This window comes from Psychrobacter immobilis, from assembly GCF_904846185.1.
GTDB lineage: Bacteria > Pseudomonadota > Gammaproteobacteria > Pseudomonadales > Moraxellaceae > Psychrobacter > Psychrobacter immobilis_B.
The window spans coordinates 1-113,199 of record NZ_CAJGZQ010000010.1; the positions used below are offsets into that span (position 1 = coordinate 1).

90 protein-coding genes, 2 tRNA genes and 2 pseudogenes are annotated in these 113,199 nt (G+C 41.5%); 40 read left to right on the forward strand and 54 right to left on the reverse strand.

Going from position 1 to position 113,199, the window contains the following annotated elements; translation table 11 throughout:
- Positions 1-538 precede the first annotated feature (538 nt).
- From leuB to leuC, 5 genes are all read right to left on the reverse strand, one after another.
- A complete protein-coding gene (leuB, locus tag JMW94_RS06985) occupies positions 539-1,642 on the reverse strand; it encodes a 3-isopropylmalate dehydrogenase (protein WP_055124339.1) in 1,104 nt (367 codons plus the stop codon).
- 310 nt (positions 1,643-1,952) lie between these two features.
- Positions 1,953-2,702 carry a hypothetical protein gene (locus tag JMW94_RS06990; RefSeq protein WP_201603543.1) on the reverse strand — a complete coding sequence of 250 codons (750 nt, stop codon included), beginning with the start codon at positions 2,700-2,702 and terminating at the stop codon, positions 1,953-1,955.
- Positions 2,703-2,843: 141 nt separating this feature from the next.
- Positions 2,844-3,494 (reverse strand): 3-isopropylmalate dehydratase small subunit, encoded by a 651-nt coding sequence (gene leuD, locus JMW94_RS06995; protein WP_055124341.1) that lies wholly within the window; start codon positions 3,492-3,494, stop codon positions 2,844-2,846.
- Positions 3,495-3,541: 47 nt separating this feature from the next.
- On the reverse strand, positions 3,542-4,006 hold the full coding sequence (locus tag JMW94_RS07000; RefSeq protein ID WP_201603545.1) for a hypothetical protein: 465 nt from the start codon (positions 4,004-4,006) through the stop codon (positions 3,542-3,544).
- 25 nt (positions 4,007-4,031) lie between these two features.
- A complete protein-coding gene (gene leuC / locus JMW94_RS07005) occupies positions 4,032-5,450 on the reverse strand; it encodes a 3-isopropylmalate dehydratase large subunit (RefSeq protein WP_201603548.1) in 1,419 nt (472 codons plus the stop codon).
- A gap of 367 nt (positions 5,451-5,817) precedes the next feature.
- Between leuC and JMW94_RS07010 the strand changes: the two genes are divergently transcribed.
- Entirely contained in the window at positions 5,818-6,690 is an 873-nt protein-coding gene (locus tag JMW94_RS07010) for a LysR family transcriptional regulator (RefSeq protein ID WP_045446822.1), read from the forward strand.
- A 472-nt stretch (positions 6,691-7,162) separates the two neighbouring features.
- The gene (gene putP / locus JMW94_RS07015) at positions 7,163-8,662 is read left to right on the forward strand and encodes a sodium/proline symporter PutP (protein ID WP_045446819.1); all 1,500 of its coding nucleotides are present in this window, start codon (positions 7,163-7,165) and stop codon (positions 8,660-8,662) included.
- Positions 8,663-9,432: 770 nt separating this feature from the next.
- Here the strand turns inward: putP and JMW94_RS07020 are convergent.
- The 3 genes from JMW94_RS07020 to JMW94_RS07030 all read right to left on the reverse strand — a co-directional run bounded on the left by JMW94_RS07020 (position 9,433) and on the right by JMW94_RS07030 (position 13,016).
- A complete protein-coding gene (locus JMW94_RS07020; RefSeq protein WP_201603550.1) occupies positions 9,433-10,929 on the reverse strand; it encodes a hypothetical protein in 1,497 nt (498 codons plus the stop codon).
- A 405-nt stretch (positions 10,930-11,334) separates the two neighbouring features.
- Positions 11,335-12,537, reverse strand: coding sequence for an OmpP1/FadL family transporter (locus tag JMW94_RS07025; RefSeq protein ID WP_201603559.1), 1,203 nt, complete (start codon positions 12,535-12,537; stop codon positions 11,335-11,337).
- Between the two features lie 206 nt (positions 12,538-12,743).
- Positions 12,744-13,016, reverse strand: a complete 273-nt coding sequence (locus JMW94_RS07030; RefSeq protein WP_201603561.1) for a SlyX family protein — start codon at positions 13,014-13,016, stop codon at positions 12,744-12,746.
- Positions 13,017-13,257: 241 nt separating this feature from the next.
- Here JMW94_RS07030 and JMW94_RS07035 point away from each other — a divergent pair, with 241 nt between their 5' ends.
- The 6 genes from JMW94_RS07035 (at position 13,258) to JMW94_RS07060 (ending at position 19,703) form a co-directional block, all read left to right on the forward strand.
- Complete coding sequence (locus JMW94_RS07035; protein ID WP_201603570.1) at positions 13,258-15,201, forward strand: ATP-binding cassette domain-containing protein; 1,944 nt, start codon at positions 13,258-13,260, stop codon at positions 15,199-15,201.
- A gap of 471 nt (positions 15,202-15,672) precedes the next feature.
- The gene (gene petA / locus JMW94_RS07040; RefSeq protein ID WP_045446807.1) at positions 15,673-16,257 is read left to right on the forward strand and encodes a ubiquinol-cytochrome c reductase iron-sulfur subunit; all 585 of its coding nucleotides are present in this window, start codon (positions 15,673-15,675) and stop codon (positions 16,255-16,257) included.
- A gap of 7 nt (positions 16,258-16,264) precedes the next feature.
- Positions 16,265-17,485 (forward strand): cytochrome b, encoded by a 1,221-nt coding sequence (locus JMW94_RS07045; protein ID WP_372815435.1) that lies wholly within the window; start codon positions 16,265-16,267, stop codon positions 17,483-17,485.
- A complete protein-coding gene (locus JMW94_RS07050) occupies positions 17,485-18,201 on the forward strand; it encodes a cytochrome c1 (RefSeq protein ID WP_045446804.1) in 717 nt (238 codons plus the stop codon). The genes JMW94_RS07045 and JMW94_RS07050 overlap by 1 nt, the downstream gene beginning before the upstream one ends.
- A gap of 195 nt (positions 18,202-18,396) precedes the next feature.
- Positions 18,397-19,011 carry a glutathione S-transferase N-terminal domain-containing protein gene (locus tag JMW94_RS07055; protein ID WP_198329725.1) on the forward strand — a complete coding sequence of 205 codons (615 nt, stop codon included), beginning with the start codon at positions 18,397-18,399 and terminating at the stop codon, positions 19,009-19,011.
- A gap of 254 nt (positions 19,012-19,265) precedes the next feature.
- Positions 19,266-19,703, forward strand: coding sequence for a ClpXP protease specificity-enhancing factor (locus JMW94_RS07060; protein ID WP_193009388.1), 438 nt, complete (start codon positions 19,266-19,268; stop codon positions 19,701-19,703).
- 107 nt (positions 19,704-19,810) lie between these two features.
- Here JMW94_RS07060 and dcd read toward each other — a convergent pair whose 3' ends face one another.
- From dcd to JMW94_RS07095, 7 genes are all read right to left on the reverse strand, one after another.
- Positions 19,811-20,386: a dCTP deaminase gene (gene dcd, locus JMW94_RS07065; RefSeq protein ID WP_045455197.1), complete on the reverse strand. Its 576-nt coding sequence runs from the start codon at positions 20,384-20,386 to the stop codon at positions 19,811-19,813.
- Between the two features lie 136 nt (positions 20,387-20,522).
- Positions 20,523-21,665 carry a DUF2804 domain-containing protein gene (locus tag JMW94_RS07070; protein ID WP_193009389.1) on the reverse strand — a complete coding sequence of 381 codons (1,143 nt, stop codon included), beginning with the start codon at positions 21,663-21,665 and terminating at the stop codon, positions 20,523-20,525.
- A 419-nt stretch (positions 21,666-22,084) separates the two neighbouring features.
- Entirely contained in the window at positions 22,085-23,308 is a 1,224-nt protein-coding gene (apbC, locus tag JMW94_RS07075; RefSeq protein WP_201603572.1) for an iron-sulfur cluster carrier protein ApbC, read from the reverse strand.
- Positions 23,309-23,479: 171 nt separating this feature from the next.
- Complete coding sequence (gene mgtE / locus JMW94_RS07080) at positions 23,480-24,832, reverse strand: magnesium transporter (RefSeq protein WP_201603574.1); 1,353 nt, start codon at positions 24,830-24,832, stop codon at positions 23,480-23,482.
- Positions 24,833-25,003: 171 nt separating this feature from the next.
- On the reverse strand, positions 25,004-25,804 hold the full coding sequence (locus tag JMW94_RS07085) for a 3-hydroxybutyrate dehydrogenase (RefSeq protein WP_201603576.1): 801 nt from the start codon (positions 25,802-25,804) through the stop codon (positions 25,004-25,006).
- A gap of 126 nt (positions 25,805-25,930) precedes the next feature.
- The gene (locus JMW94_RS07090; protein ID WP_201603578.1) at positions 25,931-26,560 is read right to left on the reverse strand and encodes a CoA transferase subunit B; all 630 of its coding nucleotides are present in this window, start codon (positions 26,558-26,560) and stop codon (positions 25,931-25,933) included.
- Between the two features lie 172 nt (positions 26,561-26,732).
- Complete coding sequence (locus JMW94_RS07095) at positions 26,733-27,446, reverse strand: CoA transferase subunit A (RefSeq protein ID WP_055124355.1); 714 nt, start codon at positions 27,444-27,446, stop codon at positions 26,733-26,735.
- Between the two features lie 347 nt (positions 27,447-27,793).
- Between JMW94_RS07095 and JMW94_RS07100 the strand changes: the two genes are divergently transcribed.
- The 6 genes from JMW94_RS07100 (at position 27,794) to JMW94_RS07125 (ending at position 36,439) form a co-directional block, all read left to right on the forward strand.
- Positions 27,794-29,209: a GntP family permease gene (locus tag JMW94_RS07100; RefSeq protein WP_201603580.1), complete on the forward strand. Its 1,416-nt coding sequence runs from the start codon at positions 27,794-27,796 to the stop codon at positions 29,207-29,209.
- A gap of 402 nt (positions 29,210-29,611) precedes the next feature.
- Complete coding sequence (gene metG / locus JMW94_RS07105) at positions 29,612-31,729, forward strand: methionine--tRNA ligase (protein ID WP_201603590.1); 2,118 nt, start codon at positions 29,612-29,614, stop codon at positions 31,727-31,729.
- Positions 31,730-32,042: 313 nt separating this feature from the next.
- Entirely contained in the window at positions 32,043-33,095 is a 1,053-nt protein-coding gene (locus JMW94_RS07110; RefSeq protein WP_109590279.1) for an ABC transporter substrate-binding protein, read from the forward strand.
- A gap of 147 nt (positions 33,096-33,242) precedes the next feature.
- Entirely contained in the window at positions 33,243-34,283 is a 1,041-nt protein-coding gene (locus tag JMW94_RS07115; protein WP_109590281.1) for an ABC transporter substrate-binding protein, read from the forward strand.
- A 430-nt stretch (positions 34,284-34,713) separates the two neighbouring features.
- Positions 34,714-35,613 (forward strand): ABC transporter permease, encoded by a 900-nt coding sequence (locus JMW94_RS07120; RefSeq protein ID WP_201603592.1) that lies wholly within the window; start codon positions 34,714-34,716, stop codon positions 35,611-35,613.
- Positions 35,614-35,644: 31 nt separating this feature from the next.
- A complete protein-coding gene (locus tag JMW94_RS07125) occupies positions 35,645-36,439 on the forward strand; it encodes an ABC transporter ATP-binding protein (RefSeq protein ID WP_045446787.1) in 795 nt (264 codons plus the stop codon).
- Between the two features lie 100 nt (positions 36,440-36,539).
- Here the strand turns inward: JMW94_RS07125 and JMW94_RS07130 are convergent, their stop codons facing one another.
- Together JMW94_RS07130 and JMW94_RS07135 are read right to left on the reverse strand one after the other, a co-directional pair.
- On the reverse strand, positions 36,540-37,217 hold the full coding sequence (locus tag JMW94_RS07130) for a response regulator transcription factor (protein ID WP_201603594.1): 678 nt from the start codon (positions 37,215-37,217) through the stop codon (positions 36,540-36,542).
- A gap of 36 nt (positions 37,218-37,253) precedes the next feature.
- Positions 37,254-39,359 (reverse strand): PhnD/SsuA/transferrin family substrate-binding protein, encoded by a 2,106-nt coding sequence (locus tag JMW94_RS07135; protein ID WP_201603596.1) that lies wholly within the window; start codon positions 39,357-39,359, stop codon positions 37,254-37,256.
- A 254-nt stretch (positions 39,360-39,613) separates the two neighbouring features.
- Here JMW94_RS07135 and JMW94_RS07140 point away from each other — a divergent pair, with 254 nt between their 5' ends.
- The 7 genes from JMW94_RS07140 to JMW94_RS07170 all read left to right on the forward strand — a co-directional run bounded on the left by JMW94_RS07140 (position 39,614) and on the right by JMW94_RS07170 (position 47,944).
- On the forward strand, positions 39,614-40,990 hold the full coding sequence (locus JMW94_RS07140; protein ID WP_227685446.1) for a cytochrome c: 1,377 nt from the start codon (positions 39,614-39,616) through the stop codon (positions 40,988-40,990).
- On the forward strand, positions 40,990-41,958 hold the full coding sequence (locus tag JMW94_RS07145; RefSeq protein ID WP_201603600.1) for a c-type cytochrome: 969 nt from the start codon (positions 40,990-40,992) through the stop codon (positions 41,956-41,958). Before JMW94_RS07140 ends, JMW94_RS07145 begins: the two co-directional genes overlap by 1 nt.
- Positions 41,959-42,180: 222 nt before the next feature.
- The gene (locus tag JMW94_RS07150; RefSeq protein WP_201603608.1) at positions 42,181-44,553 is read left to right on the forward strand and encodes an FdhF/YdeP family oxidoreductase; all 2,373 of its coding nucleotides are present in this window, start codon (positions 42,181-42,183) and stop codon (positions 44,551-44,553) included.
- A gap of 85 nt (positions 44,554-44,638) precedes the next feature.
- Positions 44,639-45,736, forward strand: a complete 1,098-nt coding sequence (locus JMW94_RS07155) for a formate dehydrogenase accessory sulfurtransferase FdhD (protein WP_201603610.1) — start codon at positions 44,639-44,641, stop codon at positions 45,734-45,736.
- A gap of 398 nt (positions 45,737-46,134) precedes the next feature.
- Positions 46,135-46,208 (forward strand) — tRNA-Cys (locus JMW94_RS07160).
- A 123-nt stretch (positions 46,209-46,331) separates the two neighbouring features.
- Positions 46,332-46,418, forward strand: a tRNA-Leu gene (locus tag JMW94_RS07165).
- A gap of 164 nt (positions 46,419-46,582) precedes the next feature.
- Entirely contained in the window at positions 46,583-47,944 is a 1,362-nt protein-coding gene (locus JMW94_RS07170) for a tyrosine-type recombinase/integrase (protein ID WP_201603612.1), read from the forward strand.
- Between the two features lie 21 nt (positions 47,945-47,965).
- Here JMW94_RS07170 and JMW94_RS07175 read toward each other — a convergent pair whose 3' ends face one another.
- The 3 genes from JMW94_RS07175 to JMW94_RS07185 form a co-directional block, all read right to left on the reverse strand.
- Positions 47,966-48,862 carry a DUF6615 family protein gene (locus JMW94_RS07175; RefSeq protein ID WP_201603615.1) on the reverse strand — a complete coding sequence of 299 codons (897 nt, stop codon included), beginning with the start codon at positions 48,860-48,862 and terminating at the stop codon, positions 47,966-47,968.
- A gap of 173 nt (positions 48,863-49,035) precedes the next feature.
- Positions 49,036-49,992, reverse strand: coding sequence for a DUF1524 domain-containing protein (locus JMW94_RS07180; protein WP_265088306.1), 957 nt, complete (start codon positions 49,990-49,992; stop codon positions 49,036-49,038).
- 117 nt (positions 49,993-50,109) lie between these two features.
- Positions 50,110-51,105 carry an IS4 family transposase gene (locus JMW94_RS07185; RefSeq protein ID WP_201603708.1) on the reverse strand — a complete coding sequence of 332 codons (996 nt, stop codon included), beginning with the start codon at positions 51,103-51,105 and terminating at the stop codon, positions 50,110-50,112.
- A gap of 160 nt (positions 51,106-51,265) precedes the next feature.
- On the opposite strand from JMW94_RS07185, the gene JMW94_RS07190 reads away from it, so the two are divergent.
- From JMW94_RS07190 to ttdB, 5 genes and pseudogenes are all read left to right on the forward strand, one after another.
- On the forward strand, positions 51,266-52,018 hold the full coding sequence (locus tag JMW94_RS07190; protein WP_201603617.1) for a hypothetical protein: 753 nt from the start codon (positions 51,266-51,268) through the stop codon (positions 52,016-52,018).
- Positions 52,019-52,118: 100 nt separating this feature from the next.
- A pseudogene (locus JMW94_RS07195) lies at positions 52,119-52,936 on the forward strand (aminotransferase class I/II-fold pyridoxal phosphate-dependent enzyme); the annotation flags it as partial.
- Between the two features lie 336 nt (positions 52,937-53,272).
- Positions 53,273-54,541 (forward strand): SLC13 family permease, encoded by a 1,269-nt coding sequence (locus tag JMW94_RS07200; RefSeq protein WP_200663558.1) that lies wholly within the window; start codon positions 53,273-53,275, stop codon positions 54,539-54,541.
- A 37-nt stretch (positions 54,542-54,578) separates the two neighbouring features.
- On the forward strand, positions 54,579-55,478 hold the full coding sequence (gene ttdA, locus JMW94_RS07205; protein ID WP_201603711.1) for a L(+)-tartrate dehydratase subunit alpha: 900 nt from the start codon (positions 54,579-54,581) through the stop codon (positions 55,476-55,478).
- Positions 55,475-56,086, forward strand: a complete 612-nt coding sequence (gene ttdB / locus JMW94_RS07210; protein WP_200663556.1) for a L(+)-tartrate dehydratase subunit beta — start codon at positions 55,475-55,477, stop codon at positions 56,084-56,086. Before ttdA ends, ttdB begins: the two co-directional genes overlap by 4 nt.
- A gap of 221 nt (positions 56,087-56,307) precedes the next feature.
- Here the strand turns inward: ttdB and JMW94_RS07215 are convergent, their stop codons facing one another.
- From JMW94_RS07215 to JMW94_RS07240, 6 genes and pseudogenes are all read right to left on the reverse strand, one after another.
- The gene (locus tag JMW94_RS07215) at positions 56,308-57,228 is read right to left on the reverse strand and encodes a LysR family transcriptional regulator (RefSeq protein ID WP_201603619.1); all 921 of its coding nucleotides are present in this window, start codon (positions 57,226-57,228) and stop codon (positions 56,308-56,310) included.
- Between the two features lie 294 nt (positions 57,229-57,522).
- Positions 57,523-57,906: pseudogene (locus tag JMW94_RS07220) on the reverse strand (transposase family protein); the annotation flags it as partial.
- Positions 57,907-57,914: 8 nt separating this feature from the next.
- On the reverse strand, positions 57,915-58,355 hold the full coding sequence (locus JMW94_RS07225) for an IS5/IS1182 family transposase (protein ID WP_071001767.1): 441 nt from the start codon (positions 58,353-58,355) through the stop codon (positions 57,915-57,917).
- 45 nt (positions 58,356-58,400) lie between these two features.
- The gene (locus JMW94_RS07230; RefSeq protein WP_265088308.1) at positions 58,401-59,594 is read right to left on the reverse strand and encodes a DUF262 domain-containing protein; all 1,194 of its coding nucleotides are present in this window, start codon (positions 59,592-59,594) and stop codon (positions 58,401-58,403) included.
- Positions 59,595-59,728: 134 nt separating this feature from the next.
- Positions 59,729-62,683 (reverse strand): type III restriction-modification system endonuclease, encoded by a 2,955-nt coding sequence (locus JMW94_RS07235; RefSeq protein ID WP_201603621.1) that lies wholly within the window; start codon positions 62,681-62,683, stop codon positions 59,729-59,731.
- A 47-nt stretch (positions 62,684-62,730) separates the two neighbouring features.
- Positions 62,731-64,704 carry a site-specific DNA-methyltransferase gene (locus JMW94_RS07240; protein ID WP_201548666.1) on the reverse strand — a complete coding sequence of 658 codons (1,974 nt, stop codon included), beginning with the start codon at positions 64,702-64,704 and terminating at the stop codon, positions 62,731-62,733.
- A 202-nt stretch (positions 64,705-64,906) separates the two neighbouring features.
- Between JMW94_RS07240 and JMW94_RS07245 the strand changes: the two genes are divergently transcribed.
- The gene (locus JMW94_RS07245; RefSeq protein ID WP_201603623.1) at positions 64,907-65,209 is read left to right on the forward strand and encodes a hypothetical protein; all 303 of its coding nucleotides are present in this window, start codon (positions 64,907-64,909) and stop codon (positions 65,207-65,209) included.
- Positions 65,199-66,128, forward strand: coding sequence for a TIR domain-containing protein (locus JMW94_RS07250; RefSeq protein WP_201603625.1), 930 nt, complete (start codon positions 65,199-65,201; stop codon positions 66,126-66,128). Before JMW94_RS07245 ends, JMW94_RS07250 begins: the two co-directional genes overlap by 11 nt.
- A 216-nt stretch (positions 66,129-66,344) precedes the next feature.
- On the opposite strand, the gene JMW94_RS07255 is transcribed toward JMW94_RS07250, so the two are convergent.
- The gene (locus tag JMW94_RS07255) at positions 66,345-67,415 is read right to left on the reverse strand and encodes a hypothetical protein (protein WP_201603627.1); all 1,071 of its coding nucleotides are present in this window, start codon (positions 67,413-67,415) and stop codon (positions 66,345-66,347) included.
- 111 nt (positions 67,416-67,526) lie between these two features.
- On the opposite strand from JMW94_RS07255, the gene JMW94_RS07260 reads away from it, so the two are divergent.
- The 5 genes from JMW94_RS07260 (at position 67,527) to JMW94_RS07280 (ending at position 71,250) form a co-directional block, all read left to right on the forward strand.
- Positions 67,527-68,423: a competence protein CoiA family protein gene (locus tag JMW94_RS07260; RefSeq protein WP_201603629.1), complete on the forward strand. Its 897-nt coding sequence runs from the start codon at positions 67,527-67,529 to the stop codon at positions 68,421-68,423.
- A 50-nt stretch (positions 68,424-68,473) separates the two neighbouring features.
- The gene (locus JMW94_RS07265) at positions 68,474-68,995 is read left to right on the forward strand and encodes a Holliday junction resolvase-like protein (RefSeq protein WP_227685449.1); all 522 of its coding nucleotides are present in this window, start codon (positions 68,474-68,476) and stop codon (positions 68,993-68,995) included.
- Between the two features lie 445 nt (positions 68,996-69,440).
- A complete protein-coding gene (locus JMW94_RS07270; protein WP_201603632.1) occupies positions 69,441-69,878 on the forward strand; it encodes a hypothetical protein in 438 nt (145 codons plus the stop codon).
- 168 nt (positions 69,879-70,046) lie between these two features.
- Positions 70,047-70,466 carry a hypothetical protein gene (locus tag JMW94_RS07275; RefSeq protein ID WP_201603634.1) on the forward strand — a complete coding sequence of 140 codons (420 nt, stop codon included), beginning with the start codon at positions 70,047-70,049 and terminating at the stop codon, positions 70,464-70,466.
- Positions 70,467-70,650: 184 nt separating this feature from the next.
- On the forward strand, positions 70,651-71,250 hold the full coding sequence (locus JMW94_RS07280) for a hypothetical protein (RefSeq protein ID WP_201603636.1): 600 nt from the start codon (positions 70,651-70,653) through the stop codon (positions 71,248-71,250).
- A 74-nt stretch (positions 71,251-71,324) separates the two neighbouring features.
- Here the strand turns inward: JMW94_RS07280 and JMW94_RS07285 are convergent, their stop codons facing one another.
- A complete protein-coding gene (locus JMW94_RS07285) occupies positions 71,325-71,576 on the reverse strand; it encodes a helix-turn-helix transcriptional regulator (RefSeq protein ID WP_201603638.1) in 252 nt (83 codons plus the stop codon).
- A gap of 400 nt (positions 71,577-71,976) precedes the next feature.
- Between JMW94_RS07285 and JMW94_RS07290 the strand changes: the two genes are divergently transcribed.
- Entirely contained in the window at positions 71,977-72,165 is a 189-nt protein-coding gene (locus JMW94_RS07290; protein WP_201603640.1) for a hypothetical protein, read from the forward strand.
- 205 nt (positions 72,166-72,370) lie between these two features.
- On the opposite strand, the gene JMW94_RS07295 is transcribed toward JMW94_RS07290, so the two are convergent.
- From JMW94_RS07295 to JMW94_RS07320, 6 genes are all read right to left on the reverse strand, one after another.
- Positions 72,371-72,850 carry a hypothetical protein gene (locus JMW94_RS07295; protein ID WP_201603642.1) on the reverse strand — a complete coding sequence of 160 codons (480 nt, stop codon included), beginning with the start codon at positions 72,848-72,850 and terminating at the stop codon, positions 72,371-72,373.
- 186 nt (positions 72,851-73,036) lie between these two features.
- Positions 73,037-73,948 carry a hydrolase or metal-binding protein gene (locus tag JMW94_RS07300; RefSeq protein ID WP_201603644.1) on the reverse strand — a complete coding sequence of 304 codons (912 nt, stop codon included), beginning with the start codon at positions 73,946-73,948 and terminating at the stop codon, positions 73,037-73,039.
- Between the two features lie 118 nt (positions 73,949-74,066).
- Positions 74,067-75,170 carry a YqaJ viral recombinase family protein gene (locus JMW94_RS07305; RefSeq protein WP_201603646.1) on the reverse strand — a complete coding sequence of 368 codons (1,104 nt, stop codon included), beginning with the start codon at positions 75,168-75,170 and terminating at the stop codon, positions 74,067-74,069.
- 109 nt (positions 75,171-75,279) lie between these two features.
- Positions 75,280-76,272, reverse strand: coding sequence for a DUF932 domain-containing protein (locus JMW94_RS07310; protein WP_201603648.1), 993 nt, complete (start codon positions 76,270-76,272; stop codon positions 75,280-75,282).
- A 49-nt stretch (positions 76,273-76,321) separates the two neighbouring features.
- Entirely contained in the window at positions 76,322-76,612 is a 291-nt protein-coding gene (locus tag JMW94_RS07315) for a hypothetical protein (RefSeq protein ID WP_201603650.1), read from the reverse strand.
- Positions 76,613-76,930: 318 nt separating this feature from the next.
- On the reverse strand, positions 76,931-77,698 hold the full coding sequence (locus JMW94_RS07320) for an inovirus-type Gp2 protein (RefSeq protein ID WP_227685447.1): 768 nt from the start codon (positions 77,696-77,698) through the stop codon (positions 76,931-76,933).
- Between the two features lie 690 nt (positions 77,699-78,388).
- On the opposite strand from JMW94_RS07320, the gene JMW94_RS07325 reads away from it, so the two are divergent.
- Entirely contained in the window at positions 78,389-79,852 is a 1,464-nt protein-coding gene (locus tag JMW94_RS07325) for a hypothetical protein (RefSeq protein WP_201603654.1), read from the forward strand.
- Between the two features lie 356 nt (positions 79,853-80,208).
- Here the strand turns inward: JMW94_RS07325 and JMW94_RS07330 are convergent, their stop codons facing one another.
- The 18 genes from JMW94_RS07330 to JMW94_RS07415 form a co-directional block, all read right to left on the reverse strand.
- Positions 80,209-81,510, reverse strand: a complete 1,302-nt coding sequence (locus tag JMW94_RS07330) for a hypothetical protein (RefSeq protein WP_201603656.1) — start codon at positions 81,508-81,510, stop codon at positions 80,209-80,211.
- 50 nt (positions 81,511-81,560) lie between these two features.
- Positions 81,561-82,619, reverse strand: coding sequence for a hypothetical protein (locus tag JMW94_RS07335; RefSeq protein ID WP_201603659.1), 1,059 nt, complete (start codon positions 82,617-82,619; stop codon positions 81,561-81,563).
- 34 nt (positions 82,620-82,653) lie between these two features.
- Entirely contained in the window at positions 82,654-83,715 is a 1,062-nt protein-coding gene (locus JMW94_RS07340; protein WP_201603661.1) for a hypothetical protein, read from the reverse strand.
- A 67-nt stretch (positions 83,716-83,782) separates the two neighbouring features.
- Complete coding sequence (locus JMW94_RS07345) at positions 83,783-84,856, reverse strand: DUF6708 domain-containing protein (RefSeq protein WP_201603663.1); 1,074 nt, start codon at positions 84,854-84,856, stop codon at positions 83,783-83,785.
- A gap of 185 nt (positions 84,857-85,041) precedes the next feature.
- A complete protein-coding gene (locus JMW94_RS07350; RefSeq protein WP_201603665.1) occupies positions 85,042-85,599 on the reverse strand; it encodes a hypothetical protein in 558 nt (185 codons plus the stop codon).
- Positions 85,600-85,646: 47 nt separating this feature from the next.
- Positions 85,647-86,570, reverse strand: a complete 924-nt coding sequence (locus tag JMW94_RS07355; RefSeq protein ID WP_201603667.1) for a hypothetical protein — start codon at positions 86,568-86,570, stop codon at positions 85,647-85,649.
- Between the two features lie 7 nt (positions 86,571-86,577).
- Positions 86,578-88,068 carry a hypothetical protein gene (locus JMW94_RS07360; protein ID WP_201603669.1) on the reverse strand — a complete coding sequence of 497 codons (1,491 nt, stop codon included), beginning with the start codon at positions 88,066-88,068 and terminating at the stop codon, positions 86,578-86,580.
- Positions 88,069-88,077: 9 nt separating this feature from the next.
- Positions 88,078-90,966, reverse strand: coding sequence for a contractile injection system protein, VgrG/Pvc8 family (locus JMW94_RS07365; RefSeq protein WP_201603671.1), 2,889 nt, complete (start codon positions 90,964-90,966; stop codon positions 88,078-88,080).
- A 106-nt stretch (positions 90,967-91,072) separates the two neighbouring features.
- A complete protein-coding gene (tssA, locus tag JMW94_RS07370; protein ID WP_201603679.1) occupies positions 91,073-92,230 on the reverse strand; it encodes a type VI secretion system protein TssA in 1,158 nt (385 codons plus the stop codon).
- Complete coding sequence (gene tssH / locus JMW94_RS07375; protein ID WP_201603681.1) at positions 92,230-95,199, reverse strand: type VI secretion system ATPase TssH; 2,970 nt, start codon at positions 95,197-95,199, stop codon at positions 92,230-92,232. Before tssH ends, tssA begins: the two co-directional genes overlap by 1 nt.
- Positions 95,200-95,442: 243 nt before the next feature.
- Positions 95,443-96,513 carry a type VI secretion system baseplate subunit TssG gene (gene tssG, locus JMW94_RS07380; RefSeq protein ID WP_201603683.1) on the reverse strand — a complete coding sequence of 357 codons (1,071 nt, stop codon included), beginning with the start codon at positions 96,511-96,513 and terminating at the stop codon, positions 95,443-95,445.
- On the reverse strand, positions 96,477-98,300 hold the full coding sequence (tssF, locus tag JMW94_RS07385) for a type VI secretion system baseplate subunit TssF (protein ID WP_201603691.1): 1,824 nt from the start codon (positions 98,298-98,300) through the stop codon (positions 96,477-96,479). Before tssF ends, tssG begins: the two co-directional genes overlap by 37 nt.
- A gap of 77 nt (positions 98,301-98,377) precedes the next feature.
- Complete coding sequence (gene tssE / locus JMW94_RS07390) at positions 98,378-98,869, reverse strand: type VI secretion system baseplate subunit TssE (protein WP_193009440.1); 492 nt, start codon at positions 98,867-98,869, stop codon at positions 98,378-98,380.
- A gap of 100 nt (positions 98,870-98,969) precedes the next feature.
- Positions 98,970-99,473 carry an Hcp family type VI secretion system effector gene (locus tag JMW94_RS07395; RefSeq protein WP_025651832.1) on the reverse strand — a complete coding sequence of 168 codons (504 nt, stop codon included), beginning with the start codon at positions 99,471-99,473 and terminating at the stop codon, positions 98,970-98,972.
- A 52-nt stretch (positions 99,474-99,525) separates the two neighbouring features.
- Positions 99,526-101,016 (reverse strand): type VI secretion system contractile sheath large subunit, encoded by a 1,491-nt coding sequence (gene tssC, locus JMW94_RS07400; RefSeq protein ID WP_045451930.1) that lies wholly within the window; start codon positions 101,014-101,016, stop codon positions 99,526-99,528.
- Positions 101,017-101,019: 3 nt separating this feature from the next.
- Positions 101,020-101,532 (reverse strand): type VI secretion system contractile sheath small subunit, encoded by a 513-nt coding sequence (gene tssB / locus JMW94_RS07405; RefSeq protein ID WP_045448203.1) that lies wholly within the window; start codon positions 101,530-101,532, stop codon positions 101,020-101,022.
- A 21-nt stretch (positions 101,533-101,553) separates the two neighbouring features.
- The gene (locus JMW94_RS07410; protein WP_201603693.1) at positions 101,554-102,336 is read right to left on the reverse strand and encodes a hypothetical protein; all 783 of its coding nucleotides are present in this window, start codon (positions 102,334-102,336) and stop codon (positions 101,554-101,556) included.
- 19 nt (positions 102,337-102,355) lie between these two features.
- Positions 102,356-102,790, reverse strand: coding sequence for a hypothetical protein (locus tag JMW94_RS07415; RefSeq protein WP_201603695.1), 435 nt, complete (start codon positions 102,788-102,790; stop codon positions 102,356-102,358).
- A gap of 216 nt (positions 102,791-103,006) precedes the next feature.
- Here JMW94_RS07415 and JMW94_RS07420 point away from each other — a divergent pair, with 216 nt between their 5' ends.
- The 5 genes from JMW94_RS07420 (at position 103,007) to JMW94_RS07440 (ending at position 111,616) form a co-directional block, all read left to right on the forward strand.
- The gene (locus JMW94_RS07420; RefSeq protein ID WP_201603697.1) at positions 103,007-106,006 is read left to right on the forward strand and encodes a contractile injection system protein, VgrG/Pvc8 family; all 3,000 of its coding nucleotides are present in this window, start codon (positions 103,007-103,009) and stop codon (positions 106,004-106,006) included.
- Positions 105,999-108,452 carry a LysM peptidoglycan-binding domain-containing protein gene (locus JMW94_RS07425; RefSeq protein ID WP_201603699.1) on the forward strand — a complete coding sequence of 818 codons (2,454 nt, stop codon included), beginning with the start codon at positions 105,999-106,001 and terminating at the stop codon, positions 108,450-108,452. Before JMW94_RS07420 ends, JMW94_RS07425 begins: the two co-directional genes overlap by 8 nt.
- A 29-nt stretch (positions 108,453-108,481) precedes the next feature.
- Complete coding sequence (locus JMW94_RS07430) at positions 108,482-108,832, forward strand: lysozyme inhibitor LprI family protein (protein WP_201603701.1); 351 nt, start codon at positions 108,482-108,484, stop codon at positions 108,830-108,832.
- 129 nt (positions 108,833-108,961) lie between these two features.
- Positions 108,962-109,483 carry a hypothetical protein gene (locus JMW94_RS07435; protein ID WP_201603703.1) on the forward strand — a complete coding sequence of 174 codons (522 nt, stop codon included), beginning with the start codon at positions 108,962-108,964 and terminating at the stop codon, positions 109,481-109,483.
- Between the two features lie 36 nt (positions 109,484-109,519).
- The gene (locus tag JMW94_RS07440) at positions 109,520-111,616 is read left to right on the forward strand and encodes a LysM peptidoglycan-binding domain-containing protein (RefSeq protein WP_201603705.1); all 2,097 of its coding nucleotides are present in this window, start codon (positions 109,520-109,522) and stop codon (positions 111,614-111,616) included.
- Between the two features lie 92 nt (positions 111,617-111,708).
- On the opposite strand, the gene JMW94_RS15115 is transcribed toward JMW94_RS07440, so the two are convergent.
- Positions 111,709-112,089, reverse strand: coding sequence for a transposase family protein (locus JMW94_RS15115; protein WP_201603720.1), 381 nt, complete (start codon positions 112,087-112,089; stop codon positions 111,709-111,711).
- An 11-nt stretch (positions 112,090-112,100) separates the two neighbouring features.
- Positions 112,101-112,541 carry a transposase family protein gene (locus JMW94_RS07450; protein ID WP_201603707.1) on the reverse strand — a complete coding sequence of 147 codons (441 nt, stop codon included), beginning with the start codon at positions 112,539-112,541 and terminating at the stop codon, positions 112,101-112,103.
- Positions 112,542-113,199: the final 658 nt, after the last annotated feature.

The following is a 113,199-nucleotide window of genomic DNA, read 5'->3' on the forward strand; positions in this document are numbered from 1 at the left end:
TGTTGATTGAGGGCCTTCACTTGGTGTTCTTTAACAATGATAAGACTGTATTTCGACAGTTAGTTAGCTTTTTAACCCCTAAACCTATGAAAATCGGGTGGGGATGATTTTTTTGTCGTGTGCAGAGAAAAATAATAAGTGTTACTTTGTTATGTTGTCATCAAGGCTTGTTATTTTGAGTTGTAACGCCTTCATAACCAACTTTACTCAAACACCTTTTCATCAGCTCTCTTCTAACGTGAAAGTCTGTAGTTCTAGTGGTTTGTAAGCTGTTAATAGTGTCATATTAGCTTGTGAGCATATAACAGCTTTATGTTAATAAAGCCCTTGTCCTGCGGTGTCTGTGTTAAAACAAGTGCTTTTTTACAACTATCTGGTTTAGTGTGTTACCGCTAGAAAGCGATTAATAATAAACATAAAAAACCCATAATTTGCTGAGCAAACTATGGGTTTAGAACGACGATAAACGATAAAGATGAGAATTTTTCCCTATCGAAATAAAACAGGGAAAAATTTAATCCATATCACTATAGTGGGACTAGAGTAATTTAGCCAATACTGCTTGCCCCATCTCTTGGCACCCTACTTGCTTCAATCCAGCTTCACTACTGTCCAAGATATCAAGCGTGCGCAAACCGTCATCAAGGACATCACTCACTGCTTGCTCAATCGCTTGTGCCGCTGCTTCTTGCTTAAAAGTATAACGCAGCATCATCGCAACCGATAAAATAGTCGCCAATGGGTTGGCTTTGTCCTGCCCAGCAATATCAGGTGCTGAACCATGACACGGCTCATACATCCCTTTGCCTGCTTCATCAAGACTGGCTGATGGCAACATACCGATAGATCCAGTGAGCATAGCAGCTTCATCAGACAAGATATCACCGAACATATTGCCGGTGACCATGACATCAAACTGCTTAGGATTCTTGATCAATTGCATACAAGCATTGTCAGCATACATATGCGATAACGCCACGTCGCTATAGTCCGCTTGTTGCATCTGGGTCATCGTCTGCTTCCACAGCTCTGTGACTTCTAATACGTTTGCTTTGTCCACTGAGCAAACTTTCGCGGCTGTACCTGCTGCTTGCGCACGTGTTTTTGCCAATTCAAAAGCAACTTTGCCGATACGCTGAATCTCGCTTGTGCTATAGACCATGGTGTTGTAGCCTTGCTGTTCACCATTCTCTAGCGTGCGGATTCCACGTGGCTCACCAAAATAGATACCACCAGTTAACTCACGAACGATAAGCAAATCCAAGCCTGAAATAATCTCAGGTTTGATACTAGACGCATTGACCAACTGCGGGTAAAGCTTTGCCACACGTAGATTAGCGAACAAACCAAGCTCACCACGTATTTTAAGTAAACCACGTTCAGGGCGCTTGCTGCGTTCAATACCATCCCATTTAGGGCCACCGACCGCTCCTAACAATACCGCATCTGCTGCACGGGCACGGTCTAGCGTCTCATCTGGCAGAGGCTCACCCGTTGCATCAATGGCCACACCACCAATCAATCCAGATTCAAGTGTCAAATCTAACGCAAATTTCTTATTGACCGCATTCAGTACGTCAATGGCTTGAGTCATGATTTCGGGACCGATACCATCGCCCGCTAATGTTAAAATCGTTGCCATACTAATCCTTGTGGGTAGGTAGTTTTTTATTTATGTTGGGGCATGTTCTCATTTTGAAAATGGTGATAAAAATGAGATAAATTGCCGTCAAACAACGAAGGTAGCGCAAATAATATCGAGATATTGATAAGCTATTTAACGATGTTTGGCAAAATTTAGCCATTTTTAACTCATTTAGAGGATAATCAATTGAATTGAGGACTCGCCCTAATACTACAAATTTACGATATTTTCCTAAAAACGATTTTTAGTGCCTTCAACAACACAAAAAACCGTGGTCAATCTGCTATTTTTAAAACTCAAATAGGCTTTAAGCTTTGGCTTTTACTTTCGATGATGCAGGCAATGCTTTCACGATACGAGTTTCTACAAACTCTCCTTGATGCTCAGCAGACAGCTCTTTACAAAAGCGGCGCTGTACAGTGTTGCCTTGATACAGATCAACACATAGCGGCTGTGGTGAAGCAGTGTCTAATAAGCTGCCAGAATTATCGTTAGATTTTTTCTGATAAGCCCGTAATTGATAAGTATCAGCTTCAATAAAATCGTGAATTAAAGTAAAACGCTCAACATAGCCCAAATTGTTTTCTGGATAGAAATTCACCTGTACTTCGCGTTTTGCAGGTTTTACTCGCGCATAATAATTGGTTAGACCCGGCATGCCTGAAGCAGACAAAGGTACAATTTTAATCTCATTTTTATGAGCGAGTGGTGTCATATCTATGTTTGCGTGCATTGAGGTTTGTGCATGCTTATTGCTGGTATGACTTTTGCCCTTTGCACTCATATCTTTCATCGCGACCAGCATGGCAGGATTGATAGGCTCATGCGTATCAGCCCCTATCACTCGTGTCTTATCTATCCTTGCGATTTCACAATGATAAGTTCCTATACAGGCAATATTGACTTCACCCGCAATCGGTTGAATCTTACCTGCCCATGCTTTAGCGTTTTCTGCCTCATCTATTTTCTGATACCCAGTCAATAGCTGACAGCCTGACAACAATAAGCTTGCGGCAACAACCGTACTTGTCCATAAAACATAACGTTTTTTATTCATAATGGCGGCTACTATTTATGAGAGAAATAATAAAATATCGTAAAAAAACTACCCTTCATTTTAGCCAGTTCACCGCCATAACTCAACGTTACATTATTACTGTTCAGCAGTTTTATAAGTAATGGCTTGCAGATTCATGATTTATGCTCGTACATCGTTAAATATCCATGGTGTTTTTTGCATCATCTTATGCTCATAATCTTTAATGGCATCGCTTTGCTGCAAGGTTAAACCAATATCATCAAGCCCATTTAACAAGCAATGTTTGCGAAAAGCATCTACGTCAAATGCATATTCTTCACCTGTTGAGGTGACGACGACTTGGCGTTCAAGATCTGCGGTTAGCTCATAGCCTTCATTAGCAAGCGTGTCTTTCATTAATGTATCTACAATTGCCTCATCCAAGACAATTGGTAGCATGCCGTTTTTGAAGCAGTTGTTATAAAAAATATCGGCAAAGCTTGGTGCAATCACCGTACGAAAACCATATTCAGACAACGCCCAAGGCGCATGCTCACGACTAGAACCACAACCAAAGTTGCGGCGTGCTAGCAAAATAGTCGCGCCTTGATAACGCGGCTTATTTAGCACAAATTCTGGATTGATAACGCGGGTGCTATTGTCTTGACCCGGATATCCTTCGTCAAGATAACGCCAATCATCAAACAAATTGACGCCAAAACCTGTGCGTTTAATGGATTTTAAAAACTGCTTGGCAATAATTTGATCGGTATCGACATTTGCGCGATCTAATGGGCAAACGATACCCGTTTGAGTGTTATAAGCTTGCATGGTTTTTCCTTAAAATATCGATTACTAACGTAAATTTTTTTGACGGTCTAATGAATCTCAAAAGAGCGTGCCATTTGTTTAACAATACTTGTCATTTTAGTTTTTTCACTTTCAGGATAGTTCAGATGTAATACTGCTTCCTGACCATCCTTAACTTTAATAACATGATAAAAAACTTGACCGTCTTTTCTATAGCCGCTTGCTGTATAGGTTTTATCTTTTAACCGCTCGTAAGTAACTGTCATGCCTGTTTTATATCGATGCTGCTTCTCTTTTAGATAATCACTATCTGTATAAAAGAAAACAGTTGGTGTATTACTCCCAAAGACCAAAATAGTGGCATTAGAATTGGGTAACTTAAAATGACGACCATCACCATTATCTGCCTCAGGCAACCATATCAGTTGATTTGGCACATCGACACAATAGGCAAATCTTCCATTACAGTAATCACGAGCCATCGCTAGCTGAGAGCTACCCAATAAGCAAAATAAAACAAACAGCATTTTCATTTTTATGCTCTATAGAAATGCAAAGCTAAAACGTTCTTACATCGACAAAGTGACCCGCCAATGCTGCTGCTGCTGCCATCGCTGGACTGACCAAATGGGTACGACCACCATTGCCCTGACGGCCTTCAAAGTTACGGTTAGACGTTGAAGCGCAGTGTTCTTGTGGCTCAAGCTTATCCGCATTCATGGCAAGACACATCGAACAACCCGGCTCACGCCACTCAAATCCAGCCTCAGTAAACAAGGCATCTAAGCCTTCTGCTTCAGCCTGCAATTTCACTTGCCCAGAACCTGCCACAACGATGGCTTCTTTGATATTGTCAGCGACTTTACGACCTTTAATGACTGCGGCGGCATCACGCAAATCTTCGATACGCGAATTGGTACATGAACCAATAAAAATGCGATCAAGCTGGATATCGGTAATCTTTTGCCCAGCGTCTAAACCCATATAGGTATAAGCACGTAACCAGCCTTCTTCTTGTGCTTCATCTACCGCTTGATCAGGTGTTGGTACAGATTGAGTGATATCGACAACCATTTCAGGAGAGGTTCCCCAAGAGACTTGTGGCGCTATTTGGCTACCATCCAACTCAACAACAGTATCAAATACCGCGTCATCATCTGAATATAGGGTACGCCAGTAAGCTTCCGCTTGCGCCCATTGCTCAGAGGTTGGCGCATAAGGACGACCTTTGACGTACTCGATGGTCGTGTCATCGACCGCAACCATACCCACGCGAGCACCCGCTTCGATTGCCATGTTACAGACGGTCATGCGACCTTCCATACTCATGTCTTCAAATACTTGCCCAGCAAATTCGATAGCATGACCTGTCCCGCCAGCCGTGCCAATCTTTGCAATGATAGCAAGTACCACGTCTTTTGAGGTCACGCCAGCACCAAGCTTACCAGTGACACGAATTTGCATATTTTTTGATTTCTTTTGAATCAAGCACTGAGTTGCCAATACATGCTCAACCTCTGATGTGCCGATACCGTGCGCTAGGCAGCCCAGTGCGCCATGAGTAGCAGTATGCGAATCACCACAAACAACCGTCATACCCGGTAACACCAAACCTTGCTCAGGGCCAACGACGTGTAAAATGCCTTGACGAGCATCATTAATCGTAAACTCAGCGATATCAAATTTGGCGCAATTTTCATCCAATGTCACTACCTGCAAGCGTGATACCTTGTCTTTGATACCAGGCACGCCTTCTAAACGCTCTTTAGTGACTGTGGGTACGTTATGGTCAGGACTGGCGATGTTAGCCGACAGGCGCCACGGTGCTCTATTGGCCAGCTCCAAGCCTTCAAATGCTTGCGGACTGGTCACTTCATGCAACAGATGGCGGTCGATATAAATCAGGCTCGAACCATCGTCACGCTTGGTGACTTCGTGAGCATTCCAAAGTTTGTCATATAACGTTTGACCTGCCATGTTGCTATCCTTTATTGGTTGCTAATTACTGGTTTTTTTACTTGCTTATAGTCTATGGTAAAAATTTTCTTTAAATTTTATCATCAGCGGCATCGTCAGCAGCGCTTGTATCAAAATCGATATTTTTATATTGGCGATTTTACATTGATGACCGTTATCAGCGCTTAAAACATGCGATGAGCTGCAAATAGTCAATTTAATAGAATAAATATGTCACAATACGTCTTGATGTCTTGTGATTATAGCAGGCTAATCCTATAATAATAATTGATGATTTTTGCCCAGACGCAAACTTTTATTTCTAATACATTGTGATTGGGTCAGCCAACTTTTATTTATAGCTCGCAAAGTAGCTAAGGACATCCGTTTGAACACCACAAACTTGACGACATTCGTTACCGTTATGCACACTGGCAGCATCTCAGGTGCCGCAGAAAAACTGTTTATCACACAGCCTGCCGTCAGTAAACGCATCAAAAATTTGGAAGATGAATTCAACATTACTTTGTTTGATACGGTGGGACGCGGCATTGTACCAACCCAAGCAGCCAATGAAATGCTGCCGCATGCCAAGCGTTGGCTAGAAGATTATGAGAATTTTAAGATTAATCTGCAACACTCTCAGCATATCGTATCTGGCAAATTAGTGATCGGCACCAGTCATCATATTGGCTTGCACCATTTAGCGCCTGTACTTAAGCATTTTATCCAAGCTTATCCTGCTGTACAACTAGAAGTACATTTCGTTGATTCAGAAAAAGCGCACAAAGCCGTACTCGATGGCGATTTATCATTAGCATTTTTAACACTGCCGCCCGTCTATGATAAGCGTTTGACCTATCATACGCTATGGTCAGACCCTCTTTACTTTATGACAGGTACGCTATCGCCTTTAGCGACCAAATCTAATGTGACACTAGAGCAATTGGCACGCTATCCTGCTATTTTACCGTCTGCCAACACCTTTACCAGTCAAATTACCTTGGCTGAATTCGCTAAGCACAATCTGAAACCTTATGCCACGATGAGCACCAATCCTCTTGAGTCTATTCGCATGCTGGTTTCTGTTGGTCTGGGATGGTCTGTATTACCGCAAACCATGATTAGTCAGGATTTAGAACGTATCGATATGGCAGACAATATAGAGTTACAACGCTATTTGGGTGTGGTTATCAATCCGAAATTGACGCAATCTAGCAGCGTTACTGCTTTGTTAGACTTATTAGCGCCTATTGAATAAGACTCCCCCTTAATGAGGATTAGAGCGTGCTATGGAATCTAAAAAACACGCTATTCGCATTTATGACCCTCATGCGTTATAATACGCTTGACGTTGTTTTTATAACAAAAATTTACTATAAGAACACTGATAGTCATATATTGAACACTTCGAGTAATATATGATGGTTAACAGTAGGTTTAATGGTTTTAAATGATTGGTTATATAGGTGGCCGATACTGATAACTAAGTCGCAAATGCGAGCAATCGATGTAATATGGCATTCTTATTGATCTCTGAGCACTGCGAATTCGTATTAGCCCTAGAACAGCATCAATCATATAAAACTAACAGCAGATATTGAATAAAAGCCATTATGTCCTACTTAATGGCTTTTTTCGTCTTTAGATATTGTTTGGGACATCGTCTTATAACACTTAATCTTTATAGTTAAAATAATTACCGCCAACCATGTTGGTTAAGGACAATTTATATGAACGGAGTTTCTAGTGGCGTGCTGGTATCACTTGGCGCCTATTTTTTAGTGATGATTGGTATTGGCATTTACGCCTACTTTAAGCAAGCCAATGATACTGAAGGCTATATGTTAGGAGGACGCAGTTTAGGTCCAGCAGTCACTGCACTATCGGCAGGTGCATCAGATATGTCAGGTTGGTTACTACTTGGCTTGCCCGGCTATATGTATGCTGACGGTGTCGTGAGTATATGGATCGCACTTGGTTTGACACTTGGTGCATTTTTAAACTACCTTATCGTGGCACCCCGCCTTCGCGTTTATACCGAAGTGGCTGACAATGCCATCACTCTACCCGATTATTTCGCCAACCGCTTCGAAGATAAGTCGCACATGCTGCGTGTTATCTCAGCCGTGGTTATCATTTTATTCTTCACGGTTTATACTGCTGCAAGCCTAGTAGGCGGTGGTAAACTCTTCGAAAGCTCACTGAATCTTTCTTATAGCACTGGTCTATGGGTCACCGCTGGCGTTGTCGTTGCTTATACGTTATTCGGTGGTTTCTTAGCCGTTTCGATGACTGACTTTGTACAGGGTATCATCATGCTATTTGCGATGGTCATTGTTCCTGTCGTCGCTTTCACTGATCTGGGTGGTATTTCAGCCACTACTCAAGCGGTTAGAAATATCGATCCAAGCTTGCTTAACATTACTAATGGGATGAGTATCCTTGGTATTGTGTCGTTGATGGCATGGGGTTTGGGTTATTTTGGTCAGCCACACATCATTGTACGTTTTATGGCCATTCGCTCAGTCAAAGATGTCCCTACTGCCCGTAACATCGGTATGAGCTGGATGATTGTCAGCCTTATCGGGGCACTGATGACAGGTTTTGCTGGTCGTGCGTATGTTCAAAAGACAGCGATGACTTTAGATGATCCTGAAACCATCTTTTTAGTATTTACGCAGTTTTTATTCCATCCATTGGTTTCAGGCTTCTTATTAGCTGCAATTTTAGCTGCGATTATGAGTACCATCTCATCACAGCTATTGGTAGTATCAAGCTCATTGACTAAAGATGTCTATAAGTTGTTTTTTGATCAAGATGCACCTGAGGCGCGTCAAGTATTGGTCGGCCGCATTTCCGTAATCATTGTCGCCGTTGTTGCCATTTTACTGGCGTCTAATCCAGAAAGCTCAGTATTGAATTTGGTTTCTAACGCTTGGGCAGGGTTTGGTGCAGCATTTGGACCGTTGGTTATTTTCAGCCTAATCTGGCGCGGTATGAACCGTAATGGTGCAGTTGCTGGTATGGTCGTTGGTGCATTGACGGTTATCCTATGGATTTACGGTCCTTTCCAGATGAACGGCATGGCACTCAATAGCTGGTTATATGCTATCGTTCCGGGCTTTATCTTAAGTACAATCGCCATTTTTGCGGTAAGTATCATGACAGGCGGTCCAAAAGCCTCTGTTACTGCGAAATTTAAAGAAATGGAACTCAATTTAAATAAATAAGCTTATCGATATAATTATCACTATAAAAAAACCTCGCCATCATTGGCGAGGTTTTTTTATTGAGAGCTATTAGCTCTAATACATAAATTGATAACGCAATTCAAATCTCGAAGGTAAATAAATGATTAAATTATAACCATTCAATATACAGTTATATTTTAAAAAAACATGATGCTGTATGAGAAAGTATTCTGAGGTAATAAAGGAAGGCTCACAGCCTGGGGTAATTAAAACCCCAATAGATAGCAACTGCGTCGACTTTCCCAGTCTGAACTTGAAGAAAAATGGTATAAAAAGCGATGGTAAGCATAACTACTAATGTACGGCTAATAAGTTAGAGATATTGCCGTTATAATGTCTATTAGCATCGGCAAAGTACTGAGCGCCATAAAGACATCGATGTATAAGATCACCTATAAGAAGACATACTGTTAGCGCTGAGAGGTCAATGAGTCTTGGACTTAAGTGTGTTTCAAGAAGCGTATATTTCAGCTGAAATATACTTATGATCGTAATAATTCAATGATGTTGTGGCTTATGTTTTAGGCAAATATCGTTTAATTGCGGGCAAGAAACCAATCACTGCCGTCTTAGAAATCGTCTAAAAAAAGCTGTCAAATAAATTTATTATTTTGCTAAAAACTTTTATGCACACTTTAAAGTCGTTGATTTAATGTTCTTTTATATCAATTTCTATTTCGAACACCGATAAAAAAAGCGACCCATCACGGATCGCTTTTTTTATGTATTAGTACTGCTAAATATGCGTATTATTTAGTGTCTTGGTAAGACAATTTCACACCGAAGATATATCCATCATTGTCTTGAAAGTCACCAACAATTTTGTCACTTGGCAACACACCTTGGGCATCGCCGAACCATAAGTATTTACCACCCGCTGATACTGCCCAGTTTTCTGTCACGTTATACTTTGCACCCAAACCAGCGCTGTAATAGCCTTCGATAGGACCTAACGAGGTAACAGGGTTACCAGCACCACTATCCCAACCAACGGTACCACTAATTGCAAGTGCTGGCGCAACACGCTTGGCTAGACCAAGCTCTACTTGCCATTGATCCTCTTCGTACTCAACCAAGTTCAAACCATCAGGTCCATAAGATCTTTTACTAACTTCATTATATAGTGGCGGCGTAATCTTAAAGTCACCCCAAGGTACCCAGCGCACTTTTGCAGTTGCTAACGTTGTAGGGTTAATACCCGTTTGAAAATCAAAGTTTACGGATTTAGGAGTAGTAATTTCCATATTACTGGTGCGATTGGCTGCAGCTGGATCACCAGCTATAACGCCAGCTAAAGGATAGGTTTCAGCCACTTTCATGTTGTGATCAATTTCAGAGCGATAAGTCAGTGCTGCTTTTAAGGCAATTTCAGGTTTGCTATAAGCAATGCCGGCTATATAACCATAATCCATATCAGGGCTGTTACGTGAGGTATAGCCAGTAGCAGGACCATAAGCCAAACCTCGTAATTTCACTTCAGACTCAATACGCTGAGCGACTGGACCACCGTATACTTGAAACTCTTTGTTGGCACCAAATTTTGCGCCAAGAATGGCTGTCAGACTGTTACTACGTACTTCAACATTAGTACCTTCCCCTGCATTAGCTGCTTCTGCTTGGGCTATCGCATTTGCTGTACCGAGACCAGTAGCCTCACTCACAAAACCTTGCGCTGCTGCCGCTTGAGCTTGAGCTTGTTGTGCAAGACCTTGTGCGACTTGAGGATCTGTAGCTGTTGCAGCTAATTGTCCAAGTCGTTGCGCTTCCGCACCTGCTGCTTGAGCCTGCTCTCTTAAATCTTGAATTTCAGGACCAAGAGTCTCGGCATTGAACCGTCCACCTGTTAACTGAGTTATTGATGCATTAATATCGCCTTTCGAAACAAAATTGTTATCGCCAGTATATTTCGCTGCTGCGCCAAAGGGCTCATCATATAAGATACCAACACTAAAGGTTTCATTGATATCTGTTTTTACACCATAACGAAAGAAGTCATAATATTCAGCGATATCGCCAGTCTTATCACCTCTGACATAGGTATTATTAGTAGGAACGTTATTGGCGCTATCATAACCACTAACATCAGCATCGATATAGGTGTAAACAGCTTCAGCATAGGTGCCATCTTGGAGGAAGGCTGTGACATCCTGACCTGAACGGTCAAGACCAGCAGCATTGGTTACGCTAGCTACAGAAAAAGCGGCAATCGCTACTGCAAGGGTTTTCAAATGAAAGGTATTGCGCATTGTGTATCTCCAAACGTCCTTGTTGTTTTACTACTTAAATAATCAATATTTAGCATTGCTGCGCATAACTTTATGATTATAAAAGTCGTGTCCTGAGATGAATACTAATGCCTTTTTGACACTAAAACAACAATTAAAGTGCTTTATTTCCCGAATATGACTGGACAGTACAAATAAGATACACGTACAAAACTAATATTTAGTTTTTCATTCTCATAATTTTTAAATTGCTATCAATATTTTTTAGAGATAGCAGGCAGATACTTATCTGTTATAACTTAATAATTCTAAAATACTCTAATCTTTTATTAAACTTAAACACGCTAGCATAAAAAAGCGACCCAATCAGGATCGCTTTTTATTATCTAGGCTATAGATTTATAACTTAGCAAATTACACATCACATTAGTTTGCTTGGTAAGAAAGCTTCAAGCCAAGTGCAAAACCATCGTTGTCTTCAAAATCACTCACAATATTTTTATTCGGTATTTGACCTTCAGCATCACCGAACCATAAGTATTTACCACCAGCTGATACTGCCCAGTTTTCTGTCACATTATACTTGGCACCCAAACCAGCGCTGTAATAGCCTTCAATAGGACCTAGTGAGGTTACAGGGTTACCAGCACCACTATCCCAACCAACAGTACCTGTCACTGCTAATGCTGGCGTCATGCGCTTAGCGAGACCCAGCTCAACTTGCCATTGATCTTCATCATAGCTTACCAATGATAAGCCATCAGGACCATATGCGGGATTTGCAGTGCTCACTTCATTGTATAGTGATGGTACGATTGCAAAATCACTCCAAGGCACCCAACGAACCTTTGCTGTTGCTAGGGTAGTTGAATTAATACCCGTTTGGAAGTCAAAGTTCACTGACTCAGGAGTAGTAATATCAATAGTATTGCTTCTGCTTGTAGGCTTTCCAGCTAATATGGCTAAAGGATAAGACTCAGCTGCATTAGTGGTATGATCAATCTCTGAACGATACGTTAGGGCTGCTTTCAATGCAATTTCGGGTTTGCTATAAGCAACGCCAGCTAACCAACCATAATCTTGGTCAGCACTAATATGTGTCGTGTAACCATTAGCAACTTCATAAGCAGTACCACGCAATTTCACATCAGCCTTTACACGCTGTGCCACTGGACCACCATAGACTTGAAAGCTCTTACTTTCGCCAAGTTTCGCACCGACGATACCAGTGATACTTTCAGTACGCACTTCCACGTTAGTGCCTTCGCCGTTTCTATCTGAAGCGGGGTTTTGGTCTACAAAGTCATTATTACCACTGTAATCCGCTGCTGCACCAAAAGGCTCATCATATAAAATACCGATGCTAAACGTGTCGTTAATATCTGCTTTTACGCCATAACGGAAAAAATCATAATACTCAGCGATATCACCAATCTTATTGCCTGACAAGTCTTTACCACTCACATCGGCATCGATATAAGTATAAACAGATTCAGCGTATAGGCCATCTTGTAAGAATGCGGTGATATCTTGACCTGAACGATCAAGACCAGCAGCACTAGCAACGCTAGCAATAGAAAGAGCAGCAACCGCTACTGTGAGAGTTTTCAAATGAAAATTTGCGCGCATTATATATCTCCAAACGTCCGCATTGTTTTACTACTTTGCCTAGTGTTAGTGGGCAAGCAGTATCCGAGGTGGAGGATAGTAAAGATTTTCGAACATTAAAACAACTGCAAAAACACATTATTTCCTCATTATGACTGAACAGTGTCTGTATTTCACAATGCGGATATAATAGTCATAAATTTTCAACCATTTAGTTTTTGCAGATATTAATAATGAGGGGGTCTTTCTGCTATTACATCAAAAGGTGCAATGCCGCCTTCAGGATCCTGACTTTCCACTTGTTTATAGATCAGCTGTAACTGTCGTTGTAGTGTCTGAATATCTTTATCTTGCCGCGCAATCACCTCATCGAGTCGCTCTACTGTCATCTCTAGATGCGCCATACTCATCTGTAAATCAATGACTTGTTGCGTTTGTAAGTCAGCATGCACAGCTAAAGCCTCGTTCTGAGCTTTATCTTGAGGATTAAATTGATTCATATTTTTCTCTGAATTATCATAAACATAAGACTGGTAGGATTCATTAATAAAATGGCTCGATGACCAATAAAAAGTAGCAATTAGACGACGATGCTCTTTATAAAATAGCAGCCTTGAACAAAAGTCATAAATAGTGCGGATAAAATCATTTACGCTCACTACAGTCACGTGATGGCATGTTATACTGCTCGCAATTTTGCAGCAACCCCTACCTCACTATTATATAAGCTTAAGATATTCTATGGCTCTGATACATTTAAAAGATATCCACCTTGCTTTTGGCGTCGCTCCTGTTCTTGATGGCATTGATTTTGCTATTGAAGCAGGTGAACGTGTCTGTTTAATTGGCCGTAATGGCGAAGGCAAATCCACCTTATTTAAGCTAATTAACGGCACCTTACAACCTGATAGCGGCGAAGTCATTATCAATAGCAGCGTGCGCGTTGCGATGCTAGAACAAGACGTTCCCGAGACAAGCGGACGTATCCTAGACATCGTTATGGGTGGTAGCAGCCACACGGCTGAGCTGCTTATCAACTACAATGCCCAAACTGACTTATGCGCCAATGGCGACATGGATGCTTGTGAGCGTATGGCCGATTTGCAGCATGATATCGATGCGGTACACGGTTGGGATTTAGAGCGCGAAGCCACCCGCCTTATCAAAACCATGGGGCTGGATCCAGATGATGATTTATCTTCATTATCAGGTGGGCGTAAGCGCCGTGTACTACTAGCACGCTCATTGGTCACCAAACCTGATGTACTGCTTCTCGATGAACCAACCAACCATTTAGACGTTGATAGTATTGAATGGCTAGAGCGCTTTTTATTAGATTGGCAAGGTCTAACATTGTTGTTTGTCACCCATGATAGAGCATTCGTCAATAAACTATCGACTCGCATCATTGAGCTAGATCGTGGTCAATTAACCAGCTATGACGTTACTCAAGGCGAAGGTGGTTATGCACGCTATCAAGAGCTAAAAGAACTACAGTTACTCGCTGAAGAAAAAAATAACGCCAACTTTGATAAAAAACTGGCGCAAGAAGAAGTATGGATTCGCCAAGGTATCAAAGCCCGTCGTACCCGTAACGAAGGCCGTGTCCGCGAGCTAAAAGCATTGCGTGAAGAGCGTAGCGATCGCCGTGAGCAAGTCGGTAATGTGAACATTACGATGGGTCAAGGTGAGAAAAGCGGTAAGCTGGTCTGTAAAGTTAAAAACTTACATCTTGAATATGATGGCAACGTATTGGTTGATAATTTTACAACCACTATTATGCGCGGTGATAAAATCGGCATTGTCGGACCCAACGGTGCGGGTAAAACCACACTGATTAAAGCCCTACTCGATATGTCTGATGATGAAGTCACAAAGACTGGTAGTGTTGAATTAGGCACTAACTTAAAAATCGCTTTCTTTGACCAGTTGCGCGATCAGTTAGACCTTGAAGCCAGTGTGGCGCAAAACGTCTCTGAAGGCTCAGACTTTGTAGAAGTGGGTGGTCGTAAGACACACATCATGAGCTATCTACAAGATTTCTTATTTGCCCCAGAGCGTGCGCGTACCCCTGTCAAAGCACTATCAGGTGGTGAGCGTAACCGCGTGCTACTTGCAAAACAGCTATTAAAGCCTGCCAACATTCTGGTACTTGATGAGCCAACCAACGACTTGGATATGGCGACACTTGAGCTACTAGAAGAGTCCGTCGCCAGCTTTGGCGGTACGATTTTGCTAATCAGCCATGACCGCTCATTTATGGACAATGTCGTTACCTCTACTTGGGTATTTGACCAAGATGAAGACGGCAAAGGTATCGTCAAAGAGTATGTCGGTGGTTATCAAGAATACTTGGTACAGAAAAACCGTGAGCAAGCCGCACACGCGGCTAGAGCACCAGCCAATAATGCAAATACTGCCAGTAAAGTTACCAATAAGACAACTGCAGCAAAACCTAACAAATCTGCTAAAAAGCTCAATTTCAATGAACAGCGTGAACTGGATAATTTGCCAAAAGAAATCGCTGCATTAGAAGCTGAACAAGCGCAATTGCAAGAGAAACTAGCAGATGGCTCATGGTTCACCACTGACGTTAATGCAGCGACTGCCGCAAGTGAGCGCCTACTGACGATTGAAGATGAGATGATGAATAAGCTTGAGCGTTGGAGTGCGCTTGAGAGCTAACGTTAGCGACTGAAGCGATGTTTTATAAAACTTCGAGTTTTATAAGATATGAAAAATAATGAAATAATCACCGTTTTGTTCTTATAAAGCGGTGATTATTGGTTTACGACTACTTACATAGTAGTTAGGTACTGAAAGTTAGTGAACATTACCTTAATTTCGAGTATCATTCGCTATTGCAAAATATCCTTATTAATTATAAGGTCATCACGCTTATAATCCTTGCCAAAAAATCTATGTGAGACATTGATAATGCAGCTATTTTGCATCAATTCTCCTATTCAACCTTAGAGTATGTTCTATCAAGGTTGCTTTATTTTTAACGCAATAATTTATTTTATCACCGAAATAGCTTAGAATAGCAACAATTAGCAAAATTAGGCACAGCCAAAGTGGCTTGATATTGTACATTTTCTAAGCCACAAACCCAGTGTGGGATAATCCCATTTCATTCACCTGGAGGAAGTATTAATGAGCCAAGCCGAAGGCGTTAACGTACAACGCCGTAGAGTTCTTATTGCCTCGACTGCCGCGATTGGTGCAGCTGGGGTAGCTGCTGTGGCAACACCTTTTGTCCGTTCTTGGTACCCAAGCGCTAAAGCTGAGGCTGCAGGGGCTGCAGTGACCCAAGATATTGGTTCTATCGAAGCAGGACAGATGATCGTTGTCAAATATCGTGGTAAACCCATTTTTGTGGTCAAACGCACAGAAGATATGCTAGCGACTTTAGCGTCAGTAAAACCTTTACTGTCTGACCCTGAATCTGATGCATCATTACAACCTGAATACTGTAAAAATCCAGAACGCTCTATCTCGCCAGAAGTCTTGGTAGTAGAAGGCGTCTGTACACATTTAGGTTGTGCACCAAACTACCGTCCTGATGTTGGCGCGGCTGACTTGGGTGGTAATGATTGGTATGGCGGATTTTTCTGCCCATGCCACGGGTCTAAATATGACTTGGCGGGTCGCGTTTATAGTGGCGTTCCTGCACCGCTTAACTTACCTGTCCCAGATTACAACATGGATGGTACCATCTTGACGATTGGGGAGGCTTAATATGAGCATGGGTAAAAAGTTAATGCATTGGGTGGACGCACGCTTTCCAGCGACCGAAACCTATGAATACCATATGTCAAAGTACTATGCACCAAAAAACTTTAACTTTTGGTACTTTTTTGGCGTGTTATCAATGGTGGTATTGGTTAACCAATTGGTAACAGGTATTTGGCTGACCATGATGTACAACCCAAGTGCCGAAGGGGCATTTGCATCTGTTGAATACATCATGCGCGATGTCAAAGGTGGTTGGCTTATCCGTTACATGCACTCAACTGGCGCATCTGCGTTCTTTGTAGTCGTATATCTGCATATGTTCAGAGCACTGCTATATGGTTCATACCAGAAACCACGTGAGCTTATTTGGCTCATCGGTATGGGTATTTACTTAGCATTGATGGCAGAAGGTTTCTTCGGTTACCTACTTCCTTGGGGCAATATGTCATTTTGGGGTGCACAGGTTATCTTGAACCTTCCTGCTGCTCTACCTGTGATTGGTGATGGGCTTGCAGAATGGGTACGTGGTGATTATATTATCTCAGGTATCACCCTAAACCGCTTCTTTGCTCTACATGTGGTTGCTATCCCGCTTGTACTTGTGGGCTTAGTATTCATGCATATTGTAGCGCTACACCATGTGGGTTCGAACAACCCTGATGGTATTGATATCAAGAAGCTAAAAGATAAAAATGGTGTGCCGTTAGATGGTATTGAATTCCATCCGTACTACACAGTGCATGATATGATTGGTATCGTGGTCTTCTTTATCTTGTTCTTTGCAGTGGTATTCTTCTTCCCAGAAGGCGGCGGATTCTTCCTTGAGCCACCAAACTTTGAGACAGCGAATTCATTGAAAACGCCAGCACACATTGCACCAGTATGGTATTACACGCCATTCTATGCCATTTTACGTGCGGTTCCTGACAAGTTGGGTGGTGTGATTGCGATGGGTGGTGCGATTGCCGTACTATTCTTGATTCCATGGCTAGACAGATCGCCTGTACGCTCTATACGTTATAAAGGCATTTTATCTAAAATTGCTTTAACCGTGTTTGCGATTAGTTTCTTAGTTTTAGGTTACTTAGGCGCGACGCCAACGACACCAACAGCAACATTGATGGCTCGTATCTTCACTGTCTTGTATTTCTTGTTTTTCTTACTGATGCCAATTTATACCTCTATTGAGAAGTGTAAACAGCCACCAGAACGCGTTACCGGAGGTCACTAATGAACACGCTAATTAAATCCCTAGCGGGTCTAGGCTTAGGCGCGGCATTAACCTTGACGGCTGGTACTGCACTGGCAGCTGGTGGCGGTGGATGTGGTACATTCACCAATGCTGAGGGTGTTGAAGAACACTTAGCTTGTAGTACTGCTCCTATTGATTTTACCAATAAGGGCTCGCTACAAAACGGTGCGAAAATCTTTATGAACTACTGTGCTGGTTGTCACTCTGCACAGTATGTTCGTCACTCGCGCATTGCTAAAGATTTAGAGATACCACCTGAGTTGGTCGAAAAGTATTTGATGGTCACCACCGATCAAATCGGTGATCATATTAATGCTGAAATTGATCCTGAAGTACAAGCATCATGGTTTGGCGCAGCGCCTCCTGATCTATCACTTGAAACCAGACTACGTGGCGATGACTGGGTATATACTTACCTGTTATCGTTTTATGAAGACCCAAGCCGTCCTTGGGGTGCCAATAACTTAGTACTTGCCAATGCGGCGATGCCTCATGTATTGCATAATATGCAAGAAGAGCTAAGTGCTGAAGAGTTTGAATCCGAAGTGGGTGATTTGGTTAACTTTATGGCGTGGATGGCAGAGCCTAACCGTCATGACCGTCAAGTGATTGGCTTCTTTGTGATTTTATTCTTATTAGTATTACTCATTCCAGTTTACTTATTGAACAAAGAATTCTGGAAAGATGTAAAGTAATTGAGTATTAAAAAATATATTTTTATCGAAAAAAAGGCACTACTCTGGTAGTGCCTTTTTTTGTCTCTTAAAAGACCATAAAACACTGAACCATAATTTAAAACAAGGCTCACCCGCAATGTTTACGTACCTTGCCTTGATAATCAGGGCAACTTTGTTTACGATGATAGGCTTTACTATTAACATTAGGCTTTCATGATTGATGCGAACGACATTCCAAGTAGTCAGCTGATTTTATACGCTGATGACGGCTACGACAGTCATGTAGTGCGCCTATTACTTGAGGAAAAAAAGCTTGCCTATTATCTATCACGCTTGCACTCTGAACGGCCTGAAGATTTAACCGAGCTGAATCCCTATCACACCTTACCTGTTCTGCAACAACGTGAAATCGCACTGTATGAGATCAACGTTATCTTTGAGTATCTTGAAGAACGTTACCATACAAACAAGCTACTACCAGATACCCCGCAAGAGCGTGCCCAATTTCGCCAACTGGCTTGGCGTATTCAGCATGATTGGCTGGTACTCGGTAAGCGTCTACTCATGCACCCTAATAGCTTTAATAAAGCACAAGCTGCTATTGCGAAAAAACAGTTAAGCGATTCTTTGATTACTCTATCACCACTGTTTGCTCATAAACCTTATTTTATGGCAGACGATTTTGGCTGGTGTGATGTATTGTTAGCACCTTTGTTATGGCGACTTGAAGAAATGGGAATTGAGCTGCCACGCGCAATTAGTCGCCCCTTATTTGATTATCAACAGCGGGTCTTTGAGCGTACTAGCTTTCAAAAAAGTGTGCGTTAATTAGGGTGTATCCTCAATCTGAGCATTAAACCTTAAATGGGTCAAAAATGACTAAATCTTTGTCAAACTGTGTCAAATAGCTTGCTTATATTTCGATATTATCAGTACTATTTTATTTGTTTGGCTGCAATTTTTATTACCATTTGCAAGAGCAGGACACACCCTAGACAATGCTTAACCGCTGTCTTAAAATAGAAAACAACAAAATACCTTTAAGTTATTATCTTCAAATTATCAGTATAGGAAACCCTTAGATGAGCGAAACCACCTCTATTACCCCAACACGTCCTTATATGGTGCGCGCGCTTTATCAGTGGATAGAAGACAATCAACTAACGCCTTACCTGATGGTTGATGCCACTGCCGAAAACGTACAGATTCCAAGGGAACACGTGCAAGATGGTCGTATCGTATTGAATATCGCCAGCCGTGCGACTGGTAATATGAGTATGGAAAATGATTATATTCATTTTAGTGCGCGTTTTGGCGGCGTGTCACAAGAGATTTGGGTACCAATGACGTCGGTGTTAGGTATTTATGCGAAAGAAAACTCGCAAGGGATGTTTTTTGACCCCAATGAATATGACAACTATCAACCTGAAGATGATGCGATAGTAAGCTCACAGAAGAGCCCTACTGCGGCACCTAAAGCCAAACGTGATAATAAAGCAGGTTTAAAAGTGTTGAAATAGTCAATTTTTCGGTATAAAAAAGGCTGGTCGTATTATATACGGTCAGCCTTTTTGTGATTAATCTAAAAGATTTATCATTGTGCACTTTCAGTTAGCATATAAGATTACTAGGTTCTTGGCAATGTCACGCCGCGTTGACCTTGATACTTACCGCCGCGATCTTTATAGCTGGTTTCACATACGTCATCAGCATCGCTTTGGAAAAATAGCATTTGTGCCACCCCTTCGCCTGCATAAATACGCGCTGGTAGATTGGTGGTGTTGCTAAATTCCAAAGTGACATGCCCTTCCCATTCAGGCTCCAGCGGCGTCACATTGACGATAATTCCGCAACGGGCATACGTTGATTTACCAAGACAGATCGTCAATACATCGCGTGGAATACGGAAATATTCCATGGTGCGTGCTAGCGCAAACGAGTTTGGTGGAATAATGCACTCGTCACCGATGACATCAATAAAGCTTTTTTCATCAAAGTTTTTTGGATCTACAATCACTGAATGAACATTGGTAAAAACTTTAAATTCAGGCGCGCAGCGTACATCATAACCATAGCTTGACGTACCGTAGCTAACCAAACGCTCGCCTGTATCATTAAAACGTACTTGACCCGCTTCAAACGGCTCAATCATGCCGTGTTCTTCAGCCATTTTACGAATCCAGCGGTCAGACTTGATAGACATTGTTGTTCCTTAGCAGCTATAAAATAAAATTTACGATATGAACGGTATTTTGATAGCGACGATTATACGGAATTGAGCGCTCAATTTATAGGCTTGCCTGCGTTTAATATAAATCTACAATCAATACGACAACCGCCTACCATTTTGCGAAATGATCTTCTGCTAAGCCCATTATCTTATCGATTTCAATCACGTCATCTTTTAGACGAATCTCACCACTATAAAAGCCAAGCCATTGCTCAAATATACTGGCAAGCACACCAAAGTTATCTGTCTTTTTATAAACGGTTATCGGCGTGAAAGTTAAGTCAATATCAACATTGCTCCAGCCTAGGTTTTGATGATAGATGCGCCAAGGCTGTCGCGTATTATCTATGGTTTTAGCATTATCATCCTGCTCATTAGCTGGCAACTTTAAACCATCACGGACAAACATCACAGGCGGTAAATAATAAATCTGCCCATCCAGCCAGCACGCATTTTCGCTAACCCCTGTTTCATTGACGCCCATCGCTAGATTTAGGGCAAAATGACGACCGTCTGGCAAATAACTATTGATACAACTCCAAAACCAATTGGTCTTGTGACGCATATAGCCAAGCGTCCAATCGAGATTGGCGATAGTCGTTTCGGAAAAGTGGATTTGTTTGGCTTGAGCATCAGTGTTAAATTTTGAATGGGCTTTAATAAGCAAATGACCAGCTAGAGCAGTTAACGGTTCTTTTTGAGTAAAGGTCCAGCCACGCCTGCCCGTTGGTGTGCAGACTGCTAATGGCGCTGCTTGCCGCTGTAGCGTCGCATCAAGCGTAATGTGTTTACTGTCCAATGCTACTGCGATTTTTGATGGCGTAAAATCCAATGTTAATGTGAGATTACTATGGGTAAATGCCATTTGCCCTTGATAGCAATCGCCTTCTAACTGTGTGTGATGCATCAACGGCTGCAATGCTTCACAAACCTCTAACTGCTTAGTCTCATCATTATAAAGATAAACAAAGGCACTGGTTGCCAACTTAATCGTTGCCAATGCCAAACAAATCCGATAAGGCGGCTGGATAATTTGAATAAAGCAGAATTGATTGGCTTTTAACTCTTTGCGCCAGTTTGGCAGCGCCTTTTGCGAAATAAGATGACTGTGATAGTCCAAATAATTGATATTTTTAACGTGAGCAAAAACACCAAAAATAGGCTGACCATTTTGAATAAGCTCGTTAAGAACAGCTGGCTTAATGCTGGTAGATAAGTGTTGCTGATCTTGCTCATTACGATTTTGATTCATGATTGAGGCATCCTAGCCAAATTTTTCTAAAGGTACTATTTTTCCTTGATAACTCACGGCAGTATGTACAGTTTTTCTTTTTGCCTTCGCAGAACCCACAAAAAACGCTGCCGTTATCACCTTAACTTCAATGCTGGTCAATCCATCTGCCAACCTTTCCGTCACATTTGCTGATGGCGTTTGCTACTCCCGTCTTTAGAGTAGCAAACGGCCATCAGTTGATTGTTTGAGAGCTCAATCGCATATATCGGCGAACGGAATAATTTCAGTCACCTATACTGTTTGGGAATATTATCTAAATGTCGTTGATAAATTGATAAGCTCGCAATATTCCCTTTTTAAAACCCAAATCCTTGCAAGTTTTTATACTTAGGCTATTTAGCTATCGCTAAAAATCATCGAGAACCGTTATAAAACTATTAAAAAATACGCTTATCATTGACAGGCTTAGCGAATTTATTAATATTGGCTTCGATATTTTTAGCAATGCTAAGATAGTACGGCGCAAACTCATCATCGGCTAATACGCTTGGCTCACCTTTATCCACTTGTGCACGAATACCGCTTGCCAATGGCAACTGACCTAACAGCGGCACCTGATATTGCTCAGCGATTTTTTCGCCGCCACCTGTGCCAAAGATAGCTTCGGTATGATTACAGTTACTACAGGTATGCAGTGCCATGTTTTCGACCACGCCGAGTACTGGGATATTGGTTTTGTTAAACATCTCAATACCTTTTTGCGCATCAAGTAAGGCAATATGCTGCGGCGTCGTGACAATCACGGCACCCGTTACGGGAATACGCTGAGCTAGCGTGAGCTGAATATCGCCCGTACCCGGTGGCATATCAATCACTAAGTAATCCAGCTGCGGCCAGTTGGTTTGATTATACAGCTGCATCAGCGCACCAGTGGCTTTTGGTCCACGCCATGCAACCGGCGTATTATCTCCATCGAGTAAGCTACCAATCGATAGCATTGCCATGCCGTGCGCATTGATAGGAACAAACTGCTCGTTTTCCAGCTCAGGTTTGACATTATCGACGCCCAGCATCGTTGGCATACTAGGACCATAAATATCAGCATCTAGTACGCCAACACGGTTGCCTAATTTTTGTAATGCTAAGGCAATGTTGACCGTGGTAGTGGATTTACCAACACCGCCTTTACCCGATGCCACGACGATAATATGACGAATACGCGGATGCGCGGCGAGTGACGCTTGTGTCGGTGCGGCTTTGGTAATTGGTGGTTCAACAGTAGTATTGCTATCAGCATTTGCCGCTGGTTTATGTTGATTGTCCATGGCATTAGTGGTTTTTGGCATTGCTTTTGGCAGACTTGACCTCGAGCCTTTCGTCGGTGCGGGCAGACGAACATTCATGTGAATGGTTTTAATACCGTGCGCATGTAACAGTTGCCCAAGTTCTTGTTGGATAATTTCAGGATTACTATTTACGGGTAGACGCAAGTCTAAGGTGAGCTGGTCACCATCACGCTCGAGCCCCGTTACCATGGTGGCAATACTGACAGTACCTACCTCATAACCAAGCAGCACCTTGTCCACGGCACTATCGCGCTCTGCTCGCTGCTCTGGTGTTTCTGATTTTTTGGTGGAGGTTTTCTTCATAAAGTTAAACATAGCGACTATTACTGCCTATACAAGTGGGTGGGCATGGCAAAAACTCAGCGAATACTGTCGTGAACAATACTGCTCGTGAACGTGTTAGCCAGACCTTTTATAGTGACAGTGTAGCTGAATTACCACTATAAAAAAACCACAACGCTAGTGGGACTAGGCTTTATAGCAGCATTAACCGATAGACAAAAACTGTGAAGCAATAAACAAATAAATAAGTACACCCGAGGCATCACAGACAGAGGTAATCAAAGGCGCACTGGCAGTGGCAGGGTCAAAACCCAATTTATTAAGCACAAAAGGTAAGCTCATACCAATCACACAACCAATCATCACCACCGACATCATACTCAGTGCCAGCACTAACGACACCACTGCATCACCACGTACATAACCGATAATTGAGATAGCCACCGCCATCGTCGCCCCAAGCATCAACGCAACCACCGCCTCTCGACCCAATAATGAAAACCAGTCACGCATGACCACATCGCCAGTCGCCAAAGCTCGCACCATCAAGGTCGCTGACTGCGAGCCAGCGTTACCGCCACTGTCGACCAATAAAGGTAAAAAGAACACCAATACCAAATTGGCAGCAATCACATCTTCAAATTTTGCAATACTAAAGCCTGAGAGCAAGTTACCAAATACCAAAAACACCAACCAGAATACGCGCTTACGGTATAACACTCGAACGCTTACATCTTTTAATTTGCCAACCATTGTCGAGATACCGCCCGACTTATGGAAATCATCGGTTGCCTCATCACTCGCCACATCCATCGCATCGTCGTGGGTAACAATACCGATTAAAGCGCCACTATCATCAGTAATAGGCAGCGCAATTAAGTCATAGCGAGCCACGACTTTCGCAATGTCTTCTTGATCATCATTGACATTACAAGACACTACTGTAGTCATCATAATGTCATTAATCAGCTGTTCAGGAGCCGCTAAAATAAGTACTCGTAAAGAGACAACGCCTAATAACTTACGCTCGTCATCAATCACATAAGCATGATAAATAGTCTCGGCATCAGGTGCTTCTAGGCGCAGTGCTGCCAATGCCTCAGAGACAGTCATATGAGCAGCTAAAGTCGCATAATCAGACGTCATCAACGCACCAGCAGTGCGCTCCTCATAGGCAGATAACTTACGAATATCTTCACGTTGTGCCTGTGCCAAGGCGGGTAACAAAGCATCCCGCTGCTCCTGATTTAGGTGCTTATATAAGTCGGTACGCTCATCCGCAGGCATCTCGCCTACTATCTTTGCTAATACAGCCCGAGGAAATACATAGGCAAGTGCAACCTGAATATCCGTTTCTAAATAGGAGAACACGGTAGAACGATTGGGCAGATGCTCAAGTAGCTGCCATGCAAGATTTGGCTCCATGAGTGCTAGAACATCGGCAATATCAATCGGGCGCAAATTTTGAAGTTGATTGATTGATTGCTCAAACTGCTGTTGTTCGATAGCACGGCTTAATTTTGCTGCAAGCGTTTTTGCAAAATCCTTATCATTCATTATACTTACTCCGTGCAACCCGAAACGCTATTCAAGCGCTCATAAAAAAGAGCCAATCTAATTGGCTCAAATTAATATAAAACTAGATGCTAATGGATTGGTCTTTTATTAGCAAGCCCATGATTCTTAAACCAATCAAACAGCCCGCAAACCCATTAATTCACCACTCAGTTAATTCATAAACCACCCATGACTGGCAACGATAGACTGACCTGTAAATACATTGCTCGGGAAGGCTGCTAAAAACAATGCCAATTGGGCAATATCATCGACGGTCGTGAATTCTTTATCTACCGTATTCACCAGCATAATATCATTGACTACAGATTCTTCACTGATACCTTTTTCAGCCGCTTGTTGCGGAATTTGCTTTTCGACCAATGGCGTTTTGACAAACCCTGGGCAAATCACATGCGCGCGTACATTATGCTTAGCGCCTTCTTTTGCCAATACCCGGCACAGCCCAAGTAACCCATGTTTCGCTGTGACGTAAGGCGCCTTAAACATGGATGCTTCATGCGAATGGACTGACCCCATATAAATGACCGTACCGCCTTTGTCATCTTTATACATATGCTGTATCGCCGCTTTGGTGGTCAAAAATGCCCCATCCAAATGAATGGCAAGCATTTTTTTCCAATCCTCAAACGCCATTTTATGAATCGGGTCAATTATTTGAATGCCAGCATTAGAGACAAGAATATCAATACCACCAAAGGTATCGACAAGCTGCTGTACACCGTCATTAACGGCAGCTTCAGACGTTACATCCATGGCAATGGCAAATGCGCGTCCGCCTGCCGCTTCAATAGCGTCAACGGTTTTCTGAGCGGCTTCAAGATTAATATCAGCAATACCAACTGCCGCACCTGCCTTCGCATAAGTCTCAGCGATATCACGTCCGATACCGCTGGCAGCGCCGGTGACCAATGCCACCTTGCCAGTCAAATCTTGTTGTAATTGGTTCGCCATATATTGTCCTTAATAATAGGTAGTGATGCGAAGTTATGAGGTCAACCTGTAAGTAAGCCACTAAAATATAGTGGCTATTAAATAAAATATTAATCAGCCTTTACACTATTAGGTAGTGTATCAAAACTATTGAGCAATGCTCACTGGCGTCTTTTCTTGTAGCTCATCAAAGCTAACACCTTCTGCCAGCTCAACTAGCTTTAGACCGTTGTCAGTGACGTCTAGTACAGCAAGTTCGGTAATAATCCGATCAACTACCCCTTTGCCCGTCAATGGTAGCTCGCAATTGGCAAGAATTTTTGGCTCGCCGTGTTTATTGACTTGTTCCATTAAAACAATCACGCGCTGCACGCCAGCGACTAGATCCATCGCACCGCCCATGCCTTTGACCATCTTTTTGGGAATCATCCAGTTGGCCAAATCACCTTTTTCTGACACTTCCATCGCACCTAATATTGCAAGATTAACATGACCGCCGCGAATCATCGCAAATGACTCTGAGCTACTAAAATAACTGGCACCCGCTTCGGCAGTGACGGTTTGTTTACCCGCATTAATCAAATCTGCATCGACATTTTCTGCCGTTGGAAACTCGCCGATACCTAATAGACCATTTTCAGACTGTAGCCAAACATCGACATCTTTAGGGATGTAGTTAGCGACTAGGGTTGGTAGTCCAATACCTAAGTTGACATAATAGCCGTCTTGTAGCTCTTGTGCGGCACGGTGTGCCATCTGCTCTCTTGTCCATGCCATGATAACTTCCTTATTTTTATAACGACTCCAAAAAATATAGCGGTGTCAAATTCGCTTAGTCTACTAAATGTAGCACTTTCACTCGTTTTCCTTGCCACTCAAATTTTTAGGAATAGTATTACTATATTCTATTATTAATTTAACACTTTAAAAAATTCTATAAAGCCTTTAACTAAGCGCTTTCGACTGCTTTAGTCGTAGTCTTTTCAATACGCTTTTCAGGATTACTATTCAAGACGATACGCTGCACAAAGATACCCGGCAGGTGCACGTCATCAGGATCAAATGTGCCCGTCTCTACGATTTCTTCGACTTCAACAATGGTAATTTTTCCTGCCATGGCGCAATCTGGATTGAAGTTACGCGCCGTCTTGTTGAATATTAGATTACCCGCTTTGTCCGCTTTTTGCGCTTTGATTAATGACACATCAGCGCGTAATGAGTGCTCAAGTATATAAGTACGACCATCAAAATCACGGGTTTCTTTGCCTTCAGCGACCAGCGTGCCAACGCCAGTGGCGGTGTAAAACGCAGGAATACCAGCGCCGCCCGAACGTAGTTTTTCCGCTAAAGTACCTTGTGGCGTTAATTCAACTTCTAACTCGCCTGCCAAGTATTGACGCTCAAATTCTTTATTTTCACCGACATAGGATGAAATCATTTTTTTAATCTGGCGCGTTTGCAATAGCAATCCTAAGCCGAAGTCATCGACGCCTGCGTTATTACTGATGCAAGTTAACCCTTTAACACCACTATCACGCAATGCGGCGATTAACGCTTCAGGAATACCGCACAGACCAAAACCACCGATAGCGAGCGTTTGTCCATCGCTGACGATACCTTTTAGCGCTTCTTCGGCACTGCTATATACTTTTGATTGACTCATGCTTATCTCCTTGCAAGTCTATTTTTTGTTATTAACTTCTATCATCAATGATTATGAGTAGGTGGCATCACTCAATACTTCCATATTTATATTAATACATTTTCTATCGATATATCATAATTAAAAATCTTGTGCTAACTTACCATATTATTCTCGTAGCGAGAAGAGAATAACCATAGGAATATACAAGCCAGCGCAGTAGCAGTATATATGATGGGTCAATATCTTATTAAGACAGGATTTATGTTTAATAAAATGTCAAATATTGCCTATTTTAAGTAATTTTATTGACCAATATCACCATGTTCTGCATACTCGCTGACTGAACTTTGCCAAGGAGGGCGAGCATGTTTAGTACCTTTGCTATTGTCATTACTTTATTATTATTGATGTTTTTTGCTTATCGCGGTTATTCTGTGCTCATATTAGCACCGATTATGGCGACATTAGCCGTACTATTATCAGGTGATTTTTTAAGCACGATTCCGGCCTATACCGATGTCTTTATGGGGGCGCTAAGTGGATTTTTACTTAAGTTTTTCCCTATATTCTTGCTGGGTGCATTATTTGGGCGTTTGATGGCAGACTCTGGTGCGGCGACGGCGATTGCCAAAACCGTGGTCGAAAAGCTTGGTGCTAGCAAAGCCATCTTAGCGGTTATCTTAGTTTGTGCCATTTTAACCTATGGTGGCGTCTCTTTATTTGTCGTGGCATTTGCTATTTACCCCATCGCCAAAGACTTGTTTAAAGCCGCTGATATTCCTAAGCGCTTGATTCCGGCAGCGATTGCCTTAGGCTCATTCACCTTTACGATGACTGCTCTGCCAGGCACGCCTGCCATTCAAAACGCCATTCCGATTCCTTACTATAATACCAACGTTTTTGCCGCGCCTATCTTGGGTATTATCGGCGGCACCATCATGTTTATTTGCGGTTGGTTATGGCTACAATCACGCGCCAGAAAAGCCAATGCAGCAGGCGAAGGCTATAGTCAGCATGACGAAGAGGATGTGGGCGGCGTTGGCGCAGCCAAAAAAGAAACTGAGGTATTAAATACGCATCACACCTCATTTACTATTGCTATGATTCCACTAGTGTTGGTCATTGGCTTAAATGCTTTATTAACTTACGCTGTCTTTCCATCAGTGGATTTTAGCGGCTTACAAGCTCAGTTTCCTGATCTAAATATCGCAGGCTCACTGGGTTTATGGTCAATTATCATCTCGTTAGTCGTGGCTTGTGCGGTGTTAATTTTGTTACGTATCGGTCATTGGAATAATCTGCAAAAAACTATCAACCGTGGTACTTATGATTCGATGTTGCCAATTTTTAATACCGCCTCAGAAGTTGGTTACGGCGCGGTTATCGCCTCGTTAGCAGGCTTCCTCATCATTCGTGATAGTATCTTAAATCTAACGCCTGACAATCCTTTAATCTCAGAAGCGGTGGCGATGACCACGCTGGCTGGTATTACTGGCTCATCGTCTGGTGGTTTAAGCATTGCCCTCTCTACGTTGGGTGAAGACTATTTAAGAATGGCGGTCGCAGCGGGTATTGACCCAGAGCTCATGCACCGTGTTGCCGTGATGGCAGCGGGTGGTTTGGATACGCTACCGCATAGTGGCGCTGTCATCACCTTACTTGCGATTTGTGGTTTGACCCATAAGCAGTCTTATCTGAACGTCGCCATGGTGACAATGGTGATTCCACTTATTGCTGTGGTCGCCGTTATCATTTTAGGGACAATGTTTGGCTCGTTCTAATGTCCTGAAATGAGGCATTTATTAAACCTTAAAGATAATTAAATGTAACGATTATTGCTTGATACCAAATAGCCCACTGAGCGATTGCTTGGTGGGTTTTTTATGCATGCTTTCTCATTACTACCTCTAAATACAACCGACTATTTATCTCTCATAATTGATTGACACTCTATATACCGTATAGAGTTAATCGCTTTATTAGCGACTATATTAATTACTCAGGTAATGTCACAAATTTGGCCGAATTACGGTATCATAGGCACACTTTTTTAAATTTTCTCTTTTTTATAAGTTTTTAAACGTTTTTAGCATTAATGATTTAATATTAATCATATCGCGCCTGCTCGTCATAAAGCGCTTAAGACGTTTGATAACCAACCCGTTTATATAAAAATATAGGTGATGAAAGTGCGTGAGATTCTAGTAACCAGTGCGCTGCCCTACGCCAATGGCTATATCCATTTGGGGCATCTTGTAGAATATATTCAGACCGACATTTGGGCGCGTGCCATGAAAGCGCAAGGCCATCAGGTCACTTATGTCTGCGCAGACGATGCACACGGTACGGCAATCATGCTCAAAGCAGAAGCCAATGGCGTCACGCCAGAGGAACAAATTGCCTCGGTGAAAGCGTCGCATGAAGCAGATTTTGCTAAATTTTTGATTAACTTTGACAATTATCACAGCACCCACTCAGAAGAAAACAAACATTTTTCTGAGCTGATTTATCGTCGTTTAAATGATGCTGGGCATATCAGTACCAAAGATGTCGAACAATTATTTGACCCTGAAAAACAGCTGTTTTTAGCCGATCGTTTTGTCAAGGGTACTTGCCCTGAATGCGCAGCGGCAGACCAATACGGCGATAACTGTGAAGTTTGCGGTACCACCTATGATGCAACGGATCTTAAAGACCCGCATTCAACGTTATCAGATGCCACGCCTATTCTGAAAACGTCCAAGCATTACTTCTTCAATTTGCCTGAATTTGAGCAATTCTTAAAAGATTGGACGCGTAGTGACAATCGATTGCAAACATCGGTCGCCAATAAGCTACAAGAATGGTTTGAAGCAGGTCTGGCAACGTGGGATATATCTCGTGATGCGCCCTACTTTGGTTTTCAGATTCCAGATACCCCAAGCGATGAGCCAGACAAATATTTTTATGTTTGGCTAGATGCGCCAGTGGGTTACATGGCGAGCTTCAAAAACCTCTGCGATAAACGCGCAGGTACAGACGAGGCGCTTGATTTCGACCGTTATTGGATGCAAGAAAACGAGCATAAAACCGAGGTGTATCACTTCATCGGTAAAGACATCGTTTATTTCCATGCGCTATTTTGGCCTGCCATGCTAGCCGGTAGTGAGTTCCGTACACCAACGGGTGTTTTTGCTCATGGCTTCTTGATGGTCAATGGCGAAAAAATGAGTAAGTCACGCGGTACTTTTATTAAAGCCGAAACGTATGCTGATCACTTACATCCTGAATACTTGCGTTATTATTTTGCTAGTAAACTGTCTGATAAAGTCGAGGATATCAACCTTGATTTAGAAGATTTCATGCAAAAGGTCAACTCTGATCTAGTCGGTAAAGTGGTCAATATCGCCAGTCGCAGCGCTGGATTTTTGGTGAAGAAATATGACGGCATGCTAACAGAGATCTGCGCTGAGCCAAGTTTATTAGAAGACATTACCAAAACGGGCGATGAGATTGCTGCCGCTTACGAGAACCGTGAGTTTTCGCGTGCCATGCGTTTAATTATGCAATGTGCTGATAAAGCCAATGAATATATCGATGAGAAAAAACCATGGGCGCTTGCTAAGGTCGAAGGCGCAGAGCAAGAAGTTCAAGATGTTTGCTCGGTCGCGATTAATATCTTCCGTCAATTAATGGTTTATCTTGCACCAGTATTGCCTGAGCTAACCGCCAATGCCAAAGAGTTTTTGAACATTGACGACTTAAGCTTTGCCAGCCGTAATGAGTGGCTATTGGGGCACAAGATCAATAAGTTCAAACCTTTGATGCAGCGTATCGAAGAAAAAGACGTTGCCGCGATGGTTGAGGCGTCAAAAGAATCTTTGGCTCAAACGGCTGCTCCAGTGGCTAGCAAAGCCGTTGCTAAAAAAGATAATAAGTCAGCAAAAGAAGCTGGTACTGATATAGATGCTGAGACAAATACTGAGCAAACTGACTATATCGGTATCGAAGACTTTGCCAAAGTTGAGATGAAAGTCGCTCACGTTTTAGCCTGCAATCATGTCGAAGGCGCAGATAAGCTTTTACAATTTACCTTGGACGTTGGCGAAGACAAACCGCGCAATGTGTTTAGCGGCATTCGTAAGTTCTATGAGCCTGAGCAATTGCTAGATAAAAAGGTCATTTGCGTGACCAATCTTGCTCCGCGTAAGATGAAGTTTGGTGTCTCAGAGGGTATGGTACTATCAACTGGCAATCCAAAAACCCAGCTGACGGTGGTTACTTTACCTGACAACTGCGTGATTGGCGATGTGCTTGCTTAATAGTTAGGCTTACTCAACAAACAAAAAAGATGTCCAACTGGGCATCTTTTTTATTGTCCCAAAACTATCGCTGGTCAATCGCCAAAATCAGTGCTTATATAGAAGATAATATCGATGAATATTGATTCAGCACGTTCTTTATAGAGGTAATGACAAACGTGTTTTAATTTCTTATTGCCATAAGTTACATTACTGTCATAATATGGACGTAATGATCAATGGATTGATTACTTTGATGTTAGCCCGTTATCTCAGCATGCACATAACATTGACTCGGGTAACCTGCACTCTCTAACCTATGAGCCCCAATAAAATGACCTTTGCTACTACTTTACGCTTCAGCCTATTCGGTGCTGCTATGAGCGCCGCGCTTGGATTAATTGGCTGCTCAAACACGACCGACACTGCTGCAACGACAGATACCAGTGCCGCCGCAGATTCTGACAAGCCTGCCAAGACATTAGCCATCACTCAAATCGTCGAACATCCTTCGTTAGATGCGATGCGCCGCGGCATTATTGATGAGTTGGCAGATAATGGCTATGTTGAAGGCCAAAATCTAACCATTAATTTTCAAAGTGCTCAAGGCAATACAGCGACAGCAGGTCAGATTGCTAAGCAGTTTGCAGGAGACAATCCAGATGCCATCGTGGCAATCTCGACGCCATCAGCTCAGTCTATCGTTGCGTCAACTAAGACGGTTCCGGTTATTTATACGGCTATCTCAGACCCTGTCGCGGCAAAGCTCATTAACGAGAACAATACGCCTATCCAATCTAATGTGACAGGACTATCTAGTGAGCTACCTATCGAGCCGCAACTAGACAATATTCAAAAAATTGCGCCCAATGCAAAAACCATTGGCTATGTTTATAGTCCAGGTGAGGTCAATTCGGTGGTGGTACTCAATCAACTTAAAAAAGCTGCGCCTGCGCGTGGGCTTAAGATATTAGACGTCACCGCCAATCGCCCGACGGATGTGGCCATGGCGACTCGTAGCCTTGCTGGTCGTGTTGATGTGATTTATACCTCACTAGATAATAATGTGGTATCCGCCTTTGAAGCGATGGCAGGTGCTGCCAATGAGCTTGATATTCCTGTCATTGCCTCAGACGAGTTTAGTGTGCGACGTGGTGCGACTGCGGCGCTTGGTGTCAATGATTATGACTTTGGTCGTACCACAGGCAAAATGGTGTATCGTGTGTTAAATGGCGAAGCAGTTAGTAGCGTTAAGCCTGAAGTGATGAATACCTTAACCTTATATGCAAGCCCGAAACATGCGGCTGAGCAAGGCGTCAGCCTGACTGATGAGCTGCTCAAAAATGCCATTAATGTCGACAAACAAGCGCAGAGTTCGGATAAATAGTACAGATAAATAGTTCTGACAAGTAGCACTGACAAATAACATTTAGCCTTCTATATTGATGGCTCGCTTTACCCTTTACCCATCTATACCTTTTATCTATAAATTAAATAATGTACGGACACATTATTATTTTCAGGAGTGAGACCCATGTTGTATCAAAATCGTTTTGGTCATTTTAACTTTAGTAAAGCACTATTATTAGGTGGCGTTTGTACGGCCATCTTGACTGGCTGTAATCAATCAGCACAAGATACCAGTACCACTGATACAGCTGCTACTGGCGATGCAGCCACAGCGATGAAGACCGTCGCTATTACGGCTATCGTCGAACATCCAGCGCTTGATGACGTCCGTAAGGGCGTTATCGACGAGCTTAATGAAGCAGGCTTTAAGGATGGTGAAAACTTAACGGTTAATTTCCAAAGCGCACAGGGTAACACTGCCACTGCTGGACAGATTGCTAAGCAATTCGTCGCAGACAATTCAGACGTTATCGTTGCGATTGGTACTCCATCAGCGCAGTCAGTAGCTGCTGCTACTAGCAGTATCCCTTTAGTATTCTCAGCAGTCACTGACCCAGTTGCCGCCAAACTAGTGACAAAACTAGATGGCTCTGGCACCAATGTCACTGGCGGCTCTGATGCACTGCCTTATGAGCCACAAATTGAGCTGATGCGTCAAATCATTCCTAGCCTAAAAAATGTCGGCTATGTTTATAGCCCAGGCGAAGTCAATTCAACGATTATCTTGAAAAACTTAAAAGAAAAATTGACACCACTAGGTATCAATGTACTCGAAGCGCCTGCCCAGCGCAGTACTGATATTGCGATGGCAGCACGTAGCCTCGAAGGTAAGGTCGATATGATCTATACCTCAACCGATAATAACGTCGTATCGGCTTACGAATCACTATATCAAGTCGCTAAAGAGAGCAAAATTCCACTGATTGCGTCTGACACTAGCTCAGTTGAGCGTGGTGCCGTTGCTGCATTGGGCGTGAATTACTACGAGCTTGGTCGCGAAACAGGCAAAATCGTGGTACGTATTTTAAATGGTGAAAAAGCAGGCGCTATACCTGTCTACACCCCGCAAATGTTGGATCTATACGTTAGTCCAAAGCATGCCAAAGAAGAAGGCATTACTTTGTCACAAGCGGTTATCGATAAAGCAAAAGAAGTGGTAGAATAACGCACTTTTATAGCTAGCTCATTACAGCTATCATAAGGTAGATACCGAGTTTGATGGATTTGGTGTCAGCCGTCATCTACCGTTATGCGATGAGGCTAAATGTTTAACATCAGAAACCCAGCTATGAATCAGTAGGCTGGGCTTCTTATTTAAACCACATTGATTAAATATAAAGTATTTGTGTCATTTCTAAATTTGCCCTTTTTTCAATCAAAGCTTTGAACCTAGGTAGCTTATGATAGCTGTTGATCGTGACATGTTTTGGTTTACCCTAACCGCAGATTGTTTAATCTGTTAAATTCACCGCTTAGTCGTTTAGCTAAAATTGACGTATAGATGAGACAGTGCTGATCTATATTACGCACTCATTCTATGAATCGATATTAGAACGTTAGTTGCTAAACGCTTGGTTATGACTTACTGATCTCTTATGTCTTTAATTGCTTTTTTTGGTGCACTTGAAAGCGGTCTGATTTATGGCCTAGTAGCACTTGGTGTGCTGATCTCATTTCGCACCCTCGACTTCCCCGACTTGACCGCTGACGGTAGTTTTCCACTAGGTGGCGCTGTCGCCGGTATTTCTATCATCGCTGGTGTCAACCCATGGCTTGCCTGTGCTTTTGGTATGTTGGCAGGTTCCATCGCTGGTATTGTTACGGCATGGCTACACGTCAAACTTGGCATCCTGCAACTACTTGCCAGTATCTTGGTGATGGTCGCACTATATTCTATCAATTTACGGATTATGGGTGCACCGAACTTGCCATTATTGGGTGAAACTACGGTCTTTAGCACCTTGGTCACGGATGGCAACGGCTATTGGATGCGCTGTCTGATTATTGGTGTCGTGGTGATAGCTGCCATGTTATTTTTAAACTGGTTCTATAGCACCGAAACGGGTCTTTCGATGCGGGCGACGGGCTCCAACCTCCGCATGGCACAGGCGCAAGGCATCAATACCTCATGGATGACCATCATTGGTATGGCGATTTCTAACGGTTTGATTGCTTTAGCAGGTGCATTGTTTGTGCAAACTCAAGGTGGCGCAGATATCTCGATTGGTATTGGTACCATTGTCATTGGTTTGGCAGCGGTCATCATTGGTGAAACCATCATTCCTGCCAAGCGTATTTGGCTGATTACCTTTGCCGTGGTCGTCGGTGCGGTGCTGTACAAGCTATTTATTCAGGTGGCGCTATCGAGCGATACGCTACGTAGTATCGGCTTTGGCCCGCAAGATTTAAACTTGATTACAGCGCTACTCGTCGTATTTGCCTTGGTATTGCCAAAAGCTAAAAATAAATTTTTAAGTCGTAAAGTTCGGGCTTAATGTCAATGTGCAACCATAAGGAATAATTATTATGATGCAAGCTACAGATTTGCGGTTGACCTTTAATCCTGGAACGCCCATTGAAAACCCTGCCCTACGCGGTATCAATCTTAATATCGCTGATGGAGAATTTGTCACCGTCATCGGTACCAATGGCGCGGGTAAATCAACCTTTTTAAATGCAGTCAGTGGTACCACGCGCGTCGATAGTGGTTCAATCTTATTAAATGGCATTGATGTCACCAAAAAGACTGCGCACCAACGCGCTCATTGGGTGGCTCGTGTGTTTCAAGACCCGATGGCGGGGACTTGTGAAGCATTAACCATCGAAGAAAATATGGCGCTTGCCTATAAGCGCGGCGGCAAACGTGGTTTAAGCTTTGCGCTAAACCAAAATAACCGTGACTTATTTCGCGAAAAGTTATCAGTATTAAAATTGGGGCTAGAAAATCGTTTGACCGACCGTATGGGTCTGTTATCCGGTGGTCAACGTCAAGCTGTTAGCCTATTGATGGCTTCACTGCAACCTTCCAAAATTTTATTGCTTGATGAGCACACTGCTGCCCTCGACCCTAAGACTGCTGCTTTCGTTTTAGAATTGACCGATAAAATTGTGACGGACAATCAGCTTACAACGATGATGGTCACGCACTCAATGCAGCAGGCATTGGCGCATGGCACCAGAACGGTGATGTTACATCAAGGACAAGTGGTATTAGATGTGGCTGGCGATAAACGTCAAGGCATGACTGTACATGACTTACTTGATATGTTTGAGCAAACTCGCGGCGAAAAAGTCGAAGATGATAGCTTGATATTGAGTTAAATAACTTAGCAAAATTCTTCAACTCTTGAAAAAATAGAACGTCTGTTTAATATCAGGCGTTTTTTTATGACTGCTTTAATTGATACGACTGTCTTAATTTTTAAGCATCAAGCAATACTAATTTTTGAATCAACTCACTGACATGTTGCGACTGCATTTTTTTCATCACTTGTGAACGATGCACCTCTACCGTACGGACGGAAACGTCTAAATGATCAGCAATATTTTTATTCAAATTACCTTCTAACAATTCATTGGCAACCTGCTTTTCTTTATCGGTCAGCTGCGCATAAAGCTTTTTAATATCATAAAGCGTGGCGCGTTTTAGAGCGAGGTCTTGTGCACATGCAAGCGCTTCTTGTAGCCGGCGGCTATTAATCGGTTTTTCCAAATAATCAGCCGCACCTTGCTTCAGCATATTGACAGCATCAGCAATCTCGCCATTTCCCGTTAGCGCTATCAATGCCATAGGGCTATCCTGTTGACTAAGGTGCACTTGTAGCGCTTGACCACTCATCTCTGGCATCATCAAATCACTCACAATCACTGCTGGGCGATAGATATTAACTTGTTGCAAAAACGTCAGCGCACTTGCCCACACTTGGGTCGACAGCCCTAAGCTGCTAATCAAAAAATCACAGGACATGCGCACACTTTCTTCGTCATCAATGATATGAATGATAAGCGATTCTGGCGTAATACCTGATGAATCATCAGACAGATGACTGTTTTTATCTTGCCAGCACGTAGGCTCATTTGAGAGTTGATTAGACGTCATATGTGACCTTATGGCTAAATACATTATTGATATTCATTAGAGTTTTTCGTCGTTATTCGCTAAAGATAATGGCAGATAAAAAGATATTTGTGCGCCCACCGTGTTTGACAGTCGATAGTTAGCATTGGTTTGTAGCAGCTGGATTTTACCGTTTAAGCTACGTTTAAAGCGGTGCTGCTCGCTGCTCATTACTTGGTCAACTTGCTCAATTTCACGTTCGGCATCAATATTATTTAGCTGCATCATACCGCCCAGCGACTTGCATAAGCGCTGACATATCATCAGTCCTAATCCTAGACCGCCTGCTTTCGTTGATTGAGTAGCATACTGACTGGGTAGGTTCTCTGGTAGGTACTGTGCTTTAAGCTGGGCTTGATCAAAGCCGCCAGCATCATCGCTTAGATGCAGTACCAACCATTGCTTGCCATCGTGTTCCTCTGCCTGACAGCGTAGCATGATATTGGTCGCCCCTTGCTGCGCAGCATTGGTCATGCTATTTATCAGTAACTGATCTAATAATAAATTTGGCAAGGTTAAATGCTGATAATCACTTGCCAGCCAAAAATTGATACCTACTGCTTGCTCATCCAATAATAAGATGCACTGTTGATAGATAGCTGCGATATCGACACGAGTTTCATTCGCTTGCGACCGTCCAGCCCAGCGGCGGATATTAGTCACCACAGCAGCGACGCGTTCTGTTTCATTGACAATCTGCTGTAGAGCATTCTCTGTTGCCACATTATCAGGTGACGCTGCCTCGACCGTCTTTTTGGATGAATGCGCTTGTTGACTGCGTATCAATAATCCTTGCGCATAATTTTGAATGGTTGCCAGCGGCTGATTGATTTCATGAGCGATAGCACCGCTCATCTCACCGATGACCGCAAAGCGCTCTGATTGGTGTAACTGCTGATCATAATCACGGATTAGTCTATTTTGCCGCACTATCTTTTTTTGCCGCCGCCATGCCAGCCAGCTCATCCAAGCATAATTTACTGTCGATATCAGGATAACCAAAATAATCACAGCCATCCATAATCGATGCGCCTTTATCCAGTCGATCATATGCGCGCTCAGCTGCTTTTGGGCGGGATGGCGATTCATCTCATAAAGGATGCGCTCAGCATCGCTACTTGATTCTGCTGGCAACCAGCGCTGCTCTAATTGACTCTTGCCAAATAGATGTTGATTGATCTGGCGCACCAAAGCATCTGGCGCTTGCTCGGTCGCTGCCAATGTCCAATTTGGGTATATTTTCGTTGAAGAATGGCAGCTGGATACAGTGGCAACTGGATGAATGAGACGGTATTGCTTGTCATTGATTTGACCGCGCCTTGCCATCTCCTCCATCAAACAAAGCGGCGTAATGGCAGCGTCTACCTTGCCGCTAGCCAAGGCATGCAAAGTGCGCTCTATCGGATAACCGACAAACTGTGTTTGGTAATGACTTGGCATAATGCCATTTTGCTGTAATAAATGTGCGCCCAATAAATAACCGCCAAATGCGTCATTGTCGACGGCAGCAATATGCCGTTGCTCCAAATCCTGCAAACGATAAATATCAGTGTCGGCAGCGACCCATAAAGCACTGGCGACCTCTTCCATCGCACTCGGCTGTTTTAATGGCGTATATTCATTTAGCTTATTAAATTCATTGGCGAGGGTGACTGTCGTCGATAGCTGATTTTGCGATTGTTGCCCATTAATACCCTCAGCATCAAATCCTTGATTGCTAAAAATTTTATCACGAGAACTTCTATCACGAGCGTTTTGCGCATTGCTATTTAATTGAGCCGTCTCTGTTTGTAAGGTAGCCAGCCAGCGCCACCTGATGGTATTCATTTTTATAAACTGTACTTGCGGGCCAAGCACTAGCGCAAACTGCTGTGCTTCTATTTGCTGTTGCCAATTCTCCAGCGCCAAAGGTACCAATATCACGGTGTCATCTGATAACTGATCATTAAGCTCGTCAAGCCAGGGCTGCCAGCGATTTTGTGCGGCTGTCTCGCCTTGCGGTGCCAACACACCTAAATAGTAAGTCTGGGCGGTGGCATTAGATAGCGGCAACCAAGCAGCCCATGCTACCACGGTAATAAAACAAGCCTTTAAGATAGTCCAAATTTTAGACTTTTTATGCATACACCTAGCCTTATATTTGACCTACCAAACGTACACTATAAGTAAAAACCTTAATTATAATGTGGTTTTCCACAATACCACAATATTACCCGCTACCCTATACTAGATGACAGTTGTGTAACTTTTAATTCGCTGAGCTTAAATCACAAAGATTCGATTTCAATTTTGATTTCAATAAGAATGGTTAATACACCTCATAAAATATGGGTGATGAATTATAAGCTTAGTAAAAATATCTTATGGAGGGCGGGCTTATGAAAAAATGGCCACTGATTATAATAATAGCAGCCATCATCGGGCTGGTGGTTGCCTTTATTATTGGGCAATTACTGCCAAATATGCGCACCAACAGTAGCGATATCGAGGTCAATATCACTGATCCTGCTCTCATCAAGCAGGGCGAATATATCGCGCGCACTGCTGACTGTGTCGCGTGTCATACCACGCTCGATGGCGAGACTTATGCGGGCGGTCTGCCTATGCTAACGCCACTTGGGGCAATTTATTCGACCAATATCACACCCGATCAAGAAACTGGCATCGGCAACTATAGTTTCGACGACTTTAAAAACGCCGTTAAGCATGGTGTACGCAGTGATAATAAAGCCTTATACCCTGCTATGCCGTACCCCTCTTACCAACTCATGCCAGACGAAGACTTAGCCGCGATGTACGCTTTCTTTATGTCCGATGTCAAAGCCGTCAAACAAGCCAATCTAAAAAGCGAGCTACCTCCGATAGCAAACTGGCGCTGGCCTTTGGCATACTGGCAGGTCTTATTTGATCGCAAGCGTGACTTTGTCCCTGAGACAGACGACGCACTATTGACTCGTGGTCAATACTTAATCGAAGGTCCTGGGCACTGCGGCTCTTGTCACACTGGGCGCGGTATTGGCTTTCAAGAAATCGCTCTAAGTAATGCAGATTCTAACAAGTATTTGAGCGGTGCCATCATCGATGGTTGGCGCGCCAAAAGTATCCGCGGTGAGCATCGCGGACTTGGCACTTGGACAGTTTCAGAATTAAATGACTTCTTCAAAACTGGGCGTACTGATACCACGGCTGCCTTTGGTGCCATGGCCGAAGTGGTTGAGCATAGTACCCAGTATATGACCGACTACGACATCAACGCCATGTCATCCTATCTTAAAACATTGACGCCAGCACCAAACAAAGAAGCCACACTGCCAGCGAAAAAAGACCTCACCACACAAAAATTACTAGATGGCGACTATGATTCACGCGGTTCGATTTTGTACGCCGAATATTGCCAAATTTGTCACCGTGTCGATGGTAAAGGAGTCGCGCGTATTTTCCCAGCACTTGATGGCAATAGTGCGGTTTATTCTAACAATGCCGATTCGGTACTACAGATTACCTTAAGCGGTGGTCGTATGCCTGAAACCCCACATGACCGTATGGCATTTACCATGCCTGAATTCAGCAATCTTAGCGATGCAGATGTGGCAGAAGTAGTCAATTATGTCCGTAATAGCTGGACCAACCAAGCGCCTGAAATCGATGTCGATGATGTGGTAAAAATGCGGGCTTTCCTCGCCAAAAAACCAAAAACCAGTACGGATATTGCCCCAGACTTAAGTATTGATGCGCAAACAAAAGGAGCAGAATAATGAAAAAATCTCCACTCAACTTGCCTACTATTGCTAGCGTTGTCTCTCAAAAAATCAATATAAGCAACTTAACCACTGCTATCCTTACTGCTTCAGTGCTTAGTATCGCCGCTATCAGTAGTGGTTGCTCGCAGCCCGAGCCTATCGAGCAGAATGCGCCTGAGTACGGCTTAGTCACCACTGATGATGCCAACGAAGATATCGGCACTTATGTGCTGCCGCAAGATACGGCTATCTTGGATGAACCAAATGCTGATGAGATATTTTATGGTAAACGCTTATTAAACGAAACCAAGCGCTTACTGCCAGAGCATGTGGGCGCGCAAATGAACTGTAACAGCTGCCATATTTCACAAGGTAAAATTCCACTGGGTGATCCGTACATCAATAGTTATAATTTCTATCCGCGCGTGATGCCACGATCTGGTAAGGAAGTCGATTTAACCAAACGTATTAATGGCTGCTTCCAGCGCTCAATGAATGGCAAACCGTTGAAGCCTGAATCCCCTGAAATGCTGGCAATGTTGGCTTATATGAAATGGCTGTCGCAAAACACCCCAAAAGAACAAAAAGTCGATATCCAAAATGCGGGTAAAGTGGATGAATCATTAACCCCAGACCCTGTCCGCGGCGAACAAATTTATAAAGCTCAATGTGCAACTTGTCATGGTGATAATGGCGAAGGCATCAAAGACAGTCGCGGCGATATCGTGTTCCCGCCACTATGGGGCGATGAATCCTTTAACATCGGTGCTGGTATGGCACGTACTTACAAGGCAGCAGCCTTTGTAAAATACAACATGCCGATGGGTATTCAGACCAAAGGTTTATGGGGTCACGGAAATGTGCTGAGCGATCAAGATGCCGTCGATGTGGCGCACTTCTTTACTCATCAGCCACGCCCTGACTTTGCTGGTAAGGTCAATGACTGGCCAAATGGTAAAAAACCTAAAGACGTGCGTTACTGATATATTAAGAAGATGGCATTTATGAAGACATCATTCTATGCTCGCTTGTGAGTGAGCATAGACACGATAAACCTTTAAGAAAATACATTTTTCTTAAAGGTTTTTTTGTTATCTATAGTTAATGCTTCTACAAAATTCTCGCTCGTCACTATATAGTTGCTCTATATCAAAATAGTTGCTGTATATCAAAGCCCGCTACCGCCATTTACTATGAGGTCTGTCATGCGCAAAATTCCTGTCTACTCCCACCCTGCTGCCGGTTGGCCTGCGCTGATTTCCTCTACTCGTAAGCTGATGGATTATCAGACTTTTTTGCGGGGTAGCGTAAGTGTGCTAAAAAGCAACCAACCTAAAGGCGGATTCGACTGTCCGGGCTGCGCTTGGCCAGATCATAAGTCACATAAAGCCATTGATGTCTGTGAAAACGGCATCAAAGTCATCGCTAGTGAGACCATGACTAAAAAAGCCGATGGGCAGTTTTTTGCGCGACATAGCGTTACCGAGTTACAAGGCTGGTCGGGCTATGAGCTTGAGCATAGTGGTCGTTTATCAGAGCCTGTATATTATGATGCAACGCAAGACCGTTATATAGCGATTTCATGGGAAGCGGCTTATCAGTGTATCGCTGAACAGTTAGGACAGCTTGACTCACCAGATGAGGCGCTATTTTATACCTCAGGCCGGGTGACCAACGAGCCCGCCTTTATGTATCAGCTGTTTGTGCGCTGTTTTGGCACCAACAATTTACCCGATTGCTCCAATATGTGTCACGAACCAACGTCGGTAATGCTCGGTAGACAGTTGGGTATTGGCAAAGCGACCGTGAAACTGGAAGACTTTGAGCAAGCCAAACTGATATTGATGTTTGGACAAAATCCTGCGACCAATCATCCACGCATGCTTGAAATGCTTGCTCATGCTCACGAGCAAGGCTGTCGAATCCTCTCAATCAACCCTATGCGCGAACAAGGCTTACGTAAATTTAGAAATCCGCAAAAGCCCATGCATATGGCGGCAGGTCAAAGTGATGAGATGGTCGATGAGGTCATTCAAATTCAGATCGGCGGCGATGCAGCACTCTTAACCGGTATCGCTAAGTGGCTGACTAAAAACAATAAAATCGATCAGAGCTTTATCGATGAACATACCTCAGGATATGAGGCACTCGACGCATGGCTCCGCCAACAATCATGGCCGGATGTGGAACGTGGGTCTGGTATCAGTAAAGAGGAAATCATTAATATAGCAAAACTGGTAGCGGCGAGTCCTGCGACCATTTGCACCTGGGGTATGGGCATCACTCAGCACGTCCAAGGCGATGATAATGTAGCGATGATTACCAACCTATTATTATTAATGGGGATGATTGGTATTGATGGCGCAGGCGCGTCTCCCGTTCGTGGTCATTCTAACGTACAGGGCGACCGTACCATGGGCATCCATGAGCGCCCTGCACAAAAGCTACTAGATAGCCTTGAGCGTGTGTTTGAACGTCCGATGCCGCAAGAAAATGGCTTTGATGTGGTCTCTGGTGCGAAAGCATTGATTACCGGTAAGCTAAAAGTATTTCTGAGTATGGGCGGTAATTATGCCATGGCAGCACCTGATACCAGTGCGATTCAGCAAGCTTTAACCACCACTCAGCTCAATATTTTTGTCGGTACTAAACTTAATGAAACTATGCTGTATCCGGGCGCGAACAACCTTATTCTGCCTTGCTTAGGTCGTACCGAACGTATTATTACTGCCAAAGGTGAGCAATTTGCCACTATCGAAGATTCCATGTGTCAGATTGTACCCACTCTAGGCAACCTGAAACCCGTCAGCGATACGTTGAAATCTGAAGCACAAATTGTGGCAGATATCGCCACTCATGTGCTTGGTGCTGATTCGTCCATTCCTTGGCAAGCAATGAGTGAAGACTTTGACATCGTTCGTGACTATATCGCCCAAGCGATTGACGGTTTTGAAGACTTTAATCAGCGTATTCGCGAAACCGAGCGTGGCTTTCATTTATACCATTCTGCGCGTCATCGTGTATGGAATACTGATAGTGGCAAAGCGCAATTTGAAGTACCACAATACCCTATCACCTACGTCGCAGCACAAATGGCAGAGACCTCCTTAGCCTTTCACCATGACAAAAAATCCAATGATAAGACTAATAATGCGCCAAACAATGAACAAAAAATTTGGCAATTGACCAGTGTCCGTAGCCATGACCAATTTAATACCATGATTTTCGGATTTGAAGATCGCTATCGCCAAACCAATCGCCGTGATGTGTTATTTATGCACCCAGATGAAATGACTCGTTTGGGTTGGCAAGCAGGTGACCCAGTAATGGTATCCCGCCATGCCAGCTCAAATGATTCAAATAACACAGACGTTACCGTTCAGCCACGCACGCTAGGGCCGTTAGTATTGACTGAGATGGATATCGCCGCTAACGCTGTCGCAACTTACTATCCTGAATGTAATGATTTATTTGATTTAGACACGCATGCACCAGACTCTCACATACCAGCGTATAAATCGACGACCGTTGTTTTGCAACGCGTTGAGGCAAATGCTGGTACGACCGATCATGCATAGTCAGCAACGGGCGAATCATTGAATGATGCATATATTTAAAAGAGATGATAACTTTGGCAATGACCATACGATATAACGAGGTATTATGATTGCCCAAAGTGATACTGAAACTGACGCAAAATATAGCGATAATTTTTCGGTAAAAACCCTAACAAATAAGACGTCAGAAACTATAGAGTCATCTGCAACGCCGCTTGCACGTGATCATTGGGCGCAAAAGCATCATTATCCGACAGATAAGTATAACTCTAACAACATTATTGAGACCCGTGTTGCTAAGACTAATATTGCACAGACCCCTATGCAGCAAATCAGTATCGATTGCAAATCAACTAGCTTAGCAGTGGAAGCTGCGGTTGCTATCGTTATCAATGGTATTCACTATGCGGTACTGATGGCAAGCCCTCACCAGCTAGAGTATTTAGCCGTCGGCTTTTTGTTTAGCGAAGGCTTAATTCAGCATAGTCATGAGCTGCTTGATTGGGAAGTTACCCAACTGAATGATATCGAAAATTATCAACAATTCACGCAAGATTCATTTATAAAGGAACGATTTATAAGAGATGCTACGGATGAAAGTTTTGAATCTGCAGCATTTGAACAAAGCTTATCGTCACTGCAAGATTATGACATTTATGTGGTGGAGCTAGTACTAAACCAGCGTTGTCATCAGCGTATCCAAGCGCAAAGACGCCAGCTAGCAGGGCGTACAGGTTGTGGTATGTGCGGCATCACAGGGCTAACACAAGCACTGCCTGACTTGAGCATCTATCGTCAAAACAGACAAAAGGCAGATACACCAAGTCTTGATTGTCTATTAGCAATACGCCAGCAAGTCGATGCCATGCAGCATACGCACCAACTGACCGGTGCCGTACACGCCGCTGCGACGATGTATAATCAGCGGCTATACCTATTCGAAGATGTAGGGCGCCATAATGCGCTTGATAAGCTGATCGGTTGGCAACTGCGCAATAAAGCAAAGATTAGCTGCGTCCTTATGACCTCACGCCTATCGATTGAGCTGGTACAAAAATCCATTCGTGGATGCATCCCTTGGCTAGTCGGTATGTCTGCACCTACCAGTACCGCAGTGCGTGTCGCTGAGCGTTATGGCTTAGGATTAGCAGGTTTTTTGCGTGATAACAGAGTCACTTACTATTCGAATTATTCAGACCTATAAAGTTTTATGCTCGACTTTCTCATTAAGCGCACTTATTCACAAACTCTCATTTGCAGCGCTTTAATGACAGACATATAACCCTGATTTTTAGATAATAAATTGCCTCCTTTTTATCTCAAATAAGGTTTTTTTAAAACACTATCTATTCCCTATCTCGTTTTATCAAACACACAACGAAATAATGAAGATATTATTTCGTACATTATATTCGATAGTTATGATGTTTTTTGACGAACCATTCCTAATTTTAAGCTTGATAATAGCTTAATTTGACCTCTTAATACTTTGAATAGCCATTAATTTATGGTCAAATAAGGAGAATTGAGTAGATAATTCGCATTTAGCTAAAAAATAACTTGTAATTTAAATTATATTTGCTAATATAGGCGTCCTTGATTGGCTGGGTGGCAGAGTGGTCATGCAGCGGACTGCAACTCCGTTAACGCCGGTTCGATTCCGACCTCAGCCTCCAATTATTTAGGTTAAAATTTTATTCATATTATATTAATTTTAGCTTGCTTTATTAATATAAATGCTTATAATAGCGACCACTATCTAACAAGTAGAAAGCTTACTTTTAGATAATACAAGTTTTGCCCGGGTGGTGAAATTGGTAGACACAAGGGATTTAAAATCCCTCGCTAGTAATAGCGTGCCGGTTCAAGTCCGGCTCCGGGTACCATTACATAGTCCTATACTATCTTATAGAACAGCTAAAGCCCCTGATATCAGGGGCTTTGTTGTATCTGGCGTTCTATACTGTCCTATGAATCTATCCTAATCCATGCACTTTGAGTATACTGTCAAGTATACCGAGTTTTGAGTCTACTCATAGAGATCTAGGATATGGAAAGAAAAGCGATCAGTTCAGACAGAAGCATCAGCAGCCATAAGCCTGAAGATAAGAAGTACTTCGTTGCTGTCAAAAATCATCCCAAACTATTCTTAATGGTACGTCCTACTGAGACTAAGTCATGGATGTACCGCTACTACCCTCCTTCAAATCCTAAGCAAAGTATTATATCCATTGGTATATATCCAAGTATCTCGTATGCACGTGCGTGTGAGGTTTGGCGTGAATATGAAGACCTGCTAAGCAAAGGTATTGACCCAAAATTTCATCGTGAAGAGATAAAGAAAATTATTATTAGTAAAACTAAAAACTCTTTTAATCATTTTGCTTGGGAGTACTTCGCTACTCTTGAACAAACTCAAAAAGGTAATACATTAATTCGTAAGAAAGGCCGCTTAGAACTTATATGCAAATATATTGGTGACGAGCCAATCAGCGATATCACATCTCCTAGAATGCTTGAAGTGCTGTTAGACATTCAAGCCAACTCATTAAACAAGGATGGTAAGTCCACCGACAAGGCTGAACGCTGTGCTGGCATTGCCAGTGATGTGTTTGTCTATGCTGGGGCACGAGGCTTCTGTACGAGCGATCCTGCGGCGCTCATTAAGAGCCAGTTGGCTAAGTCAAGTTACGGTCATCGTCCTGCGGTTACTAAACCGAAGGACTTGGCTAAATTACTTAAAGCTATCGAGACAATAGAAGGTGACCCAAACACCATAAATTCCCTTAGGCTATTAGCGCTTCTGTTTGTTCGTAATGGTGATTTAAGACGTATGCGCTGGGCTGATCTAGACCTAGAAGCTGGCAGGTGGCGATTAAAGCCATTGAAGGGGCAAGGCAAGGTGAACATGGTCAAAGACATGGTCGTTCCCCTACCTCATCAAGCTGTGAACATATTACGTGAGCAACATAAAATTAACGGTCATACTGACTACGTATTTTTTAGCCAGACGGCAAAAAAGCATCAGATCATATCTGATGCGACGGCGAATAAGCGTTTGAAGGATTTAGGCTATAAAGGCATACATTGTGCTCATGGCTTTAGAGCGACAGCGAAGACTATCTTACAAGAGCAGTTAAAGTATCCACTTGTGCTTGTAGAGATGGCATTGGGTCATACGACGAAAGATCCTAATGGAACCGCCTATGGTCGATTTGAATACATTGATGATCGTAGTAATATGATGCAGAAGTGGGCGGACTATTTAGATGCTTTGCGTGAAGGTAGAGATACGGCAGAATTTAGAGCAGATGCCCAAAACAAATCTGATTCTACTACCCATCTGCAAGCGTTGATTGACCAGTTGGGAGAGGACAAAGTAATGGAGCTTCTTAAGAAGGAAGCGACATAGCATTCTAGCTAATAAGCATTACTATATTCTAAGATCATAGACAGCAATATTTGTACTCATTAAGCTATGGTTATTAGAGTTACCATAATTATCGTAGAAAACGTTATCTTCTCTAACCCCAATGCTAGCTATATAAGCTTTTAATGATTCACGATTCCTTATATGCGTCTTTTCAGCATCTTTATAATCTTCTTCCTTAGTCGCTACTGTCTCCGATAGTAGCTGAGTCACATAGCCTGGTAACAGTTCTGAAGATACTACACAATTGGAAACTTCTTCAGAGCTATCTACTAAAGCTGAAAGCCTTTCTATAATTAGCCCTATGATGTCGCTATTATTCTGATCAAGATCTTCCTGTGTAAAGCAAAATAGATTATGAAAGGACATACTTTTAGAAAGTAGTTGAGTTCTTGACAGCTTGAATCCTGGCTTCTGGTTAGCGATTTTTTTTACAGTTTTAGCATGAGCTATGTAGATTCCAGGAACTTTGTGAACTCCACCTCTAAAAGACTTATGTTGTTTAAAGCCTGAATCACTATAAAACATGTACAAAGGCACTTTTCTTTTTGTTTTCGCATATCCTAGTAAAGTATCAATTTGATTCTTTGTTTTTTTGGGATAATTTATAGCTGCTATATAATTCTGATACTCTTTGCTGATTTTTTTAGCTTGGAATAACAAAGGTAAGCTCTGAGTTTTACCTACTAGCCAAATCTCCATTCTAAAGTCAGCGCCTGATGTCTTACTCTCCTGATGTTTAGTATAGTGGCTGAAATCTAAGTGCTGGAAGCACTTATTAATATCTGCCCACTTCCAAAATAAATAGTCGGTAATAGATTCTTCGCCTACGTGTCTAACATTTTCAGTAAACTCTACTACTTGCCTTTCGACCTCTTTATGTTTTTCACACATGTTCATGTTAGGCTTTCCTAGCTATCAAATTAGTAAGTTGCATTTAAAAAACCAATCATCTTAAAGATATATACTATCTTTAAAAAACCGCTTTTTCATCGAACATAATTCAAAACAACTATTCGATATAAGAGGCTGTTTAAGTTATAGTTTATTTTTAGCGTAATTATTGTGGAGAGTTACACTCCTTCACCCATCTGCTTTTCCAAGCTCTGTCTAATAAGCCCCATTACATAGGGCAAATCAGAAATATCGCTCAGCTCAATCTCAGCATCACCATTACCCCAGCGACCAAGATTGCTTACATCTCTAGCCATTCCTTTAGGATCATTTAGCTCATGAAAACGTAAGTTAATAGATAACCTCAATTTGCTTTTTAATGGCACTACATCAACAAAATTGGTTTCTGCTTTAAATGCAACGTATAGTTTTAATATATCTTCAGTAACACTAGGATCAAGAGCCATTACTTCTTTACGAAGCTGCTGAAAGAGATCATGCATTGGTGCATCTTCAGCAAGATGAATGTGATCTGCCAGCGTGTAACCTTCATGCAGTGAAGGTATATCGATATAAGCCTGTAATATACTCTCTGGTAAATGAGGTGCCACCCATACTGCAATAGCGCGATTGGCAAGTTTTCTAGCTCTCGCACTAATTGTGGTTTCATTCCATGCGCTACAGCTTCTTAGATCTTCGTTAAGTATAAGTGGACTGTTCTTAAAACCACCTGTCATATCACGCTTTTCAATAAACGGGCGGTCACTGTACTCAGAGTTATAACCAGTTAATGTTAGGTTGCCAAGCGTATGCAAATAGGTTGCATGCACTTGTTGCCAGTCAGCGCCAAGCTCTTCTTGCCACTGCTTCGAAAGCCTTTCATTCTGAGGCATGATATGCTCAATAGTATATTCATCTACTAAAACATGCTCTTTGCGCTCAAAGTTCTCAAAACGACGTAACCAATAACTACGACTTCGGAAATTGTATAAATCACGAATAATAAGTTCACGCTTAAACTCATCGTCATTTGGAAATCTTTTGTAAGAACGTAATCCGATTAAGTGAGCTTTAATACTCTCTAGATAACGATTCTTATTTAGTAGACCTCTTGCAAAAGTAGTTGTAAGACACAACGTATATTATTGAACGCTACTTACATAATAGATATGCCAAACATAGATAAGCTACTCAAACAAAGTGACGCTGGTTTTAAACGCTATACTGGCATTCCTCTGCACACGACAAAAAAATCATCCCCACCCGATTTTCATAGGTTTAGGGGTTAAAAAGCTAACTAACTGTCGAAATACAGTCTTATCATTGTTAAAGAACACCAAGTGAAGGCCCTCAATCAACACATCCAGGCCAAGCGCAAACAAACTGGCTTGAGGTCGAGCGTTTGACTTTAACTTGCGCTTTAACGGCTTATTTTTGTCTTTATAAATACCGACTTGATAAGCCCAACAAAATGCTAAGGCGTTCACTGCGACTAATTTACTGACCCGATCAAGATGGGTTAAGTGGGTATCTTCAAGATTAAAGCCACGGCCCTTTAGACAAGCAAATAAAGTCTCAATTTCCCAACGCTTAGCATAGCTTGTCATCGCATCCACTGTTTCTAGTTGATTGGTGGCCACAATCACTAAACCGTAGTCTTTATCACGCTTGGCAAATACTCGAACCAAACAACCATCGACAGTCAGTATTCGTCCATGTCGATATGTTTCTTGATGGCTAACATGGCGTAATAACTCTTTAATCTGTACCAACTTGCCATGATGATTCTTAACTTTACTGTTCTTCTTAATCCGTATGGTAAAGGGTATGTGATTATTGGTGAGCCAGTTAAACCATTTTTCGCCAACAAACTCTCTGTCCGCTACTATCATCTCAAGGTTATCTTTGCCAAATTGTTTGATAAACCGCTCAATAAGTTCACAGCGTTCAAGATGGTTTGTATTACCTCGCTTATCTAGCATTTGCCAGTATAAGGGGATGGCTATCCCTTTATATACCACCCCTAGCATAAAGATGTTGAGGTTACTTTTACCCCATTTCCAGTTGGTGCGGTCAATGGTTAAGGTGAGTTTGCCTAGCCCAAATAGTCGATATATCATTAAAGCCAGTTGATCGTAGTCTATCCTCGCTTCGGCAAAAAATCGCTGTAGTCTGCGATAGTGACTGTCGGTCTTGCCACCCTTAGGAAGGTGTCTTGCTATTTTTTTTAAGATTACTGCTTTGAGCAGTAATCAGGGCTATTATCATTAGGCTCAAACATGTGATTCTTGCCTTGTTCATACTCAGGTTTTGGGTTAAAGTTTCACTAAGTCTGTTAAAGTTTGGCATGGTCTGATTCGTCTTAAAAATTACTATTATGCCTTTGCTTTAACAGACTTTTTTGTTTTTTTGTCGTGTGCAGAGAAAAAAGACTTAAAAGCCTTTGTGCAGCTACGTAAACAGGCGCGTGAAGATGCCAATGAAACCATCAATTTTGATGAATTTGAGGATGACATTCGTAGCCTGCTTAATAAGCATATCGCAGGTATAGAAGTCAGAGAGCCTAAAGGCGCTTACCTAGTCGGCAATATGGGCAAGGACATCAAACCTGAAGCACTAAGTGATGACGAAGCGCGTAACCAAACGGACAAGATCACCAGCCGTGTCACTAAGATGATTGAAGAGGATTTGGCTGACGACCCTTATGCGCAAGAGCACTTCTCTAAGCTGCTAAAAAAAGCCATTGAGGACGCCAAAGCCATGTTTAATGCACCAGTCAAGCAGTACATGATGTTCGCAGACTTTGAGCAAGACGTTAAAGCTCGCAAAGTGCCTGATGTGCCAAACGAGTTTATCGATGAGTCAGGTAAGCATAACAAACATGCACAAGCCTATTATGGACTGTTCAAGCACTTATTTGATCCAAGTCTTCTAGAAGAAAACGGCCTAGACAAGGACACACTCGTCAGCTTCGCTTACGCTATTGATGACGTTGTCGATAAAGCGGTTGCAGTCAACTCCTTAAACCCGTCACAGATGGAAAAAGACATCAAAGTTGGGCTACTAAAGCTACTGTTTAAAGCCATCGGTACCGACAATGCCAAGAAGCTGTCTGATGAAGTGATCCGTATCACTCGCCATGGTATCTCTCGGAGTCACTAGTCATGGCAAACCGACCCAAGCATAAGACAGTGAGCAATAATGGCGTGTCTGCTACTCGTGTGTCTAACAATAGCGTGCCTAGCAATAATACGCTTACTAGATCTATGAAGGGGCAGCATTGCTTGCAGGGGCAACGCCTTATTTTGTGCCCTGCACGGAAGACAATGATTTTACTGGAGACTATCGTCAAATTCCTGAGGCGGTCTGGCAGCGGACGCAGTTGGTGTTTGTGTGTAGCCCAAACAACCCCACAGGCGCAGTGATGGGTGAAGCAGACTGGACCTTTTTGATTGAGCAGTCTGACAAGTATGGGTTTGTGCTTGCCAGTGACGAATGCTATAGCGAGCTGTATTTTGATACGCCACCGCTTGGGCTGCTGGAAGTATGCGCCAAAATTGGACGAGATGACTATAAAAATTGTCTTGTTTTTCATTCGTTGTCCAAACGCTCTAACCTGCCAGGGCTGCGCTCTGGGTTTGTTGCTGGCGATGCGGCTATTTTGCAGCCGTATTTACAATACCGCACGTACCAAAAGGCTGTGCCCTGCCACTGCATCATCAGCTGGCATCCATTGCCGCTTGGCAAGATGAAGCCCATGTAGAAGCAAACCGAGTGCTGTACCGTGAAAAGTTTGATTTATGGATGCATGAACTGGGTGACAGATTGTCGCTACGAAAGCCCGATGCGGGGTTTTATTTTTGGTTGCAAGTGCCAGACATCTATCAACAAGATGATGAGGCGTTTGTTAAAGCGCTGTATGAGCAAGTCAATATTCATGCGTTGGCAGGGCGTTATCTGTCTCGTGAGGTAGACGGCATCAACCCAGGTGCAGGTTTTGTACGCATTGCACTGGTTGCCAGCGTGGAAGAAAGCAAACAGGCAATACAACGGATTAAGACCTTACTGGATGTCCTGTAAGACCGAGTCATACTTTGTAAGTCCGAGTCATACTTTATGACAGAAACCCTTTTAAAGTATTAAAACGATAAGCATAAACTCTCCAAACACAGCCTGTAACGACTACAACCGTTAGTCGCTACAGGCTGTGTTTTTTTCTATCCCTTCTCTGACTTTTATTCTCACAAGTCGCCTCTTATCAAAATTTTTATCAAAAATTATTCAATGATGAATAATTTTTGCACAAGATTAAAACTTCAGGTTTCTATACTTCTTGTTAGGACGCATAAGCCAGCATAAAAACAACCAAAGACGGTTTGATAAAAATGCCAGCTTACAAAATAACAAGGAGTGTTTATGGGACCAGAAATCATTACGCTGATTTTTTTAGTCGCCGCCATCGTTTTATTTACCACTGAAGTCATTCCGCTTTCAGTCACTGCCATGCTGCTCAGCACCGGCTTTGCCATTACGGGTGTTTTAGAACCCACCGAAGCGTTTGCAGGGTTTGTAGACTCCAATGTGCTGCTGTTTATGGCCATGTTTATTATTGGGGCTGCCATCTTTGAAACCGGCATGGCAAAGCAAATTGGCTCGGTCGTCACTAAGTTTGCTAAAACCGAGCGGCAGCTCATCGTAGCCGTGATGCTCATCACCGGTCTCATGTCCGGCTTGCTATCCAATACAGGAACAGCCGCAGTTTTAATTCCTGTGGTCATTGGTATTGCCCAGCGCTCCGGCTTTGCTCGAGGTCGCTTGCTGTTGCCTTTGGTCATTGCGGCTGCCATGGGTGGCAACTTAAGTTTGATTGGTGCACCGGGCAACCTCATTGCTCAATCAGGATTGCAAGGCGTAGGCGGTTCATTCAGCTTTTTTGAATACGCCAAGATTGGTTTACCCATTTTGATTGTGGGCATCATCTATTTTGCTTTCTTTGGCTATAAGTTTTTACCCGATGCCAAACCCTCTAAATCTAATACCATCTTTGATGAAGAAGTCGACTACTCGACCGTACCCGCTTGGAAGCGCCATGTATCCCTAGCTGTGTTGGTACTCACCGTTGCTGCCATGGTGTTTGAAAAACAAATAGGCGTCAAATTGTACGTGAGTGCTTGGCTGGGTGCGTTACTGCTGGTGGTGTTTAAAGTCATTGATGAAGACACCGCTGTACGCTCCATTGACATGAAGACCATCTTGTTATTTGTGGGCTCTTTGTCATTGGCTGCCGCACTGCAAAAATCAGGCGCTGGTGAAACCCTTGCCGACACCATTGTCAGCATCATGGGTAGCAACCCCTCTCCCATGGTGGTCATGGCAGTCATGTTAATTCTTTCTGCTGTATTGACCAACTTCATGTCTAACACCGCAACCACGGCGCTACTTGTACCCATCAGCATACTGATTGCTCAACAAATTGGCGCTGACCCCAAAGCTGTACTCATGGCAACGGTGATTGGTGGGTCGTTTGCTTACGCAACCCCCATTGGTATGCCAGCCAATGCCATGGTTTATAACATTGGTAACTATCGCTTTAACGACTATGTCAAAGCCGGACTACCTCTCATCATCATTTCTATCATCATCACATTTATTTTACTACCCATTGTATTTCCCTTTTATCCATAGCCAATAGGCAAAACCCAAGGAGCATGATATGACAACGATAACCAAAGCAGAATCCGCTGAAAAATTGCGCGATACCATGAGTAAATTTATCTCACTGGTCAGCTATCAGCTGCCTGACGATGTGAGCAAAAAACTAAACGACCTGCGAGCCGAAGAAGAATACCCACTCGCCAAGTTGATTTATGACACCATGATAGAAAACCAAAAGCTTGCCGCAGACTTGAAGCGTCCAAGCTGCCAAGACACCGGTGTGATTCAGTTTTTTGTGAGCTGCGGGGAGAACTTTCCACTCATAGGACAGCTTGAGAAAATCTTAAAAAACTCTGTGGTAAAGTCAACCAAAGAGACACCGCTGCGCCATAACTCGATTGAAACGTTTGATGAGTACAACACAGGGCAAAACGTGGGTGACGGCACACCTTCTGTTTTTTGGGAGATTCGGGAAGACAGCGACGACTGCGAAATCTATACCTATATGGCTGGTGGCGGCTGTACCTTGCCCGGTCATGCCATGGTACTGATGCCGGGTGAAGGCTATGAAGGCGTGGTGCGTTTTGTGCTAGACAGACTCACCACCTATGGTCTGAATGCGTGCCCACCACTATTGGTAGGTATTGGTGTTGCAACCTCGGTAGAAACTGCCGCCATGCTGTCAAAAAAGGCCTTGATGCGCCCCGTAGACAGCAAAAACCCGAACGAACGAGCGGCTCAGCTAGAAGAGCTACTTGAAGAAGGCATCAACAGTCTGGGCATTGGCCCGCAAGGGTTGTCCGGCAATAAGACCGTAATGGGCGTGAATATTGAAAATGCGGCACGCCACCCGTCTACCATTGGCGTGGCAATTAATACCGGCTGCTGGTCACACCGTCGTGGCAAGATCATCTTTGATAAAGACTTAAACTTTACCATGCCCTCACATGAAGGAGCAGCGCTATGAGTAAGCACATTTTACAAACGCCGATTAAAGATGAAGACATCGTAGATTTAAAGGTTGGTGATATTGTTTATCTCACTGGCACATTGGTCACTTGCCGTGATGTGGCACACCGCCGAGTGATTGAAGAAAAAAGGCCTTTGCCTGTGGATGTGCGTAACCTTGCCATTTTGCATGCCGGTCCTATCATCCGCCAGTTGGGCGAAGATGAATACGAAATGGTATCCGTAGGCCCGACCACCAGCATGCGCATGGAGAAGTTTGAAAAAGAGTTTATTGAGCAAACCGGGGTAAAGCTGATTCTGGGTAAAGGTGGCATGGGAGCAAATACCGAAGCTGGCTGCCGAGAAAATAACGCCATCCACTTGGTGTATCCAGCTGGTAATGCGGTGCTGGCAGCGACCAAAGTCAAACGCATTGTGGATGCGCAATGGAAAGACTTGGGTATGCCTGAGACGCTATGGGTATGCGAAGTTGAAGAATTTGGCCCGCTGATTGTGTCTATAGACACCAATGGCAATAACATCTTTGAGATGAACAAAAAAACCTACAACGCCAACAAAGAAAAAGTCTACGAAGACATTATTCAGCACGTTCGCTATATTAAATAGGCTTTATAGATGTTGCCTTATTAAACCCTCAAAAAATACACCATAAAAAACGGAAGGTCATGCCTTCCGTTTTTTGTTGTGAGCACAGCCATGAGCGTCGCTGTAATAGCCATGAGTGTCAATGTACAGCTGTAAGCGTCGCAGTGATAGACATGAAACATCATTGTTGTCGATACTTCCTACGTACGATGTACCATGACAGCATGGAAGCGCTCGCTGTTTTATTTTAAGTTGATACTTGAGGGTTGCACTGCATCCCACACCTGCTGAACGCTAGGATTGGTTTCAACCACACGCTTATACAGCACGATATCTACAGTGAGCTGCAGCTGCTGTCCACCAATTTTATACAGCTGTTTGCTAATGAGTTCATTTTTTACGATTGAAAATGGCAGCCACGCAATACCCACGTCTGCCACTACCATGGCTTTTAGGGTCTCGTAGTTATCGGACTCAAACACGGAGTTCAGGTTGCCCAGTATGTCTTTTTTATTTAAAAAATTTGACACCAGTCCTTTTAGAGACAAAGATTTGTCATACGTTAGCCAGTTGGTCTTATGAATATTGGCTTTTTTACTTAGCTGTTGCAAGATGGCATCTGTATTTGCCGCTGCCGTTACTGGCACGATGATTTCCTGCCCCAATACTTTGTATTCGTATTGTTTTTTATTTAACAATAAGTCTGTCATTGGGGTTTGATAGGCGATGAGCAGGTCTGACTCTTTTGCGATAAAGCGCAAGATGGCAAACTCAGTGCCACTGGTGAGCACAGACATCTGAGTAAACCCTGTGTCTTGTGTGACTTGCCGATACCACTGTGGAAAAAAGTTGCTGCCCAGCGTTCTACCGGTGGCAATCTGAATGCTTTGTTGGCTGGTGTTGATGGTGCCTTGTAGCTGCGCCCGTACGGTAGACAATGTGGCCGTGACTTCATACGCCGCTTCTAAAAACAGCTGTCCGGCCTGTGTGGGTTTGATGGGCTGAGTACGCTCTATTAGATCTACCCCAACCCACTCTTCTAAAAGCTTGATGCGACGACCAAAGGCGGTATGCGTGATGGCCCGTTTTTCTGCGGCCTTTGACAAGCTGCCTGAGTCTATCAAAACAATGTAATCCATCAACCATTCTACGTTCATAGTCATCCTTAGTTGCTTTTAGCTGCCAGATAGCGCCAGAGTGTCGGCTCATCCACAAAAAATACCACATAATACCTTGGCTAAAAAGAATCTAGAAAAAACTTAGCTGACAGTGATTGCATGGCGCTAGTTCACGACGCGACATGACATGACATGACATAAAGAACAACAAGCAAAGCTTTTCAGCCTTTATGAAAAAAACAATAGAACATAAGTTTTGTTTTTATTATTGAAAATTTTTAACATTGTTATTTCTTCATAGTGATAACTTTATGAATTATACTAGACCTCTTGCAAAAGTCATAGTCTAAGCTCGGAATTAATGATACCAGCAAACAGCTTCATTCTAAGATCATAGCGCTGACGACGGTTGCGATATTTATGAGCCACGATTTTGAACAACTTGATTAAGCCTATTTTGTGCTCAACCACAATACGGAACTTTGCCAGATAGTGATTGGCCTGTTTGCATATCTCCAATAACTGACCACCACGAGGTTTCTTAAATGGTGTGAAGGTTTGCTTATGTAGATTTGCTATACCCTGATAACCACTGTCTGCTAGATAGTTAGTATTCTCAGGCAACCAATCAGGACAAGTATCTTTATACAGCTTAAAATCGTGGATTGACCCTTTGCAGGTTTGTACATCAAGTATCAACCCTGTTTGCCAATGAACGATAACCTGCGCTTTTAAGGTGTGTTGTTTTTTCTTACCGCTATAGTAGTCGCTTTGGTTTTTTTTGGACGCTCAATAGGGGTTTCGGTGGCATCGACAATGACGACTGACCAATTGGTATCCTCATCGACACGACTAGGCAGCTTTTTAGGCAATTCAAACTTGCCAGAGTCAATCAGGATGTCTTCTACTTTACGAATGATACGGCTAGCAGAAGACTCATGAATACCAAAGTCCATACTGATATGATAAAGCGTGCGGTATTCACGCCAATAAGTCAGGGCTAATAGTATTTGTGCTTTAAGACTGAGCACACTTGGTCTGCCTGATTTGGTCTTAGATGCTTCATGCTCTTGCATGGCCTCAAGCATGTCATAAAAGGTGGCTTTATGAATGCCAGTGTAGCGTTTAAAACCAGCGTCACTTTGTTTGAGTAGCTTATTTATGTTTGGCATGGTTCCTAAAAAGTTATGAGTGTCTTCCTATTTTAATTCCCTTTGCTACTTTTGCAAGAGGTCTAGTGCCTTATGAAAAGTTGCAAAGGTTTTATTCAAAGAGTTCGTAGGGATTGCACATACTGCACGACGAAAAACATACGACTCAATCAAACGAACTGCATTATAAAAATCTTCTTTACTAAGCTGCCCAAGATTATAGTCGTGATAGAGTTCAAGTAAGAAAGGATAAGCAACATCAACTTTCAGTTCACGCAAATCCTTAAATGCTGTTGCCAGTTGCTTATCAGCTTCTTTTCCTAACGCCATTGCACAAAAATACTTTGCAAAAGAATGAATATCAGCAACTAGCTGATCTACAGTTATACCTCGTTCTTCAAGCTTTTGAGTATGTTGCTTAAATGCCTCGTATACACCATCAATTCTAGGTATAACACCCGTTTTAACGGTGAGGTAGTGTCGCATGAAGCTATCAAAGTAATCGCCATAGCTCTCCTGTCCAAACTCGACCTCCATAGGCCGCCAATGGTCATTATAGAGATCAGCTTGATGATCCGGTTCCAACCCCATCAGCACAAAGTTTCGAATTAAATCGGCTTGGCTCAGTGCTTTGCCAGTAGAGTTCATGCTCTCAAAAATTAACTGTGGATTATCTTGATCTCTACTCAAAGCAATATCAACAATGATTACCTTGGCTAAGCCACGACAGATTTGTTCTAGGTTGCCATTCAGTTTTCCTAGCTGTGTATCAAAAAAATCGAAGTTTTCTTTGATACGTAAAGAAAAATCTTGTGGAAGCGCCTTCTGTGTAACCAAAGATAAAAAACTGTCTTTGTCAGTCTGCGTCAAAATTAGTTTATATCCACGCTCGCCGTCTTCTAGTGGATTTAGCAAATAATAGTTACGCAATTTCTTTGCCGAAAATCCTTCTACAGGTTCAGTATCGCCAAGATGCCGAGATAAAGCTTCTAAAAGAAGCATCGCTGTGGTTAATCGCTGCTGACCATCAATCACCAGTAAAGGTGATTGGCTAGAAACCTGATATAAGCCTTTCTCAATATAAACTACAGAACCAATAAAATGAGCTCCGACAGCATTGTTACTGCCTGCTCGCATAATGTCATCCCACAATTGACGGCACTGCTGCTCAGTCCAAGAGTAGGTGCGCTGATATATAGGAATAATAAATTGTGGTGACTTTTTTAAAAAGTCAAGTAGCTTGGCTTCTGTTGCTTTCATATCTGCGTATATACTCTTGTAGTCAAACTGCTAGTAAATAATCTACTTAAGATTTTATTATGAGCATAAATTTTTCCCATGAGAAAAATTTAATTTATTCTAGATTACTTTTGATATTTCAAATACTTAATGTATTAATGAGCTATAGATAATGCTTTCTTAATAATATCCTTAATCAAATCATCTTGAAATTGGGTGCTAAAGCTCACGCTAAGCCCGTCTGCTTCCATCTGATTAAATAAACGCTCAGCATGCTTAATCTTACGGTTTTCCTCTGCTCTCAGGCTATCAGATGAGCTGGTATCTTTTGTTTCAATAATTAGATTTAGTGTTTGACCTTTTTCAGTTTCAACAACATAAGCAAAATCAGGTGAGTAAGTGCCACCGCCAGCTATTGGTATTCTAATCGAATTGCGAGGGATCTTACTAAATACCGTCACATGCTTTATCTGCTCTTTAATATTCTGCTTTTCTAAAGGCGAATCATAGAAAACATCCTCAAAAAGATAAGCATCATCGGGCTTACCGTTATCATAATGAACACCTAGCTGACCTGATTTTAACTCATTTAAAGGTGAGCCAGTTGAATCCGTATAGCTGGTGGGGTGTACCTGATTAGATATGATGTTATAGCCTATCTCAAACTTCTGCATAGCATTTTGGAACAAATAGAGTTTTATCCCGTCAGCAAACTTACGGATAGTTTGAATGTTCAAATAGTCATTAATGTCGAGACCTTGTTCACCTTTGCCTTTTAGATGTTTGAGAGTAACGAACGCTTTATGTAAAGTAGGCAGTTTTATATATGTTTTTTCAGATAACTGACGTAAGAAACTGCCGTAACTCATTGTGCTGATTTTTGCGAAGTCCTCTTCATCGTCATATACACTATGATAACCAGCTTGGTTATTGTGGATATGAAGCTTCGATACCTTTGTTACGAGCCCAGTCTTACTAAAGTTATTAGCGGTAATTTCTTGCTTAAGATAGTCCATAAATAGCTTTTCATAAAAATTACCCTCATCTTCAAACTGATATTCTAAAATAGCGCGCTGGTTAATCAGCTCCCATAACTCTTTAAGCTCTTCATACTTACCTAATCTAACCTTGGTTTTAGCTTTTGTATCCTCTTTAGACGTATTCTCAATTTTGCCTTTTTTAAGTGCTGTACCAAAGGCATCAGGATAGAGGTCTTTAAGGGCTTGATAACCACCCTCCAAGAACTTCTCGTCATCATCAATTAGATTCTGATCATATAGCTGGTTACTAAGCTCTCTTTTAGAAACATCATAAAAGCCTTTAATCTGTTCAACTAAGTCGTTAGTTAATAATTCTGGTTCAACTTCTGATACGGAAGTTTCATTAATCTCTTGAGTCAACTCTGCAACAAAGTCTTTTTCCGTAAAATCAACATAATAGTTTAAGCGAAAGTCATCTGTCTTCTCTCTTGCCATATGCTCATTGACAGGCAATCGCAAGCCTCGACCAACTTCTTGTAGTTTAGAGGTCGTACTACCACTGGATCGAAGCTTACAGATTTGAAACACGTTTGGATTATCCCACCCCTCACGCAACGTCCATTTAGAGAAAATAAAGCGTCTTGGATTATCCAGTGACAATAAACTTTCTTTATCATGCAAAATTTCGTTAATCTCAGCTTCGATTTTCTCGTCGTTACCCGTGTTATCTTTTGAAAAATAGCCACCATGAGTCAGACTGACATCTTTAATAGTACGCTGTAAATACTGCTTATAGAATGGATCTGTTTCTTTAGCAAGATAGGACTTAGCTATTGCTAGTACCCAAGTCTCAAATTGTGTTTTTAAACTGCCAGCAAGCTCATTACCGTCTCTATACCCCTCGATATCATCAATAAAGAACAGCGTTAACGGTTTGATGCGCGGACTGCGAGTAAGTAGCTCTCGCTCCAGTTTAAAGTGCTCTTTGATAGCCTTTTGAATCATACTGTCTTGAAGTGACTCAAGATAAGAGTATGGGTTGATACTCTCGCCTTTTTTAAGCTCAATACCGTTGCTAAGCACCAAAGTCGTTTTATTTAATTTTTCGATATTTAAGCTATGTATCGCCGAGTGAATACTCGAAAGTGAATCATTATTCCCAAGTATATAGGGGGTCTTAGTACCATTCTCGCTAAGTTCAAACTCGGCTTCTTTGCCGTCTAATGACTTTAAAGTGAGCTTAGCGTTATCATTACCTGATAAGGTTTCAACATAGGCGGTAACTCCTTTGACTAGGTCTTGGTTAAAGGCATCAACAGCAGTTAGGTGGTAAATAAGATTTTTATATTCATTTTTGAAAGTTGCACCATATCGTAGCGTGAACTGAGCTTTTAAGTTCGATATACTTTTCCAAGTTTTACCAGTTTGTGGAAACTTATGCGGCTCGTCTATTATAACGACAGGGTTAATACCTGCTAAAGCATTGATTGCTCTATCGTACTTCTCTCCGAGCAATGCTCGATCAAATCTTTCTTCTTGAATAGTAGGTGAGTTAATCATGCCTTGATTAATCACCAAAACGTGTATTTTACTTTTGTCACCGTGACTAGCATTGACAAACTGAGTCACAGACTCAGGCATATAGGATCTTTTGCCTTTCTTACTTTTTTTGCTTTCAACCACGTAAGTGACAATTTGCTTATCATGATATTCACCTTGAAAATCATGGCGAAAGTGCTCACGCAAAGCGTCACTCTTTAGGAAGTTTACCGTACCAGCTTTAATAGAAAGAGTAGGCACGACGACGATAAACTTAAACAGCCCATAGATTTTGTTAAGCTCATACATGGTTTTGGTATAGGTATAGGTCTTACCTGTACCCGTTTCCATTGATATATCAAATATAGGGTCGTCACTGCGTTTATCTGTGCCAAATATACCGTTATCTTTTTGCACTTGCTCAATATCAGTGGCTAGCGCTATAGCTTTAAAACTGATCTTAGGGTTGATATATTGATTGATGGTATAGTCGCTTGAAGAATGAAACTCTACGTTTGCAAACGACTTTATTAACGCAATAATTGCCTTTTCTTGATGAGGTAGATTTGGTTCGAAATTAAAGCCTGCCATAGTCACTCTCGTATATGAAGTTAAAAAAGAAAATAGCTATCAAAAATTTAGTATCTAACAATAATATTGATCGTGATCTTCTTTTTGTTTTGATAGCTTTTGATGGCTTCGTTTAACTCCATCTGTATGGCGGTATCGAAGTTGTAGCCATTAACTATAACTCTATCTGGCGCAAAATCTTTATCTTCATCTAACTTGTCTAACAAGCACTTCAAGTTTTGAGTGCCAAAGTCAGAGGCGATTAGATATAGGTTCTTATTCACCAGCTCAGCGTTATAGCCCTGCAAGTCTATATCTTCAATTTGCTGTGTTAGATGGTTATTGTCATATAACATCCATGTCGTCAGCAGTGCTTGGTACTGTTCATCACTGAGCACCATGTCGTCAAATAGGCTCTCATTACTAACTTCAAAGTCATCATCTATCTTGGGACGGAAATCATTAGTGGTTTCAAATATTTTGAAGCCTAAATCCAAAAAATTGTTAGATATTTCTTCTTTAAAGATCTTAGCAGTTCTACTTAACCGTTCTTTAGTTATATCAAAGATACTTAGATATCCAGCTTTGTATGCTTCTGATTTTTGCTTTGATTTTTCATCTATTTGAACAAGAATAAACTTTAAGTTAGATGACTCTTTCGCATTCAAGTGCCAAATTGAGTGAGCAGTTGTCCCTGAACCAGCAAAGAAATCTAAAACTATATCTTCATTCGTAACTCCAAAAGCTTTCATTAATTCAGCTAGAAGTAGCTCATCTTTAGGGTTAGTAAATACTTTCCCGCCCATCAATCTACTTAGCCTCTTCGAAGAAGCACGACTATCTGTAAATCTCAAGCTAGTTAAACTTTGATTTTCTGTTTCTTTCAGGTAAGTCTTATTGTTCGGTACTTTCGTGTGATCTTCCCCAAAATGGATTCTGTCTTGCTCTATAAGCTCTAGCATTTTTGATTCAGGACAAAACCAACCTCTTGATGGCTGCTTGCAAGGTTGTTGAGTAGTAGGGTGCATTACATCATATACGTATTGACCATCATTAGGACCAGATATATCAGAGGCAAAGTAAACTCCTCTATTGTCCATCCAGTTATAGTGTTTACTCGAAAAAACTGGGCTGGACTGTGGAAATCCTTTATACCAAGCTAACGCTTCTTTATGAATCTGGTTCCAATTATCGCCATATTGTTTATGGAATTTATCAAAGGCTTTATAAATTTCATCTAAACCACCTTTTTTTTCAGTCCAGTCTCCTTCATTTGTGCCTTTACTTTTTGTAAAAATAAGAATGTACTCGTGCTGGAAAGATATATATTTTTGATCATTCTTTGATGTGTTCTTCCAGACGATCTCTCCGCAATAATTGCTCTCACCAAAAATTTCATTCATCACTGTTCTAAGAGTGAAAAACTCGTTTTCATCTATTGATATAGCAATCACACCATCTTCTTGAAGAAGTTCTCTAGCAATATACAACCTAGGATACATAAAGGTTAACCAAGCACTGTGACTATTCGAACCCTTAGCATTAAAGCTTAAAATACGCTCCGCCTCAGCCTTATCAATACCAGCTAAGCGACTTAAATCATCCACTGAAAATTTAAAGCTATCTTGGTACACAAACCCATCTGATCCCGTATTGTAAGGAGGATCAATGTATATCATTTTAATTTTTTCACGGTAGCCATTGACCAAATGCTTCAATACTTCAAGATTATCGCCTTTAATCAGTACATTACCGCTATCACTGTTCTCTGAGCTCTCGTTATGGGCTGTATCAGGCTTTAGTAGCTTTTGTGGCGGTAAGTTGGTTAACAGCCTAGCATAGGCTTTACCAAGCCAATTTAAGCTATATGATTCCTTGACCATATCTACTTCGTTGGCTTTTACGACCTCCATCATCTTTTCAGGCTGAAAGTGACCATCCTTGTCAAAACATTGAGGAAAGTGCTTTTTCAAAATAGCAATTTGTTTGCTATTTGCCGTTTCAGTTTCATCAAAGAGGGTTTCGGTAGACAGGTTGGTCATGATACTTCCTAAGGTGTAAGGTAAAAGGAGCACTTATAAAACTGCTTTGGCATTATGACAAAGTCATTCTATCCAAACAATGAGCCAAATATTTCAAACGACACATATTGTCGCATATGCTCGGCTAATGTGAATTGTTAATCAGCTAACCTGCTATTATAACTTTATAAAATTCGATAGTCATGAAATAGGAGTAGATAAGATGTTTGAGATAAAAGGGCTGGATCAACTGAACAAGACATTAAGTGAGTTGGGCAAAGTGACCGATGAGCTTGAAGGTGAATTAGGAACCATACAGTTCGATGCTGAAAGTGCTGAAAGCATTGAGTTAGCTATCGTTGAAATGGAAAATATGATTGATAAAAAGTTCGAAAATTACGCTTCAAATCCTTTGGCTATCGAAATGGCTGACGGTATCAAGGCAGAATATAGGCAAATGATTGTAGATAAAGCAAGTGAAGCAAGAATACAGGCTGATAGTGAGGAGAATGAAAATGGCCGTTGATCTATTCAAAAAAATCGATAATACCGTGTTAGATCTCCAAGCATCACAGAGCCAAACTTATGAAGGCTTGCTTGAAAAGCTAGCTCAGTTATTACGCCATGAAGACTTACAGCCTTTCAATGAAGCACTTACTCAAAATATTGATTTAGAAAAATTTCTAGAAGCGAGCTATGCCACACAGAAAGGAATGTCGGGCACTAGCAAATTACAATGGACTGGCGATGATGAACAGGACTTAGGTTTAAAGTATGCATTAATTCAAAAAATAGGTAATGATACCAGTTACGCTTTCAATTATGCATACGAGTTTTTTAGTAGCCGCGATAATAAAACAATCTCTTGTATTCACAACTTAGTTAGAGGACTAATTATTCCCTTTGTCCGAGATTATAAAGAATATGTTGCTTCGAATAGCAAAATAGAGCCTGAGCTTAAGATACATGATGCTAACACTGTAACTCAATCTAGTAGAAAAGTATTTGTTGTCCATGGGCATGACGATCACGCAAAAGAAATGATGGCGCGTTTTCTAGAAAAAAATGATTTTGAAGCTATTGTTCTTCATGAACAAGCAAGTGGTAATAAAACGATTATTGAAAAAATTGAGCATTTTGCGGATGTAGGGTTTGCAATTATATTACTGACTCCAGATGATATGGGTAAATCGAAAGATGGAGATAATTACCAACCTCGAGCACGTCAAAATGTAATTCTAGAGTTAGGTTACTTTATGGGCAAACTCGGTCGGAACAGGGTATGTGCATTTAAATCAGGTGATTTAGAAATTCCGACAGATTTTAGCGGTGTTATTTGGAACCAGTTAGATAATGCCGGTGCTTGGAAACAGGTACTATCAAAAGAGCTCAGTGAAGCAGGCTATAATTTAGATAGTAATAAGCTTTTAAAGTCCTTAGGGTAAGTATTTGATCTCGAAAATAAGCTATCTAGATCCATTTTCTGGAACGGGTAGCTTATACAGTTTGCTATAGCTGAGTACCGAAAGCTATTTAAGTCTTTGCAGTTGTTGTTCAAGCTAAGTCATGTAGAATCTCATAATGAAAAGTACAGATCATCATATAGCATACGAAAACAAAACGTCACTTTATGTCGTAGTGTAATGATTTCAATAACAGCCTCATGTGCTTTTATCCTGCAAGTAGTTTGACACACCCAAAAAGTACCCCTTCATGCTCATTCTATCAAAACTATATACATGTGCATGAGGAGCTTCCCTACAGCGGCCTACTAGCGGCTGCTTTTGATCAGGCTTGCCACTAGCTAGCTCTATCAATCCTGAGCAAATTGGACAAGTTGCAGTAAACTCTGTGACTCTCGCTACATTCAGCTTATCTTTATCCCAATACATCTCAATATCTGCATTAACGACATTAATATTTGCAAAGAACATAGGTGCTTTAACAACACGGTAATAAGGCAGTCTATATAACGGCACAAAGAAATATCGCCAGTTAAGATAAGCCACAAGAATGAATGCCACAAAAACTATGGCTTGCCAAAGCTTAAAATTTGGCAAATCGCTTAGTAATAAAATGACGAGTAACGAAAATATAGCAATAAAGATATCTAATAAAAAACTTAGCATCAGCAAAATCATTAGCAAAACGCCTCGAAAGCTTAAGATCTTTAGCTCACCTTTTTTGAAGAAAAGACGAGTGAATAAAGATGGCTTAATCTCAGAAGCCGCTTTTCGCTTATAAGTAACACTACTTAAATATTCATCATCCTCAATGTTATCAGAGTCAATGACGGCAGATCTTGCTATCTGCTCTTCATCTACTCCCTCATTTTCAATAGCTTTAATGCTCATCCATACGAGGGTTCTGTTCTTGGCACCACCCTCTGATAAAGATGAGATAACTTCTGGCAAATAGCCTATATCATTAAATGCCTGTTCACAGTCTGGTTGTGATTCAATAAACTTTACTAACTCTATATTTAATCTATCCGTTTTTATCTTATTTTTAGCGATTTCACTGCTTACAGTATTTTCATTTACGCCTCTAGCTTTGGCGTAAATAACTTGCCTTGATAGCTTCTCAGGCTCAAACTCTTCATCTGAATATTTCAGTTTATTGAGCTGTGCGTCAACTATTATTCTTAGACAATGATCATAAAAAGTATTTCTTGGAAAGTTAAGCAATTGTTTTTTGAGCTCTTCAAAGACAATTAAGTGTATGTTTTTCATATATAAATACCGATTAAACCCCTATTACATCCCCTATAGCAGTCTGTTTCAGAGGCAAAATTCTTCTCATAATTACCTCACTCCTAACCAACTAACAAGAGGATGGTAACTATGTCAATGTCAATCGCTGTTAATGAGCAAAAGCAAATCGTCAATGTTAAGCAAGTCGAGCGAGGGCTGGCTTGTATGTGTTTTTGCTTTGAATGTGGTGAGCCTGTAGTGGCTCGTAAAGGTGAGAAGAATGAGCATCATTTTGCGCATCTCAACAATAAGGAAAGCTGCACTATTCACCCTGAAAGCATCCTACACAAGTTTGCCAAGCAAGTCATTATGCAAGAGAGGTATTTAACACTGCCATCTCTACCTGATGACGAAAATAACGAGGATAAAACTTGGGAGTTTGATCAGTTAATCGAGGAACAAGCTGTTGGTTGTATTCGACCTGATATAGTCGCAACGGTTGACGGGGAAATGATGTTTATTGAGGTTGCTGTGACTTCTTTCATCGATACTGATAAAGCGGATTTTATTAAGCAATTGGGTGTTAAGACTATTGAGATTAATTTGAGAGAAATCATCACGCAAGGTATTGAATTGCCAAGTGAGGAAGCCAAAGATCATATTTTAGACTGTGTCAGTAATAAGCAGTGGATATTTCCAGCACCGAAGTCGCTCACAATACCAGTAGCCCCTACACCATTACCTGAGCCTATCTATAATTGCCAGAGCAGCACTGATGAGAATAGCAACGGAAGCTTTGATAAAGGCTATACGATCTATCGATTTACCATCAACCATGCTTGGGTAGATGTCAGAGTCTTTAATTCAGGTATGGTATCTATTAAGTGCGTGAATTTTAACCACGAAGTTATCGAGATACTAAAGCAGTGGCGTAACGAAGGCGGCGGTCAGTATAACCAAAAATATAAGTCATGGAATTACTTCAAGCCGTTTTCAGATACCGTCTTGAAACGACTGCAAGAAATGGATATGACCCCTACTGCTTAAACATGATTCTATTTGATAATACGGCGAATAAAACTATGACACTCACTACTATGCTACTAATTATAATACTGTTGATATTAGCCATGCTTGTATGGGCTATACAACGGATACAATTACAAAATAAGGCTTTGCTACAGAGTGAACGAGATGTTGCGCAAATTAGGAACGATATGGTCGAAAGAGAAGCAGGCTTTCAACAGCAATTAGCAAAAGACATTAAAGAGGCTCAAAAGCGTTCCAACAATATGCAGCGCAATGTACTAAAAGGTCAAATTGGTGAGCAGTTCACACCCTTTATCACTGATTTTCCTTACAACCCTTCGGACTGCCGATTTATGGGTGAACCGATTGACTACGTCATTTTCCAAAACTTGCACGAATGCGCTGATGGCAACGTGCCTATCGAGGACGTGCATCTCATTATTGCAGAAGTTAAAACAGGAAATGCGAGGCTAAACCAACGACAGAAAATCATCAAGCAAGCTATCCAAAATGGTCAGGTGAGCTTTAAAGAGCTTAGGATAAAATACTGTGAAGATACGGAAGATATGCGTGTTCAGGTAAGCGTATAAATCAGTAAAACTATACGTTTTGACTCTTATATAATTTGCTAGAATTTTTAATGCAGTTGGTAATAGATAAGACTAATTACTAGAAAAGTCTTTTTACTCAATCTCTAGAGACAAGATTAAAGTATTGATTTATATGGTTTTTTTATTTGAAAATAGTCTGTAAATAGTCTTTTTATTGAAAAGACTATTTTTATGGTTCTATTAGACCTAAGTATTATACTGCTGAAAATCAATCTGATGACTTGCATATTTCTAGGTTCAAAGTATAGCTTTATCTGCTTGCTATTATACTATTTTGTAGCCCAACGTTATCCTATAATCTTAGATATTTAAGACATCTTTTATCGTTGTATATTTATCTCCCTCTGACGTTTTCTTATAGAGTAAAATTTTGTTCTTTAATATATAATGCTCTTTTGATAAAAATCAATTTGTAGGACAAACAATGAAGTTAATCTCGTATGTTGCATGTTTAGCTGTATGTTCAATAGTAACTCAAGCACAAGCTGGACCAACTATTAAAGATTTTATGAAATTAGATAAAGGGGAAGCTTATTTTAATTGTGCTTACAAAGGTAAGACAGCCAGTAAAAAGTGTTTAGTTAAACACTCCTACGTTAAATCTAATATTCACCCTGTACTTAAACAAATCTATGGATCTAATGAAAATTTACCGCTTATGACCATTAAGTGGCCAGATAATGATACGAGCCGTTATGTCAGTATGGATAGCTTAGAGCTGGGAAACTTAGAAACTAAAGAACTTGGAGGATTTAGTCTCAGAACAACAGAGCAATGCCAAGAAGGCTGGTGTCTGGATCTATCTCGTGGGCTGATTATTGACAACGCATCTACTGGTAAAGAACATGTCCGTTTATGGTGAGACTGAATTTATGTCTCTAAGAATGTAGATTGATGTGCAGTATTTTTTAATAATCGACAATTAAAAACCTAAATACAATTATAATCAATAACGGCTAACAAGCTTATAGCCTACTTGTTAGCTATACGGATGAATAGATTATTTTTAAAAACAAAAAAGGAAACCATTATGAGAAACAGTCTTTTAAAAATCGCTATGGGTATTAGCTGTGCTGCTATTTTTTCAGTAAGCCATGCCGATGTTGCTACGATGAATAAGTATTATAACAATCCAAAACTTGCTCCTAAGATTAAGCGCTGTAACGGTAACCAAGATTGTAATGCTTTTTATGCTTTATCTAAGCAATGGAAGTCTATCCCAAATGGTTTTCATACACCAGGTTGCCCAGACTGTAAAGTTAAAGAGCATGCTAAAGACGGCGATGGTTATGGTTTAAATAAAGGCTATAGTCTAAAACGTGATTATTCGATTAATTTAAGTGAAGCAGGATGGAATGAATTTTATAAAGGTGGCTCAGCTAGCAAAGCTGACGAAAGAATTTTTGGCGAAGGTTTAGCTGTACTCATTTATTTGGATTATAAAAAATAGGTTTAAATAACGCATTAAGTAATATTATATATTTGCTTGATATATAAAAGCATCTATGAATGCGAGAGAATCAATCCTACCATTATAAATAGCTTCCGACTTTATCAGAGGCTAGTTATATATAAATATCAAAAATGAACTTGATTCTGATATCTGAAAGACATATCGGAAAAGGATTATAATAATGAAAAGTGTTTTTTTAGGCTGTACTGTTGCTCTTGCGTTTTTAGTTGGCTGTGAGTCTAACGCAGGTAATAATTCAAGTGACAAAATACTATCCGAGGAAGCAGTAGACTCGGTATCCTCTCAGGAAGTAACAGAAACAGTAAGCAAACTTCAGTATAATTCAGATGGCATCATTATTTGCGAAGAAAACACTGACGGAGTTTGCACTGATGATGTACTCCAAGATCTACGTGCTACACAATTACGTGAACAACACGATGCTGGTACTGAATCCCTATCAGAAGTAAGTGAGATTACTACTGATAGATCGGGTGATGAGGCTTTCCGTAATAATGCTACAAGAGTTGACTACAAAGAAATAACAGGGCCCCTAACACCTGCTCAAGCGGCACACATCGATTATCTAGTTGACAATGATCTTGAAACCTCGCAAGAAATGATAGACTTACTCAATGATTTTACACTCGATGGTAGTGAAGAGGGTTCTTTACGTAAATTCATTAAAGAACGTTCACGTTTTAAAGATGGTTATAATGCATCGGAAGACTGTCGTAACCCAGACTTAACAGAAACGGAATATGCTAACGCTTGTACTTAATGACTGGTAGATGGACAACAACCCTAAACAAAAAAATAAGCCACTGTTAGTGGCTTATTTTTTACCACTGCCTATCAGCAAAACCTATCAGCTATTTTTGTATTAATCCATTCTGCGATCTCACTCGCTACCCACACTACCCTTACCTGTGTCAGTTGTACCTTCTTAGGGAATGTTGGGTCATAACGATCAGAATTTTCATTAACCATCTCATAAATCGTAGAACGACTAAGACCAGTATAGCTACCAACATCTTTAATACTCAATAGCTGTGGTATGTGATTACATTGCTCGATTCCTGGCTGTGCTGCGTTTAAATCTTTCATGATTTGCTCCTTATAAGTGAATGAGAGCGTTTCCTCTCATACAGTTACCGAGTCCTATATTTTTTTACAGCATCCCATTGCGTCCAACGGTTTGCCTTAATTGAAGCAATAAAAAAGGAGCTGATTATTCAGCTCCTTTTTATGCCATATACTTGGCTTGATGATTTTAGCTTAATGCTGTTGCATTTTAGATCATCCCTTTTATATTAGAATCAATATCCTTCCTAGTAACTCTAGAAAGAGCATTAGACTCCTTATCTGTTAGATTCATCTATTGTCCTTATATAATAATTTAGGTAGTAACAATACTATCCTCATACGCTTTAATAATAAACTTCTTGAAACAACATCGTAAACATTGAATACTATCCTCTCATTCAATCTTTAGAGGCAAAATAGTATGCGTAACTTTAGTGACGACTTAGACGATGATGACGACAACGACGACGGGCTTACTGACTATGAAAAGCAAATTAAAAACAATATAGCTCAAGCAAAAGCTAATCAGGGTAGATTTGATGGGGATGATTCAGTGGAGGATATGCCTGACACTGCAGTTAGTAACAGTGATGGCACCAGCAGGGATTAATAATAGAGTCTTGTTCCATACTCGTTAGATTTTACAATCTATAATTTATCAAATATATGTACTATCCTCAGTAAATATTCTGGAAAAGCTATCATCATATTAAAAAACGAGTTAAGCAGTTAAAGCCAGCCGTTTTACGGCTGGTATGTTTTTAAAAACCTTTATCTGAAGCAACTTATTTTCAGTAGCACCTTACTGGCCTCCTCTAACTCTTTTCAATTTCATTCAAACTATTTAGAGCTTTTCTAAGCCTTTTGTTTGTGTAACCTTTAGCCCGTTTATAAACATACTCTTCAATGAGATATAAAATAACTCGATCTTTGAAGAAACGCATGCTAATAGAACTTTGTTCATCTATATCTGATGGCGTACTCTTAGCTGAATCAGATAGAATCGTACGCAGGCTTTCAATTTGAAGATAGAGGGCATTAAATTCATAGTCTTCTAAAGCATCGACCAGTGAACCAACATATTCTACAACCATGAACTCGTAAACCTTGCCGCAAAATCCTTGTGTTTGGAACTTATAGCAAATATCGTCCCATACATTTTCAAGAGGTTTTGTTGTTACTGTAGATTCACTAGATCTCTGTAAATAACGTTGAGTTTGATTGGTAATTCTTTTAGATATTTTCTTAGACAGTTGTACTGAAATACTTAATGCCATTATCTTTTCTAAATCCATTTTAGCTACCCTTACTTTAAACAATAATAATCTGTTTTTAATATGCCGTTATGAAGAACATGCACATTGTAAGACGTAACCTAGGTATTAAGCCACTAAAAATAAACCGACAAGAAATAAAACAAGCGACCTAAAATCGCTTGTTTCAGACTAACTAATTTATGCCGCAAATCTGAATTGATTGCTTTAGCTCACCGCCGTCACGCTTTGCCGTAGCCCTTGCTCTATGCTAGTCACGTTATGAGTGGCTAACCCGTTCTGATAATTCCCCTGCTGACTATTGCTAACGTCATCTGTCTCCATGGGATAAAACTCTTCAGCCACGTCTAACAAACCATCATTATCAATTTCAAAGGATGAATTGACGTAACCCTGTTTCGCAGCCTGTTCTAATGCTGCTTGATCAAAGCCGTGTTCGCTAAGCTCCGCATCAATTGTCTGCGCATCTTGCACTGCTTGCTTTAGTGTCACCCCATCACGTAGCGTTAAATCAACAAAGTAAATCGGCGTTCGGTAGCTTTGCGTCGTGCTTTTACCTCTTAGCGTTAATTGCAGGGGCAAACACGACAGCTTATTCCCTGACACCGCAGCAAAGTAGCTCAGCCGTGCGGCAAGCGTGCGAATACTGTTAAAGCCTGTGGTGCGAAAGATAAACGTGCCTAACTCGTCGTCTTCACTCAGATTTGCGTAAAGTCTGCCATACGGCTTACAGGCTCCACCTTGCGCCAATGGACAGCGATCAGGTGATGGACATGGCAGTTGCTCAACGCCATTACTGGTTCGACGCTGACATTGCTCACCGTCACCCACGCATAGCGGGCGTCCAGTTTGACGATCAAATAAGGTATATTCGGCTCGCAAATTAAGCTCAGGGTCGTTAAATAGCATACGCACGGGTATTTGTCTCAGCTTGCCGTCATTATTTGCGCGTAGCTTTTCATCTAGTGGATGATTGATCCAGCCATCCTTATTTTGAACTTGGCTGGTAATGGTAAATTGATCGTCTTTAGCAGGTAGACGTTTGCCGTCCTTTTGAACGACACGTCCAATGCTGATACGACCTAATACTGGTGGGGTTATGGTTAGACCTTTAATCATGGTGATAGTCCTTATGTATTTAATAAAATGTGTTTAGCCATAAAAAAGCCCACCGATTAGGGTGGGCATTTATGCGCTTGTTTTGGTTTGTCTATGTGTTGATTGAATAAATAGCGGCTTAGTCGTTTAAGATGACGAAGCGGCGACTACCTTGCTTGGTTTTACTAAATTTAGCCAACAGCTCAGGATGCGCTTTGATAACGGCCTTACTGTCCAAACTGATACTATCTTTGGAGCGTTTCCAAGAAATAGCGCCTTTTTCAAACACAGCGACCTCATTATCTGCAATCAGTGTTTGCAGCTGGTGCTTTACCTGATCATGACGCTGCTCTAGCTCTTGCATGTAATCACGATAACTCAGCAGTTGCTCAAATAACTTATTGGCACCATCATCATCTCGCAAATCAACCTTGCTTGAGGGCTTAGGCGTTGGATAAAGCAGCTTTAAGGCTTTGGCAGCTGACTCGCTATGATCAGGGGTTGGTGGGGTGTCCGTTTCTACGTAGTGCCAGAACAGACGCTCATGCTTCATGATGGACTCAATCAAGCGCTCATCACGCTCAACCTTATAAATCTTAGCCTCATGTCCACAAAGTAGCACACAGATGTGCGCAGCAGTTTTACCAGTGACCGCCAGCTGATGCTGAACTTGGCACGTCACATACAAGGGCACACCATGCTTCCAGAGCTTGGCACCATGTTCACCAGCGGTTTTGCACTCTAAAATCTGTACCTCACCACTACCAGTAATGGCATAGTCTAAATTAGCCAGCATAAAGTAATTGTCAGGATCAGGATGCTGCAAGATGGCATTGACGCGGCGTACCTTATTGCCGGTATGTTCTTGGTAATATTTAGCGACCATCGCCTCAAGCGTATTGCCCCAGTATAAAGGTGAATAGCCCTCTACGCTTTCATCAATGCTTGATTCCATGCGTCCGGTCTTAATCATCCATAGCTCAAGCATGGATAGATACGGATGGATACCACAAGCAGCCGCAGCATCACTACTGCCAATACCTTGTCTGCGAAATTGTAGCCAGTCCTCACGGCTTAAGTCTTTAGTATTAACCAAACGCCTAGCAGTCGTTGAAGTATTAGATTGGGCAGGTTTATCAGCAGTATCATTTTGCTTGGTTTTCACTAACGCTGGTTTAAGCCTAATGGTTGCACGTTTGGCTGGTCTTGGCTGAGTCGTGCTGTTTAGTGCGATCATGTTCATAACGAACTCCTTCGATAAATTGATTATTGGTATTAAATGAAATAAGCGGCATAAAAAACCACGCTCGAAGGCGTGGTTGATTATATTGTTAGATTTTAAATGTGGCGGGTTAAGCCAGCATCAGTAGCGATTCCTCTAAACCCTTTTGTTTAAGCTTAGCGCCAGAGCCAAACCAAGCACCGTCTAATCGATGGTCTCTCGACATTGCTCTGCGTTCGTGATCGACGTATTCAGTAATACTACATAGCAGACCGTAAGCAGTGTCCTTGGCAGCATCAAGATCGGCTCCGCGACCTTGACCGTTAAACATGTTCATGACCTGATTCATCGCCTTGGCATTGGGCACGGCGTCTTTCTCTTTCTTAGCACTGTTAAACAGAATGATGTCATTGTCCTGATCATTAAATACACGGCTAAGATAGTTGGCTGCTTCTGCTTGGGTCACACGGCGCTCTGATAACTGCTTCATCTCATAGCTATGCTCATCCCATTGTTTCACCGACACGCCCAATTGCTGCTTAACCTTATCGGCATCAAAGGAGGTGGAGTGCGGTACTTTTACTACACCTCCTGAACCGTCCGCTAAGCTAATTGCTAGCGTGTTATTGCAGACCACACGGATGGAGGTAAACTGTGCTGTGGTCGCCAGAGTGCCGTCACAAGCGGTTGCCAGAAGCAAGTAGCCATTACTGACATCTTTCCCCTTAAGCGTTGCTGACTGGCCTGTACGAGCCAATGCCCATAGCTTACGCCCTCCTTTAAGTACGCCAGCCGTTTCTAGCTCAAAGTCAGATTGCTCAGTAAGATCACGATAGAACTCTAAAATCTCACGCGGCTGTACTTCTTGATAGCGTTGGCTGACCACCGATAGCGGCTCGAAGTTATCGGAGCGGTACAACACCTTTTGCTCTGCAAAGGGCAAGATCAGGTTATGTCCTTTATCGTTATTTGCCATGTAGCTAACGTCTGAGGATTCAATACGCCAATCCATACCCGCTTGCTTTGCCCAGATCTCGATAGGCTGCTTTGGAGCAAGCTCATTACCTAAGCAATGCCAAGGGGTTTCGCCAACGTATGCCATTGATTCGATTAAATGTGCCATGATCATTGTCCTTTTAGATTTGATTAGAATTATGGGTTATATAGATAGGTTAAATACTGAAAGTTTTTGAGCAGGTATTGCAGGTATAACTGGGCTTTGCTGCTAAAACGAGTAAGGGTGGCTGTTGTAGCTTGTCTTTAGCCAAGCTAATCGCAGAAGCCAGTGCAGTACCTACCACTACACCGATTGCTGAATTGATTTTGTAGTACCTACAGATGCTTACACCAAGACCTGATAGGGCAGATTGTGAACACAGTTGCTCGAAGAGATTAAAGGGACTGTCAGTATCGGCAGTGCTTCTGACGTTCGCTGAATGACAGTGTGGGCAGATCGGTCTCATAAATTGCTCCTTTTTCGATTGCGCATAAAAAAGGCCTGCGATTAAGCAGACCTTTAATTAGGATGGATTGGGGTTAAACAGTCAGGAGAGCGATGCTTCCTGACTGATCTCATAGGAATACTATATATCTAAGATTACTTTGATATAGCCAATCTATTTAAAATTAGTTTTATTAAACTAAATTTAAGAAAAACCTATAACAACATTACTTTTCTCAATAAATATTTTTCTGGCGAACACAATATTTATTTTTTTAAAATTATGGGTTATATCACTTGATGTATCACTAAAATCAAGAGTAAGCTAGAACTGTAAAAACTATGTAGTTTGTTTTTTTATGCTTTTGCCAAAGGTACGCATACCAGGTAGCTTTACTTTAAGACGTTGGTAACTATCATCTGATTTAAATGGTCTGGTTAAATATAATGCTGCGTTGACGGCATTCTCAACTTCCTGAATATTACTCCGATGAATCATGCCTATACCAAGCGTATTTTTATATTCAAACCGCTTTTTATAATTAGGAGTGTGTAAATTAAAGAAATATCCTAACCCTTCTGTAATATCTTGCCATTTCTCCCCCACTTTCATAGCCAAATACGTATCGCTATAACGCTCTGAGCCATCATAAACGAGTAATAGATGACAGTGAAAACTACCGTTTTCCTCTCCTTGTTCTAAGGACCAAGCATTTAAAAGCAAGTCTCCAAAACAAGTTTGTTTATTACCTATGAAATCCCGCAGTTTCTGCATGTGAGCATCGAAATCGTAAATAGTAATATGGTCACTAACTTCCTGAAAATACTTTAAGTCAACACGTACAAAAAGCAGTCTAGATCTTTTAATAAATAGTTTTCTTATACTGTTTTCAAGCTTATTGGAATTACTTATTCCTTGTGAGTACCACTTATTATAGTCATAATTAATATGGCTTTTATAAGATAACAGCAACCGAATAAAACTCTCAGTCAAACTATTATTCCATGAAACGTTGAATGGGTAGGAATCACCAACAATAGCATTGGTAGCACTTATAAATGCATTGATTGGTTGTGAGTACGCTAATTCATCATCTAAAATTGTCATAAATGGATAATACAGCCTATTCAATTCACTTTTAACATTCTTAAGCGAAATGCATTGATATATTATATTTCTAACGAGAATATCAACATCTGATATTATTTTGGAGTTATTGACCGAGTTATACATCGTGATTATCATCCTTATGAATTTGTATTCATAAGTTAATAAGACTTAGTAATTTTATAATTATAATTACTGAGAGCTACTCTCTCAGTTTAGAAAAACATATCTAGTGTGTGTGTTAATAATATATATACCCGATCTGTAACATGGTATTAAAGTAGACTATATCCTAAGCAGAGCTGAGTATTTAGCTAAATCCAATCCTAAGCTACCCTTTAGTATAAGGAAGTGGTTCGAATGGAGTTAGAGTCATAATGAAGGTAATTTGGCATAGAAATCCCCGTACAGTATCCATAACCTCAAGGTATAGCGATCATATCCTCTGACAATATTCTGACCAAAAATACAGTATATGATGACCATTTTTTGCGATATAATAGAGCTTGTTTATTGATTTTGACTACGCAGAACTAGGTAGATTTCGATCCTTATATATAGTCGGTTCAATATAGTTTAGATACAAGGAAGGCAAGCGAAAGTACTACCAATAGTAGACTAAGCGAGCCTGACACCGTATCTGATTTATATAAGATTGACTATACTCTAATCATGGATGTAATTTTTATTATGGAAGAACCTAAATTAAATAAAATTATCTCTAATAAAGAATACATAACAAGCAAAGTAAATCAACTAACGGCTCATGAATCATACTGGTGTTTATATTACTTAAATCAAATAAATCCGGTAGAAAAAGTTTTTCTAGTAAAGGATGATAGGAATTGCAAGAAAAAACTAATTACTGTTTTAGAGATAAGAAATTTCTCACCTACTAGAGTCGATAATTTGCTAGCTGAGATGTCTGCTATTATAATTCCACAGAGTCATATTAGCTGGCTTCATGGAAAAGATAGAGCAACATTATGGTTTATAATGGCATTAAGATCGTCTGATTATAGAATAAAATATATAACTACTCGTGAAGAGATAATGACAGCCAATCACGATATCATCTATTCAAAAAATATTTACTATCTCTCTAGAAAAATAATAAACCCTAAAGATTACCAATTAGAGTATACAGTTCATAAAAAAATAGCTGTGCTGAATACACTTAGAGATATGTTTATTCTAAGTAAAATTAGAGATAATGAACTTGAATGGTTAGATAGAAAAGATAGGAAACAAATTGATTGGGCGTATGAATATATGCTGAATAAGAGAAGTAAAGACAACACTTTAAATACTTATCTTGGTGCAAGTGATTATATTTATTTTGATATTGATGAAACCGCTAGTCGATACAATCATATCTTAGCTTCGTTTGATTACATGGCTTTTATTTTCCTTAACTCTACTACTATCTCTAGCCCCGTACCCTTAAATCACTATACCTTTGAAACAAGAACTAAATTTATAAGAACCATGAAAAATACATGGCAAAAACAAAAATCAAGATTAAAGACTCTAAAGGATATCGATTCTAATACTAAGCTCAATAAACCCACTACAAAAACTTCAAAAATAGCATATATCAATAAACATACATTAAAAGAACAATCATTTAAAGCTATCTCTACAGTTTATAATAAAAAAAATAACAATTGGCTTAGATACTATAAGAAACCTCATATTAGTCAGTTTGAAACTGAGCAAACTTTACAAGTACAAAACAATACTCCTGAGCATCTACTAGTCGATTGTGAGGGCAATGATATAATAAATGTAAACGTTCAGGTTAAGGCGTTAGACTTACCACCAGATATTGAAGACTCTGTTTGCACTGACAATGCCGAGCCAATCGTAAATGCTCAACAGAACCAATCTGATGATAAAACTGTGAGTTTGGATAACGTTGACGATACTGCTACTGAAAACTCAATTGGTGAGGAAATTAATCGTCATGAAGTTATGATTGCAACTACAAATATCTCCACAATGAAAGGTAATGATCTACTAACGAAACTACAGGCTACTGAAAGTAATCTAGCTTCAGATGAGAATCTTCACAACATTGATGATAAAATAGCTGATGGCGATCCTTTTTCGATAAACGCCAAGCTGATAAAGCAAAAGGTTGGAAGAGCATAAAAAAACCAATTAGTAACTCAGTAGTGATTGAAGCCATCAATTCTCTGTTACGAAATTACCATAAAACTGAAAAACGAATCTTAAGTATACTGACAAGTGTACTAAAATACATCTTTAAATATTTATCTATATATATCAAATGCTTAACCACGAATTACCGTTCCGGCTCCGGGTACCATTATATTAAAAGGCTTCCAAGCAATTGGAAGCCTTTTTCTTATTGTGCATTTTCTCTTATTAAACTAAATTTTTTCCACTATTTAGACAATTTACTAGTAATGAACTGCTAGCTTTACTGTTAAACGTCCTTCTCACGTTTAGGGTAATAAGCTATATCAATTGTATATAATCAATAGTTAGCCACATCCTATTATCCCATTCTGAAAAGGCAAACCTTGTGTCGTAATAAAAAATAGATAGAACGATCCTAACATGATAAAAAAAGCAGCCACTTTCATAGTACTTAACGGCCTATTGGTGACACTAGCCAACCAAAGCATTAATTTGGAATCCGTGAGCATAAATAAACACAGTGCCTGCATAAAGATAGTCTTTAATAACTGCTCATAGATAGTGGCTCCACAGGTTTTTTCAACAAATAGCAGAATCGATATATCGACGATGACTATAGTAAAAAAGGCATGTTTAACAGAGCTATTTAAATACGCATCTCCATTTTGTCGTTGGTAAACTTTGGGTCGCCTGGCTCTTTTCCTTTTTATATAACTTGTGGTAGGTTGAATAGTCATCGGATTGGTCGCGTTAAAATACCAAACGGTTTCCCACCTTCCTTTAGTCATGTCTGGCATGATGTCTTCTGCTTGAAAATGTTGCAACTCCTGACTGGCAGGTGACCACCAATATCCTGTCTGCGGACAAGGCTGATTTGCCTCACAACGTGAAGATTCCAGTACTACACTACTGCCACCACCGCTATCTGCGATACGTTCAACAAGCATCCAAGTAACAGGAGCTCTACCGACAGAGTGTGTCGTATCAGGATCATAACCGACATTAGCTTCATTCGCTAACATGCCATCTAATAGCACTTGAGCACTGGCATCTGCTCGATTTGGTACATAAATACCTGCGACAGGAACGACTTCATCTACCTCAACGCTATATTGTTGGTTTAGGCTGTAGATAGGCCATGATTCAGGCGCATTAAGTGCTCCTTTTGATTCAATGCTGTGATTTTCTATTAAACTATATAGATACCACCCAAAGTAACTGGTTATTTTCATATTAGAAGCACGTAAGCTTGCCTCTCTCCGCCATTTCTCATAATCCAGTTGTTGCTGCTTTGGCATCCAGTCGAAATCATAATCCGTACTGATAGCGCGAAAATCACTTTGTACATTACCGCCATATCTTATTGCCACTAGATCCCCTTTTAAAAGCTCTTGATAGCCAACATTGAGACTATCTAAAGTATCACGTAAATTCGGTAATACCCGCTCACCCCAAACGATATCAGGTTGTTGGTTTAAGGGGCGCGTACGGTAATCAAAGGGTAAATCGTTGACGAATAGCTCCAATGCATATTCAGCAGCTTCTAGCATATTCGCAAAGGCATCACGCATCTCTTTAAAGTAAACGGGTGAGCTGTAGCGTTCTAATAAGTAAATCTCTTGCGGTCTGATGATGTAGTTGTTCATTTTTAGCGGTTCTCGTACTGTTTAATTGATGTTGGCTGATAAATTTTTCTCTAAGCAATCACTAGCATCACATACAATATAGAGCCAATAAACCATGTCGCATTCACAGCAATACCTGAATACCATTTCAGCTTTACTGCTTGGTTTTGGTTTGCAAAGGCGGCTTGGCGCTCTGCGGTGACAGGCAGAATGTTATACGGATTGTTTTGACCATCCCACATGAGCCGTCGCTGCACTTCAGGGTGCAAGGCAGGATTGGCGCTTGATTGATAGATATTGCCCTCGGCAAGGTCTAAGTAGCTAACCGTACAGCACCTAATCCAGTCAACAGGACGAAACTCATGAGTAGGATTCTTATAATAAAACTCTTTGGAGGTTTGAGCGATATCAGCACAAGCAAATAATGACTGACTCATGTCCGTTGGGCACGCTTGGGCGTGCTCTGTGTTTAAAGGTAGTTCCTCTGCGGGACGCTCCATATAAGTGCGAATGAATGCCCATTGATCGTAGGGGTTGAGTCGCATGTCATCAAATTTAATTGAATGAATCATTTCATCTGTTGTTTTATCAATAATATGCAAGTTAAGAGACTCAAGATTCGTACCTTCATTACCTCTGACAGAGGCAATAATATCTTTATAATTAAGAAGATGGAAAACAGGTTCTTGCTTTCGATTGTGCTCGTAGTAGGCAATTTGTTGGGTTTTTTTTAGTAATAAGACTTTATTGTATCGAGATTTTTTAATAACCAGCTGCTTAAGTGTTAGGAAAGGGGCAGTAAAAAAAGTAATGAAAATGAAAATAAGACATATAGTTGCGTAGAAATAATAAATTGGTACTCCTTCTTCTATTATTGCATTGAACATAGCATATATTAAAAAGAAGAACTGACCAAACAACCATAATGATCCATAAGAAGCTAAAAGCCATACATTTTGAATAGAGTTAATCACTGGATGAAACAGTAAATAATCTGGGTTGACCTCATGGATAATATTACTTAATCTATCCACACTATTTTGCTTTTCTTTAAAATCAGGTATTTTACCTTCGTAAGGACGACTGATTATTTTGAATACTGGGGGCTTAGGTGGTAGAGGTATCATCATAATATAATTCAACTTAGCTACATGCTAATTTTTGCTAGCTATTATAAGCCACCACCGCCCATACAAATAAACCAACGTTAATGAGTATGATACACACCCATCTGACATTAACTTCCCAATTTCTACCGTCAAAAGCTAATTTGGCTTCATCAGTTATAAGCTGAATGGGGTATGGGTTGTTTTGACCGTTCCATGTCAAAAGCTTTTGCACGTCAGGATGTAAGATAGCTCGCTTGGTACATTGGTAATGATTAGCCTGAAATAGATTACCTAAAGCTATTATTGGGCCTATTATAAAGACCATGATCTGACCACCGCCAGAATGATCACTCGGCAGTATACCGTTTTTGCGAAAGACAATATCAGCGCAGGCAAACAATGATTTACTGGTGTCAGCTGGATAAGCTTGGCAGATTTCGTTGTCTATTGGCAGATCATCCGCTGGGCTTTCCATATAAGTGCGAATAAATGCCCATTGCACTCGCGGGTTGACTCGATAATCCTCAAGCTTTAAATGATGGGTAATGTCCCCTGTCTCAGGATCAGCGACGTAGAGATTGAGTGGTGTGTACGCTTGATTATATTTATCCAGATGCAAGTCTGGATGCACATCTTTATAGTCGACTATCTTAAGCGCATAAGGCTGTCTAAAATTCCATAATGGACGGTAATAATAAGCTATTTTCTGTTCTTTTTTTAAAAAGTAGTACTGGGTACGAATGAAGCGCTTTCTGATGAGTTGATAGAGAAATAAAATTAGTGGCGTACCAAATACAACAATCCATAAGAAGCTGAATACTATATCAAAAATACTAAATTCACCATCTATAAAGACAACCTCTCCAATATCTTGAAGAAAATAATTACCTAACCAAAATGAAGAAAAATAAACCCAGCCAACAGCAAAATAAAACACCCAGAAGTATGCGGGTAGGAAGGTTAAGTAATCAGGATTAACATCATGAATTTCTTTGTTAAGATGTTCAATCTCTTCAGTGCTCTTTAATAAGCTTTTGTCTATACTGGCGGTATAAGGACGGTCAATAGGATTGTGAAGCTTACTAAGGTGGGTAGCGAAATCATCGCGTAGTTGCATGTTATTATCCCTAATTACTTTTATCTAAGCAATCACATACAGTAATAAAAAGGTAGCCAATGATTTATTAAGACAACCACCCCAAACCAATCACATACCAGAGTTTATCGACCATGCTCGGATAGTCACCATGTGGTCTTGCCGCGCCTATCATGTCTATAATAAATGCACCGATAAACAGCATGATAATATTAGCAATAATAACACCTACACTGTAAACAATGGTCTTCCAAATAGGCTGGTTATTCTGTTCAAGGTTGCCCTCTGGTAGATGTTTGTTCAAATCATAAGGGTCATTAGGATCAATCTGACATTCCGCTTCAATAGCTTTGCTAAACTGATGGCGGTAGCTGGTCAGCATTGAGATCACACGGCCAACATAACGCAGAGCTAATAAAGGTAGAATAACTATTGTCACTGGGTAAAACCTAAAAGTTCGTTCAGGGTACTCCATGTTTTCGTGAGAGTAATGTACTACGTTCAATATCAAACGCTTAAATGACATCAGCGGGGTTTCACGTTTCTTATGTATGGGATAGATGTAACGTATGGCCTCTTTGACTTCTTTTAGTTGCTGATCGTCACCTTCCATATAACGACGGATAAACTCAAAATAACTGATTAAACTTTTATCAAAGACATTGTTTTGAAAGGCAAGTGCAAACATACCCGTAATGGTTTCGCCGTTTTTATCAAAGGTCACGGCTCTGATGTCTCTATCTTCATTGATATAGGCAATAAAAAAAGTTAAGTCATCCCAGTTATATACTTCTACTTTACGATTGTATTGACGGACATAGACCTTACGGGTTTTACGGTTGAAGCGGATAGGAGAATGCCGTGTGGTAAATAACTCGGTTGAGAGCACATTGATTAATGGAACAAAGAATAAGGTCATAGAAAAAGCGAGAATAAGACCAATACTGAGAGATACAATATCAAAATCTGTTGTGGATTTTACAATCAGATATAGGATACCATTGCTCACAGACACTCCAACAAATCCTAAAGACAGCCCCCATCCTACGGCATCGCCGCGACGTCTTTCATTACGCCCTGTGGTTTCAAGATAAGTCGAGTTAAACTGTACCACCGTTTGTTGAGGGTGCAATGGCACATCATAGGTTTTATATTTATCCAAAGGCACTGTCTCATGGATGCCTTTGACGTCTGCAAGCTTCTGCCCAACCGCTTGATATCACGGTGTCAAAAATGGCGGTTTCTTGGTTAATCGAAACCGCCCTTCCATGTCTACAAGATATGCACTCATTTTTAGTTGTCCTTAATGTCGTGGCAGTTTGAGCAGACTCTTATCAAGTACAAACCTCATTCCTGATCATTAATTGTGCTAAGCATCTTAAAAAGATTATGAGTGGCGTTAGCTTTTAAATTATTGTAATTCACAAGAACCAATTCATCCAAGTCCTCTGTCGTTGGCTCACTATCTACATTTATCAAACCTTGTATGCCAACATTAACTGACACATCGCTATGCTCTGATACAAACTGTATAAGTTGCTGTCTAAGCTGTTCTTGACGCTCGTTTCTGGTGATAATAAGTAGCTCACCACCTGAAACTTCTAATATAAGCTCATCACCTTCAACTCTTAAATCGCCAAAGTATCGATCTGTCCCTCCTTCATACTCACTGATCGGAATGTCATCAGGATTGGTTGCAAAGTTTTCAAAATATAGCTTGTTCTGCTCTTCTTCAAGCGCTTCGAGATACTCTAATCTCAACTCTTCTGCGGTCTTGGACGTATTATCAGCATAAGAAGTGTCAGCTGCCATAGCAAGTTGCGACTGACTAACTCCTATCGTAAATAGTAGGGACACACACAGCCACATTTTAAATAAGGTCTTTGGAATTGAATGATTTACCATATGTAAAACTCATTTATTATAAGTTGATTGATAAAATATTGATTAACTTAATCGTCTAACTGATTGGTCTCGTTGAAATACCAGATAGTTTGCCATTCAAGTCGCTTCATCTTTGGCATGATGTCGCCTGCTTTGAAGTGTTTGACATCTTTACTTGATGGTGACCACCAGTAGCCTGTGAATGGACAAGGTTTACCCGACTCACAACGTAAACGTTTTGGCTCGACATTATGGTTACCGCCGCCAGTATCCGCGATACGCTCAACCAACATCCAAGTGACTGGTGCATCACCAACCGCTTGCATGGTTTCAGGATCATAACCGACGTAAGCTTCATTTGCTAACATGCCATCCAATAACACTTGAGCACTGGCATCTGCTCTACTAGGTACATAAATACCTGCGACAGGGACGACTTCATCTAACTCAACGCTATATTTTGGATTAAGACGATAAATAGGCCACGATTCGGGTGGGTTAAGTGGTCCTCGCGATTCAGTAGTATAGCGTTCAATTAAACTACCAATTTTCCAGCCAAAATAACTGGTTATTTCTAAGTTAAAAGCGCGCGTGCTTGCCTCTCTCCGCCATTTTTCATAATCAAGTTGTTGCTGCTCAGGCATCCAATCGATATCATAATCCATACTGATAGCCCGAAAATCACTCTCAACATTACCGCCATATCTTATTGCCGCTAGATCCCCTTTTAAAAGCTCTTGATAGCCAACATTGAGACTATCTAAAGTATCACGTAAATTCGGTAATACCCGCTCACCCCAGACGATATCAGGTTGTCTATTGATAGGTCGTGTACGATAATCAAAGGGTAAATCGTTGACAAACAGTTCTAATGCGTATTCAGCAGCTTCTAACATAGTTGCAAAGGCATCGCGCATCTCTTTAAAGTATGAGGGTGAACTGTAGCGCTCTAGTAGGTAAATCTCTTGCGGTCTGATGATGTAGTTATTCATTGTTTACTCACTTATACCAGTTTTGTTTGAGGGTTGGCACGCCAACCATGTCTGTATTTTCTAGACCCTTTAGATCACTACCATAGCCCCACCCTGTTTTTCTGCGTAGTTTTACTCTGCTTTTAATTAATTGTGCTGGATCAAGTACAATTTGTTTGCCACCACCCTCCAACACATACATAGCACCGCGTCCATTAGCAGTTTGGATTTGACCTTTACTATTTTCAAGTATTTGACTGGCGGCTTTACCTTCCCAAACTTTCATACCACCTTTAGGGACAATGTACTGTACGACTTCTCCATTACTATTCCAGCTTGCCCATACTGCAAAACGTCTGCGCCAATCTTCTCGTTTTTTAAGTTTCAAATACTCCGAAGCTCGCATCCAACATATACTATTATCATTACTAGTAGGGTCAACAACGCGATATAAACTCGTCCCCTGTCCTAGTTCTACTGCCTTCATATCATGAAATGTGTTAAACTTTTTCCATAATGGTCCTTTACCTTTATCAGAAATATTGGGATAACCTTTAGGTATTTTGGGACATTCTTCTACTTTAGGATACTTAATTCTTCTGGTCACATCTACCCATTTGGGCGAACTGATTTTTATAAGTTGCACCTCACCGTCGGTATGGACTTTTCTAAAATTCGCGATGTTTGTCAGATTAGTAACTGCTTTATACCCACCTTCGGTATCTAAACGTATTGCTAGCCGTTCTAAAAAGTCTTGCACTGGCGCTAAGAACTCACCAAGGCGTCTGTTAGCCTTATTTCGTACATCTCCCACTATTTTAAGCATATCGCCTGCTTGTTTACCTATACCTTTGCTACCCCACTTTTGTACGAATTCAACGGTATCCTTTAAGTACCCAATTTGCTCATCAAGCATTGCTAAGATCTGCTTCTTAGTTACCATAGCTTTTACTTTGCGCAGCTCTTTAGCTGACCATCTGTATATGTTTCCAGACGCTTCTTTGCCAATTAGCTTTTTTACAGCAGGACGCCCTAAAAACTTACTAAGCTCTTTTATACCTTGTTCAATAGCAGGTTCAACTGTCTTATATATCAAGCTACCTGAAAATTTTCCAGCCTTGGACAAAGGACGCATCATAAAACGTCTTATAGGGGCAAATAATACTTTTAATATCCCTTTAATTAATGAGCCTAAAACTGGGAACAAACCAATTAATGTCAGAATTAAACTTACCCACGCCCAAGGATTGCTATCATCTTGATTGATTTTTCTACAATTAGCACAGATATCTCGAACATCACAGATCTGGTCTACAAATGGAATCATAGAGACAACAGTGCCAGTAGCAACTTGAGCAGTAGAAGGCTCTTCTGCAAAATCGCCTTGTATGACGACCCAGAGCCAATCAGCGATATCACTTGCCGTTTCTTTACCTTTTTGCAATGCTGTATTCACAGGTGCACTAAACCACGCAAGTGCATTTGAAAGTTTTTTTTCTGTTGATGATAAAAAGCTCATTTTTAAACCTTATTGTTTATTAAAACTTTTAGCAGCTTCTAAAACTTTCAGAAACGATTCAGGAGTAGAGTCTTCAATATCCTTTTCTTCATACTCAACACGGTTGGCTTTTTCGGGTACATTTTCATGATGTGCTTCACCTTTTCTATCGAGTCTTCCTTTAATAACTTGACCGCCATCAAAGAATATCTTGTAGCCCACATCTGGTAGACCTTCACCATCAACTCCTAAAAGTTTAAGACCAATCCAGTTTTCCATTTCTACAGATGCTAAATAAGGCAGTTCTGTTTTAACTCCACCCCCACTGCCCCAATCCACCTTACTCGCCTTATAGCCTACTTGACTTGGCGTAATAAATGTCACATTGCCACCTGATATTTCAATGCCGCTGCCCGCCGCTTTTAGGGTTAACGTATCAGGCGCGATAATCTCGATACTGTCTCGACTGTGGATACGTAGCGTCTGCTCACTATCAAGGCGCATCTCATTCTGATGGGCTTGTATGGTCACATCGCCATGAGCCGCTGTATGAGTCTGAGCTTTGTTGGAGTAGTAATGAATATCGCCTGCCACCAGCTGATTCATTTGCGTCTGACTGTGATGATGGGTGTTGTCTGTAGCGTGGCTATGCGTATTTTGGGTACTGGTATGCTGACTATTCTGTCCGCTTAATAGTGCGAGATGACGCTGAGAGTCGATCAGCATATTGGCTTGTTGCCATTGTCCTGATTCGCTAAGACTACTATCGTTGGTGTCTTTGCTAAACTCGGCAAATGGGGTTTGCGCATCTTCTTTACTGTTACTCTTATTATTGCTACTGCCCTCTAGTCCCACTGGCTGATGGGTGTCAGCCAGCTGAGCGTAAGCTTGTTGGTGTTGGTCAGCAGTTTGTAGTTTGCTGTGGCTGTCATGACTCATGTGAGGATTTGATGCTTGACTGCTACTAATATAGATACCTTTGCTACCTTGCACATTAGCGGCAGCTTGGGTCTCGATACTGATGCCTTGTCCACGGGCTTGCCCTCGGGTGTGGTCGGTATGCTGATACAGATGTCCGATGGTTAAGCTAGACTGGAAGCTGCTGCTATAGACGTTGATTTGTGGACTCTCAGGGTGGGCGTCAAACATCAGCTGGTTATAGCCATTAATAAGGCTGTCTTTGGTGGCGTCGCCTGTTCGACTGCTATCAATACTTTGAGTCTTGATACCGTCTATGGGATAAGCATGGCTTTGATTGATAAACCAAGCTGGACTGGTGGCGTCAATGCTACCTGAGTCACTGACGATGCTGTTGTGCTGAGCATCAGAATTACCTTGGCCGTTATGGGTGCTGCCAATGATGATGGGATGAGTAATGTCACCGCCGATGAAGTCGATGAGAACATGTTGCCCATGACGCAGAGGATGGGTCTGTCCCATGTGGTCGGCGACGAGGTAGCTGGCGATGGGTATCCAATGCGCGCTGTCGTCGCCTTCGCTTTGCCAGTGATATCTAATATGCGCACGGTAATTGCGGTCATGAGTGATAGCGCTGCTATCTGTATCAATAATACTGGAGCTCATCAGACCTGTCATACTCGGATGAGGTTGTCCAAGTGTAGCAAGCTGTTCCCCATAAGGAATATGGTGATGATGCGGAAACGGCAGGTAGCAGGCATTGATATGATGGACGTTGTCATCGTTGTCATCGTCATTATCATAGTTGGTATTTGACTGTAAGGTAATGGGATCAAAGGGTACTACCCCCAACCAATCTGCTGGAATATGATTATTAATATGCTGATGAAGAGACACCAGACTGATGGGATCGGTCAAATAAGGGTTGCCATCGATATGATGCGCGCTTGGCAGACTTAGATGACGGATATTACCAGTTAGGCTACCAAGGTTGGCACGCTGCTGTGCGTTCTGCTGGTAGCGAGTAGCAAGCTTATCGAGACCTTTATCATCAAAACGGCTATGACTGTGTAAAAAGCGCTGATGCGTGCTGTTTGATGAGTCGATCGGTTGCTCGCTACTGCTACTGCCGGTATAGGTACTCATCAAGCGACTGTCATAACGATGTAGATCGCTTTGCTGAGTATGCTGAGCAATACGCGGACGAATGGCAGTAATGCGGTCTTGTCTATCAGCAAGGTTGGCAGGGTTTTGACTTAAGGTGCTTTGAATGTCGTTTGTGTCTGGACGTAAGATTTCGCCATCACTAGGTAGTAAGACTAGAGTATGCTTGTCGCTCTCATGACGGTAATAACCTGTGACGCCATAGAGGGCAAGGTGTTGGTTCAAATAGGCCAGATCGGTTTGGTTGTATTGGACACTGTGCTGAATATGGTAATTGCTGTCATCACTGAGGCGCTCGTCAATCTCAACGTTTATATCGTATGGGCTGATAATATTGGTGATAAGCTCGCTTAAACTTGAATGATGATGACGGCGGTTATGGCTAGATAGGCGTAATTGGTTGAGGGCAGGTTCACAGATGATACGATAAGCTGCCATACCACTGTTACTACCGAGAGCAACGGCTTCGGTGATGATACCGTGACGGGTTTGGCTTAGCAGTAGCTTGTCGCCCGTATGCCAATGTATCGAGAGACTTTGCCCTAGCCATTGCTTTATATCCAGTCCTGCTCGTGGATGCAGTAGAGTAATGCTAATACGATAGCCACAATAGAGGGCTAGTTGGCGCTCTTGATAAGACTGCGCTCGTTGGTCGTGATGATACGGGCTTGGATAAGCGTCAGGCGTTGGCATAAGAGCGGGCTTACTCCAAACGCTGTCGGGCAATGGCATCCCGAGTAAGCTTTCAACCAAGTCAGCCTGTTGAATGAGACTGGTGGCAATATCAGGATGGGCACTACTCAGTTGCACATGCCGCTTTGTTTGGGTCCATACCATGATAAGCCCTTTTTTATCAGTCCAAAGGTGGAAAATTTAATATTGCAAGATTATAAATTGCGTGCAGATTGCCTGTTAACCAAGTATGCATTTGTCGTTGATTCAATTAATAACCATCGTCAGATGAATCACGTTTGGGCTGAATGCCAATCATGTCAGATAGCGTCGCCAGCTGGTCTTCGTTTTTGATGATATGAGTCAACCATTGGTCGAGCGGCATATCTGCCCAGTCAATAGCACGGCCAAGTAAAAACGTCACCGGACTGTGCGGCTCATTGGTCGCAAAATAATCTTGAATTTGACCTAATAATTTAAGCGCTTGCTGACGATTGCTTTGATGATCACGGTTGCTAGGATTAAAACTGGTTGAGCTAATATTCTTTGTGCTAGCTGATTGTCCATTACTATCTGATATCGTACTTTCATTGTCAGTCATACCGTCCATAGTATCTGCTACGCTTTCTTGAGCAGAAACACTACTAGTGGTATCGGAATATTCTGGTATCAACGGTCGCAAATGTTGGGTCAGGGCAACCAATAAATCCGTGACTGGTGCGAAGACTGGCGCATCCATACCCATCAAATCATTGAGCTGATCAGTCAGCGCCTGCCACTGCTCAGTAACTTTTTTAAGATTGCTCATCAGTGCTTGTTGCCAAGTCTCACTGCTGGTCTTGATAGCGTGGTTATAATCACTTAGCGTTAATTGATTGGACGATTCGTTATCGGGATTTTGCTGACGCTGCTTGTCATGATCACGAGCGGTTAGATAATAGTTATAGTTATATTTTTCTGTCTTTGTGTCAGAAAGCGATAGCTGCTTGATATCATCAGTGAGCGCCTTGACGAACCATGACAGCAGCCCTGCCCTGATATCCATGCTGTCTTCCTCGCCATCTAGCGGCGGGTACATCGTCAGCCAATACTCGTCATTGAGTGCCTGCAATAGACTTAAACCCTGACTGATACCTGCTAAATAATCGGTATGACTCAAGGCATCGACATACCAAAGTGCCAGCTTCATATCTTTACTGGTATGAATCAACAAATCTGCACACTGATCCTTCACAAAGTCCCAATCAGCCACTTTTAGCTCAGTGACCCAATTGCCTTGTGCCAGTAATGGGTCATCTTCTTGACGAGCGGCCACGATGGCATCGATACGTGGATCAAATATCAGGTCCTCGCCGACCCCATGACGACTGCCATTAATTGGCGCAATCAGGGTGTCAATATTGGTTGCTAAAGAGTGATCAGTGTTCATTATAGTGACTCCTCTTTAATAGACTTTTTAATAGGTTTTTTACTGGCTGTTTTTTTCACTGTCGACTTTTTAACATCAGGCTTTTTAATGGCAGACTTTTTAGCTGAAAGGGGTTTGCTCGGTGGTTCCTTAACTTGATCCTCAACTTGATCCTCAGTTTCATCTTCGCTGTGTTGTGCCATTTGATTGAGCGCCACAACAGCATCAGTATCCAGACGATAAGCAAAATTATCGTCCTCATCAACGAATACGGTAATTTTCTTTAACACACTTTGACTGTCATCATGAGCCAGTAGCTGACCTGCCAGCTGCGGCAGCAAGGTATGGCTGATAATCGCATCGGCGTTACGTGCACCAGAATCGACCTCATGACAACGCGATAAAATCAGCTCAATCACCTCATCATCAATAACACAAGGCACATCATAATTATCATGAATACGGCCAGTGATTTTATCCAGCTTAAGACGAATAATTTCTGCGAGCGCATCATCCGTTAATGGATAATAAGGAATGACCGTTAAGCGACCCAAAAACGCGGGTTTAAAGGCTTTATACAAATGCGGATTAATGACTTGTTTTAGGCTATCACTGTCTGGCAGGCTAAAGTCAGTAACACTCGGATCTGTATTGATACATGCCTGCATAATCGCAGACGAACCAACATTACTGGTCAATAAAATAAGCGTGTTTTTGAAATCAATTAAACGCCCTTCGCTGTCTTCCATCACCCCTTTATCAAAGACCTGATAAAACAAATCCAATACGTCTGGATGGGCTTTTTCTACTTCATCAAGTAAGAGTACGCTATAAGGACGACGGCGAATCGCTTCGGTTAATACACCACCTTCACCATAGCCAACATAACCTGGAGGCGAGCCTTTTAACGAGGCAACGCTATGGGCTTCTTGATACTCTGACAGGTTAATCGTAATAAGATTGCGCTCACCACCGTACAACACCTCTGATAGTGCTAGTGCCGTTTGTGTCTTACCCACACCACTTGGCCCAACGAGCATAAACACCCCTTGCGGACGATTGGGATCATCTAAACGTGCTTTTGCCGTGTGAATACGCTTGACGATAGCCGCCACCGAGTGATCTTGACCAATGACTCGCGATTGCAAAGTATCCGCCAAACCCAAGATATGGTCTTTTTCATTGCCTGCCATATCGTTCAGTGGAATCCCTGTCCAATCTGAGATAATCTGCTTAATAACCTGTCGATCTAATACCGCATGAATCAGGCGCTGCGTCTCTTGTATCTGTTTTAGCGACTGCTCAATACTTTGATACTCAGCTTGTTTGTCTAAGCGCTCTTTTGCACTAAGCGTATTTGTATTAAAGGCATTATCTGCCTTGCCACTTAATTGTTTATTGAGCGCGTCAAGCTGGTCGTTAAGCTGACGCTGTTCGTGCCAGCGGTTGGTCATATCAGCAATGCTTTGCTGATTGGCTTGTCGCTGCTCATCAAGTACCGCAATTTTTTGGCTGACTTTCTCTTTTTCATCCACACCGCCGATACGCTCGAGCTGCTGACTGAGATTATTGATATGTTGCTCTAACTGCAAGCCTTTGGCTTTTAATCTGTCAAGTTGATTGGGTATGGCGGTCTTAGATAAGCTCACCCGTGCCGCCGCCGTGTCTAATACGCTAACGGCCTTATCAGGCAGTTGCCTGTCGCTGATATAACGTGCGGATAGCTCAACCGCCGCTTGTAGCGCATCGTCATCGATTAATATGCCAAAATGATCCTGCATCTTGGCACTCAACCCACGAATCATCGCTACTGCTGTCTCGATATCAGGCTCATCGACTTTGACCACTTGGAAACGGCGTGACAACGCTGCATCTTTTTCGAAGTATTTCTTATATTCTGACCACGTCGTCGCCGCAATGGTTCTAAGCTCACCACGTGCTAGCGCAGGCTTGAGTAAATTAGCCGCATCGTTTTGACCCGCTTGCCCACCAGCACCAATCAAAGTATGCGCTTCATCAATGAATAATATAATAGGCTGTAGCGAGGCTTGTACTTCTTCGATGACTTGCTTGAGACGGTTTTCAAATTCCCCTTTGACGCTTGCCCCTGCTTGTAGCAGCCCCATATCGAGACTGCGTATCGTCACGTCTTTGAGCTGATCCGGCACTTGACCTGCAACTATCTTTTGCGCCAGTCCCTCAACCACTGCTGTTTTACCTACCCCTGCCTCTCCAGTCAAAATAGGGTTATTTTGGCGACGACGAATCAAAATATCGATCAGTTGATGAATCTCAAATTCACGCCCTATCACTGGATCTATTTGCTCTGCACTGGCTTTAGCAGTCAAATCATAAGTATATTTATCCAACGCAGGGGTTGGCTTAGCTTCAGTTTGCTTAGTGTCTAAAGATTCTTGATTGTTAGTATCATCGTCTGCACTATTCGCACCATCATCAGCACCCTTATTGACGCCTTTATTACTGCTTGATCCACTGCCCTCAGTACTACCGAGACATTGACGCTCATAATCATCTTTGAGCGTGAAGCGATCAATATACTGTAGCTGTTCAGGAAGGGTTTTGAGTAGCGACTGATAACGCTCATATGCCAATAGCACGAGCAATATATGACCAGAGCGGATCTCTAAGGCGTTATTATTATCAATACTCTGACCATGTTGGCTGCTTGCCAGCTCCCATGCATCCTCTAACAACGCCATCAAATCCTGACTAAAAACAGGGGTCGAGCCTGTTGCTTGACCAAAGGTATTAAGCAAATCGGTTATGTCAGCTAGCAATGATTGCTGATTAATTTTATTCACTTTTAAAATTTGAGCCACATCATTGTGCGGCGTGGCAATCAGTTCATGTAGCAGATGAACCGTATCAACTTCGCGATGCCCGTTATTGATACAAAGCCTAGCTGCCTGCTGCAAACACTGTCGACAGCTTGGGCTTAAGCGGGTAATTACAGCTTTTAACTGGCTCATAAATCTTTTCCTTTAGCATTCTTATTAGACTTAATACCAAACCCAAAAAGTAAGATTAGCTGTGTCAAACTCGCTTAGCCTACAAGGCGTAGTACTTTCACTCGTTTTCCTTGCCACTCTAATTTTTGTGAATGGTATAACATTATTTTTATTAAACTGGTTTATTAAACGGATGCATCAAAATTAGAGTGACTATTGAGCGTTATTAGTAAACAAGCAATTTATCTATTAGCGATAAAAGCTTTACTGAATAGGCAACGCATAGCGGGTGTCATCATGATGCTGAGTCGCAGGCTTCGATACCAAAAAGCCGCCGCGTCCTAAACCACCAAAGCCATCCTCAGATAACGACAAAGGGCTAATATATTGCTTATCTAATTCCAGCTGCATCTCGACCGCCAAGCTCACACCGCACCATTTACGAATAAAATCGATAATGACGCGATACATATCCCCTGCAGGCAACAGTCTTAAATAGCGTTTGGCATCCAACTGATGAAAGACGATTCTAATTTTGCTATCGAACTGTACAGCCCGCGCGCCACAAAACGCTGACACCCCAAGTGCCGCATGCTGACCACCGAGTGCGGTCTGCTCGCTAGCGGGCAGATCAAACCACTCAGGCACGAATTGCTCGACACTGACGGTGCTATCTAAAAAATGCGACAGTACATGTGACAACTGATCGGCTGTCAGGCGTCCTGGGGCGATCATGCCAGCATAAGCAATCAAGCTATCGATGGCGGTTAGCTTCTTCGGCTGACGCGCCAATGCCCGCAAGCTCAGTAGATAGTTGTCTTTTTTATTATTTATCTCATACTGTAATGGCAAGTTATAAAACCAACTCGCTTGCACGTACAAATCCGTCAATCGATGGTTAAATAAATCTAAAAAAGCGGGTGCCGCTTTATCTTTTGCATGATTGACTCGCGAGGCTAGATGGTCGGTATACATCGCTGGCAAGGCTGACAACGGGCCAGTCAATCCGATAACTGCAGGGCAAACCTCTATCCGCGTAATTTTTAATGAACTAGCCTTTAATGAACTAGCCTTTAATGAATTAGCCTTTACTTGACCATCCTTTAATGAGCTGCCACTGTCTTCCATATTGTCCTGAGCAATGAGCGCCATCGACTCAATTTCAGCTTGCGGATAGGCCAATGACAACGAGGCACGGTAACGTACCTCAATAGGTGCATACCCCATACTGACTTCATGCCGAACCAAACGGAGCGCTTGCAATAGCTCATAAGATTGCGGCGCCGCCATTAGATCCGTTAAATAAGAGGACTGAGACCGCTGCGTGGCTGACATCTGTATATCTCCTCTTTAGTAACAGCATCACTAATGGATACTTCAACAAAGCTATTTAAGCTGGCGTGATAGCCAAACACATGCGCCAATAAATGGGCAAACTGGCGGATACTCACTCCAGCAAAATTCTTTTGGTTGATTTGAATATTGATCAGTGTACCGCGCACAAACCCAGGCTGTGGCAAACGCTGAATACGTCGAGCTTCGATACTGGTTTCGACAGACACAATACCTTCGACCAACAGTTTGTTAGAAGCAGACTGGGTAATGTCATATAGCGATAAATACTCTTTCATCAGCTCCGCATCTTGGGCGGCAAGCGATAAAAAATTCAGACTAATCAGCGATATCAAGCGCCAACGTTCCTCACCGGTATAGTCGAAGCGTGCCGTTCTAGTCGGCTGCTTTAGCAACGATAAGCTGCTAAAGCCAGTCATCCCTTCGCTAAACAAATCGCCACGGCTTTGACCGAATACTACTTGAGCCGGCAAATCTCTATTGGTACACAGCAAAGACGCACTCATACTGACCGCGCCTGATAAATCCTCGCGGTTTTTTTCTACAAACATAATCTGATATTCAAAACCCTGCTTGAACTCAGCCATATCCTTATCACGTTTAATGTGATAATAACGACCTTCATCTTGCTGCTCATAGTGATTGAGCGCATAAAACGGATGGTATTCACGTTGTATCAAACGATTGTCACTTTGCTTCGACTCTATGACTTTTTTAACCTCATAGATTTCGTGCTGAAAAAGCGCACGAGTATCGGGCACCAAATCATAATAGACAGAACGATGCGTTACCTGAATAGGCTTAGCAGCGGCTTTGAATAGATTGACAACTGGGGTGCAAAACAACTTAATACTACTGGTACTTAACTGCTGCAGGTTTTTTAGACGAATGGTATTTTTTTTATCAAACTTAAAGTAGCAACGAATCTCAAAGCCATTACTGTCAATTTTTAAGTTTGGACAAGCTCGGCCAAGATTCAGGCGTAAAAAGTTGAATTTTTCAGGGAAATAAAAATATTCTTTCAATAAAGCAGAAGCGGCATTACTCACTCGGTGACTGGGAAGAATCTGCTGTTCATGGTCAAAGCCTATAATCTCAAACGGACTGCCCGTTATCTTATTAACCTTCCTACCATGCAGATGCGTTTGCTTCACATCACACCATAATAAATCCCATAAACTCGTGCCTTGACTGGCATCTTCGTCTATATATAAGTCTAGTGAATGATTTAATAATGCCTGATAATCAAAGCTTGGATTTAATGCTTTGAACTTGATACTGATACAGCCATTCAGCAGACCATGCTGATTGTCGTATACTTCCTGACGCGTCTCAAAGCTAACGCTATCTATTTCTAGTGGTAGCAATGTCACGTCTTGAGTGGACTGAAATTGGCAAGGCGTACCGTTTATTTTTTGAGTCGCAAACGTGCTTTGCTTGGGTGCGACGACAACTTCACTCATCGCATTGCCTTGCACGCCCAAATTGAATTGTGCGATAGAGACTGATGGGAAAGGTTTGAGATAATCAGGATAAACGACTTCTAATAGCGACTCAGTAAAATCAGCGTATGAATCGTCCAATTTTTTATTGATACGCGCACTGATGAGCGAAAACGCCTGAATCAGGCGCTCAATATGCGGATCATCGACGGTATCGTGCCCCATCAACAACCGATTGGCTATTTTGGGATATTTTTTGGCAAACTCTTTTGACTGTTTATTAAACAGGCTAAGCTCATGCTCAAAGTAAGGAAGTAAACTGTCCATGACGCCTCAATATATTGATCGCTGCTAACTGTATAAATTGAGCGGTAGTAGTAGTTATTTCATTAATGGGATAATGATTATTTTATTAAGTAACGCTGAGAGCTTGGCTCAAAGAACGCATCGAAGCTGACCAGCTCTTGTGCTGGATAAACCTTTAATAATGCTTCAATAGAAAAACACAGTTGATTGACATCAACAGCGCCAATATCTAGCGATACGCGAACGTTTTTTAGCCGGGTATCTTGTTGCTCGACTGTTTGGGCTATTTGGCGACAGATATAATCACAGTCAGTAGGATTGGCACTGCTGAGTCCCACAAAATCTAATATGCCAAAATTCAATATCGATGAGCGCACGTGTTGATAGGCCTGAAGCTTACTTGACACCACACAACGCGTATTTAATAAAGCTTCAAGGTCTCGTGCGACCGAAGACTTTAGCTCATCGATATTAAGACGACGAACCACGAGCTCATGCGACAAATGACGGGGCTGATCATCAAATAACTGCTCGAACAAATTTGGACGAAAGCCAATTTCTTTGTTAGAGGCGTTAGTGGCGTAATTCATTGATATAATCATTCCTATTTAACAAACAAAAAAGAAAGGCCTAGATATAAACCTTTCTTTTTCGGTACGACACAATAGATGACACCTGATACAACCTAAATTAGGCGGTATAAGTAGCAGTGTTGTTGGCTAGTGACCATTTTTTAGTCACAGCGCCTTTAGCAGTACCATCGATATCTTGCTGGGTGTAAGTCCACTCAACAGCAGCATATTTGATACCGACTTTTTCGATTGGTACGCCTTCAGAACGTACCGTTGGCTCGACACTTGCGATCAGCGCATGCTTAAGTTTTACTTCAAGATATTTAACGCGTTTGTCACCGTTGGCACGATAAAAATCAATTTGGATCTCATCAAAAGTATAACCAGCAGAACACGCTTCCCATAGTTTAGGGCTGGTTGAGTCCAAATCTTTCATAAACGTCATGTCAGCATGCTCACAACGCTCAGAAGTATGACCACCAACGCTACTTGCTGTCGCTGATTTTGGCTGACGGATCAAGTGATCCCAAGTATTTACTTCAAGCCAACCTTTATGCTCGCTATCACGAGACTCGCCATCAATTTTATATTTACCGCGGAACTGAATATAAATATCTTTCATATCACATACCTTTTTTTAAAATTTAAATTTCACGTTAGTTTTTAATAAACGATCAGCTGTTGCTAGATTGCGGCAGTTGAGTGACCAGACGCAAAGAAACAGACAATTCGTCAAGTTGAAAGTGTGGTCTCAAAAAGACCACGGACTTGTAGACACCAGGCTTACCCGGCACTTCTACAACTTGTACAGAAGCTTCGCGCAGTGGGTACTGGGCTTTTGCTTCTTGTGAGGCGCCGTCATCTAGCAAGACATAACGAGAAATCCAGTCATTTAAAAACGACTCAACATTACCAGGCGCTAAGAAGCTACCTACCTTATCGCGCATCATTGCTTTTAGGTAATGGGCAATACGTGACACCGCCATAATGTATTGGATCTGCGTCGATAGCGCAGCATTGGCATTGGCATCATCGTTTTGATAAGTTTTGGCTTTTTGTACTGACTGCGCCCCAAAAAAAGCAGCGTAATTGGTATTTTTGCAATGGACTAACGGGATAAACCCTAAGTCGCTCAACTCTTTTTCTCGGCGATCGGTGATAGAGATTTCCGTTGGACACTTAAGTGCCAAATCCCCTTCGTCAGTCTTAAAAGTATGAACAGGTAACCCTTCAACCAAGCCACCACCCTCAACGCCGCGAATAGCAGCACACCAACGATAGTCAGAAAAAGCCGCCGTCAAGCGTGAAGCGAACGCATAAGCTGCGTTCACCCATAGATAATCGTCATGATTATTACCAGAAACTTCTTCCGTAAAATTAAATCCTTCAACCACCGTGCCATCTTTAGGATCGTAAGGCAGACGACCTAAAAAGCTAGGCACGGTTAACGCAACATATCGCGCATCTTCTGACTGTCTGAACGCGCGCCAGCGTATATATTCAGCGGTTTCAAATATCTTTGACAAATCTCGCGGGCGACCAATGTCGGTAAAGGAGTCAAGACCAAACATTTCAGCGGAAGCCGCCGACACAAAAGGTGCATGAGAAGCGGCCGCAACATGAGACAATTGCTCGAGCAGATACATGTCTGAGTTTTGGCGAGTAAATTCAAAGTCACCAACGATAGCGGCATAAGGTTCACCACCGAAGCTACCGAACTCTTCTTCGTATATTTTCTTAAACAGCGTGCTTTGATCAAAATCAATTGACGATTGAAAATCTTTAGTCAGTTCGCGCTTCGTAGTATTCATCATACGAATCTTTAGCATGGATTCCGACGGAGTCTGGCTACATAAATAATGCAAGCCACGCCAGCTGGACTCTAGCTTTTGAAACTCGGGCGCGTGCATGACGGTGGTCAGCTGCTTGGAGATCAACGCGTCAATTTGGGCAATACGCGCGTCAATCGATGCGGCCAAATTATCTGACAACGTTACGGTGCCTTGCATGACTTCATTGGCAAGCTCTGCAATTTGCGACTTGGCACGATTTTTTTCGTCATCAGACTTGGCAACGTTACTTTTATTGACGATTTCTTCGAGTAAGTCGTAACTGTCATTATTTAACGCATCAGGTGCTAGATTTTGCTGGGCTTGGGCACTCATCGTTTAATCCTCACCATCGGTTTGATTTTGTTCCGCCATTTTTTTGACTTGCTCAGTGTTCTTAAGCACGTCATCTAATAGGTCTTCAAGTTTTTCGTTGGCTGATATTTTGTTGCGTAAATCTGCTAAGCGATCTCGTGCTTGTACCAATTGCTTTAGTGGCTCAATTTGATCAGCAACCGCTTCAGGACGAAAATCGTTGATACTATTGAATGCCAAATCAACCGCGAATTCGCCGCCTTTATCACTCAAGTCATTGCTTACTCGAAAGGTCGCACGCGGTGCTAGACCTGACATCACCTCATCGAAGGTATCTAAATCTACTTCGACAAATTTTTTGTCCTTAAAGCGCGGTTGTTCAAGGGTGGAATCTCCTGAAAACTCTCCCAAAACGCCAACGACAAAAGGAATTTCCTTGGTTTCGATCGCATCGCCTACTTCAACGTCATAAGTCAGATGCACCCGAGGCGCACGTACTTTTGCGAGTTTCTTTTGTACACTGTCTTGCTTTGCCATAATAAGTTACCTCAGCAATGTCTAGTTTGAACGCAATATACTGAATGGATCAGTCGATTTGGCGTTACTTTTTTTGGTAGGTGAAGGTTTAGTAACAGGCTTAACTTTTGGTGGTCGTGGCGGTTTTTTTACGGCTGGTTTTTTCTTAATAGGCTTCGATGCTTTTTTTACAGACACCTGGGGCTGAGGTTTTGATTTAGTGCCTGATCTACCGCTTCTAGGCTTGACGACTGGCGCTGGTGGTTTCGGCAAAGACTCATCGTAATTGAAACCATAGATATCACCATATATTTTACTTAAAGCGTACTGATACTCCTTCAAAAACGCTGCGTCCACTTCATCAGTGAGATAATCTGACTGCAGTTGGCTTTGGGAGACGATAGCGCTGCTATTGAGTAGTATCTTTTTTAGCTTAGCAGTGCTTTGACCCAGATCAATGGCTTCATTAGCTGCGTAAACAGCATAAGCATGATAGCCATTGTTAGAATAAATCTGCGCCAAAATCTCCCATGCTAGCGAGTCATTAGGATTACGAGATACTCTTTGATTCAAATCCGTGACCAGTTGATGCAGTTGCGGTGATTTTGCATCAGCATTTTTGAGTGCCGAAAATTGATTTATGATGCTAGAACCGGGGTCTTTTTCTTGTATGACAAGCTCACTATGGGCGGTAGTCATTGCTGAACCCATAATGAATAGACCTGCCAAAAACGCTTTGGATAGCGTAAAACTGACTCTAATATTGCTTCTGATACTGGTCATTGTAAGTCGGTGCTCGCCATTATTGGTGTGAGATAAATACATGTGCCTGCTCAACATTATTTTAATTAGACGCGTTAACTAAAGTGGTGATATTGGTGAGCGTTTCATTCAGTGTCGCCTTATCACCACTATTATCGTGATAAGCATCAATATTACTTTCCATCACTTTAACTGCTGAAAGCATGGCAAGCTGACGTGCATCAAGCCTTTCATTATCAACGCTTAGAGCTTCATTAGCTGCTCTCAATGCCCGTGCATAGCGTTTTTTTTCATAGTTATTTTTGGCAATAGTCATCCACGCTTCACTGCTAAGTTGATTGCCGTTTGACAAATAGGCAAGCGAAGGCTCACTCAACTGCTTCACTATTGGTTTGCTGACCGTGGTTTGTACATTTTTCTGAGCAGTGCTGCCACAACCCGCTGTCAATAAAGAAGCGCTAAGTAAGACTGATAGCAGACCTGCGGTGGCAAGTTTAGTACGATAAATAGGATTCATAACAACAGTATCATCACTAAAAATATAAAAGGATAGATTTTTTAAAAGAAATAAATATAACTAAAGTTCATTAATCATAAAAAATCAATGAGGTTGATTATACATATACTTGACAATATTTCAATAAACTCTATACTTTTCTTAATAAATAATTTAGTAATCCACCCATTCAAGCCATTTTCTTGGTATAAAATAAGCAGTAACGGTACCCTTCTTATGCCTTCTAAGACCAATCGTCTACATAATATTACCGTTAATACTGATAATTCAACGATAAACACCTTTTACCCTGTTGCGTTTTGCGGTGCAAGCGGTATTAATCAATCTGACAATATTGACATACTAGTGTTTGGTTATAATTTTATCGAATCGAACGCTTGTTTATCATTAATCAATGCTCCGATATGCTTAACCACGTTTTCCGCTGATCGTACCGCTAGCTGTCGTACTGGGCTGATACGAAGCATCCGTTATCAGCAATCTGATGGCGCGATGCACTTTTATACTTTAGAAGTTGTTAGCCCCGATTGGCAGTTGGCACAGTCGATACATACCCGCAGTTTTATCAATCAATCGACGCTCGATATTATTACCCTCATCCTTAGTGATTACGATTTAAATTGGCAAATATCTGAGTCTCTTTTGTCATCGGATGATGAATCGTCAGCGCATTTATCGGCACCTTTATCCATGCGCACCCAGTCGGATGTCAGCGACTATGAATTCATCACTGGACTGCTCGCTGATATTGGTATATCGACTTTATGGGTGTCAGGGAATTCCGTCGATGAGCTTGGCACGTGGTGGTTGGTTGATGGTTTAGACACAGGCGAGCTCATACCGCTGACCTATAGTTATGCCCAATCATCCGTACAATCAGGTCAAGATAGTGTCCATACGCTACAAATGAGGTCGCAGCAACTTGGCAGTGATAGGGTAATAGTACGAGCAGATGGGTTAGCGGCTGATACCATTTATGAAGGTCAAGCGGTAGATGAGTCGCCGCTTGCGACAGATGACACGACGGTATTAATTGGTGCGCCGTCTCGCGTGCACAGCGATGATGCCGCCGCTCATCTTGCACAGCAATGGATATCTGCCAATCACTGTCAGCGCGAAACTTATCAAGCGACTGGAGCCATGCGTGGTCTAAGTGTCGGTAGCCCAGTGAGTATCAATAACCTACCCTCTATTGGAAGCTTATCGACGCATTGTATCGCGGTTACCTTAATCGGTATTGAGCCTGACAACGATAGCGTTTCATACCATCATCAAATATTTATCAAACAGTGGTTACAGCGCACTGCTCAGCATATGCACTGTCGTACAATGAATCACAATCACTTTTCAATACCCGATCATGGTTTTGACATCGCCCGCGATACTGGGGTTTGGGTATCAGCGACGTTACTTGACGCAGCTATTCCTTATTGCCCTTATCCCAGTTCTTTATCCTTTGCCAGTAGCACTTACACGGGTCTCACCCAAGCACGTACTGGTGACGCAAGCTTATCAGCCTCCCCCAGCTATGACTCCAGTGTCAGCACTGATAATCTACAACAAACCATCACCACGCCTGTTTGGTCAGGTATCAGTCCTCACGATGACGGCACTACCCCGCCACTGCGCTCATTGCAGCTGTCATCGGGTAGCACTCATGGTTGGCAGTTTGCGCCAAGGCTTGGGCAGTCGGTACTGCTTAACCATTGGTACGGTGATATAGACAGTCCTGTGATTAGCAGATCGCTTTATGACGGTATCGGTATGGGCGATGCCGATGACAAAGACATCACCACTCGTGACGCAGGCTTATCGAATAGACACAACTTGCAAGGAGGATCTTCTCCTCGTTGGCATGGTGGTGGTTTGGGTCATTCGCAAATTAGTGAAGATGATACTCACAGTGGTTGGATTTCTGGTATTGCTCAATATGGGCTGACGTCTGATTCTGAGGTAAGCCTAAGTTTCGATGACACGCCTAATAAAGTCGGTCTCCAGTGGACGGTGAATACGGGCAGCAAAGCCAATGCTGAGACACCAACCATCACTTCTAGCGCCACCTTTGCCTCTGATGAGCATGTGCTTGAGCTTGGAATACTGCGTCATCGCTTTAGCAATCATCAATCATCAACCAGTGGACAAGGTATTAATCTAGCAACCGACCATGGCTTGCAAATCACCGGTGATACAGGCGTACTGCTATCAACTTTTGGTGTCAGGCATAGTCAAAGTGAGCACGAGTCAGCTTGGGTCAATGATGCAGGACAACGTCAGCTTAAAATAGGTGCTGAGCTGGGTGAGACGCTAAAAGAAGCCAAACAAGCCCATCTGCAATCGACCGAGGCGCTCAGCCGTGCGGGTCAATCAATAGATGCCTTTAAAACCACGGCACAAGTGATCGATGAGACCCTCAATACGGAAGTATTGGGCGCGCCCGATGTAATGCTGGTCAGCCGTGACAGTATTCTCGCATCTGCCAACAATACCCTCTGGACAGCAGAGACGATTGCCAAACAATCAGGCAGCACGCAGTCAGAGGTGGTGGCGGGTAATTATATGCTGACGGCAAATACGATTGAGTCGCTCTCGGGCGTTGGCGGTCAAGCCAATAAGTCAGGACTACATATCAGTGCCAATAGAGAACCACTCGGTATTCAGGCACAAGGCGGTGAGCTGCAATTACATTCTCAGCAAGGGATGACGATTGGTAGTGAGTCGGGACAGATCAATGTGTCGAGTCCGAAGCGTATTAAGCTGCAAACGTCAGCGGGGGCTTCGATTACAATTGATGATAGTGGCATTAAGCTTGTGTGCCCAGGGACGATTAAGATTCAGGCGGTGAAGAAGGGTTTGGTGAGTGGGGCAAGAGCTAATTATTCATTACCGATGATGCCTGAGACTGTTCCGTTGTTTAGTAATAAGCTTGATGTTTATGATTTGTTTTATCAGCACAATTTTAAAGATATCGAGTTCCAGATGCTACGACCTGATGGGCAGCTGATAGAAGGTGTATTAGATGAGCATGGACGTACCGCACCAGTTATTAGTGATAAAGAAGAAGAGGTTGAAATACTAGTGGGCTTTAAAGATACGGATTGGAGTGTTGAGTTTGAACCTGACGAGGATGAAGAGACAGAAATGTCTGATGAATATGACAGTAATGAGTCAAACGATTCTTTAGGCCAAGACTCTTATCAGGAGAGCAACGATGAGTAAAACCAAAAGTATTGTATTTCAACTCAAATTTGTTGACCTTCTTAACAACCCTTTTCCTAATTTGTATCATGAGGTTAGAGAATCAGGAACGCCTATTAGTATCAGCAAATCTGACAGTCAAGGACTTGGAACACCAATCAGTCGACCACCTGGCACTATACTAGTGGTTCATATTCGTCATCCGTTGACGAAAGAGATGATTAAGGTTAAGAGTTATATTAGTGTTCCTGCCAAAGAAGGTAAATACACTCTAAAAGCACCTTTTTATATTCAATTAGCCAAGCTCAAAGCACTTAGTGAAATTAGCGGCTCATACAAAAGAAGTACCCATAAAGTTGCGGCAGGTAAAGATGAGTACGAAGTTAAGAAAGGTCAAGATCTATACACCATTGCTAAAATGCATGACACCACTTGGCAGATACTAGCGCAGCTCAACAAGTCGACTATTAAAGACCCTGATAAAATAGTTACAGGTCAATTTATTAAAGTGCCACCAAAAGGTAGTAGCTTAACGGGTATAACTAATGAGAGACCTGACTCACTAACCTCACAGACTCAGTATAAAGTGAAAAAAGGAGAGACATTATCTGGTATTTCACAAAGAAGCGGCGTGTCAGTAGGAGAGCTTCAACGTATGAATGGGATAACGAACCCAACAACGTTGCAAGAGGGTCAGACAATTAAACTTCGTGGAAATGGTTCAGCACAATCTCATGCAAGTCCTAAATCCTCCCCCACATCAACGGCTAAACCTAGACCAACTACGGCCCCAAGCTCTTCTGATGAAGAAGATGGGCTTTTCGATGGTGTACTAGATACTGTGACTGATATAGCAAAAGGAACGGTTGGAGCTATTGGCGGTGCTACTAAATGGATAGGTGATAAGGCAAAGGAGGGGGTTGAAGGTGTCACTGATGCTATGAGTGGTGGCAAGAAGGATGAGCCAGCTGGAGGAGCGCCTGCGGCCGGTACTAATGCGAAAATTAAAACAGATACTCCTATAAAAATTCCTGTTGAACAAGAGTACAGCTCAAAAGATGGTACACCAAAGGTCGTAAGTGGCACTGTTTGCAAAGATGATCCTGCCTGTATATTTAAAGGCAGAACCACCGATAAAGCAGAGAAGAAATTAGTTTTAGAAGTAAATATTAGACTTGCAGGTTTTGGCGGCGCCCTACCTAGTAGTGATTTTACACACCTTACAGAAAAGTGCATCAAACAGTTTCAGCGTGATTATATGAAAGCACCTGAAACAGGTAAAATTTGTGGCTCACTTATTAAAGCAATTGACAAATTTAATTATCAATATCCAATCGGACCTTATCACGAACAAATGAAATGTCCTTGTGGTCAATGTTCTGGTTTTGGTAACGGTAGGATGAGCGTTCCTAGCGGTAATAATATAGCCAATGAATACCCTGGTACACATAGAAGCGTTATATGGATGCTAAAAGCAATGATGTTTTATTTAGATTCTGTCTATCCCGAATTAAAATTCACGTTGGAATCAATAGATTCTGCTTATAGGTGCATTATTCGAAATGAACAGAAGGGAAGAAAAACAGTAAACCATATGGGATTGGCATTTGATATGCATTTCAACAAAAATGGAGTTAGAACCAAATCTATTTCTGACATGGAAAAAATTCGTAAGGTAGTTTTTATTCAACAGATGAATGCTAGTTTAAAGCGAGAAACGAATATAATTTGGCTTGAGCCATCCAAGTGGAATGACGGTAGTAATGCAGCTACTAGTTGGGTACATTATGATGTAAGTAGATATGAAGAAAAGTATCTAAAAGTTTCATTTTTTTCTAAAACTGTTGTAGGTATGATCGGTGATGATTTAAGTACTCATGCTAATAATAAAATGCTTGCCTGCGGTGGCAGTTTTATTCCCAAAATACACTCTGCTGAGCTAAAACTACATTTAAGCACACAAGATGTCGACGATATAGTAAAGGTCACTGCTACAGAAGTAGTATCTACTTTATCTGATAAGAATTTTAGCCTGCAAGCTGCAGGAGTTGTAGATACGGTTCTAAATAGAAGAATGACAGGACTAAAAAAATGGTCGACAATTAGAGAAGTAATAAATGAACGTTGGCAATTTTCTGACATTAATGCACCACGTCCTACAGCGTACGGTAGTGTACAAAATGTTCCAGAAAGCAGAGTTACTAAGAGACTAAGGAATACTGTTATGTCCCATCTAAGAGCAAGAGCTTCTGGTACTCCATCTAGTGTAGGAAATAACTTAAATTATGCTAACCCAAACGTTCTTAAAGAAGCTTCCGCAAGTACGAAAAAGTGGGTTAGAGATGTTGAACAGCAAGCTAAGAAATCAGGTTACATATACGGTGCAGGAAGCGCTATTCATGTTCATGGTACAACACAAGAGTTAATGAAACATAGACCGCCACCATTTTCACTAATATTAGAGTAATCCAACTATAATAATTTGAGGAATGAAAAATGAAATATCTAATTAGTTTTTTGAGCATTTTGATACTAACATCGGTATTTAGTATTTCTTTTGCTGGACCTAACAAAGCAAATTCAATAGTACAACTAAAGATAAAAAATGAAGAGATTAAAAAGAAGATAGCTCAAGTTTACTATAAAAACTATCAGCTTACGGATTATAAAAATATTTTTGAAAAATCTCAAATTAACTGGATAAGCTATCGAGATAGTTATTGCAAAGACTATATTGGATCCGAAGCATCAGCATCACAGGGAATTGGTTCCGAATTATTGCCTTTAGAGTGCTTAGTAAATCTAAACCAAGATCGATTGAATGAACTATCTAGGCTTCCCCAGTAAGTACTAGCAATAAATTTCAAACAAGTACATTTATACTTTTTATTTTGTAGCTGAAATACCCTGGATAATATTTACTATCAACTAAAAATTTATATTACTTTAAAATTAAACTATCTAGACGGTCACATTATGAATGTAAAACTTATAGCTAGCGCCTTACTGACATCAATTATAGCAATGAGTGGGTGCGATTATAATCCTGAAATTATCAATGAAACTAATGATATAACAAGAAATATCACTACAAGTACTGATAAAGATAATAGCAATAAAATAATCTTTTCTATTACTGATGGTAAAGTTACCTGTAAGTTGAAAAACTGTATTCGAAATCCTTTCAATAGTACGCTTTATAACAAAATATTTTCTAATTCTAAAAACGGACCGGCAGGAGTCATGGCTGGAACCTATTATAATATAGAAAACAGTTATGGCTTAGATATCTATGCAGCTGGATATACTGAAGAAGGAGAAGTTGACTTTTATTATATAATTGTTAGCAATGGAGATAATACAAAGTACATTGAACTACCTATGAACTCTAACTATTCTATAACTAACAATTTAGTAATTAACGGGTACAGCAGTACAGTTTCTAATTTTAGTTATAAGATTGACTTCAAAGGGAATATTACCAATCTAACCTCCTAGAGCAGAATGTTTTTCATCCCTAAAATGTAATCCAAATTGAGGCAAGGACACGATACCACTTGGCAGATATTATTTCAGCTCAATAAAGATAAAATTAAAGAAGAGGATGAAATATATTCTGGTCAGTGGCTCAAAATACTACCATCGAACAGTAGCTTAACAGGCATTACCAATAACAGACCTGATTCTCTAAAAACTCAAACTCACTATAAGGTAAAAAAGGGAGACACATTATCTGGTATTTCGCAAAGAAGTGGGGTGTCAGTAGAAGAGCTTAAGCGTATCAATGGTATTACAGATCCAACAACGCTGCAAGTGAAACAAACGATTAAGCTACGTGGTAACGGCTCAGCTAAAACCCAAACAGCGACTAAACCTTCGCCCACCCCCACTGCTAGACCTACTCCAGAGCAATCATCAAAACCTTCTGCTTCTGATAAAGAGGAGGGCTTCTTTGATGGTGCAATGGATACTGTAACTGATATAGCAAAAGGAACGGTTGGTGCTATCGGTGGAGCCATTGGTAGTATTGGTGACGGTCTAGGGGCTTTAGGCGACAAGGCAAAAGAAGGTTTAGAGGGTATTAATGACGCTATGAGCGGTGGCAAGAATGACAGACCTACTGGTCAAGAGCCTTCTACTGGTTCAAGTAGTTCCTCTCCTACTTCGACATCACCAAACGCTTCATCAGCTTTAGGTACTTATACTGTAAAGAGTGGTGATACGCTAAGCGCTATCGCTCAAAAGCATGGTGTTAATACTAATGACTTAGCCCGTGCTAATGGTCTAAGTTTAGAGGATACTATTCATCCAGGTGATAAGCTAAAGATTCCTAAAGGTGGGTCTAACACGTCGTCTACAGGCGGTGGTTCATCGTCGCAGTCAAACACAACAAATAATCCTATAAATGTTACGACAAATAACTCGAACAGTTCAGATGGTTCACCAAAGGATGTAGCCACTACTAATGGTTCGTGTGTTTGTAAAGCGCATGATTTGATTTGGGGTAAAAAGTTTGATTGCGATGAACGATTGAAAATTATTGAGATATGCCAAAATCTATGGCCAAATAATTACTTGAAAACAGCAAATAATTTGATGGCTGTGTTTGCTTGGGAAAGTGGAGAGAAATTTGAAACGGTAGTTCCCAATAAAAGAAACTCTGGCGGCACAGGCCTCATTCAAATTATGCCCGATACTTATAAAGGATTAACGGGTAAACAACCAATTTTTGAAAACGTTCATAATTATTGGGATGATGGTAAAACCCTAAGAAGAATTAAACAACTTGCTGATATGACTGTATTAGAGTATTTAGATATTGTTGAAAAACACTTTAAATCTATCAAAAATAAAGATCTTGAATTTATAGATTTTTACCTTCAGGTTCTATTTCCTGCTTCTAGTAGATTACCTGAACACGTTGTATTTGCAAAAATTTCTGCCGACTTAGACTTACCTAATGAAACTAAAACTAGAAAAGAAGAGAGAGTAGCAAAATTTTCAAGAAATAATATGGATAAAAATGGTGACGATATAGTCATGAAGTCTGAAATTGCACAGTCGATCAAGCATTTTTTGACAGATGGTGAAGATTATAAGTCATTTGGGAATTGTGAGAAGTTTAGCCTTGTTGAAAAGCCAGTATCCTCTACCCTTTGTGTTAATAATATTAAGAACTGTATGTGTCAAAATTTCCAAATTGATAGTAAAGGATTATCAACTAATCCAAAAATACAAATGGAACTGATAAAAAAAATGAACCATCCAAATACTATGAATTGCAAAGCAATTGTTTTACATCGCACAGTTGGAGCATCAGCAATGAGTAGTATTACAGCAGGACGAAATACAACAACTGGTGCGCATTTTTATGTAGACAATAGTAAAGGTAAAGATGGACAGATTTATCAAGCTGTTAGTGTCACATCTAAATCTAATCATATGGGCAGAGCACCTTTTCCAAAAACCATAAAAGCTGGGATAGGTAATTCAACTGCTATAGGCATTGAAGTATCTGGATTATATTATGAGAATAAAGAGAAATGGGAGGAGCTAACTGAAAGGCAGGCTAAGTCAGTCGCCTGTTTGCTAATTGGACTAATGAAGCATTTCAACTTGACTTATGATTAAGTCCATTTTCATGAAGACTTGTGTAGTAAGACAGATTACGAAGGTAGATTTGTTTGGATCTCAATGAAAAAATAATAGACCTCTTGCAAAAGTCATAGACCAAGCTCGAAATTAACAACACTGGCGAATAGCTTCATTCTAAGATCATAGCGCTGACGACGGTTGCGATATTTATGAGCCACGATTTTGAATAATTTAATTAAGTCTATTTTGTGTTCAACCATAATGCGAAACTTAGACAGATAGTGATTGGCTTGTTTGCAAAGGTCTAACAGATGACCCCCACGTGGCTTTTTAAAGGGGGTGAAGGTTTGTTTATGTAGCTTTGCAATACCCTGATAGCCACTATCTGCTAGTAATTTAGCATTGTCAGGTAGCCAATCAGGACAAGTATCTTTATACAGCTTAAAATCGTGAACTGAACCTTTAGACGTTTGAATATCTAATATTAAACTGGTTTGCCAATGAACGATAACCTAAGTTTTTAAGGTGTGTTGTTTTTTCTTACCGCTGTAGTAGTCTCTTTGGTTTTTTTTGGACGCTCAATTGGGGTTTCGGTGGCATCGACGATGACGACTGAGCAATTAATATCGTCATCAACTCTACTAGGAAGCTTTTTAGGCAACTCAAACCTACCTGAATCAATCAATATGTCTTCAACTTTACGAATGATGCGGCTGGCAGAAGACTCATGAATTCCGAAGTCCATACTGATGTGGTACAGCGTCCGGTATTCACGCCAATAAGTGAGGGCCAGTAATATCTGTTCCTCAAGACTAAGCTCACTTGGTCTACCTGATTTAGTCTTTTGTGCTTCATGCTGTTGCATAGCATTTAGCATTTCATGAAAGGTCGCTTTATGAATACCTGTGTAGCGTTTAAAGCCTGCATCATTTTGTTTGAGTAGCTTATCTATATTTGGCATGGTTCCTAGCCAGTTATGGATGTGTTTCTTATTTTAAATCCCTCTGCTACTTTTGCAAGAGGTCTATTTACCTAACCCTCCGACACCACCTAAACCAGCGCCTTACCGTAAACCAAAGCTTGTATTTCATTCAAGATTTCCTAAGGAACAATGATGTTTCTCTATATAAAAAAACATTTATCACAACAGTTATATTATTAATAACTGGCTGCAGCAATCCAGCAAATTCAGAAGCATCTATCAATCGAGAATCCAATAGTGTTCAATATAATATTACCTTAAACTGTGATGATTTCGAACTTAATAATGATCAACTCTTATTATGTGACTACTGGAAGAATTTTAATGAGTTTGACAGTATCGTAAACTTAAAAAACTTTAAAGAATATAACGGTACTATTAATAATATTCGTGATTTGTCTCCTATTGATTTTGCATTTACAGCTTCCACTAAAATTACATACAAAGATAAGGTATATGAAGCGAATATCTATCCTAATTCTAGAATTGGATTAATTGATAAAAATCATAATATAGTCAGTCTATAATAAAAGAGATACAGCCCATATCCTGAAACAGTTTTGGTAAATTATTCTCCATCCACCCTTGGCGTAGAAACTTAGCCTGTGCCCACTTTTTCTCGATAGGGTTTAGATCA

Excerpts from the sequence above, each read along its gene's own strand:
- leuB (WP_055124339.1), bottom strand. The coding sequence starts at position 1,642 with ATGGCAACGATTTTAACATTAGCGGGCGATGGTATCGGTCCCGAAATC.
- JMW94_RS06990 (WP_201603543.1), bottom strand. The coding sequence starts at position 2,702 with ATGAATAAAAAACGTTATGTTTTATGGACAAGTACGGTTGTTGCCGCA.
- leuD (WP_055124341.1), bottom strand. The coding sequence starts at position 3,494 with ATGCAAGCTTATAACACTCAAACGGGTATCGTTTGCCCATTAGATCGC.
- JMW94_RS07000 (WP_201603545.1), bottom strand. The coding sequence starts at position 4,006 with ATGAAAATGCTGTTTGTTTTATTTTGCTTATTGGGTAGCTCTCAGCTA.
- leuC (WP_201603548.1), bottom strand. The coding sequence starts at position 5,450 with ATGGCAGGTCAAACGTTATATGACAAACTTTGGAATGCTCACGAAGTC.
- putP (WP_045446819.1), top strand. The coding sequence starts at position 7,163 with ATGAACGGAGTTTCTAGTGGCGTGCTGGTATCACTTGGCGCCTATTTT.
- JMW94_RS07020 (WP_201603550.1), bottom strand. The coding sequence starts at position 10,929 with ATGCGCAATACCTTTCATTTGAAAACCCTTGCAGTAGCGATTGCCGCT.
- JMW94_RS07025 (WP_201603559.1), bottom strand. The coding sequence starts at position 12,537 with ATGCGCGCAAATTTTCATTTGAAAACTCTCACAGTAGCGGTTGCTGCT.
- JMW94_RS07030 (WP_201603561.1), bottom strand. The coding sequence starts at position 13,016 with ATGAATCAATTTAATCCTCAAGATAAAGCTCAGAACGAGGCTTTAGCT.
- JMW94_RS07035 (WP_201603570.1), top strand. The coding sequence starts at position 13,258 with ATGGCTCTGATACATTTAAAAGATATCCACCTTGCTTTTGGCGTCGCT.
- petA (WP_045446807.1), top strand. The coding sequence starts at position 15,673 with ATGAGCCAAGCCGAAGGCGTTAACGTACAACGCCGTAGAGTTCTTATT.
- JMW94_RS07045 (WP_372815435.1), top strand. The coding sequence starts at position 16,265 with ATGGGTAAAAAGTTAATGCATTGGGTGGACGCACGCTTTCCAGCGACC.
- JMW94_RS07050 (WP_045446804.1), top strand. The coding sequence starts at position 17,485 with ATGAACACGCTAATTAAATCCCTAGCGGGTCTAGGCTTAGGCGCGGCA.
- JMW94_RS07055 (WP_198329725.1), top strand. The coding sequence starts at position 18,397 with ATGATTGATGCGAACGACATTCCAAGTAGTCAGCTGATTTTATACGCT.
- JMW94_RS07060 (WP_193009388.1), top strand. The coding sequence starts at position 19,266 with ATGAGCGAAACCACCTCTATTACCCCAACACGTCCTTATATGGTGCGC.
- dcd (WP_045455197.1), bottom strand. The coding sequence starts at position 20,386 with ATGTCTATCAAGTCTGACCGCTGGATTCGTAAAATGGCTGAAGAACAC.
- JMW94_RS07070 (WP_193009389.1), bottom strand. The coding sequence starts at position 21,665 with ATGAATCAAAATCGTAATGAGCAAGATCAGCAACACTTATCTACCAGC.
- apbC (WP_201603572.1), bottom strand. The coding sequence starts at position 23,308 with ATGTTTAACTTTATGAAGAAAACCTCCACCAAAAAATCAGAAACACCA.
- mgtE (WP_201603574.1), bottom strand. The coding sequence starts at position 24,832 with ATGAATGATAAGGATTTTGCAAAAACGCTTGCAGCAAAATTAAGCCGT.
- JMW94_RS07085 (WP_201603576.1), bottom strand. The coding sequence starts at position 25,804 with ATGGCGAACCAATTACAACAAGATTTGACTGGCAAGGTGGCATTGGTC.
- JMW94_RS07090 (WP_201603578.1), bottom strand. The coding sequence starts at position 26,560 with ATGGCATGGACAAGAGAGCAGATGGCACACCGTGCCGCACAAGAGCTA.
- JMW94_RS07095 (WP_055124355.1), bottom strand. The coding sequence starts at position 27,446 with ATGAGTCAATCAAAAGTATATAGCAGTGCCGAAGAAGCGCTAAAAGGT.
- JMW94_RS07100 (WP_201603580.1), top strand. The coding sequence starts at position 27,794 with ATGTTTAGTACCTTTGCTATTGTCATTACTTTATTATTATTGATGTTT.
- metG (WP_201603590.1), top strand. The coding sequence starts at position 29,612 with ATGAAAGTGCGTGAGATTCTAGTAACCAGTGCGCTGCCCTACGCCAAT.
- JMW94_RS07110 (WP_109590279.1), top strand. The coding sequence starts at position 32,043 with ATGACCTTTGCTACTACTTTACGCTTCAGCCTATTCGGTGCTGCTATG.
- JMW94_RS07115 (WP_109590281.1), top strand. The coding sequence starts at position 33,243 with ATGTTGTATCAAAATCGTTTTGGTCATTTTAACTTTAGTAAAGCACTA.
- JMW94_RS07120 (WP_201603592.1), top strand. The coding sequence starts at position 34,714 with ATGTCTTTAATTGCTTTTTTTGGTGCACTTGAAAGCGGTCTGATTTAT.
- JMW94_RS07125 (WP_045446787.1), top strand. The coding sequence starts at position 35,645 with ATGATGCAAGCTACAGATTTGCGGTTGACCTTTAATCCTGGAACGCCC.
- JMW94_RS07130 (WP_201603594.1), bottom strand. The coding sequence starts at position 37,217 with ATGACGTCTAATCAACTCTCAAATGAGCCTACGTGCTGGCAAGATAAA.
- JMW94_RS07135 (WP_201603596.1), bottom strand. The coding sequence starts at position 39,359 with ATGCATAAAAAGTCTAAAATTTGGACTATCTTAAAGGCTTGTTTTATT.
- JMW94_RS07140 (WP_227685446.1), top strand. The coding sequence starts at position 39,614 with ATGAAAAAATGGCCACTGATTATAATAATAGCAGCCATCATCGGGCTG.
- JMW94_RS07145 (WP_201603600.1), top strand. The coding sequence starts at position 40,990 with ATGAAAAAATCTCCACTCAACTTGCCTACTATTGCTAGCGTTGTCTCT.
- JMW94_RS07150 (WP_201603608.1), top strand. The coding sequence starts at position 42,181 with ATGCGCAAAATTCCTGTCTACTCCCACCCTGCTGCCGGTTGGCCTGCG.
- JMW94_RS07155 (WP_201603610.1), top strand. The coding sequence starts at position 44,639 with ATGATTGCCCAAAGTGATACTGAAACTGACGCAAAATATAGCGATAAT.
- JMW94_RS07170 (WP_201603612.1), top strand. The coding sequence starts at position 46,583 with ATGGAAAGAAAAGCGATCAGTTCAGACAGAAGCATCAGCAGCCATAAG.
- JMW94_RS07175 (WP_201603615.1), bottom strand. The coding sequence starts at position 48,862 with ATGAACATGTGTGAAAAACATAAAGAGGTCGAAAGGCAAGTAGTAGAG.
- JMW94_RS07200 (WP_200663558.1), top strand. The coding sequence starts at position 53,273 with ATGGGACCAGAAATCATTACGCTGATTTTTTTAGTCGCCGCCATCGTT.
- ttdB (WP_200663556.1), top strand. The coding sequence starts at position 55,475 with ATGAGTAAGCACATTTTACAAACGCCGATTAAAGATGAAGACATCGTA.
- JMW94_RS07215 (WP_201603619.1), bottom strand. The coding sequence starts at position 57,228 with ATGACTATGAACGTAGAATGGTTGATGGATTACATTGTTTTGATAGAC.
- JMW94_RS07225 (WP_071001767.1), bottom strand. The coding sequence starts at position 58,355 with ATGCCAAACATAAATAAGCTACTCAAACAAAGTGACGCTGGTTTTAAA.
- JMW94_RS07230 (WP_265088308.1), bottom strand. The coding sequence starts at position 59,594 with ATGAAAGCAACAGAAGCCAAGCTACTTGACTTTTTAAAAAAGTCACCA.
- JMW94_RS07235 (WP_201603621.1), bottom strand. The coding sequence starts at position 62,683 with ATGGCAGGCTTTAATTTCGAACCAAATCTACCTCATCAAGAAAAGGCA.
- JMW94_RS07240 (WP_201548666.1), bottom strand. The coding sequence starts at position 64,704 with ATGACCAACCTGTCTACCGAAACCCTCTTTGATGAAACTGAAACGGCA.
- JMW94_RS07245 (WP_201603623.1), top strand. The coding sequence starts at position 64,907 with ATGTTTGAGATAAAAGGGCTGGATCAACTGAACAAGACATTAAGTGAG.
- JMW94_RS07250 (WP_201603625.1), top strand. The coding sequence starts at position 65,199 with ATGGCCGTTGATCTATTCAAAAAAATCGATAATACCGTGTTAGATCTC.
- JMW94_RS07255 (WP_201603627.1), bottom strand. The coding sequence starts at position 67,415 with ATGAAAAACATACACTTAATTGTCTTTGAAGAGCTCAAAAAACAATTG.
- JMW94_RS07260 (WP_201603629.1), top strand. The coding sequence starts at position 67,527 with ATGTCAATGTCAATCGCTGTTAATGAGCAAAAGCAAATCGTCAATGTT.
- JMW94_RS07265 (WP_227685449.1), top strand. The coding sequence starts at position 68,474 with ATGCTACTAATTATAATACTGTTGATATTAGCCATGCTTGTATGGGCT.
- JMW94_RS07270 (WP_201603632.1), top strand. The coding sequence starts at position 69,441 with ATGAAGTTAATCTCGTATGTTGCATGTTTAGCTGTATGTTCAATAGTA.
- JMW94_RS07275 (WP_201603634.1), top strand. The coding sequence starts at position 70,047 with ATGAGAAACAGTCTTTTAAAAATCGCTATGGGTATTAGCTGTGCTGCT.
- JMW94_RS07280 (WP_201603636.1), top strand. The coding sequence starts at position 70,651 with ATGAAAAGTGTTTTTTTAGGCTGTACTGTTGCTCTTGCGTTTTTAGTT.
- JMW94_RS07285 (WP_201603638.1), bottom strand. The coding sequence starts at position 71,576 with ATGAAAGATTTAAACGCAGCACAGCCAGGAATCGAGCAATGTAATCAC.
- JMW94_RS07290 (WP_201603640.1), top strand. The coding sequence starts at position 71,977 with ATGCGTAACTTTAGTGACGACTTAGACGATGATGACGACAACGACGAC.
- JMW94_RS07295 (WP_201603642.1), bottom strand. The coding sequence starts at position 72,850 with ATGGATTTAGAAAAGATAATGGCATTAAGTATTTCAGTACAACTGTCT.
- JMW94_RS07300 (WP_201603644.1), bottom strand. The coding sequence starts at position 73,948 with ATGATTAAAGGTCTAACCATAACCCCACCAGTATTAGGTCGTATCAGC.
- JMW94_RS07305 (WP_201603646.1), bottom strand. The coding sequence starts at position 75,170 with ATGAACATGATCGCACTAAACAGCACGACTCAGCCAAGACCAGCCAAA.
- JMW94_RS07310 (WP_201603648.1), bottom strand. The coding sequence starts at position 76,272 with ATGGCACATTTAATCGAATCAATGGCATACGTTGGCGAAACCCCTTGG.
- JMW94_RS07315 (WP_201603650.1), bottom strand. The coding sequence starts at position 76,612 with ATGAGACCGATCTGCCCACACTGTCATTCAGCGAACGTCAGAAGCACT.
- JMW94_RS07320 (WP_227685447.1), bottom strand. The coding sequence starts at position 77,698 with ATGACAATTTTAGATGATGAATTAGCGTACTCACAACCAATCAATGCA.
- JMW94_RS07325 (WP_201603654.1), top strand. The coding sequence starts at position 78,389 with ATGGAAGAACCTAAATTAAATAAAATTATCTCTAATAAAGAATACATA.
- JMW94_RS07330 (WP_201603656.1), bottom strand. The coding sequence starts at position 81,510 with ATGAACAACTACATCATCAGACCGCAAGAGATTTACTTATTAGAACGC.
- JMW94_RS07335 (WP_201603659.1), bottom strand. The coding sequence starts at position 82,619 with ATGATGATACCTCTACCACCTAAGCCCCCAGTATTCAAAATAATCAGT.
- JMW94_RS07340 (WP_201603661.1), bottom strand. The coding sequence starts at position 83,715 with ATGCAACTACGCGATGATTTCGCTACCCACCTTAGTAAGCTTCACAAT.
- JMW94_RS07350 (WP_201603665.1), bottom strand. The coding sequence starts at position 85,599 with ATGGTAAATCATTCAATTCCAAAGACCTTATTTAAAATGTGGCTGTGT.
- JMW94_RS07355 (WP_201603667.1), bottom strand. The coding sequence starts at position 86,570 with ATGAATAACTACATCATCAGACCGCAAGAGATTTACCTACTAGAGCGC.
- JMW94_RS07360 (WP_201603669.1), bottom strand. The coding sequence starts at position 88,068 with ATGAGCTTTTTATCATCAACAGAAAAAAAACTTTCAAATGCACTTGCG.
- JMW94_RS07365 (WP_201603671.1), bottom strand. The coding sequence starts at position 90,966 with ATGGTATGGACCCAAACAAAGCGGCATGTGCAACTGAGTAGTGCCCAT.
- tssA (WP_201603679.1), bottom strand. The coding sequence starts at position 92,230 with ATGAACACTGATCACTCTTTAGCAACCAATATTGACACCCTGATTGCG.
- tssH (WP_201603681.1), bottom strand. The coding sequence starts at position 95,199 with ATGAGCCAGTTAAAAGCTGTAATTACCCGCTTAAGCCCAAGCTGTCGA.
- tssG (WP_201603683.1), bottom strand. The coding sequence starts at position 96,513 with ATGTCAGCCACGCAGCGGTCTCAGTCCTCTTATTTAACGGATCTAATG.
- tssF (WP_201603691.1), bottom strand. The coding sequence starts at position 98,300 with ATGGACAGTTTACTTCCTTACTTTGAGCATGAGCTTAGCCTGTTTAAT.
- tssE (WP_193009440.1), bottom strand. The coding sequence starts at position 98,869 with ATGAATTACGCCACTAACGCCTCTAACAAAGAAATTGGCTTTCGTCCA.
- JMW94_RS07395 (WP_025651832.1), bottom strand. The coding sequence starts at position 99,473 with ATGAAAGATATTTATATTCAGTTCCGCGGTAAATATAAAATTGATGGC.
- tssC (WP_045451930.1), bottom strand. The coding sequence starts at position 101,016 with ATGAGTGCCCAAGCCCAGCAAAATCTAGCACCTGATGCGTTAAATAAT.
- tssB (WP_045448203.1), bottom strand. The coding sequence starts at position 101,532 with ATGGCAAAGCAAGACAGTGTACAAAAGAAACTCGCAAAAGTACGTGCG.
- JMW94_RS07410 (WP_201603693.1), bottom strand. The coding sequence starts at position 102,336 with ATGTATTTATCTCACACCAATAATGGCGAGCACCGACTTACAATGACC.
- JMW94_RS07415 (WP_201603695.1), bottom strand. The coding sequence starts at position 102,790 with ATGAATCCTATTTATCGTACTAAACTTGCCACCGCAGGTCTGCTATCA.
- JMW94_RS07420 (WP_201603697.1), top strand. The coding sequence starts at position 103,007 with ATGCCTTCTAAGACCAATCGTCTACATAATATTACCGTTAATACTGAT.
- JMW94_RS07425 (WP_201603699.1), top strand. The coding sequence starts at position 105,999 with ATGAGTAAAACCAAAAGTATTGTATTTCAACTCAAATTTGTTGACCTT.
- JMW94_RS07430 (WP_201603701.1), top strand. The coding sequence starts at position 108,482 with ATGAAATATCTAATTAGTTTTTTGAGCATTTTGATACTAACATCGGTA.
- JMW94_RS07435 (WP_201603703.1), top strand. The coding sequence starts at position 108,962 with ATGAATGTAAAACTTATAGCTAGCGCCTTACTGACATCAATTATAGCA.
- JMW94_RS07450 (WP_201603707.1), bottom strand. The coding sequence starts at position 112,541 with ATGCCAAATATAGATAAGCTACTCAAACAAAATGATGCAGGCTTTAAA.